Source organism: Sphingomonas antarctica (assembly GCF_965137005.1).
GTDB lineage: Bacteria > Pseudomonadota > Alphaproteobacteria > Sphingomonadales > Sphingomonadaceae > Sphingomonas_O > Sphingomonas_O antarctica.
Genome location: NZ_CBCRXM010000008.1, coordinates 30001 through 115413, shown reverse-complemented (window position 1 = coordinate 115413; position 85413 = coordinate 30001). Strand labels below are relative to the sequence as shown.

Here is an 85413-nt window from a genome sequence, read left to right as displayed (position 1 = left end):
AACCGCTTTAGTTGATCCGATAGCCCGAATAAACCCGTCTGACGCATCTGCCGCCTCCCTGCCAAGCGCAGTGAATCACCTCCGGCCGGATCATGCCAGGGTTATTGGGGGTGCCCAGCTTTCAGCGTGTAGGTCTCGGCCGGTTCCGCCACGCCGTCGCTATTGGCATCGCGCCAGACACCGAACCGGGCAAAGCCGTCATCGGCGGCCGACAAAATCCCGTCGCCGTTGGTATCGTAGCTTCGGAGGCCGTCGAGGTCCGACAGCGCGCCCGACCGGTGACCGGCGAAGCTCATCTCGTCGAAGCCGGTGTAGCTGCCATTGCCGTCCCGGTCATAGAACAGGAAGCCGTCGCCGGGTCCGATCCAGCTAAGCGGGTCGGTCGATCCCGCACGTGCGCCGCTGGCCCCGGCCGACGTCAACGTGATGCCGTTGTTATCGAGATCGAGCGCGATCGGCGCGACCAGCGACACGCGCTCGCCGTCCTTGAACAGAACATTTTCGATTCCGATCAGGGTGTCGGTGCCGTCGTCGCCATCGGCCGCCTCGTCGAGATCGCGGATTTGAATCCGGCCATTGAGCGTGGTGATGGTGTACGATGCCTTGAGCCCGCGCATCACCACGGTATCGTCGCCGGCGCCGCCATCCAGCGTGTCGTTGCCGCTGCCACCGCTGAGCATATTGTCCAGCGCATTGCCGGTGCCGGTGAATGCGCCGGTGCCGGTGTAGAACAAATTTTCGACGTTGTTGGCCAATTGATAATTGGCGAGGTTGGTTTGCACCGTATCGGTCCCTTCGCCCGGGTTTTCGACGATCGTGTCGCCCACCGCGCTGACGATATACGTATCGTTGCCGATCCCGCCCTGAAGCTGGTTGGCAACGCCGTCGCCACCGACCAGCACATCGTCGCCGCCAAACCCGATCAGGACGTCGCGGCCCAGCCCGCCCTCGAGCCGGTTCGCATTGGCATCACCGATCAGGACGTCGTTGAACGCGCTGCCGGTCACGTTCTCGATCCCCGACAGGATGTCGATGCCGCCATAGCCGTTGGCGGTGGTCAAATTGCCGAGCAGATTGGCGGTCACGCCCGATGTTGCCGCCGAATAATCCGCGCGGTCGATGCCTGCTCCGCCGATCAGCGTGTTGTTGCCGCCGAGCCCCGTCAACAGGTCGTTACCGGAGCCGCCGGTCAGCGTGTTGTCGAGGGCATTGCCGGTGCCGCTGAACGCGGCGATGCCGGTATAAACCAAATTCTCGATGTTGTTCGCGAGTTGATACCGGGCGAGGTTGGTGCGCACGGTATCCGTGCCCTCACCGGCGTTTTCCACCACCGTGTCGCCCACCGCAGTGACGATATAGATGTCGTTGCCAAGCCCCCCAATGAGTTCGTTGGCGGCACCGTCACCACCGACCAGCGTGTCGTTACCGGCGAACCCGACCAGCACATCGCGGCCCAGCCCGCCGTCGAGCCGATTGGCATTGGCGTCGCCGACCAGGACGTCGTCGTAATTGGATCCGACCAGCGCTTCGACCTGGGCGATCGTGTCGTTGCGCCCCAGCGCATCGACGGCGCTCGACTTCGTCAGATTGGCGGTGACCGCGACCGTCGCGTTCGAATAATCGACCGTGTCGAACCCGTCGCCGCCGATCAACACGTCGTTACCGCCGGTCGCGATCAACCAGTCGTCACCGCCCAGCCCGTTGAGGATATTCGTGCCGCCGTCGCCGGTGAGCGTGTCGGCAAAATCGCTGCCGACCAGATTTTCGATCGCTATGAGCTGGTCCGTCCCGCCATAACCGTTGATCGCCACGCCGGACGTCAGGCTGGCCTGCACGCCCGCAGGTTGCCCGGCGAAATAGGCGGTGTCCACGCCGGCTCCGCCGTCCAGAACATTGCTGCCCGATCCGCCAAGCAACACGTCATTGCCACCGCCGCCGTGCAGTGTGTCGTCGCCGTCCAGGCCGCTGAGAAAGTCGTCGCCACCGCCGCCCGTAATGACATTGCCCTGGATATTGCCGATGCCGGTGAAGGCCGACGTCCCGGTGTAAGTCAGGTTCTCGACATTGGTTACGGCGACCGCGGAGGACAGCCCGGTTTCGATCGTGTCTGTGCCGCCGCCGGGGAGTTCGATGATGCTGTCGCCCGCATTGGCAACGACATAAACGTCATCACCATTGCCACCCTGCAGGGTATTGGGAAGGCCGACACCCCCTTGCAACCGGTCGTTGCCGTCCAGGCCGATCAGGACATCACCACCTGATACTCCGGTGAGGACGTCGTCATAGGCCGAACCGAACAGGACGCCATCACCGATAAGGACGGTGCCGAGGCTACCATTGATCGTGAAGATCAGGCTGGCCGTCGATTCCGTGCCCAGCTCATCCTCTATGGTGTAGCTAAAGCTGTCGGTCCCGGTCTGGCCTTCGATCAGTTTCGCGGACTTGTCGGCGACATAGTCATAGCTGCCATCGGCGTTGAGCGTGAGCGTGCCATAGGTCCCGCTCAATGCGCTGCCGACATTGCCCGATAATCCCGCAACCGCGACGATGCTGAGCAAGCCTCCACCGGCGACCACAGCATCGTTGGCCAAGACGCCGGTCGTGGCGTCGGCGGTCACCGTCGCAGTTTCGTCCAGCGTCTTGTTGTCGTTGAACGCAGCGGTGATCGCCGAGTAAGTCAACGTGACCGTCTTTGCTTCGCTGACGTCCTGGCCGTCGTTCAGGCGGTAGGCAAAACTGACTTCGCCGGGCAACGGCAATAGAGGCGTAAAGTGATATGCGCCCGTCACCGGATCGATCGTTACCGATCCCCCGATCGATGATCCGGCCACAAGCTGGAACGACAACGTGTCGCCATCGCGATCGGTGCCGGGCAGCAAAACGCCCGAAATCACCGCACCGGCGCTTCCCGAATTCTCCTCGTCGCCGGCGGTAACGGTCGGCGCGTCGTTGACGGGTGTCGCGGTGCCGACCGTCCAGTCGGCAATCGCCTGATCCAGCAACGCTTTACGCTCGGGCGCGATATCCGGGAGCGCCAGACCCTGATCGTAAGTCAGCAGGTCGCGAAACTGCTGAACATCGGGCCCGCCGCCGAATTTGAGCCCGAGGCCGAGCCAGAAATAGGCGTCCTCTGGCTGATAGTCTGCGCCCTGACCCGCGAGATAACGACGGCCGAGCGTGTACATCGCGTCGGCGTTTCCGGCCTTGGCGGCACTGATGTAATTGTTGACCGCCGAGGCGTGATTGACCGGAGCGCCGAAGCCCAGATCGTCGAGCACCCCGAGCTCGTAACGCGCCTCCGGCGCCGCATATATGCCGTTGAGCAGTTCGCGCGCCTTGGCATAATCCCGCGGGACGCCGTCGCCCTGGGTATAGGCGTTGATCAGCTGCAGGCTGGCATCCTTCACTGTGCCGACGGCAAGTTGCAGGAACTGTGCGCCCAGCGCGTCGTTGCGTTCGACATTCTGACCGGCGCGCAGCCAGGTGCCATATTGATAAGCTGCGTTGGTATCGCCCGCCTCCGCCGCGCGAATGGTGTAATAGACGAAGCTCTGTCGATCGCCGGCGATCAGGTAATCGATCGCATCCTCATAGGTGGGCGGCGTGTAGGGATCGTCCGCTGGTGCAACGGTGACGGTCACCGTCTTGGCGTCGCTGCTTACCTGTCCGTCGCTGACGGTATATTGGAAACTCGCTGCACCGGCGTATCCGGCCTCGGGCGTGAACGTATAACGGCCGGTCACCGCGTTCATCGCGATCGTGCCATGCTCCACCGACTGATCGACCACATGATAGGTAAGCGGGTCGGTATCGACGTCGGTCCCCGCGAAGACGGTGAAATTGAACGCCTGATCGATATTGGTGGTCACGTCATCGCTGAACGTCGAGGTGAGCGGTGCGTCGTTGATCGGGGCGATGTAAAAATAGACGGTCTGCGGCGTGCTGGTGGTGGTGCCGTCAGTGGCCACATATTCGAAAGTCGCGGTCACCCCCTGACGGTCCGGGCCCCAGAAATTGGCTTCGGGGGTGAACATATAGGCACCGGTATCCGCATCCACCGTGACGGCCCCATGCGTCGCCGAATTGGCCACCAGTTCATAATGGGCGCTGGCGGCATCGATTCCCGCCGGAATTGCCAGCTGACCGTATTTCACGGTGTCTTCGGTCGTGTGCTCGATCTGGTCTGCCGGATCATGCGCGATCGGGATCGCCGGCGTCGCGGTGTGGATGGTGATATTCTCGATATCGATAAAGCCCTGCGGACCATGATCGGGCGCATCGCCAACGAACACGAGGTGCAGGGTCGCGTCGACGTCCGCCAGCGTATCGGGCAAACTGTACGGCACGTAACGATAGGCTGAATCGCCCTGCGACGACACGTTGTTGCCGGCATAGGTCCATTCGGACAGGTCGGGCGACAGATGAACCGTTACCGTGGTCCAGTCGGTTCCCACGCCATCCAATATATTCTGTCCGGTATGTGCCCAATTGGTCGCCTGCAGGCCGTAATAGTAATTCTCTGAAACGCCGGTCTCCGGCACATATTTGATGATCCAAAAGTATAATTTGGAATTATTGGCCTCGAATCCCGGCTCGGTCTTGAGTGTGATGTCGATATCGGCATCGGTCAGGTTGAGCTTCCCCGGCGATCCAACTGTCGGAATCGACAGGTGCGACAGCAGCCAGATCGGGCCGATGCCGTCGATATGGTTCGGATCGAGATCGCCCGGCGCGTTGAACCGCGTATAGTCCGAATACAGCCCGGTATCGCCGGTCACCAGCGACGGATCCATCCACGTGTGGAATGGGCCGGGACCCTGCGAAAAATCGAAGCTATAGGCGTATGGAAGGTCGCTCATCGTACCTTCGCCGCCCGGCGATAGATCATCATTCAAACTCCCGGCGACACAGGAGTAATACCTGACTCTACTAACTTTAGATATTGCAAATATGTGTCACCCCGCGCGAATTCGCACAGCGCGGCGTGTCACCTCTCCCGTCCGGCCTCGTTCGCTCGTCGGGCCAGCGGCGACAACAGGTACCGAATAATGGGTCGCGACCCGGTCCTGATCTCCGCCGTCGCGGTCAGCCCCGCGCCCAGCCGCTCACTATGGCCATCGGTCAAAGCGAGATGGTCGGACAGCAGCCTGATCCTGACCGCAAATACCGGCCCCGCTTTCTCGTCCTCGATGGAATCGCGCCCGATTCGTTCGACCACGCCATCGACGGCGCCATAATCGGTGAACGGGAACGCCTGGAATTTGACGCGCGCGCGCTGACCGACCTGAACGAAGCCGATGTCGCGGTTGAGCAGCCGGGCATCGAGGACCACCGGCGCGTCGGTCGGCACGATGGTCATCAATGGGTCGGCCGGTTTCACGACGCCGCCCACCGTGGTCACCATCAACTGTTCGACAACCCCGTCGATCGGCGCGCGGATCTGCGTGAGCTCGCGCAGTCGCGCGTTGCGCTGTGCATCGCCCCGGGCGACCCCGGCGTCGCGCTGTGCGTCCAGTTGCGCGGTCGATGCCGTGCGCGCAAACCCGCCGCGCAGCTTGGCAATTTCCGCGTCGATCTGGCCAATCGCCGCCGTCGCTTTGGCGACCGCCGCGCGCTGAATCTGCAAGTCGCGCTGGTGCTGCAAAAGTTGCTGCTCGTAATCCATCAGGCGCAGGCCGGCGAAATAGCCCTTCGCGGCAAGCGCCCGGCGTCCGCGCAATTGCTCGGCCTCGATGGGCAATGTGTCGCGCAGCTTGGCGACTTCCTGCAAGGCAACGTCGCGGTCGCTGACCGCCTCCAGTCGCTGCTTTTCCAGCGAGGCCCGGTTGGCCTCATATTCGGCGATGGCCGCGGCGATCAACCGGTTCTGGGCAACGACCATAACGTTCGGCGTTCCCGGCGGTGCTGTGAATACCGCCCCCCGACCGTCGATATAGGACAGCAGGGCGGCGTTGCGCCGATCCTCCAACTGATGCGCTTGCAGGGTCTCGTCGGCCGCGCCCTGGTTGGCGGCGGCGAGCGTCGGGTCGAGCGCGATCAGCAGCTGCCCCTTGCGCACCCTTTGGCCCTCATGAACGTAGATCGCCCGGATCGACCCGATGTCGAACGCCTGCACGATCTTGCTGTTCGCCGAAGGGATCGTTCGTCCCTGCGCCACCGCGATAACGTCGAGGCGACCGAAAATCGCCCAGGCCAGGGCGATCGCGACCATTGCCGTCAGCGTCCACAGCATCGCTCGTCCCAGCGGGCTGGGCGGTGTCTCGAGGATTTCGAGCGCCGGGGCCAGGAACTCGCGATCGCTGCGTCCGCGCTGCTTGTCATCTGCCTTGCGCTCACGCCACGCCTGTCCCAGCACAGCCAGGGAGCGCCACAGACGCGGGAAGCGATCCTCGAAGAGCGTCTGCAGAGCCATTAGCGCGTGGCCGATCCGACCTGCGCCGCGTGGAGGCGAGCATAGGTGCCACCCGATCGGATGAGCTCGTCATGCGACCCCGCCTCCGTGATCAGCCCGTGTTCCACCGAAAATATGCGGTTGCACCCACGCACAGCAGACAGCCGATGTGCAATGATGATGACCGTGCGGCGGGCGGCAATGGCCGCCAGATTGGCCTGGATCACGGCTTCGCTTTCGGCGTCGAGCGCGCTGGTCGCTTCGTCGAAAATCAGGATGCGCGGATCGCCGATCAAGGCGCGCGCAATGGCGACGCGTTGCCGCTGTCCGCCCGACAGCGTGTCTCCGCGCTCGCCAACCATCGTGTCATACCCTTGTGGCAGGTCGACGATGAAATCATGTGCGCCGGCCAGCCGTGCCGCTCGGACGACATCTTCCATCGGCCGGGCCGGATCGGCGAACGCAATGTTGGCAGCGATCGAACGATTGAACAGGATGCTGCTCTGCGGCACGATTCCGACCATCCGGCGGAGCAGCGCCGCATCGAACAGGCCGATATCGATGCCGTCGATCGCAACACGCCCGCGCTCCGGCACGTACAGTCGCTGCGCCAACCGGGTGAGCGTCGACTTGCCGGACCCGGATGGTCCGACGATGCCGATCATTTCACCCGCCTGAATGTCGCAGGTGATGCCACGCAAGACTTCGGGAAGGTCGGGGCGATAGCGAAAATGGACCTTGTCGAAACGGATCGCGCCCTTGATCTGGTCGATACCGACATTGGCCGTCTGGCCGCGCAGTTCGGCGGGAGTATCCAGCAGGTCGGCCAGACGGTCGACCGACACGCGGACCTGTTGAAAGTCCGACCACAGCTGCGCCAGCCGCAGGATGGGTTGGGCCAAGCGCGACGCGAGCATGTTGAATGCCACCAACCCGCCGACCGTTAGCGCACCCGATATGACCGCCAGCGCGCCAAAAAACAGCGTTGCCGCCGTGGTCAGCTTGGATACGCCCTGGATCGCGCTGTTCGCCATGTTGGACAGTCGCAGCGCGGCAAAATTGACTTTGACGTACCCCGCGAACTGGTCTTCCCACGTCTTGCGAAACTGCGGCTCGGCAGCGAAGGTTTTGATCGTCGACATCGCCGTCACGCTTTCGACGAGAAACGCGTTGTTGGCGGCCGACCGCGCAATCTTTTCGTCGATCAACCGGCGCAGCCTTGGCGTCGCGACCACCGAAATTACGACATAGAGCATGATCGATACGATCACGATGAACGTCAGCTTCAACGAATAGACCGCCATCACCGCCAGGAACACGAACGAAAACAACAGGTCCATGATGAAGTTGAGCGATCCAGAGGTCAGGAATTGCCGGATATTTTCCACTTCCCGCACCCGCGCCACCGTGTCGCCCGCGCGACGGCTTTCGAAATAGCCGAGTGGGACCGCCATCATGTGGCTGAACACGCGGGCCGACAGCTCGACGTCCATCCGGTTGGTGGTGTGCGCCAGCAACCATGTCCGCATCGCGCCCATGATCGTTTCCCACACGGCCACCGCGACCATCGCGAAGATGACGACCTCGAGCGTCGAGATCGTCTGATTGGTCAGCACCTTGTCGATGATGATCTGGAACAACAGCGGCGTGGCGAGCCCGAGAAGCTGAAGCACAAACGACGCGACGAGCACATCGCGCAACGCATGACGGTATTTCACGACCAGCGGGAGAAACCAGCTCAAGCCGAATTTGCGCTGCGTTCCGACCAGATTGTCTCGCGTCGAGACCATCAGCACGTCGCCGCCGAATTGCGTCTCGAACTCGTCGAGCGTCCAGACGACCGGCCGTTGCGCGCCGGCGGGATAGACCAGCCACCGGGGCGCGTCGCCGGAACCGTCCCGCTTGGCGACGACCGCTGTCGATCCGTCGCATAGGGTGATGACCAATGGCGTAGGCAGCTTGCCGACCGCCTTCGGCGTTATCTGGCGCGTGCGCGCGCGGCACGCGTAATCCGGCGCCAACCGCACAATATCCTCGAACTCGATGGCATCGACAGGCCCGCCGAAATCATGGACGACCCGTGCAGGGTTGATGGAAACACCGACCAAACGTGCGACGAGAATGAAACTTTCGAGACGCGCGCGACCATTCACCGGCTGGCGTGATGCCGCGTCGCTCACCTGCGGGCCTTTGGAAACAGAGCCATGATCATCAGACGGCAATTCCCCACGAGCCGATTTGCACCGCCACGGACATCCGCCCGAAATTCGCGTCTATCCCGTTCCCTCGTCCCAGCCAAACACGTCCTCAATCCCCACGCCGAACGCTCTGGAAATGCGAAAGGCGCTTTCGAGGCTTGGGGAATAACGGCCCTGCTCGATCGCAATGATGGTCTGCCGGGTCACGCCGATGACATCGCCCAGCGCCGCCTGGCTGATCTGCCCGTGCTCTTCACGTAATTCCCGCACACGATTGGTGATGGGGGGAATCTTCGCCACGATCAGGAATTCCGGCGGATCAGGATGATCTGCAAAGCGTATTCGGCAATCTGGGACACGATCAAGCTGGCCATGATCATGTGAAACAACAGCACGCCGTCTTCGCGAAACAAGTAATAAAGCAGTGAACTTACCGCCCCCGCCGCCAGGACAATGCCGGACCAGTGGCCGGCCCGGTCGAGCAGAGGTCGTTCTCGCTCGTCGGCGGGCGCAGTCGCGGCCTTCGGGGCCAGGATCGCCATCGCCGTCTGAACAATGACGGAGACGATCACGACCATCAGCGTATAGGGCACGAAAACGGCGACGGGCGGCACCGTCCGCCCCGCGACGTGCGACGCGGCCAACGCTATGTTGAGGTAGTAAACCCCCGCGACAACCATCAACGCTCCCATGATCCAAGCGGACTTTTCCCTGAACGACACTTATGCCTCCTGTGTTAAATATATTTGACATGCGTGCCTATGCAGCAAGACTATGTCAAACATTTTGGGACCTACATACGTGTTTGACCCAAACCGGAATCTTGCCATGATGCGGCGCGATGGCGGGGGACGAATCACCTAAGGGCACGGTTGATTGGTCAAAACTAAAAAAGCCCCCACCGCCCGAAGAAATCCTCAAATCGACCGCGTCATTTTCCGACCATTTGGCGGCTGCAAAGGCTGCTCAAGCGATACGGAAGCGTGGTGCGTTTCAGCCCACTCAAGAGGTGGAGCATCCGGCAAAGCAGGCTGACACAGAGATAGATTTCGACCAACTAATCACGCCGTCGGATGCCCTCGACCTACTTTCCGATGACTGGGGCTATGAAACGAAAGTGCGATGGATCGCGGGTCGCCTACAGAGCGGCTTAATTGTTGCCGGAGCGCGTGCGTTCGAACGAGCGTCAATGCAGCGGATGCCTAATAACTTAGATGAACTGGTCAGAATCAGTCGAGAGATGTGGCAAAATTGGCCATGCCTCTCTGACCATGATTTTTGGCGCACTGGAGACATCACCTTCTACAACCGGAGCAGCACGGGCTACGGCGGTCCTCTGGTCGGTCGCGCGTTTGACGTTCGTTTTCTCCCGAGCGGCTTCCCAATGTTGCCTTCGTCCTCGCCACCCGCGCCAGCGGAAGGCGACTTGAGTCCATCTGATGCACGCGCATGGTTCAATGCGCTCAGTCCTCAAGATCAGGCTCTAGGGATGCGGAAGCTCTGGCAGAAGGCAAAAGACGACCACCCTGAGCTACGTGTGGTGCGTAAGGTCATCGAGCAATTTTCCGAAGGCCGAAAAACCGGACGCCCCCCAAAAGCGTAAACGTCCGGGACGTTTATCAGCGCGGGACGTTTTTCGGGACGTTTATTCGTCCGAGGGATAATTCGACCGGGGCATAGTCAGCGGCAACGATGCGCCATCAGCCCGGAAAGCCGGGTAGCTGATGGAGGTGCGAATGATCTGGATATAGCCTGAAACGCAAAAGGCCCGCCTTGTGAGCGGGCCTCCGAACCGGGGCCGAAGCCGCCAGTCTCTGCAAAATTCTTGTCGCAGTTTCGGTCACCGGATGCAACCCGCCTCAAAGCGAGGGAGGGACCGATGGTCTTTATCCGCAGCTATTTCCGTATCCGGTTCGGGCGTGTCGAAAGCGTCCGCAGCCACTTCCGCTCACAGTAGCTAACGCTCTGGATCGGCCTTAACTTCAACACCTGGCCCTCGCTTCGGCGGGGGCCTTTTTCGCACCAACTTCACCTCGGGCGGCAATTCCTCTGGCTTCACACCTATGAAGCGTTCCAGTGCCTCATTGAACGGCATGTCGAGGCCAAGGGGGCGTTCGCGCTGGCGCGTCATGCCGTCAAAGCCTTGTAGGTCAAACGGCCCGCCGTCTGCGCCAGCAAGGCGTTCACGCGGTCGCCCTCGTTCATCGTGCGGAGGTTAAAGCGCCATGTCATCTCACCAAGGTAAGCATTCAAATGCTTAGGCGAAAGCCAATGGTGAGTGCCGTTGATCTGACGTTTGAACAGCGCCCACACACTCTCGATGCCGTTAGTGTGAGCGATGCCGCGCACATATTCGCCCTTCGTGTGGTTCACGCGATGGTGGTCGAAGGTGTCGCCAAGGGCGCGGAAAGCGTGATCGCTGTCCGTCATCAAGGATGCGTCCTGACGCACGTTGGCGTGGATGATGCCTTGGACCGCAATGCCACGCGGCGCTGCGCCAGTGCGGAGTTCGCCGCCACGCTCTAGCATCCCGAGAACCGCAGCCTTGCCAACGCCACCCTGCTTGCCGCCTATGCGCTTGGAGGCGTGCTTGTTCTTCTCTTTGCCACCGACAAACATATGATCGGCTTCGACCACGCCAGCGAGCGGACGATTGAACGACTGCGTTTTAATCGCATAGCGGAGGCGATGGGTCATGAACCACGCAGTCTTTTGAGTGACGCCAATGTCCTTGGCGAGTTGCGTGCTGGCTATTCCCTTCTTGTGCGACGTGATGAGCCAGATCGCCAGCATCCACGAACGCAGCGGAATTTTGCTGTCCTCAAAGATCGTGCCGACCTTGATCGAAAACCGCTTCCGGCAATCACCGCACTTGTGAGTGCGCTTGTCGCTGAAATGATAAACGCGGGCCGATTTGCAGTGCGGACAGAACGCGCCGTTCTTCCAACGGATTGCCGTGAAATGATCGACCGCCGCTTGCTCGTCAGGCAATGCGTTCATCATCTGGAGGATGGTGTCGAAGGGCTGCTGTTGCGTGCTCATACACTCATATAGGTGCGACACGGACCCACTGTCAATGGGTCACACAGATATATAATGCCCAACATTTTTTACACGTAATGTAATGGCCTCCGCTCGACATGCCGGTTTGACCGCGCCGCTGTCGCGCCTAACCACTCCGACTTGAATCAAGGAATCGAAGATGCCCGTAACCGGACGCGAACTGAGATCGACCGCCAATGGCGATGGAACGCTGTCGCTGGCACTGATCGACGTCACGCTGGACGATCCCGCCGCCGACGAAGTCATCGTCCGCGTCGAGGCTGCGCCGATCAATCCGAGCGACCTTGGCTTGTTGTTGGGACCCGCGGATATCGGCTCGCTGCGGACCGGCGGCACCGCCGAACGTCCCGAAGCGACATTCGCCATTCCACCTGCGCGGATGGCGTCGATGACGTCGCGGCTGGGCCAGTCGCTGCCGGTCGGCAATGAAGGCGCGGGGACGGTCGTTGCGGCGGGCGAAGGCGCGCAGCACCTTCAGGGCAAACGCGTCGGGATGCTCGGCGGCGCGATGTATGCCGATTATCGCAAGCTGAAGCTGCGCGACATTGTCGTGTTGCCCGACGGCGCCAGCGCAGCGGACGGCGCGTCGCTGTTCGTCAATCCACTGACCGCGCTGGGTTTTGTCGAGACCGCGCGAATGGAGGGGCACAAGGCGATCATCCACACCGCCGCCGCATCCAACCTCGGCCAGATGCTCCAAAAAATCTGCCTCAAGGACGGTGTGCCGCTGGTCAACATCGTGCGGTCGGACGAACAGGCCAAGATGTTGCGCGCGATCGGTGCGACCCATGCCCTGAACAGCGGTGACACGGATTTCCCTGCGCAGCTGGTCGACGCGATCGTCGAAACCGGCGCGACCGTCGCATTCGATGCGATCGGCGGCGGGTCGCTGGGCAGCGACATCGTGCAGGCGATGGAACAGGCCGCCAGCCGCACGATGACCGAATATAGCCGCTACGGTTCGAACACCTTCAAACAGCTCTACATCTATGGTGCGCTGGATCTGTCGCCGACGACGCTGAACCGGCTGAGCTTCGGGTTTCAGTGGAGCGTTTCGGGCTGGCTGCTGACGCCGTTCATGGGAAAAGCAGGCGCGGACGTCGTAGGTCGTATGCGCCAGCGCGTACTCGACGAACTCACCACCACATTTGCCAGCCATTATTCGCGCGTCATCGGTCTGGCCGAGGCGCTCGATCCCGACGTGCTACGCGGTTATGAACGTAAGGCCACCGGAGAAAAATATCTGATCGACCCAACCCGCGGATAGGCCGGTAACCGACGCCAAGGCCGTCCGGTCGGCCACACTCAACATGACCCATCTCGCCTTTGGAGCCAGCTTTTAACCGATGACATGCGCCGCGCCGTGGCCAAGGTTCCCGCGATCACGCTGGGCTTCTGGATCATCAAGATTTTGGCGACAACCTTGGGCGAAACCGGCGGTGACACGGTGTCGATGAGCTGGCTGGGAGAAACAACTCCCGACGCAGGCGCATCGGGGCTCAATGGCTATCTGATCGGCACGGCGATCTTCGGGGCGGTGCTGCTGGTACTGGTTTGGGCGCAAGTCCGGGCAGGGCGGTTCAATCGCTGGCTATACTGGGCGACCATCATCGCCTCGACCACGGCGGGCACGACGCTGGCCGATTTCGCGACGCGATCGATCGGCCTCGGCTATCCGGGCGGATCGCTGTTGCTGTTCGGCTGCGTCATCGCCGCGCTGATCGTTTGGCGGAGCACGACCGGCAGCGTCGCGATCGGCACGGTGACCGATCCGCGCAGCGAAAGCTTTTACTGGCTCACGATCACATTTTCGCAGACTTTGGGCACCGCGCTGGGTGATTGGGTCGCGGATTCCAGCCTGGGCTATGGCGGCGCAGCGATGATTTTCGGTGCAGCGTTGGCCGTGACGGCCGCACTCTATTTCTGGACCCGCGTGTCGCATGTCATGCTGTTCTGGGCCGCCTTCATCCTGACGCGGCCTTTGGGCGCGACCGTCGGCGACTTTCTCGACAAACCCGTGGCGAAGGGGGGTCTGGAACTCAGCCGCCCGATTGCGACGGCGGTTTTGCTGGTGGCCATCGTGATTTTGATTGTCGTCCTGCCGCAACGACCGGCGCAACGCGCGCATTAGATTGATAGCGTAGCCGGGGGATGCATTGCTTGTTCCCCGGCACGTGGGCGACTACCGAGCGGCCATGGCCGATCACGAGCCCGGGCGGACGCCAGCCAGCGGCTTGATCGCCGTGTTCATCGATTTGCGTCCCGCGCTGGCCCGCTTTCTTGCGGCGCGCGGCGCGCAGGCCGCCGAAGCGGAGGATTTGCTTCAGGATCTGTATCTCAAACTGGGCGAAGCAACGATCGGGCCGGTCGCCGAGCCACGAGCCTATCTGTATCGCATGGCGAACAATCTGATGCTCGATCTGCGGCGGTCTGCGGCGCGGCGGGCGGGGCGGGAGGAAGCGTGGACCGACGCCGGGCTCGGGGCGCAGCGTGATATGGATCCGCAACCCTCGGCTGAGGACGCGCTGCTGGCGCGCGAGCGTCTGACCGTCGTGACCAACGTGCTGGCGGCGCTCCCCGAACGCACGCGCGACGTGTTCCGGCGGTACCGTCTCGGCGGCGAACCGCAAAAAGACATCGCCGCCGATTTGGCGATTAGTGTGAGCGCGGTCGAAAAACATCTTCAGCGCGCCTATCGCGCGGTCGTCGAGGCGCGCGCTGCGCTCGATGCGGATTTGGTCGCACCGCGCCGTCTTATGGGCGAAAGAGACCGACATGGGGACTGAACCGGACAGGGATGCGCTCGACGCGGCAATCGGCTGGCACCTCAGCCTGCGCGACGACGCGTCCGCCGGCTGGGCCGGTTTCACCGCCTGGCTGGAAGCGAGCCCGGCGCACGCGGCGGCCTATGATCAGGTCGCACTGGCCGACGCCGAACTCGGTCCGGCTGTCGCCGCCATGCCCGCACCGTTGCGCGCGTCGAACGATGACGACGTGGCACCCGCGGCGTCGCGCCGCCGGTGGCTGATGGCCGGAGGCGGCTTGGCGGCGGTGCTGATCGGCGCCGTCACGCTGCCCGGACTGGTTCAGAACCAACGCTATCAAATCGTCACCGGCCCTGGCGAACAGCGCATAGTCGATCTGGCCGGGCAAGGCCGCGTGGCGCTGAACGGGTCGACCCGGCTAACGCTCGACCGGCGCGATCCGCGTTTTGCCGCGCTGGACAGCGGAGAGGCGACCTTCACCATCCGTCACGATCCCGCGAAACCGTTCATGCTGGCGATGGGCGACGACCGTGTTCAAGACGTCGGAACCGTCTTCAACGCCGTCGCCGACGAGACCGGCCACCGCGTCGAAGTGTCGGAGGGGTCCGTCATCTATAACCCGCAAGGCTCGGCCGTTTCGCTCAAGGCTGGCCAGACCTTGTTCGACGGAGCAACGGCGGGTGATGTCGTCTTGAGGAACAGGGACCCGCAGGCTATTGGCGGCTGGCGTCGGGGCCGCCTCGACTTTCAGGGGGTGCCCATCGCGACGGTCGCCGCGGACCTGTCACGCACTTTGGGCATCCCGATCGTGGTTGCGCCGGCGCTCGCGCAACAGCCGTTCACCGGCACGATCGCCGTGGACCGAAATCCCGAACGGATGCGGGTGCGCTTGGCGGCGCTGCTCAATGTCGATGCACAGCCTGCGGGGCGTGGTTGGGCGATCAGCGCGCGAGCCCGTGCGCCGCGCTAACTGGCTCGTTGCGGCATCGGGGGTCTGCGTCTGCGCGATGCCCGCTTGTGCCGAGCAACGCATGGATTTCCGAATTCCGCCAGGGCCATTGGGAGAGGCCTTGATCCAATTCGGCCGGCAAGCGCGCGTGTCGATCGGCGTCAGCGATGGGTCGCTGGGCGCGGCGCGAACCCGGGGCGTTCGCGGGCGCCTGCCCATGACGGCGGCGCTGCGCAAACTTCTCGCCAGGACGGGAGCGACCGCAAATTTCGTCGACGGATTGACGATCCGCATCGTGCGCGCGCCGGTGCGCGTTGCCGGTCGCACTGCCCCGCCGCCTTCGGTCGACACGGCGACGGAGACCACTCCGGACATCATTGTCACCGCCAGCAAGCAATCGACACCGCTCGATCATTATGCCGGGGGAGTCTCGATCATCGGCGCCGGCGATCTCGGCACGCACACGGCCGCCGCGGGCAGCGATGCACTGGTGTCGCGCCTGCCGCTGCTGGCATCGACGCATCTCGGGCCGGGCCGCGACAAACTGTTCATTCGCGGCATTGCCGACAGCAGCTTTAACGGGCCGAGCCAGGCGACGGTCGGGCAATATCTGGGCGACGTGCGCCTGACCTATAACGCGCCCGATCCCGACCTGTCGCTTTACGATGTCGATCGGGTCGAAATACTCGAGGGGCCGCAGGGTACATTGTACGGCACCGGCGGGCTCGGCGGAATCATCCGCATTTCGCCCAAGCTGCCCGATGCGAGCGGCTGGGCCGGCGCTGCGTCGGCGGGCATCAGCGCAATCCAGACCGGCGGGCACGGCAGCGATTTTTCGGGCATGATCAATGCGCCGATCGTTGCAGAGCGGCTGGCGGTGCGCGCGGTCGCTTACCGCAGTCTCGATCCAGGCTATATCGACGACCCGTCGCGCGGCCTGGTCGACATCAACCGGACCAGCGTGGTCGGCGGACGTCTGGCGATCCGCTTCACCCCCGCTGACGACCGGTCGGTGACGGTCGGCGGTGCGCTGCAGAATATCGCCAGCGACGACGGGCGTTACGCGCTCAGCACCCTGGCGCCGCTTCAGCGCACAGCCGCGATCGCCCAGCCGTTTGATAACGACTTCCGCCTCGCTTATGTCACCCTCACGCGCGACTGGCCGGGCAGCCAATTGGTCTCGACCACGGCGATCGTCGAGCATGACATCGCCTCGGTTTACGACGCGACGGGGGCGATCGTGGCGCCCGGCCCGGCGCGGTTCGAGGAGGATATCGGCGTCACCTTGCTGACGCACGAAAGCCGGCTGGCTTGGCATCGCGAGCGCGTCAACGGCGTGGTCGGCATCGCCGGGCTCTACGACGTCACGCGGCTGCACCGGACGTTGGGCAGCCTGACCGCCCCCCTGCCGATTACCGGCCTGCGCAATATCAACGCCGAAGTGGCGCTGTTCGGACAGCTCAACTTTCCGGTGTCGGACAACGTCACCGCGACGCTGGGCGGCCGCGTGGCCTATTCGCGCGCGGTCGGTTCGCTGGCCGACCGCAAGCTGGCCGAAGAAACCGAATCCAAGCGGCGCGGCCTCCGCCTGTCGCCCACGGCAGCGTTGAACTGGACCGCAGCGCCAGGACTGACGGTGTTCGCGCGCTATCAACAGGCGTCGCGCGCCGGGGGTCTCGCCGTCGCGCCCAGCGGGGCGATCAGCGACAGCAAACGGTTCGAGGCGGACACCGTCGGCGCGGCGGAAGTGGGCGCGCGTTACGCAACCTCGGACGACCGCTGGGCGGCGAGTGCGGTGTTGTCCTGGTCGCGGTGGAACGCGGTGCAGGCCGATCTGATCGACCTGACCGGCCTGCCCTACACCACGAATATCGGCAGCGGACATATTTACGGGCTGGAAGCGCAAATCACCGCCCGGCCGGTGACCGGGCTGAAGATCGAACTGTCGACCTTTCTCAACGATTCCGCCTTGTCATCGCCCGCGCCCGATTTCGCCGCGGCGGATGAACGCGAATTGCCCAATATCGCCAAGCTCGGGCTGCGCGGGGCGATATCCTATGCCACGCCGCTGGGGTCCGATATGCGGCTGAGCCTCGATACCTCGCTGCGCTATACCGGCCGGTCCTACCTGGCGATCGGCGCGCCCTTCGAATTGCCGCAAGGAAAATTTTTCGAAGGCACCGTCGGCACGCGGATCAGCCGGGGCGACATCGCTCTGACACTCGACGTGACCAACGTCACGAACGAACGCGGCAATATTTTCGCTTATGGCAATCCGTTCGGCGTCGCGGCGGGCAACCAGATTACGCCGCTGCGCCCGCGCATGATCCGGCTGGGGTTCGATGCCGCGTTCTGACCGCCGCTTGCTGCTGTCGATCCACGACGTGAGCCCGCGTTTCGAACGCGAAACCGACGCGTTGGTCGAACGCTTGACGCGTCTGTCCGGCGGGCTGAACTTCGCCATGCTGGTGGTGCCCGACCATTGGGATCAGGCACCACTGGCGGGGGACGCGGCTTTTCGCCGACGGCTGCGCCACTGGTCCGATCACGGCGTGGAAATGTTCGTTCACGGCTGGCGGCACCGCGACGACAGCGGGCAGGGCGGGTTCAAGGCGCGCCACATGACCGCGGGCGAGGGCGAGTTTCTGGCTCTCCACCGCCACGAAGCGCTGCAGCGGATGACCGCCGGACGCGCGCTGATCGAGGATGCGATCGGGCGACCGGTCAGCGGCTTTGTTGCGCCGGCATGGCTTTACGGACCCGGCGCATTGGCCGCGCTGGGCGACGCCGGTTTCGCGCTGGCCGAGGACCATATGCGCGTGTGGCGGCCCGATACCGATGCGACGCTGGCGCGCGGGCCGGTGATCACCTGGGCCAGCCGTAGCCGTCCGCGGATTGCGTCGTCGCTTGCTTTCGCCGCACTGGCGCGGACCGCGCTCCACGCGCTGCCGACGGTCCGCATCGGCGTGCACCCTGGCGACACTGGTGTGCCGGCGATCCTCCAGAGTATCGACGCGACGGTCGCGTCGTTCGCGCGCCGACGTCCGGCGGGGCGTTATCGCGACCTGCTGCCCGGCTGATCCGGATTTGACGAACGCGCGGCGTCTTACTGCAAATGCCCCGCCCGCTTCGCATCCTCACGCCATTGCACAGTTTCGAACCCGGCGGGGTCGAACGCGTTGCCCTGCGCCTCAACGCCCATTGGCAGCAACGCGGGATCGATGCGATCGTGCTCATGGGCCGCGACGCCGGGGCGATGGGCACGGGCAATCCACCGGCGCAGTATCGGACGTTCGACCAACCCGGATTTTCGACCGCGCCGTTCGAGACGTTGTGGATGACCGCGCGCCTGCCCGGGGCGATCCGCCGCCTGCAGCCCGACATCCTGTTCTGCGCGGGCAATACCTATGCGGTGGTGATGCTGGCGATGCGGATGCTGCTGGGGCGGCGCTGCCCGCCAATCGTGATCAAGGTCAGCAACGATCTCGCGCGCCGCGACATGCATCCGGCGGGACGCTGGTTTTATCGCCGCTGGCTGCGGCTGCAGGGGCGGTTGGCCCACGCCGTTGTCGGCATGGCGGAGCCGATGCGTGCAGAAATTGCCGTCGCGATGGGGGTCGATCCGGCCAAGGTCTGGATTGTCGAGGACGCTGCCGTATCGATTGCCGAACTGGCCCTTTTGGCACAGCCGCGCACGCCCGCAATTCGAGAGCGGCGGTTCGTTGCCGCCGGACGGCTGACGACCCAAAAGAATTTCGCCCTGATGCTCCGTGCCTTTGCGCAGGGCGCGGCATCCGAAGACCGTCTGACGATCATCGGTGACGGGCCGGACCGCGCGGCACTCGAACGCTTGGTTGCGACGTTGGGGTTGACCGGGCGAGTGACGATGCCGGGATACCAATCATCGGTCGCGGAAAGTTTTGCCGAAGCCGACTATTTCCTGATGTCGTCCGATTACGAAGGTGTGCCCGCAGTGGTGATCGAGGCATTGGCCGCCGGTCTGCCCATCGTCGCGACCAATTGCAGCGTCAGCATGGACTATCTGCTGCAATCCGGCCGCTTTGGTCTCCTGACCAAAGTTGGCGACACGGCGGCATTTGCGCACGCGCTGACGGCAATCAAGTCGCGGCCCTATTCCGCAAACGCAGCACGGACACATGCTGCGCGCTTTACGGTGGAGCACGCCGCTAAGGCCTATCTCCAGGTTTTTTCGAACGTCGTCGCTGCGCCGGGCCGATCGAGCCATATTGTATCCGACATCGAATGTGCGGCTTTGTCCGCTCCGTGACGTCTCCAGGTCGAACCAGTCGACCGAGAGACATTCCTGGATGCCGCCATCACCTCAGTCTTCCGCCACGGCGAACGAATGGTCAGCCCCCTTCGCGCCGCTCGATCCCGAACCCCTTCACATCGAACTCGGCAGCGTCGCCCGGATCATCGGGCCGTTGCTGTCGCTCGCCATCTTCGTCGCCGCACTGCTTCAATTTCGCGAACTCAATTTGCGCCAGGTCACCGCGATGCTGCCGGGATCGGTCGCCTTCTGGGCGGTTTTCGCGACCTGGTATCTGACGGCACCCTTTGTTGACTGGGTCATTTTTCGTCGCTTGTGGCGGATCCCGCTGTCGGGCTTGCTGCCGTTGATCAGCAAATTGATCGGCAACGACCTGTTGATGGGCTATGTTGGCGAGGTCTATTTTTACGATTGGGCGCGGCGGCGGGCGAACCTTGCCACCTCGCCCTTCGGCGCGGTCAAGGATGTCGCGATCCTCTCGGCCATAGCGGGCAACGCCGCCACGCTGGCGATGGTTGGCGTCGCATGGCCGTTCGCCAATCTGTTGCCACTCGGCGGACATGGCCATGAACTGGCGGTGTCGATCGCCGTCGTGCTGGCGTCATCGGGCGTCGTGATGGCGTTTCGCGGCCGGCTGTTCAGCCTGTCGCGTTCTGAATTGCGGTTCATTTTCGCGGCACAGCTGACCCGCATTGCGGTCGCGACCGCGCTGTCGGCGCTGTTATGGCATCTGGTGCTGCCGGATGTCGCGCTCAGCTGGTGGCTGCTGCTGGCGACGATCCGTTTGCTCATCTCGCGCCTGCCGTTCCTGCCCAACAAGGATGTGGTGTTCGCCGGGCTGGCGGTGGTGCTGGTCGGCCACGACATCGCCATCGCGGAATTGCTGACGATGCTCGCCGGGGTCATTCTGCTCACGCATCTGGTCGTGGGCGCGGGGCTGCTGGCGCGCCACTTCGCGCTTGAGGGCAAGCATCGGTGAAGGCCGCCGCGTTTCTGGTCCCCGTCGCGCTCAGCGGCACGGCGGCGTTGGCGCTGCCGTCGACACCGGCTCTTGGTCTTGCCGAAGGACATTGCGCCCCCGCCGAAACCGGGCCGTCGTTCTTGGTAACGGTGCTGGGGCTAAAGGATCGCACGGGGCGGCTCAGGCTCGAGCTTTATCCCGACAATGATCAGGATTTTCTGGCCGACGACAATATGTTGGTCGCCGCGCACAAAGCGTTTGCCCGCGTCGATGTCGCGGTGCCGCCGTCGGGGCCGGTGTCGCTGTGCATCCGGGCACCGCGCACGGGCTATTATGCGTTGTCGCTGCTCCACGACCGCAATGGCGACCACAAATTTACGTTGAGCACCGATGGCGTCGGCTTTCCCAACAATCCGCCGATCGGCTGGTCGCGGCCGAAGGCAGCCGTGGCGCGCGTGATGGCGCGCACCGGGCCGACGCCGTTGCAGATCCGGATGAACTATCGCCGCGGGCTGTTCTCATTCGGTCCGATTGCGGGGTCGGGGCAATGAAGATCGTCGACGTCTGCGCCTTTTACGCGCCACAGGGCGGCGGCGTGCGCACCTATATCGACCGCAAGCTGGCGAGCGGCCCGGCGATGGGGCATGAAATCGTCGTCATCGCGCCGGGCGAAACCAATCGCGTCGAGGAACGCGGCCCCGGCGCCCGGATCATCTGGGTGGAATCGCCGCGCTTTCCGGTCGATTTCAAATACCGCTATTTCGCCAGCGCCGAAGTGCTTCACGCGCTGCTCGACCAGGAACGGCCCGACATTGTCGAGGCATCCTCGCCGTGGCGCAGCGCTTCGATGGTCGCGGCATGGCGCGGCGACGCCCTGCGCGCGCTGATCATGCACGCCGACCCGCTATCGGCCTATGCCTATCGCTGGTTCGAGGATGTCGCCTCGCAATCGACCGTCGACCGGCAGTTCGACTGGTATTGGCGCCACCTGCTCCGCCTCGATGCGCGGTTCGACGCGGTGGTCAGCGCGGGCGCGAGCTTGACCGATCGCTTGCGCCAAGGCGGGCTGCGGCGCGTCGTGACGATCCCGATGGGGACCGAGCCACATCTGTTTTCGCCCGAATTGCGTGACGAGGATCTGCGCGCGCGTTTGCTGGCGCGGTGCGGGCTGGGACCCGATGCGACCCTGCTCCTTGGCGTTGGTCGCCACGCACCCGAAAAGCGCTGGCCGATGATCATCGACGCGGTGACCATGGCCGGAGTCAACGCGCCGGTCGGACTGGTGCTGATCGGCAATGGCCGCGACCGCGCCAAGCTGCTGCGCCGCGCGGGCGACAATCCGCACGTCCATTTCCTGTCCCCGATTGCGGATCGCCCGGCGCTCGCCCGATTGCTCTCTAGCGGAGATGCGTTGGTCCATGGCTGCGAAGCGGAGACGTTCGGCATCATCGCGGCCGAGGCGCGCGCATCGGGCCTGACCCTGATCGTTCCCGACCGCGGGGGTGCCGCCGATCAGGCGCGTGAGGCCGGAGGCTATTGCTACGCCTCTGGAGACACTCGCGCCGCAGCCGCGGCGATCGGCACGTTCCTCACCGATCGGCAGACAGGCCCTGTTGCGACTAAGCCGGCCCCGCCGCCGCGCTCGATGGACGATCACTTTGCAGAGCTTTTCGCGCTCTATCACAACATGCGCATGCCGCACCGGATCGCGGCATGACCCGATTGGCCATAGTCTGCGACGACGAAGTTCGGTCGTTGCGACCGCCTGAACCCGAAATATCGCCGGTGAAGCGGGCACCATTCGCGATGCCCCGGCGCGTCACCCGATCACGCGGATCCGTGGATAATTGTTCTTGCCTGTATTGGGCCGCGCGCTTTGCCGTCTGGGCAACGCGAAACTCGGTCGTGCGTTGAAGGCCAACATGGACGTCCGCTGACGAACCCGTTCACGCGCGATCCGCGATCCCGTGCGTATTGCAAGCTGTGGCCCGATTTCCCGGGTGAAAGGATCATTATGAAGATTACCCATATCCTCGCAACGGCTGGACTGGCGCTTGCCAGCCTCGGTGTGACGACGGCCGCCAGTGCCAAGGATCATCACAACGATCGCGGCTATCAGGACGTCCGCTATGATCGACACGCGCGTGATGACCACCGCGATTGGCATGGGCGCGATCGTGACGGCCGCTATGGCCGGTACGACCGCCACGATAACGGCCGCCATTATGGCTGGCGCAACGGCCGCGGGCACAATCGCTGCCACACCGAATGGCGCCATCATCGCCAGATCCGCGTCTGTCGTTAGGGAGATCGGCGGNGCCCGGCCAATGCGGCCGGGCGCCGCAGACCGAAGTCTTATCCGCCTCTGACGGCAAAGAGCAGGCCGTCGGCTATCCATTGCCCGAGGAGCGATCCGGCCAGCGCGACGCCCTGCGCTTCGCCATGGTCCGCCACGAGCTTCGCGCACAAAGTTGCAAAACTGGCGCCCGCGATCAGCGCGTCAATCGCGCCATGCTCGATCGCGTCGGTCGAACGGAAACACGGCGTGAAACCCTGACGCCACACGATCAGGAACATGGCAGACGGCAACAAGGCGGCATCGGGCGGCGATAACTCGGCAGTGAGCGCCGACCAGATCGCTCCCGCATTGGTACGCACCGGGACGATCCGCATGGACGGGACGAACTCCAGCTCCGCCTGCTCCCAGTCCACACCGGTTATGCCTTCGACGGACAAGCCTTCGGCATCCGCACCCTCGAATGCGCGCGACAACAGCCATTCGAGCCGCGCGAGTTCGGCGATTTCCGGGTCGTCAGGGTACAGCGTCGTCAGGGTACGGTCGAAATCGTCGCCATAAGCGGCGAGCGTCCAGCCCGAGGGCGGGCGCGCCTCGATATGCGCGCGGGCGGCGACGACAAAGGCCTCGCCGCCCAACCACGCATGGGTCTGGGCAAAGGTTTCGGCGAGGCAGTCGGTCAGCTGGACACGATAGGCGTTGTGATAGACCGCCATGCCGCGCGCTTCGCTATGGCTTGCCGCGAGTGTTTCGCCGACAAGATTGCGGCGGAAATCGCGTTGCAGCGCAAGCAGGCTCATGCCGCCAGCCGTGCTTGCGAAGAGGCGATACCGCGCGCGACATGGAGTTCGGCCAGCAATTCGGCCAGCGGCGGGATCGCATCGTCGCGCTCGATCATCGTCGCGACGGGTCCGACGCGGGCCAGTGCGGCCTCGTACAATGCCCAGACCGATGCCGGTACCGGGCGGTCGTGCGTGTCGATCAGCAAGTCCTGGCCCTGGCTGTGTCCGGCCAGGTGGATCTGGCGAACGCGGTCGGCGGGGACACCGTCGAGATAGTCGATCGCGTCGAACCCGTGATTGGTCGCGCTGACGAAGATGTTGTTGACGTCGAGCAGCAGGTCGCAGCCGGTGCGTGCGCACATCTCCGCCATGAACTGCCACTCGGTCTCACCGCCCGGAAACGCGATGTAGCTCGATGGATTTTCGATCAGCATCGCGCGGCCGAGCGTATCCTGCGCCTGGTCCAAATTCGCACACACGACGGCCAGGGCTTCCTCGGTGTAAGGCAGCGGCAACAGATCGTGCGAGTTGAACCCCTCGATCCGCGTCCAGCACAAATGGTCCGAAACGAATAGCGGATCGACGAAATCGACCAGTTCCTTCAGCCGCGACAGATGTTCGCGGTCGAGGCCGTCGGCCGATCCGATCGACATCGATACGCCGTGCAGCGCGACCGGATGGCGCTCGCGCACGCGGCGCAGAATGTCGCGGGGCCGCCCACCGTCGATCATGAAGTTTTCCGAAATGACCTCGACGAAATCGACCGCGATGTCGCGCTCCAGAAAGTCGGCATAATGCGCCGAGCGGAGCCCGAGGCCGAAGCCGTGAAAGGCGGGATTGCGGGTCATCGTCGAATCCTTGCGAACGGTTTCAGGCCCGGCCCTTGGGCCGGACCTGAAGTTCATTTTACTTTTCGGTCAGGCTGCCGCCGGCCTTGGCACACGCCTTGGCGGACACCGCCTTGAAGCCCTGGCCCTTGCATTCGTTCTGGCCCTTGCACTCATGCGCGCCGCTCTTGCAGTCCGACGTGCCCTTGCAGCTGTTGATGCCGTAGCAATGCACGACGGCTGCGCCGCCCTTGGCGAATGCGGGGGTTGCCGTGGTAACCGACGCGACGGCGATGATGGCGGCGGTGGCGGCAAAGCTGCTGCCGATGATGCGAGCGTTCATGGTGATCTCCGAGAAAAGTCCGTGCCGGATGTGGCAAGGACAGGTTCGGAGCCGTTACGATTTCGGTTACATCACCACCGCAATAAACGCGGACCGATCAGCGCACCGATGCCCGCAGCAACGGCGATACCCAGCGTGTACCATGTGAGCACGAAAACCGCCGACACTTCCGGACAATGGAGGCAATATAATGTCGCGCCACATGCACCTGCGGCGAGGCCGGCGACAGCGCCCGTCAGCCGCAGCCGCGTCGGCGCCAGGCGGCGGAACGCGATCACCAACCCGATAAAGATCGGCAGCGACAGCGTCGCGACACGCGTGCTGCACATCTTCCAGCTCAGCCCCATCCACAAGGCGGGCCAGTCCGCGGTCGGGGTGCGGATCAACTCGCCGGTCGCCAGTGCCGCCAGCGCCGCGACCGGCACCGCCAGCAGCCACAGCCAGCGCGGCGACGTCGCCTCGGGCCGCGCCAGATGCGCCACTGCCAGCAACGCAATGACGCCGAGCGAAATGGTGTAGGTCCACTTCATCCAGAACGCGAAGCCGTGCATCGCGACCATCAGGTCGGGGCGGAAGCCGAGCTGGACCGTGATCATCGCCAATGTGCCAAGCGCGCCCAGCCCGGCGCCGACCGCGATCCGCCGCACGATCCACCCGCGGCGCACCGGCACCGCATGCGCGGCTAGCGAGGTAATCAGATCGTCGGTGTTCATGACGATCCTCTCACGCGTTTGGCCAATGCGATCAGGCCGCGATGAACCGAAATCTTGACGTCGGATTCGCCCATGCCGGCGCGCGTCGCGGCTTCGGCAACGCTCAGTCCTTCAAGCTTGGTGGCGCGGATCGCTTGCGCCTGTTTGGGCGACAGTCCGTCGAGCAGGCTGTCCATATCGAGCCGCGCCGAAGCCGCATCCTCAAAGCCTTCGCTGACCAGGATGTGTTCGAGATCCTCGATCGGCACGGTCACGCGACCCCGACGAAAATGGTCGATCATCTTGTAACGCGCGACGGCATAGGCCCAGGGCGCGAATGGCCGGTCGCGGTCGTAAGTCCCGCGCCGCGTGTGAATGGCCATCATCGTTTCCTGCACCAGATCCTCGACGTCGTCAGGCACCCCCCGCATGCGGCTACCAAAAAACGAGCGCAGCATCGGCACGAGCGCGGACAGCAACGCGGCATAGGCGACGGCGTCTCCATCGAGCCCGCCGTGCATCCATTGCCTCAACTGGTCTTCGCTCGCCCGCACATGCACTCCCGAAACACTATTCGCGTCGCACCGCGCGAAGGTTACACCATAAATTTCGGCAGCCCCGCAAAAATCGGTTCGCAAGTGTAACCGATCCCGTCCAGCCGACGAAATCCTTGCCGTGACCCCGCTCCCAAGGCCCAGGAGTCACCGTGTGGCGGGATGCTTTTCCCCTTTGGCGTCTCGCCGCACGCTTGGCCGCAATTTCGAAGGATATGAACCATGACCAAAACTCACGCGGCGCTCGCCGCCACTCTCGCCCTCGCCATCACCGCCGGCACGGCTGCCAGCGCCCAGAGCGCCAAGCCGACCGAAAAATGCTACGGCGTCAGCCTCGCCGGCAAGAACGATTGCAAGGCCGGTGCGGGCACCAGCTGCGCGGGGACCTCGCGCGTCGCGTATCAGGGCAATGCCTGGAAGCTGGTTCCCGCCGGCACCTGCGTCAAGACCAAGACGCCCAAGGGCTTCGGTTCGCTGACCCCCAAGGCCTGATTGGCGTCGACCCGGCAGGATAGGAGATGTTCATGACGATGCTCGCCAAACACTATGCGCGCGTGGCCGACTGGCTCGACCGCGCGATATCGCGCAATCTGCTGTTGCTGCTCGCGCGGCTGGGCATCGCCGCCATCTTCTTCCTGTCGGGCCGGACCAAGGTCGACGGGGTGCTGCACATCACCGACACGACCTACGAATTGTTCCGCACCGATTACGCCTTGCCGCTGGTGCCGCCGGAAATTGCGGCACACGCGGCCACCTATTCGGAACATGTCTTTCCGATCCTGCTGGTGCTCGGCCTGTTCACCCGCCCGGCGGCCGCGGCGTTGCTGGGCATGACTCTGGTGATCGAGGTCTTCGTCTATCCCGACGCGTGGCCGACGCACCTCAGCTGGGCGGCGCTACTGCTGCCATTGGTCGCGCGTGGTGGCGGGGCTTGGTCGCTCGATCGTCTGTTCGGGTGGGACCGTGCAACTCCGGCGCTGGTCCACGCCTAGCCTCGGGATGTGACAATGATTCAGCGTCGACAGTTCGCTTCTTTATTGCTGGCCGCGCCGTTCGCTACGGCGGGTTGTTCGCGCGCGGCAACGACCCAGTCGAATCCCGGACAATCTGACTTTTCGTATCTCCCCGGTATCGCGGTCCGCGAACCGCTGATCGCGCCGCAGGGTCGGCGGATCAAGGTGGCCTTTGCCATCAACCCCGGGGTCCAGGTCATCGACCTCGCCGGGCCTTGGGAGGTGTTTCAGGACACGTATCTGCCGCCCGACGCGGCCGAGCCTGCGTTCGAACTGTTCACGGTGTCGGAAGCGGTCCAGCCATTCCGTGGATCGGGCGGACTGATGATCGCGCCGGACTTCTCGACGGCGGATGCGCCGCAGCCGGATGTGATCGTCGTGCCGCATTTCGATCGACCCAGGCCGGGAACACATGAAACCTCGGATATTCACCGGTGGATCAAGCAAGCGCATGCCCACGCGGCATTGACCATGTCGGTCTGCACGGGCGCGTTTCAGCTCGCCAAGACCGGCTTGCTCGACGGCGTACCGATGACGACGAACCAACGCGCTTATGACAATTTTGCCAAGAGTTTCCCCGCTGCCGATCTGCGACGCGGCCCTCGATTTGTAGAGGCCGGACGGATCGCCACCGCCGGCGGACTCAGCGCGGGCATCGATCTCGCGATTCGCGTGGTCTCGCGTTATTTCGGCGACCCCGTCGCGCAAGAGACCGCGAATATAATGGAATATGTCGGCACCGGGTGGCGTCCCGCGAGCCTCGCGTCCTGAACCCGTTCGGATCAGGCTGCGACCAGCCGATACCCGACACCCGGCTCGTTGCGCAGCAACGCGGGCGCCGCCGGGTTCGCCTCCAGTTTCCCGCGCAAGCCACGCATCACCACGCGCAGATATTCGACGTCGTCGAGGTGCGCTTCGCCCCACACGGCGCGGAGCAATGTCGCATGGGTGATGACCCGCCCGGGGTGGCGCGCCAGTTCGGCCAGCACGGCATATTCCTTGCGCGTGAGCGGCACATCCTGCCCGTCGCGCAGGACCTTGCGCATCGTCAGGTCGATGGTCACGTCGCCGAACGCGCGCGGTGCCGCAGCGGCGTCGCTTCCCGCACGATGCCGCAACGCCACGCGAATCCGCGCCAGCAATTCTTCGGTGTCGAACGGTTTGACGACATAATCGTCCGCGCCGAGATCGAGCGCCGCGACTTTTTCCTCGCTGGCGTCACGCGCGGTCAGCACGATCACCGCGCGCTCCATCGCCTTGATCTGCGGCACCAGCTCCATGCCGTCGCGGTCGGGCAAACCGAGGTCGAGCAGCACCAGTTCGCAGCCTTCGCGCCGCGCGGTGGTCAGGGCTTCGGCGGCGGTCGACGCCTCCTCGACCGTATAGCCGGCGCGCTCGACGGCGCCCCGCACCAGGCGGCGGATCGCCGGTTCGTCGTCGACGATCAGAATCTGCGCGGTCACGACTGAACGCTCACGACTGGCCGTTTGGGATCGCGCGGCGGATGCTGGCGGCGGGCCAGGCGATCTCGAACATCGCCCCGCCTTCGTCGCGATTGCGCGCGGCGACGCGCAATCCCATCGCGTCGGCGAACCCCTTGACGATGGCGAGGCCGAGGCCGGTGCCGCCGCTCATGTCGTCGCCCTCGACCCGCGTGAACCGGTCGAACAACTGATCGGCACCATGCTCGGGCAACCCCGGTCCGTCGTCGAGAACCGCCAGCGTCAGGCCATCGTGACGCCGCCGCGCCTGCACGATGATCTGCGTGCCGCGCGGCGCGAATTTGGCGGCATTGCCCAGCAGGTTGATCAGGATGTGATGCAGCATGCGCGGGTCGGCATCGACCAACGGCAGCGTTGGCGGCACGTCGAGCGTCAGCCGATGCCCGGCCAGCTCGGCACGCAGATCCAGCGCCGCCGCCGCGACCGCATCGGTCAGATCGGTCGCTTCGGCGCGTGCCACCAGCGCCCCCGCCTCGATCCGGGTCATTTCGACCAGATCGTCGAACACGCGGCGCAGGCGGCGCGCTTCGCCCTTCAGCATGTCGGTGGTCGGCGAAGGCCCGTGCTGCGTCGCCAGCGTGTCCGCCGCGGCGACCACGGCGGTCAGCGGCGTCTTGAGGTCGTGGCCGATCGACGACAATAAAGTCGCGCGCAAATCGTCGCGCTGTTTCAGCGCGCCGACGTCGCGGGCATCGGCCTCCAGCCGCAACCGTTCGTGCGCGAGCGACGCCTGGCTGATCAGCGTCGTCAGCAAGACCCGCCGGTCGGCGGGCACCGGATCGCCGCCGCCCTGCCGCGCGATGCCCAGCACCCCGAGTATCCCGAGCGCGGTTTCGAGGGGGTGAAATTGCCAGTCGCTGGCGGTCAACGTGCCGCTGTCGCGCCCGGCGACCTGCCCGCGATCGAACGCCCATTCGGCGGCGGCGATGTCGATCGGGCCGATCCACGGGTTCGCCGGATTGGCGCCCGCCATGACCAGCTTGCCGCCATCGCGCGCGAACAGGACGGTCGATACGTCGAGCACATGGCCGATCTCCTCGCACACCGCCGCCGCCGTGCCGTCGCTGTCGGACACCGCCGCCAGCCGCTGACCGAAGGCCGCCAGCGCGGCGTTTTCGCTGGCGGTGCGCGCGCCGATCGTCGCTTCGCGCTTCAGCCGCCCCGCCAGTTGGCTGGAGACCACGGCGACGATGGCGAGCACCAGCAATGTCACGACATTCTGCGGATCGCTGATCGTGAAGGTATAAAGCGGCGGCAGGAAGAAGAAATTATAGGCGAGCGCTGCGGCACAGGTCGCGGAGAGCGACGGTCGCAGCCCGTATAGGGTGGCCGTCGCGATCACCGGCAGCAGATAAAGCAGGTCGATCGAATTCGCCCCGACCCATGGCTGAATACCGATCGCGATGACGGTCGTCAGCGCGACGAACGCCAGACCTATCGCAATGCCGCTGGCCGGCAGCGGGCGCGCCTTCGCCCGTTCCGGATCGGGGGATGTCGCCTCGGCAACGGGAACGACATGCACCGCGACCTGATCGAGCGCGCGGACCAGCCGGTCGACCACCGATCCGTGCCGCAATTCGAACCACCAGCTGCGGTGCGATTTGCCGATGACCACCGCGGTGGCGCGTGTTTCGCGGATATGCGCGCACAGCCCCTCGAACACCGAATGCGCCGGGATCGTGACGATCGTCGCGCCGAGCCCATTCGCCAGTTTGAGCGCATCGGCCAGCCGCGCACGTCCCGCCGCACCCAGCGTCGCGTTGCGCGGCGTTTCGACGCTGACGGCGGTCCACGGCGCGTGCAGTGCATCGGCGAGGCGTTTGGCGGCGCGGATCAGGGCGTCGCCACCCGGCTGATCGCCGACCGCGACGACGATGCGCTCGCCGCCCGCCCACATGCCCTGGTCGCCGACGCTGGCGACATGATCGAGCAAGTGGCGGTCGGCCGATTGCGCCGCCCGCCGCAGCGCCAGCTCGCGCAGCGCCGACAGATTCGACTTCGAAAAGAAATGACCCAGCGCGCGCGTGGCTTCCTGCGGGATATAGATCTTGCCCGCCTTGAGCCGTTCGATCAGCTCGTCGGGCGGCACGTCGACGATCTCGATCTCGGCATCGTCCAGTACCGCGTCGGGCACCGTTTCGCGCACCCGCACGCGGGTGAAGCCGGCAACCACGTCGTTGAGGCTTTCGACATGCTGGATGTTGACGGTGGTCAGCACGTCGATCCCCGCGTCGCGCAGTTCCTCGATATCCTGCCAGCGTTTGGGATGACGGCTGCCCGCGGCGTTGGTGTGCGCGAGTTCGTCGATCAGCGCGACCCGCGGTTTGCGCGCCAGCATCGCATCGATATCGAATTCGCCGAGCTTATGCCCGCCATGGTCGACCATCTGGCGCGGCAGCACGGTGAACGGCGCGACCAGCGCCTCCGTCTCGGCGCGACCGTGCGTCTCGACCACGCCGACGACGACATCCTGCCCCCCGCGGAGCAATTCGGCGCCCTCGCGCAGCATCTCGAAAGTCTTGCCGACCCCGGGTGCCGCGCCGAGGAAAATCTTCAGCCGTCCGCGCGCCTCTCGTCTCGCGGCCTTGAGCAGCGCTTCAGGTGAGGGGCGCGGCGCCGCATTCATCCCTCGGTATTAGGCGCTTTCCGGTCGAGCTGTCGATTGAGCAGCAGCACATTGACGCGCCGCTCGCCGATGATGCCGAGCACCGGGTTGGCGATGTTCGCCTCGATCAGCGAGCGCACCGCCGCTTCGCTCATCCCGCGCGCCTTCGCGATCCGCGCTGTTTGAGAAAAAGCCGCCTCGGGGCTCAGATCGGGATCGAGCCCCGAGGCGGAAGTGGTGACCAGGTCAGGCGGAACGGCAACCCCGGTCATCCCTTGGCTGCGCGCGTCGGAAACGCGGGCGGCGATGGCATCGCGCAAATCCTTCGATCCGGGCGCGAGGTTGGTCGCGGCGGAGGCCGTCGCGTCGTAACCCTTGCCCGCCGCCGAAGGGCGCGGGTGGAAATAGCGCGGGCCGGCAAAGCCTTGCGCGATCAGTTCGGACCCGACGACCGTGTTGCCGTCGCGGATCAGGCTGCCATTGGCCTGGACGGGCATGGTCAGCTGCGCGATGCCGGTGATCAGTGCGGGAAAGGCGAGGCCGGTAATCGCCGCCAGCAGGACCAGCAGGACGGCAGTGGGGCGCAGCGCGCGAACGACTTCGGTAAGCATGTCTATGTCCTCAGGCGAGGTGGAGGCCGGTGACGGCCAGGTCGATGATCTTGATCCCGATGAACGGCGCGATCAGCCCGCCGACGCCGTAGACGCCGAGATTGCGCGCGAGCAGATCGCCGGCCGGGGCAGGGCGATACTTCACCCCTTTCAGTGCCAGCGGCACGAGCGCGGGGATGATCAACGCGTTGAAGATGATCGCCGACAGGATCGCGCTTTCGGGACTGCCCAGCCGCATCACGTTGAGCACGCTGAGGCCGGGATACAGCACCACGAAAATCGCCGGCAGGATCGCGAAATATTTGGCGACGTCGTTCGAAATCGAAAACGTCGTCAACGCCCCGCGCGTCATCAGCAATTGTTTGCCCAAGCCCACGATCTCGATCAGCTTGGTCGGGTCGCTGTCGAGGTCGACCATGTTGCCCGCCTCGCGCGCCGCCTGCGTGCCGGTGTTCATCGCCACGCCGACGTCCGACTGGGCGAGGGCGGGGGCGTCGTTGGTGCCGTCGCCGCACATCGCGACCAGCTTGCCGCCTTCCTGTTCCTTGCGGATCAGCACCAATTTGTCCTCGGGCGTCGCCTGGGCCAGGAAATCGTCGACGCCGCTTTCGGCGGCGATGCTCGCGGCGGTCAGCGGGTTGTCGCCGGTGATCATCACGGTGCGGATGCCCATCCGGCGCAGCTCGCCGAAGCGTTCGCGGATGCCCGCCTTCACGATGTCCTTCAGATGGACGATGCCCAGCAGGCGCTGCCCGTCGGCGACCGCCAGCGGGGTCGCACCCTGCCGCGCGACGTCTTCGGAAATGGTCCGCAGCGCATCGGCATTGGCGACGGTGCCGAGCCGCTTGAGCACGGCATCGACCGCGCCCTTGATCAGCTCGCGTTCGCCGATCTTCAGCCCCGAGACGCGGGTCTGCGAGGTGAAGGCGATCGGCTCCGCGCCCGCCGGCATGGCCTCGCCCGGCCCGGCGAGGACGACGATCGAGCGGCCCTCGGGCGTTTCGTCGGCGAGGCTCGAGAGGCGCGCGGCGGCGGTCAGTTCCTCGAGCGTCACGCCGGGGACGGGCAGAAACGCCGTCGCCTGACGGTCGCCGATGGTGATCGTGCCGGTCTTGTCGAGCAGCAGCGTGTCGATATCGCCCGCCGCCTCGACCGCCCGCCCCGATTTGGCAAGGACGTTGAACCGCACCAGCCGGTCCATGCCGGCGATACCGATCGCCGAAAGCAGCGCCGAAATCGTCGTCGGGATCAGCGTCACGAACAATGCGACCAGCACCGGCACCGCCAGCACCCCCCCGGCATAACTCGCGAACGCGGGCAGCGTCCCGACCGCGATAAGGAAGATCAGCGTCAGCCCGGCGAGCAGGATCGTCAGCGCGATCTCGTTCGGGGTCTTCTGGCGGCTGGCGCCTTCGACCAAGGCGATCATGCGGTCGAGGAACCCCTGGCCCTGTGCCGCCGTCACGCGCACCTTGATGCTGTCGGCGATGACGCGCGTGCCTGCGGTCACGGCGGAGCGGTCGCCGCCCGCCTCGCGGATCACGGGCGCGCTTTCGCCGGTGATCGCCGCTTCGTTGACCGAAGCGACACCGGCGACGACTTCGCCGTCGGCGGGGATCAGATCGCCGGTTTCGACCAGCACGATCTCGTCGATCATCAGCTGCGTCGCGGGCACTTTACCCCAGGTCTCGCCGACGCCGAGCATCCGCTTGGCCCACAAATCGGCCTTGGTCTGGCGCAGCGATTCGGCCTGCGCCTTGCCGCGCCCCTCGGCCATCGCTTCGGCGAAATTGCCGAACAGGACGGTCAGCCACAGCCAGAACACCAGCTGCGCCTGAAACGCGACGCTGGTCGATCCGCCCATCGCGCCCTTGACGAGCAGGACGGTCGAAAGCGCCGCGACGATCGCGGTCACGAACATTACCGGATTGCGGATCAGCGTGCGCGGGTCGAGCTTGATAAAGGCGTCGCGCGCCGCGGCCAGCATCAACGGGCCGGTGAACAGCGAGGTTTGGTTTGCCATGTCGAAATGCCTTTATTGAAGCGTGCCGGCGGCGATCTGCGCCTGGTCGGCGATCGGCCCGAGGACGAGTGCGGGCATGAAAGTCAGCCCGCCGACGATCAGAATGACGGCGGCGAGCAGGCCGATCCACAGCCCGCCGGTGGTCGGAAACGATCCGGCACCCGCCGGGATCACGCGCTTGGCGGCCAAGCCTCCGGCAATCCCCAGCACCGGCAGGATCACCCCGAACCGGCCGACGAACATGCCGAGCGCGAGCAACAGATTGTAGAACGGCGTGTTGCCGGTCAGCCCGCCGAATGCCGAGCCGTTGTTCGCGGCGGCGCTGGAGAACGCGTAGAGGATTTCGCTGAAGCCGTGCGGCCCCTTGGCGAGCGGCCCGGCAAGCCCCGCGGGCAGCACGCTCGCGACCGCGGCCAGGCCCAGGATCATCAGCGACGGCACGAAGATCGCGATCACGCTCAACTTCATCTCGCGCGATTCGATCTTCTTGCCGACATATTCGGGGGTGCGGCCGACCATCAGTCCGGCGATGAACACCGCCAGGATCGCGTAGATCAGCACCGCGTACAGCCCCGATCCGACCCCGCCGATGACCAGCTCGCCCAGATGCATGTTGAACATCGGGATCAGCCCGCCAAGCGCCATGAAGCTATCGTGCATGCCGATCACGGCGCCGCACGACGTGGCCGTCGTGATCACGGCGAACAACGCGGTTGCGGCGATGCCGAACCGGACTTCCTTGCCCTCCATATTGCCGCCGACCACACCCAATGCGTGGTGCAGCGGATTGCCCGCAGCCTCCGCGCCGTAAGTTACGGCGATACCGGCGACGAGCAGGATCAGCATCGTGACGAGAATCGCCCAGCCCTGGCGGACGTTGCCGACCGCCTTGCCGAACGTCAGCGTCAGCCCCGCACCAAGCACGAGGATGCTCAGCATCTGCACGAAATTGCTGATCGCCGAGGGATTCTCGAACGGATGCGCCGAATTGGCGTTGAAGAACCCGCCGCCATTGGTGCCGAGCATCTTGATCGCCAGCTGCGACGCGACCGGGCCGAGCGCGATGACTTGCCTGGCGCCCTCGACCGTCGTCGCGGTGACCGACGCGGCGAAGGTCTGCGGCACACCCAATGCGACATAGACCAAGGCGAGCACGATGCTTGCGGGAAGCAACAGATACAGCGTCACCCGCGTCACATCGACCCAGAAATTGCCGATCCCCGCCGCCTGCTTGCGCGCGAAACCGCGAATGAAGGCGAAGGCGACGGCAATGCCCGTCGCCGCCGACAGGAAGTTCTGCACCGTCAGCCCGACCATCTGCGACAGATGCGACAGGGTGCTTTCGCCGCCGTAATTCTGCCAGTTGGTGTTGGTCACGAAACTGACCGCGGTGTTGAACGCGAGCAAATTCTCGACCGCCGGAAACCCCTGCGGATTGAGCGGCAGCACCGCCTGCAGCTTCAGGATCGCGAACAGGAAAACGATGCCCGCGACGTTGAACAGCATCAGCGAGACGGCATAGCCGACCCAGCTCTGCTCAGCCTTGGGATCGACCCCGGCGAGCCGCAGCAGCGCGCGCTCACCCGGCAGCGCCCCGGGAGCGTAAAGCCGATACATCCAGTCGCCCGCCGGTTTGGCGAGCAGGACGACGAGCGCGAGAAACAGGACGATCATGCTCCAGCCGGCGATGGTCATGGTCGACGCCCCCTCAATACCGCTCGGGCCGCGCCAGCACGGCGAGCAGATAGACAAAGACGATGGCGAGCGTGATCGCGCCGAGAAGCAGGTCGATGGGCATGAAGCGGCCTTCGTAATGGAGGTCGCGCTATGCCGATGCTTGCCGTAAGTTCTCGCGGTGCATTGTCGGGCGGGCACGTAAAGGGAGCGTAAGTTTACGGTGGTGACCGCAATGCCGGCCGGTTCGACCGACCCCGCGCCCGCCATCGACCCCACATCCGGCGACGACGGCCAGAATTACGACGCGCCCAATCTGCGCGCGTTCGTGCTGGCGCTGTTCTTCATCTTCGGCGGCATCACCAGCCTCAACGACGTGATCATCCCCAAGCTGAAGGAGCTGTTCACGCTCAGTTTCTTTCAGGCCTCGTTGGTGCAAGTGTGGTTCTTCGTCGCTTATGCGGTCGTGGGCATTCCCGGCGCGAAACTGGTCAAGCGGATCGGCTATATGCGTGGTGCGGTCGCCGGTCTGGTGACGATGATCCTCGGCTGCCTGTTGTTCATTCCGGCCAGCCGCACGGCGACCTTCGGCATGTTCCTCCTCGCCTATTTCGTGTTGGCGAGCGGCGTCGTGCTGGTTCAGGTCGTGGCCAATCCGTTGATCAGCCTGTTGGGGCCGAAGCGCACCGCGCCCAGCCGCCTGACCTTCGCCCAAGCATTCAATTCGCTCGGCACGACGATCTTCCCTTATGCCGGCGCGATCCTGATCCTCGGCGGGCTGGCGAGCGTCAGCGCGAAACAATTGTCGGGCGCGGCGCTCGATGCCTATCGCACCGCCGAGACCCAGGCGATCGTCCACGGCTATCTGGGCATCGCCGCCGCGCTGGCGGTGGTCGCGACGGCCGTATGGCTGTTCCGCAACCGCCTGCCGGGCGAACGCCACGAAACGAGCAGCCTCCGCGACGGCGTAGCGTTGCTCCGCGACCGGCGGTTCGGCTTCGGCGCCTTGTGCATCTTTCTCTACGTCGGCGCCGAAGTCGCCATCGGCAGCTTCCTGGTCAGCTATATGGTTCAGGCCAGCGTGCTCGGTCTCACCAGCGAAAATGCCGGCAAGCTGATCCCGTTTTACTGGGGCGGCGCGCTGATCGGCCGCTTCATCGGCTCGGGCCTGTTGCGCATCGTCAGCCCGGGCAAGGCGCTGGCGGCCAACGCGATCGGCGCGATTGCGTTGATCGCGGTGTCGTTCGGCACCACCGGCACGGTGTCGGCTTATGCCCTCCTCGCCATCGGGTTGATGAATTCGATCATGTTTCCGACCATCTTCACGCTGGCCAGCGAGGGGCTCGGCGCGCGCGCCGCCGACGGGTCGGGGATCATCAATGTCGCGATTGCCGGCGGTGCCGTTGTCCCGGCCGTGTTCGGTCTCATCGCCGATGCGACCAGCCTGCGCATCGCCTTGTTGCTGCCGGCGATCTGCTACGCGGTCATCGCGGCATATGGCGTCTATGCGCGGCGACCAACTCCCGCACTCACTTCTCGGTAAATCGCTTCACCTTGACGGGCAGGTCCTTGCCCTTGGTCCGCCGCGACGGAACCTGCACCGGATTCTTCTTCTTCCACGCCGCCCAGGTCATCGGACCCTCGGGCGTGTCGATCATCGTGTCGTCGAGTGACATGAGGCGTTGTTCCCGAATATCGCCCGTATTTACGCGCAGCACCGCCCGCTGCCCATAGCGTGCTTCAATCCGGCGGCGGCGCGTGGCAGGGGGCGCCGATGCCGAACCCCGCCCCTTATGATGCGATCGTCCTCGGCGCGGGCGGTGCCGGGCTGATGTGCGCGGGCGTGGCGGGGCAGCGCGGTCGCCGCGTCGCGTTGATCGACCATAACGACGACCCGGGCGCGAAAATCCTCATCTCGGGCGGTGGGCGCTGCAACTTCACCAACAGCGAAGCCGCCGCCGACCGTTACGTTTCGGCCAACCCGCATTTCGCGCGCTCGGCGTTGAGCCGCTACACCGCGGCGGATTTCGTCGCGATGGTCGATCGCCACGGCATTGCCTGGCACGAAAAGACCCTGGGACAATTATTCTGCGACGGGTCCGCGCGTCAGATCGTGCGGATGCTGCTCGACGAATGCCCCGACTCCGTGACGCATGTCATGGGTCGGGCGGTCCGCAGCGTCGATCATGCCGATGGCGTCTTCCGCGTCGAAACCGATGGCGGCGTGTTCACCGCCCCCAAATTGGTCATCGCCACCGGTGGCCCGTCGATCCCCAAACTCGGCGCGACCGGGCTGGCTTACGACCTTGCGCGGAAATTCGGCCTCAAGATCGTCGAGCCGCGCCCCGCATTGGTGCCGCTGACGCTCCCCGGCGACGAGGCGTTGTTCCAGAACCTGTCGGGCGTCGCGGTGCCGGTCGTCGCGCGCTGCGGCCCGACCGCGTTCGCCGAAGCGGCGTTGTTCACGCATCGCGGGCTTTCGGGTCCGGCCATCCTGCAAATCTCATCCTATTGGCGGCACGGCCAGGACATCGCGATCGATTTCCTGCCGGATACTCCCGCGCAGTGGCTCACCGACCTGAAGCGCGCCCAGCCCAATGCGACGCTGCGCCGCGTTTTGTCGGCGATGCTCCCCGATCGGCTGGCGGTGGCGCTGGCCGAACGGCTGGGCGCCGGGGAGGCCTTGGGCCAAACCCGCGATGCCCTGCTGGCCGAACAGGAAACGCGGCTGCGGCGCTGGACCTTCCGCCCCAACGGCACCGAAGGGTTCGCCAAGGCCGAGGTCACCATCGGCGGCGTCGCCACCGACGGCTTGTCGCAACGCGACCTGTCCGCGCGCCATCTGCCCGGCCTTCACGTCATCGGCGAAGCGGTCGACGTCACCGGCTGGCTGGGTGGCTATAATTTCCAATGGGCGTGGGCCAGCGGATGGGCCGCGGCACAGGGATTGTAGCGGCCGCCGGGTCTCACCACATGCGGATGATCAGGAGGTCCATCATGCCCAGCTATCGCAAGACCGACGAAGCCGTGTCCGCTTTGACCGCCGAACAATATCGCGTGACTCAAAAGAACGGGACCGAAAGTCCCGGCACCGGCCCCTTGCTGCATAACAAGGCGGAGGGGATTTACGTCGATATCGTGTCGGGCGAACCGCTGTTCGCCAGTGCCGACAAATATGAATCCGGCTGTGGCTGGCCCAGTTTCACGAAGCCGATCGAACCCGCCAATGTGGCGGAAAAGCGCGACTGGTCGATGCTCGTTCCCCGGACCGAAGTGCGCTCGACGCATGGCGACAGCCATCTCGGCCATGTGTTCAACGACGGCCCGCGCGACCGCGGCGGCTTGCGGTATTGCATCAACTCCGCCTCGCTACGCTTCGTCCCGCGCGCGGAAATGGCCGAACAGGGCTATGAGGCCTATCTCGATCAGGTCGAGGAACTGCCGTCGCACACCGAGCGCGCGGTCCTGGCCGGCGGTTGTTTCTGGGGGATGCAGGATCTGATCCGCAAGCTGCCCGGGGTGGTGTCCACCCGCGTCGGCTATTCGGGTGGCGAAGTGCCGAATGCGACCTATCGCAACCATGGCAACCATGCCGAAGCGATCGAGATCGTCTACGATCCCGCGCGCACCGATTATCGCGCGCTGCTCGAATTCTTTTTCCAGATTCACGATCCGACGACGGTCGACCGCCAGGGCAATGATCGCGGCGCCAGCTATCGGTCGGCGATCTTCTACACCGACGAAGCGCAGAAGAAGGTTGCCGAGGACACGATCGCCGACGTCGAGGCGTCGGGCCTGTGGCCGGGCAAGGTCGTTACCGAACTCGCCCCCGTCGGCGATTTCTGGGAAGCCGAGCCCGAGCATCAGGATTATCTCGAGCGCCTTCCCAACGGCTATACCTGCCACTTCGTGCGGCCGAACTGGAAACTGCCGCGCCGCGCAGAGGCAGCCTGATTTCGCCCGCTGGCTGGTTAACGCGCCAATAAGCGCGTATGCTTGCGGGCAAGGGGGGATGAGTCCGATGCTGAGATTTGGAATGATTGCGGCCTGCGCCATCGCGCTGTCGGCGACGGCCGCGAACGCGACCACTTATTATCTGCAGAATGTGAAGTTCGCCGACGGCACGTCCGCCACCGGGTCGTTCTCGACCAACGTCTCGGGCTATCCCGACGGGCACAGCATCACCACCCTGACGGGCACGCTCACCGGCTATCATTACACCAACGATATCAACGTGTCGTACAATCCCGGCGTCAGCGGCTTCACGGTTTATCACAACGACCCGTCGTACAAAGGCTTCCTGACATTGACCGTCGGTCAGTCGCTCGACAGCATCACCACTCCGACCGTGCTGCTGACCGGCGGGACGTCATATGAATGTTCGGATTATAGCTGCCCGAATGGCATCGCGCGCAATGTCGTGTCGGGGTTCCTGAGCACCACGCAGGTTCCCGAACCCGCCAGCTGGGCGCTGATGCTGTTGGGTTTTGGCGCGCTGGGCACCGGATTGCGCCACCGCCGCCGCGTCTCGGTCGCTTTTTCGTAAGCGACGCTTAGGCGTTCAGCGCCCGATCGCCTGACGCTTGATCGGCGCCAGCTTGGCGAGCAAGCGATTCTGGGCGGCAAAGCTCACGCCTTCCTGGCGCATCGCCGCCTGCAAATCCTCGACCAATGCGCCCATATCGGCGGTTTGCAGCCCCAAATCCTTGTGCGCCGCCACCATGTCGCGGCCGGTATACGCGCAGCCGCCATTCAGGACGTAACAGAACTGCTCCTTCAACGTGCGCCGCAACCGGACGAGGTCGTGCGCCTTGAAAATGTCCGAAATCCGCCGATCCGCGACCAGCCGCGCGACCAGGTCGTCGACGATGCGCGACACGCCCGCCTCGCCGTGAAACGCGTCCCATGTCGCAGTGCCGGACAGCGGCGTCGCCCCGGCATTGGCGTTGCTCTGCGGATACGGATCGACCGGCTCTTCGCCCGGCGGAACGGCCGTCGCCAACAGCGCGGCGGCGACTATCGCGATCATCAGAAACTCCCCTGCAACGACAACAACCCGCCGCGTTGCCGGCGGAACGTCGCGATATGACCGACATCGGTATAAGCCAGCGTCACCGTAATGTGCCGCTGCGGCGCCCACGCCACGAATGCGTCGTGCGCATCATCTTCCTTGGCGAAACCCAGATTGTCCGGCTTCGTGCGATATTCCCCTCCGATCAACAGGTTACGCGACAAAAGCAGGCCCGCCGAGCCTTCGAATTGCGCGCGGTACTTGTCCCGCTTGTCCCCGCCGAAACCCAGCAGCCCGAACTGGTTGGCCTTGGTGAACCGCACCGACCCGCCCAGCACCGCACTATGCGCCAGCAACACCTTGCTGGCACTGACGACATAATCCACGCCGGCCGTGTGCTGCCCGCCGACCGCGCGGACGATGGCGTCCTGCCGCGACCGCTTATACTGGATCCCGACCGACACCTGCGGCAGCGCGCGATCCTGGTCGTACACTGAGTCCCCGGCTACGCGGACCTTCAGCCCGAATATGTCCTGCCCGAAGGTGAAACCGCGTCCCAGCCCCAGCAATGCACCGGCCTTGCCAGTGTCGAAATCCTGCCGGGCGTATGAAATTTCCACCCGGTTACGAATGCCGATCGCCGCGCCATAGGTGCGCAGTTCGAAATCGCTGAGCGCGACGCCGGTTGCATGAACCTTGCCGCCGATTCCGTCTTCGGTTTCGTTGCCCGCGATCATCGACCACGTCGCCAGACCGGCACCCGCCGACCCTTCGATGGTCGATACGCCACCGGTCAGCAACAGCTTCCCGCCGCTGCGCGCTTCACCCGCCAAGGCTGGGGCCGCGATTAACGATAACGCCAAAATGAATGGAGCACGGGACTGCATTCCGGCGCCACTAAGCGGCGTATGGTAAACGACCGGTAAAAATTGATGTGGTTCAATTAACATTCTGGTGACGTTTGCGGGAGATAGGGGTGCTGTGCGTCTTCTCACTCCCATCCTCGCGGCCCTGATCGTTTTTGCGACGCCCGCTGTGGCCGGCAATGCGGTGATCGAGGTTCGTGGCCCCGATGGCGGCCCCTTGGTCGATGCGGTGGTGACGATCCAGACCGCGCGTCGCCCGTCGGTGCCGATCCAGTTCGCCTGGCCCGCGACCATGTCGCAACATAACATCGCTTTCGATCCGCACGTCCTGATCGTTCCGGTCGGATCGACGGTCACGTTTCCCAATATGGATAAGGTCCGCCACCACGTTTACTCATTTTCCAGGGCCAAGAAATTCGACCTGAAACTCTATGGTCGCGACGACACGCGCAGCGTGGTGTTCGACAAGCCCGGGATTGTCGCGGTCGGCTGTAACATTCACGATTCGATGAGCGGGTTCGTCGTCGTCGTCGACACGCCTTATGCAATGAAGACAGATGGCAACGGCCGGGTCGTCATCGCCAACGTGCCCGCGGGCGGTGCCACGGTGCGGGTATGGCATCCGGGCATTCGCGCGCGCGACAACATGTTGAGCCAGACGGCGACCATCGCACCGTCGGGCTACAACACCACGCTGACCATCCGCAGATGAGTTTTCGCATGCCCCGATTCCGGTCGTTGCAAGCCAAGCTGGCGGCGCTTTACGGGGCGCTGTTCGCGGTGGCGATGATCGTCATCGCCGTCGTCGCGCAAGGCATGGTCCATACCAATGCCCAGCGTTCGGTGATGAACGAGTTGACGACCAGCGGGACGGTTTACGACCGCATCTGGGCGATGCGCGAACGCGCGCTCGGCAGCACCGCCGATGTCCTGTCGCGTGACTTCGGCTTCCGCAGCGCGGTGGCGAGCGGCGAAATTCCGACGATCGAATCGGCAGTGATGTCGCTGCGCCAGCGGGCCGGGGTTCCCGAAGCCGCCGTGGTCGATCAATCGGGCAAGGTCGTCGGTGCGCATGGCGCGCTGGCGTCGGCGATCGCGGCTCTGCCCGGCGCACTCGACGGCGGCCGCCGCGATGCCGTCGTCACCGCCAATGGCGCGGTTTACCGGCTGGTCATTTCGCCGATCCTCGCGCCCAACGAAATCGGCTGGGTCGTCCTTGCCGTCAAACTCGACGCAGCGGAAATGCGGGCGCTGGAAAAGCTGTCGGCGGTTCCGCTCACGGCAACGATCCTGCGCCACGAACGCGGGCACTGGATCGCCAGCGACGCCTCGCTCGCGCCCGATCCCGCTATCGATGCGCTGGTCGAACAATCGCGCGGTGTGCGCGTGCCGACGACGCTCAACCTGTCGTCGGGGCAAGCTTATGCGCTGGCCAAGCCGCTGGCCGGACCACGAGGCCAGCCCGAAGCGGCGTTGCTGTTGCGTTATCCGACCGCGCTGGCGCTGGCGCCCTATCGCCCGATCCAGCTCGGCATCGCTTTGGCCGGACTGATCGGCTTGATTCTCGTCGTCCTCGGCAGCGGCCGCCTGTCGCGAAGCATTGCGCGCCCGATCGCCGCGCTCCAGATCGCCGCCCAATCGCTGGAGGAAGGCGCGCGCACCGAAGTCTTGATCGAAAGCGATGACGAGATCGGCCGCCTTGCCGACAGCTTCAACCGCATGTCCGCCGGGATCGTCCAGCGCGAACATCGCATCACGCATCTCGCATTTCATGACTCGCTGACCAATTTGCCCAACCGCACGTATTTCCGGCAATCGCTCGAACAGTCGTTGGGCAGGGCCAATCGCGCCGACGATCGGATCGCGGTGCTGTGTCTCGACCTCGACGGGTTCAAGGGGGTCAATGATACGCTTGGCCACCCGGTCGGCGATGCTCTGTTGCTCAATATCGGCGATTTGCTGTTGAAACTGGCGCCCGAGGCCATGGTCGCGCGGCTTGGCGGGGATGAATTCGCGATCGTGCTCAGCGAGGGGTTCGACGAAGATCGACCGCGCGCGCTGGCTCAGGCGATTCTCGACGGACTGACCGAACCGATGGAGGCGAGCGGCCACGTCGTTGCCACCGGCACCAGCATCGGCATCGCGATCAGCCCGGGTGACGGCCGCGACCCCGACACTTTGCTGAAGAATGCCGATCTCGCGCTTTATCGGGCAAAACAGGACGGGCGCGGCATTTTCCGCTTCTTCGAACCATCGCTCGACGAAGCGGCGCGTCGCCGTCGCCGCCTCGAACTCGACCTGCGCATCGCCCTCAAGGCCGGTCAGTTCAGCCTCGATTTCCAGCCGATCTATGACCTGAAGGCCGAACGCATCGGCGGGTTCGAAGCGCTGTTGCGCTGGCACCACCCGGAGCGTGGGCTGATCCCGCCGACCGAGTTCATCCCGGTTGCCGAGGATACCGGGATGATCATCACGATCGGCGAATGGGTGATGCGCGAAGCCTGTCGCGCCGCCGCCGACTGGCCACCGCATGTGCGTGTCGCGGTCAACGTCTCGCCGCTTCAATTCCGTAATTCGGGCTTCAAGACGGTGGTGTTGCAGGCACTCGCCTATAGCAACATCGCGCCTCAGCGGCTCGAGGTCGAAATCACCGAATCGGTGTTCCTCGACGGCGAGGACATCGTCGTTTCGCTGCTTCATCAGCTGCGCGAGATGGGCGTCCGCGTGGCGCTCGACGATTTCGGCACCGGTTATTCGTCGCTCAGCTATCTGCGCAGTTTTCCGTTCGACAAGATCAAGATCGACAAGTCGTTCGTCGACAGCGTCGCCAGCGATCCGAGCGCCGCGGCGATTGTCCGCGCCATCGTCGATCTCGCCGCCGCGCTCAATATGGAAACCACCGCCGAGGGTGTCGAAGACGAAGATCAACTCGCACGGCTGCGTGGGCAAGGGTGCAGCAGCATCCAGGGGTTTTTGTTCAGCCGCCCGGTGAGCTGTGATCAGGTCGCCACGCTGCTGGGCACGGGCAACGAACGGATGGTTGCCTAAAGCCTGGCCAGCCCGATACCGGCATCACCCCGCTGGAGGATGATGCCGGTCGGATGGCTGTTTAGCGGAACGAGCCGCTGAACGAGACGCCGAACACGCGCGGTTCGTTGTAGATGCCGGCGCGATAGTTGTTGGTGTCGATCACCCCGACCAGATTACGCTCCTTGGTCAGGTTGCGGACGAAGCCGGCGATTTCATACGGCCCGAACACATAACCCGCCTTCAGGCCCAGCTCGAACTGGCCGTTCGAGGCATATTCGACCGACTTGTATAGGACGTAGTTGACCTTGCCCTGCATGTTGAAGTCGGACGACACGAAGAAGCGGTTGTCGTCGGTGACCGGAATGTCCCACCGCGCGCCGAGGTTGATGTTGAACGTCGGAGCATTGGGCAGCGAATTGCCATTGATCTGCGCGAAGAACAGGTTGCCCCTCTGCACGACGGGATTGAGCACGGTCTGCGACAGCGTCGGCACGCCGCCGATCACCACGGAACCGACCTGCGCGAAGACGTTCTTGTCCTTGATTGCGGTGTGCAGCAGGCTGAGCCCCGCATTGAAACGGAAGTTGCGCACTGGACGCACATCGAATTCGGCTTCGAGGCCATAGCCATCGGCCTTGTTCGCGTTGAACAGCACGCCGTTGCCGTTGCTGTCGTTGCCGTTCAGCTGGATGTTCTTCACCTGATAATAGAAACCGGTCAGGTTGAAGTGCGCGCGATTGTTCATGAACGCGGTCTTCACGCCGGCTTCGTAGCTGGTGTTGGTTTCCGAATCCGCGGTCGTGTACGAACTGTTGAACACCGCCGAACGGCCCTGGATCGTCGGGCCGCGGAAACCGCGGGCAACACGCCCATAGAGGCTGATTTCATCCGTCGCGGCATAAAGCAGGCTGGCATCCCAGCTCGGCTTGGTGTCCGACAGGCGGCAATCCTGCGCCGTCCCGCAGGCATAGGACGACGCCGGAGCCGTTGGCGGAACAGGGTTCAGATTGACGAAGTTCGGGTGCAGCAGCAGCGTGGTGTGCTTGCGGTCGTTGGAAATGCGCGCGCCGCCGGTCAGCGTCAGCTTGTCGGTCAGCTCATAGCTCGCCTGGCCGAACAGCCCCCATGACGTGTTGGCGTTGCGCAACAGGACGTAGTTGTTCGGGTTGGGCGCGGTGCCGAGCGCATTGCTGGTCAGGAAGAAGCTGCGCTGGTCGAATTCGGTCTTGTCGCGGCTGTCGAAATAAATGCCGCCGACCTGCCATTTGAACGCACCGGTGTCGGGGCTGGCGAGACGCAGTTCCTGGCTCCACTGGTTCAGGCCGCGCAGGCGACCCTGCGATTCACCGAAGCCGAACGGCGCACCGTTGAGCGGGAAATTCACGCCCGCGCCACCGTCGGTGTCGCCGCGGCTGAAGCCCTTGGCATGCTCATAGGCGGTGACCGAGGTCAGCGTGACGCCGCCGAAATCGTAATCGGCCTTCAAGGACGTGCCATAGGTCTTGTACGCCTGCGGGTTGTTGACCGCTTCGTCATACGCGACCTGACGCAGGTTGAGCGTCGGCGACTGTGCGTGCGATCCTTGCAGGATCGAACCGCGATAGAAGATCGACGCGGTGCCGTCATAATCGCGATAATGACCCGACAGGCGCAGGTTCAGATTGTCGCCGGCCTTCGCCGCGATCTGCAGGCGCACGTCGCGCTCGTTGAACCCGCCCATGACGTTGGTGCCGGGCTTGGTGCCGTCGTCGCTGACGCCGGTATAGGTGTTGCTGATCCAGTCGTCGCGGTGCTGGTACAGCGCCGACAGGCGGAACGAAACCGACCCGTCGCTGGTCAACGGTCCGCCGACGCCGGCATCGACGTTGACGCTGTTGAACGTGCCATAGCTCGCATTGACCTGACCCGAGAACGTGTCGCTGGGCTTGGCACTGTCGAACTTGATGATGCCGGCGGTGGTGTTGCGGCCGAACAGCGAGCCTTGCGGACCTTTCAGCACTTCGACTTGCGCGATGTCGAACGCAGGGTTCGATTTGAGCACGACGTGCTCCATGACGACATCGTCCTGGATGATCGACACCGGCTGCGATGCGCCGAGGTAGAAATCGATATTGCCGAGACCGCGAATGTAGAAGCGCGGGAAGATGCGCCCGGTCGTCGATTCGACATACAGGCTGGGAACCTTGCCCGACAGCGTCAGCAGCGTGTCGCCACCGGCTGCCGCGAATTCCTTGACCGACTCACCGCTGAGCACCGACACGGCAACCGGCACCTTGAGCGCGTCTTCGTTGCGGCGCTGCGCGGTTACGATGATCGTGTCATCGGGCGCGGCATCGGCAACGTCGGCAGCCCAGGCTGTGGCTGGCGCACAAAGTGCCATCGCCGTCGCGGCGCGCAGAGTCGTCTTGAACAAAACGTTCATCATCGGTTTGATTTTCCCTTTTGGACGTGCCGGTGCTGCAACGCAGCGGCACCCTTTTGCGTGCCGGCCCATAGCGTTAGCGATTCATCGTGACAAGTATGTTGCACTGCGGCATTCAGATCGCGAAGGTGTTGGTCCTCGGATCCGACCGGTTACGACGACAGATAGCCGTACCATAATATCAGCAGCACGAGGCGCGGCGCGAAAGCTGAGCGGCTGATCGCCGCGAGGCCGATTGCAAGCATCGCCGCCGCACCGGTCGTCCCGATCATCAGGACCAATGGCTGCGGCGACAGGCGCAGGGCTGTGGCGGGCAACGCCAGCAATATCGCCCAGCCAAGACCCGCCACGAGGAAGGCCGATCGCCGGATCGCTGGCGACATTTGCGTGGTGCGCGTCAGCGCCAGCAACCCGCTCGCCTCGCTTCGCCCGGCATGCGCGGACAGGCCGAAGATCAGCAGCAGCAGACTCGCTGCGCTGCCGACGTGCCGGAAATCGCCGAACACGCCCGCAATCGCCGATGCGGCGGCGAGCAGGTGGAACAGTCGGCCGCCGCCGATCAGGCGAAACTCGGCGGCAACCAGGCCGATAAACGGCGCTGCGACTGGCGCTGCGGAGGGCGCTCCCTCAACCGCCAATGGCGGCGGACCAGCCGCGAACAGCCGCGCTATCCTGCCCACGGAGCGTTGTTGCAGCCGCGCGGTATGCGGTCGGTATAACAGGCCAGCAAGGATCGCGACCGCAACGGCGATCGCCGCCCAGGCGAAGCGCGACGCCAGATAACCCGGCGCGCCGATGCCCGCGAGCACATCGAGCGGCACGCGGCCGGGCAGGATTCCGGTCGTGCTGCCGATCGAGAAATCATTCCCGATCGATGGGGCGGGGCCGACCAGCGGACGCACGAACCCGGCAAAGTCGTACATGTTCGAGGCGAAGCTCGACCGCTCGCCGCTCACCGCTGCGGGCATCGCGATACTGGCCATCCACGCGATAAAGAACAAAGGCTCGCCTAACCAGCGACGCGTCGCTGGAAATGCATCGAGCAGCGCGCGAAACGCGGCAAGGCCCATCACCGACGGCCCGGCGACGAGCCAGAGGCAGGCGGTCAGCAGCAGCGGATCATACGGGCCGGTGACAATCAGCCAGCCGAGCAGCCATCCCGCGAGCGTTAGCGTCGACAACATGCCGAACAGCACGGCGACATCCGCGCCGAACCGTCCCAGGGCAATCGGAATGCGCCGCGCCGGCGTGACCTCCTCGATTTGCCACGGCTGGCGGCGCGTGACGTTGGCGCGGAGGTAGATGAAGCCGATCGGCAGCAACAAAGTCGAAACGACGATGCCCAGCGAAATGCCGAGCATCGCGGAGGTCATAACCGGCAGATGGTTGCCGATCGCGATCTGCACGCCCGACCCGTCATCGCGTGCGATCATGAACCGCGCCCCGATCGGCCCGACCAGCAGCATCAGCCACAAGCCATGGCTGCGCGCATAGCGTTTCAGCGTCGTGGTCAGCGAAGACTGCCCAACGGCGAGCGCGCTCACGCGGTGGCGACCTTGCCGTCATCGACCCGCAATATGGCGGTCGCGGAAGGCCGTAGATCGTCGGCGAGATGCGTCGTCATCACGACCGCGGCGGTGCGGGCATAGTCGAGCACCAGCGCTCCGACGCGGTGGGCGGTTTCGCTGTCGAGTTCGGCGGTTGGTTCATCGAGGGCCAGCAATTCTGGCGCGCCAAGCAGCGCCTGAGCGAAAATCAGCCGTCGCCGCATGCCGCCCGAAAACGTTGCGATGCGATTGTTGATGTCGGCATGCAGGCCGATCGCATCGGTAATCGCTGCGAATTGCCGATCCGCGGCGCCAAGCTCGAGCCCCTTCAACGCTGCCATGTGCAGCGCAAATTCGCGCGCGGTCAGGTCGTCGGGCAGATCGACCGCCTGCGGGGCGTAACCCAGCACGCGACGCAGTTCCGCACGCGCAGCCGGAAAGGGCGCGCCGTACCAGCTGATCTTTCCGCGGGTCGGTTTCTCGGCCGTCGCGATCAGGCGCAGCAGCGTCGATTTACCCGCGCCGCTGGGACCGGTGAGCAAGGTCAGCCCGACCGGAAACGATATCGTCACATCGTCCAGCACGTTTTTGCGCCCATAGGTCTTGGTCACATTGGTGAGATCGAGCTGGGTCATGCAGCTGTGTTACTCACATAATACAGATCGCGCAATGCTGTTCGGCGCGCGTTGTCCCACGGCCATGCTCGTGTATCATCGGACGGCAATCACGATCGGCCGGGAATGAAATATGTATTGTTGGCAGCAGTCGCCTTGCTCGGACTGACGCTCGTCTCCCCCGGCGGCACCGACGCGACGATGCCGTGGGTCGATTTGATCAGCCGTCCCAAGCCGCAACCCGACGCGCAGATGTCATATGGTGCCGATGCACTTCAGCATGTCGACATCTGGCTGCCGAAAACAGCCGGGAAACACCCCGTCGTGTTGATGGTCCATGGCGGCTGCTGGCAAACCCATATCGCCGATGCCACGTTGATGAATTATATCGCCGGCGATCTGCGCGCGCGCGGGATCGCGGTGTGGAACATCGAATATCGCGGCATCGACCGGCCCGGTGGCGGTTATCCGGGCATTTTCCTCGACGCCGCGGCGGCAGCCGACGCACTCGCCGCCAATGCCACGCGTTACGATCTGGACATCGCCAACGTCGTCGCGTTCGGCCATTCGGCTGGCGGCCATCTCGCTTTATGGCTCGCGGCACGGGAGCGTATTCCCGCCGACAGCACTCTCCATGCGAAGGCCCCGTTGAAAATCGCCACCGCGATCAGTGTCGGTGGCCTTCCCGACCTCGAGGCGGCACAGAGAGCGCCCGGAGATACCTGCGGTGTCGAAGCGGTGCATCTGCTCACCGGCACACCCAGCGAGGGGCGCCCCAACGTCTATCGCGATACGTCGCCCGCCGAACTAATGCCGTTTGCAACGCACCAGGTCCTCGTCAACGCGTCGCTCGATCGCATTGCGCCGCCGTCTTTCGCCGATGCTTATGAACGACGCGCCAAGGCGCGGCACGTCGTGCTGCGCCGGGTCGTCATTCCCGGCGAAGGGCATGTCGAACTGATCGCGCCGGGCAGCGCCGCCTGGGCGGCCGAGGTCCGCGAAATCCAGCGCGCGTTGCATCTCCCGGTCGAGACAAGCAAATGACGATGCCGACGCTCGAAGACGCGCAGGCGCTCGACCGCGCCGATCCGCTCGCCGCCTTTCGTCAGCGGTTCAGCCTGCCTGAGAATGTCATCTATCTCGACGGCAATTCGCTCGGCCCGTTACCGGTCGAAACGCCGCGGCGCGTTGCCGAAGCGGTCGCGAAAGAATGGGGCGACGGCCTCGTCACCAGCTGGAATGACGCCGGTTGGGTCGATGCGCCGCACCGTATCGGAGACAAGATCGCACGTGTGATCGGCGCTCGGCCCGGTGAGGTCGTCGTCACCGATTCCACCTCGGTCAATCTGTACAAATTGATCATGGCGGCGGCACCGCTGAGCCCCGGCCGCACCGAAATCCTGACCGAGCGCGGTAATTTCCCGAGCGACCTTTATGTCGCCGAAGGGGCCGCGCGAACGCTGGGTCTCGAACTTCGCGTGGTCGATCGTGACGATCTTGTTGGGGCGATGTCGTCGGCGACGGCCTTGGTTATGCTGACTCAGGTCGATTACCGGTCGGGCTATCGCCACGACATCGCCGCGATGAACCGCATCGCCGCCGGCCATGACGTGCGAATCGTCTGGGATCTAAGCCACAGCATCGGCACGGTGCCGCTCGATCTCGGACGTGATGGTGTCGAACTGGCGATCGGCTGCGGTTACAAGCATTTGAACGGCGGGCCGGGCGCCCCCGCTTTCCTGTATGTGGCGAAGGCCCTTCAGGATAAAATTACCTCGCCGATCTCGGGCTGGTTCGGCCACGCGTCGCCGTTCGTGTTCGACGCCCGCTATCAACCCGCGCCCGGCATTTCCCGGTTCCTCGCCGGCACACCGCCGATCCTGAGCATGGTTGCGCTGGAAGCCGGCGTCGATCTGATGCTGGAAGTCGACCAGAACGCGCTCTTCGCAAAATCGGCGCAACTGTTCGACCTGTTCGCCTTGCTCGTCGCGGCGCGCTGTCCCGAGTTGCGGCCGGTGTCTCCGGACGATCCAGCGACGCGGGGCGGACACATCTCGTTCGCCCATGACCATGCGTATGAAATCATCCAGGCATTGATCGCGCGTGGTGTCATCGGCGACTTCCGTACCCCCGACGTCGCGCGGTTCGGGATTACGCCACTCTACACCCGCTTCGAGGACATCTGGCGCGCCGTCGACATCCTTGACGACATCATGGCGCGCAAGATTTGGCAGGAGCCGCAATATGCGGTGCGGCGCGTCGTTACTTAAGAGGCGAACGGCAGGGTGCCCACCTCATCCGGTCGGTCGCGACCGTATTTCAGCGCGACGAGCGTCAAGACGACCAGCGCCCCAGCGAGCCACAGACTGTGGTTCAGCCCGGCATCGATCGTCTCCGCGAGCGGGTTTGGTGTCCCGCTGACGCGCTCGACGATCCACGCCGTCGCGGCGATGCCGGCAAAGCCAGCGCCGACTTTGCGGAAATAGGGATACCAGCGGGTGCGCGACAGCATGATGAGCAGCGGCATGATCGCGATGACCACCATAAGCTGAACGATCTCGATCCCCAGATTGAAGCCCAGAATCGACGCGGCTTTTTCGCCGATGCCGAGGCCGAAGCGGCTGACGACGGTGGCAAAGGCGAGGCCGTGAACCAGCCCGAACCCCGCCGCGACCACCGGCTCGCGCCCCGGGAAGATCGGCCGCCAGGCGTGGATGGCCGACACCAGGATCGAAATCGCGATGCCGATTTCGACGGGCGGCGCGGGCAATTGCCAGCCGAAAAACGCCGCGCCGATCAGCGTGATACTGTGGCCGACGGTGAAGGCGGTGACGATCAGCGCGAGCTTGCGAACCGCGTCGCGCGGTTGACGCGGACCGCCCCACGCACCGCTCGCCGCCAGCAAGGGGGCCGGGAGCAACAGTGCGATCAGGAACAATAAATGGTCGTGCCCCTCGGCGATATGTTCCATGCCGAGCGAGATGGCCGCGGACAGGCCCTTCAGCGCGCGACCGTCACCACGATCGATTGCCAGCGTGCGGCGTGGCCCCTGCAACGCGCCGAGAACTTCGCGCGAATCGTTGAGCTTGCCCGCCGAAAAATCGCTGCGCGCGACGAACAGCACGAAATGGCTGGGCACGGTGTCGATGACGGCATTCCAGACAATCGTCATCCGCCGCGCGGTTTCGCCCGGCGGCGGGGTTATCCGCAGAATGGCGTGCAGATCGGGCGGACCGGCGATCTGGACGAATTCGATCGACTCGATCGCGATTGTCCACGGTTTGCCGTCTGGGCTGGTCACCCGAATACGGCTGGTGAGGAAGGCGCGCGCCATGTCGAGCGACCGTGCGCTGTGATCGATCGGGTTGCCGGTCGCATAGCCATATTCGCCAAGCGGGATGATCACATCGACCTGCGCCTCGCGCTGTCCGAAATCGATCTGCACTTCCGAATTGGGTGTCAGATGCGCTTCCACCGGGCGCGCGAAGAGCAAGACGAGCGCCAGAAGAAGCCAGCGCATCAGTGATTGCCGAACCAGATCAGCGCCGCATTCGGGTCGAACGCGCGCGGATTGATGTCGAGCGCGGTGTCGCGTGCCGCATCGCTGCGCGTGCTGTCGCCGAGCATCGCATAGGCTTGCGACAAGGCGCCATATTGCTGCGCGGTGCGCCACTGTGTCTTGTTCAGCGCTTCGACCAAGCGCGCGGCCTCGTCCGCCTTGCCATTGGCGATCAGCGCCCAGGCCAGCATCGTGACCGAATCGCCATAAGGGCGCGCCGCCATATTCGCGCGGGCGAGCGACAACGCGCGCGCCGGATCGCCGAGCACGAGTTCGTGTTCGAGCGCATGCGCATAAGCCGCCTCGGGCAACATCCCCAGCCGGCGATCCCAGACCGGCGCCGATCGCGCGGCCCAGGCGCGGCTCGCCGGACCGTTGCCCGCCACCCGGTACAGCACGGCGAGCGCGTCGATGACATCGGGCTGCCCGGTTCGCGCGATGATCGTGTGATAGGCTTGCGCCGCTTCGTCGAGCTTGCCGCGCAACGCCGCCATTTGCGCGACATGCGCCTCGATCAGCCAATAGCCGGGAAACGTCTGGTCGGCTTTGCGAAACAGGGCTTCGGCATCGTCCCAGCGACCGCGCGACAATTCGACCACGCCGCTTTGCAGCCAGACATTGGCCATGAACTGCCGGGTGCGCGCGGTATTCATCCGCGCGCTGCGTTCGAACTGGGCGCGCGCCGCGTCGGGATGCCCGGTCTTGTATTCGAAATTGGCGATGCGAAAGGCGAGGCCCATGCCATCGTCGATCGCCGCCGATGCGCGATAATGCGCCGCGGCCTGGCCATATTGTCCGGAGTAAAACGCCACGTCGCCGCGTAACGCTTCGGCTTCGGCGCGGTCGCCCTTGTCGGGTCGCACCGCGGCGGCGTCGAAGATGCGCAGATCCTGCGCAATCGGGGCCATGCGGTGGACGGTGAAATTCGCCACCGCATCGGTCAGGAGCGGCCCGCTGCCGGCAATCGCCTCGGCTTTGCCCTTGGCCAGAGCGAGCGTGGCTTGCTGAAGATCGTCGAACGACAGCGTCAGGCGTGCCCGGCCCATCAAGGCGCGGGCGTAGCTTTCCTGAAAAATCCAGTCCTGCGGCCGGGCGCGCACGCGCTCCGTGCCCAGGGCCACTGCATTGTCGGCGAGCACCACCGCCGCGGCATAGTTTTTCGGACCATAGCTCAGCGGCAGGGTGTCGATGGGTGGCGCTCGATCGGACGTGGTCGCTGGATGCAGCAACCGCGTCAGGGCAAGGACGACCAAGCCTGCGACCAGAATCGCGATCGCCAACTTCCAGAGGCGGGATTCGATCGACGCGGCGGTTGGGGGCAAGGCCAGCCCCCCGCCAAGGTTTGAGAGGATCGGGCGCGCCGCGCGAATGGCGCGCCCCTCATCGGTCACGATCAGATCGGCGTTGCGCAGACCGTCAGCCCGGCGCGCTGGAAATCGTCTGCCAGCGCGTTGGTCAACGCGGTCAACTGGGACTTGATCGACGGCACGAACATGCCCGCCGCATCGTCCGCCGGATTGGCATCGTTATAGGCGTTCTTGGTCGACGATCCGATAAGGGCGGTCGCCACTGCCGGCATGCCCATCCGGTCGACCCGGGTATAGGCACTGACTGGATCGGTTCGGAAATCGAAATTAACGCCGGTTGTCGCCGACAATGGCGGCGATCCCTGTGCCGGCGCCAAATACGGGAATGTCGTGCGGAACGGCATGTCATTCGCGGGCGGATTGACCGGCAAGAAGGCGAGTGTCGTCGGGCCATTGATCGACAGTTTGAGGAACAGGACGTTCAATGTGACGTCGATCACCGGATCGGGCAGGCGGCGGCCGTTGGGAAAGCCCGATGCTCCGGCGAGGTCGATGGTCAGCATGTCCGGTACCACCAGACTGGCCACCGTCGCCGTGGTTCCGGGGACGACCTGATCCAGGCAGGGCTGGACGTTGAAGCTCGTCGGCGTCGGCGATGGCGACGGGCTGGGTGAGGGGGACGGCGCCGCGACGATCGGTGCCGACGACGAATCATCGCCACAGGCGGTCAGTCCGAGCGCGAGCGCGACAGGCGCGACGAAAGCCAGTTGGCGTGCTTTACCCAACATCACAGCTGTCCTCCGAAACGCGCGGTCGTGCCCCAGATGCCGATCCGGTTGGTCCCGTTCTCAATCCGGCTGCGGGGAATTTCGATGACGATCGCAGTATCATTCTGGCCGGCGAAAAAGTCCCGGTTCTTGTCGAACGCGAAGGTGCCTGTGCTCGATGTCGTCCGGAACCCCTGCAGGTCGAAGAAGAACGGATCGTCGAACAGCCCGGCGCGGACCGTCACGCCGTCCTTTACCAGAGTGGTTTCGACCGGTCCGGTGATCGTGCCGGTGACGCCGGGCAAGCCGGTGAACTGAACGCCGAATTGATTGGGCGCGCTGGGGTCGGCGCCGAAGCGGACGGTGATCGGAAATGTCGGCGTGGTGCGCGGCGACGCATTCGAAATGTTGATCGTGTACAGGACGTCACGATCATAAGTGGCCGGGGCGGTTTTCGCCTGCGGTCCGGCAAACGTCATCGCAATGATCAGCGACGTCGCGGTGTGCCAGGCGTAAACATCGGCAATATCGGCCGGCTTGTCGGGCGTGGTGTCGAACGCGGCATCGGTGCGGGTCGGCGGATCGAGGTGGTCGGCGGCGCGCAGGAAATCGTTCGGCATGAACAATGCTGCGGACACGGCAAGCATTGCCGCGCCTCCCGCAATCATGATCTTCGTCGCTCGTCTCATCGTCCGTGTCCCCCTATTCCCTGCCGACGCATCGACCGATCCAAAGCTTGTCCACGTGCGGCGCACAACCCAACCGCAGGACACTTTTTGTAACAACCGCCTGTCGATCGGTTGTCCTCGGTCCCGTCGGCACACAACATCGTAAAGTCGCCTGCGCGCTTGATACGCGCAGAACAGCTACGAAGCGAGACCCGGAAGGCTTCGCTGCGGTCGGATTTTTTTGGGCAGGCGCATTGAGTTGGACGATTCGTACGGTCGCTTTCGCAACCAGAACGCGCTGAAGACGTCAGGCCGGAGTTTTGGCCGCGACCGACGCGGCGACGAGCGCGTTCAATTCGCGGTCGAGCGTCGCCTGCACGCCCCTGACCACGGCTGCCAAATCGACGTCGGGTCGCATCAATTGCTGATGCGTCATCCCGATCGACAGCGTACCGATCACATCGGCCAGTGTAGCACGCTGCGCTGTGAGCGCGTCCCCGGGCGCGATGAGCCGCAAGGCCTCGTCCATATGCAGGCGCAACTCGTCCTGAATCTGGCGAAAGATCGCCGCGATGCGCGCACTGCGGGCCGATTCGGCGAGGATTTCGGCGAACAACCGTGCATCGTCCGGATTGTCGCTGGGCTCGACGAATTCGCGCAGCCACGCGCGGACCGCGTCGGTGTCGTTCTCGCGAATCGCCGCCTCGAGCACTTCGTACATCATCAACCGCCCGCAATCGGCTTCGACCAATTCGGCGACGATTTCTTCCTTCGATGCGAAATCGCGATAAATCTGCCCGATCGCCACGCCCGACGTCTTGGCCACCTGCGCCATGCCGGTGGCATGAAAACCGTTCTCGATGAACAATTTACGCGCCGCCTGCGTCACGCGTTGGCGCCGCAACTCAGCCCTGCTCGCAGGGGCGACGGCATTGCAACATGCGCCGGTCAAAGTTTTTCTCCGCGGTTCATCGCTTGACGAAGCATCCTTGTTCGCAGTAGCCGCATTTGTGAGCGATCGTTCACTCACATAATTTTTCAGCGGAATCAACCATGTCCACAACGCGTGCCGCCCTCGCGTCGATTCTTGTCCTGTTGTCGGCCTGTCAGGGCAAGCAGGACAATCCCGCGCCGCCGCCGACTGCGGTCGGATATGTGGTCGTGTCTGAACAGGCGGTGGCGTTGTCGACCGAACTGCCCGGCAGAACCGCGCCGTTCGAAACGTCCGATGTGCGACCACAGGTCAACGGCTTGATCCGCGCGCGTTTGTTTACTGAGGGCGATCTGGTTCACGCCGGACAGCCGCTCTATCGCATCGATCCCGCGCCGTATCAGGCGCAGGTGGCGAGCGCGCGCGCCGCCCTCGCCAAGGCACGCGCAAGCATCGCTTCATCGGCGGCCTTGGCGCGTCGTTATGGCGAGTTGGTCAAGATCAATGCCATCGCGCGGCAGGAATATGAGAATGCCCAAGGCACTGCCGCGGGCAACCGCGCCGACGTCGCCGCGCAACAGGCGGCGTTGCAGGCGGCCGAGATCGATTTGTCGCGGACCACGATCCGCGCGCCGATTTCGGGCCGCATCGGGCGGTCGCTGGCGACGACGGGCGCGCTGGTGACGGCATCGCAGGCCGATCCGCTGACGACCATCTCGCGGCTCGACCCGATCTATGTCGATATTCAGCAATCGAGCACTGACCTGCTGCGCCTGCGCGAACAGCTGCTCGCCGGACAAGTGGCGCGCACAGGACCCACGCAGGTGCGGGTCAAATTGGAAACGGGGACGATCTATCCGCAAACGGGTACGCTTCGTCTGACCGATGTGACGGTCAATCCGACGACGGGGTCGCAAACCGTTCGAGCAATCATCCCGAACGACGCGGGGCTGCTGTTGCCTGGCATGTTCGTGCGCGCCGTTCTGCCCCAAGGAACACAATCGCGCGCCATTCTGGTCCCGCAACGCGCAGTCAGTCGTGATGAACGCGGCAATGCGACCGTGATGGTCGTCGGTGCGGGCAACAAGGCCGAGCCGCGCGTCCTGCAGACCTCGCGCGCGCAGGGCGACAACTGGATCGTCACAAGCGGCCTGAAGCCGGGCGACAAGGTCATTGTCGAGGGCGGCATGATGTTACGCCCCGGCATGGTCGTGAACCCGTCGCCCTTCGGCAGCAAGCCAGCTGCCGCTCCCGCAAAGGCCGGATAAGCCCGCATGTCACGTTTCTTTATCGACCGCCCGATCTTTGCCTGGGTGCTGGCGGCCATGGTCATGCTCGCGGGCATCATCGCGATCCGCGGGCTGCCCATCGCGCAGTTCCCGGCGATCGCGCCGCCCGCCGTTTCGATCACCGCGACCTATCCGGGCGCGGACGCCGAGACGCTCGAGCGCACGACGACGCAGATCATCGAACAGCAGCTCAAGGGCATCGATCACCTGCGCTATTTCTCGTCGTCGTCCAGCTCGGCCGGGACGGCGACGATCACGGTGACGTTCGAACAAGGCACAAATCCCGACATCGCGCAGGTGCAAGTGCAGAACAAGCTGCAGGCGGCGACGCCGTTGCTGCCGCAGGAGGTTCAGCAACAAGGCATTCTCGTCGCGAAGGCAACGCAGAATTTCCTGCTGTTCGTTGGCGTCTACTCCGAAAATGGCGCGCACAACGCCGACGATCTGTCGGATTATATCGTCTCCAAGCTTCAGGACCCGCTCGCGCGCGTCAACGGCGTCGGCGATACGCAGATGTTCGGGTCGCAATATGCCATGCGCATCTGGATCGATCCGCTGAAGCTCAACAATTATTCACTGACGATCGCGGATGTCCGCGCCGCGGTGATTGCGCAAAATGCACAGGTTTCGGCAGGGCAGATCGGCGCGCAGCCGGCGCCGAAGGAACAGATGCTCAATGCTACGGTATCCGTCGCGTCCCGCCTGAACACGCCGGAGCAGTTTCGCGCGATCAGCCTGAAGAGCAATTCGGACGGGTCGATCGTCCATCTGGGCGACGTCGCGCGCGTCGAAATCGGCGCGGAGAATTACGGCTTTACCTCCGAATGGAACGGCAAGCCGGCGTCCGGCATCGGCATCAAGCTGGCACCGGGTTCCAACGCGCTCGAAACCGTGACGGCGGTCAAGGCGCGCGTCACCGAAATCGCCAAGCAGTTTCCGCCCGATGTGAAGGTCATCTTTCCTTACGATACGTCGCCGTTCGTCCGGCTGTCGATCAAGCAGGTCGTCGAGACGCTGGTCGAAGCAGTGGTGCTCGTGTTCCTCGTGATGTTCCTGTTCCTGCAGAACTTCCGGGCGACTTTGATTCCGACAATCGCGGTGCCGATCGTGCTGCTTGGCACGTTCGCCATCCTGTCGATCGCGGGCTTTTCCATCAACACGCTGACCCTGTTCGGGATGGTGCTGGCGATCGGACTGTTGGTCGACGATGCGATCGTCGTCGTCGAAAATGTCGAGCGCCTGATCCGGACCGAGGGGTTGAAGCCCAAGGACGCGGCGCGCAAATCGATGGACGAGATTACCAGCGCGTTGGTCGGCATTGCCCTGGTATTGTCAGCGGTGTTCCTGCCGATGGCGTTTTTCGGTGGATCGACCGGCGTCATCTATCGCCAGTTTTCAGTCACCATCGTGTCGGCGATGGTCCTGTCGATCAGCGTGGCGCTGATCCTCACCCCGGCATTGTGCGCGGCCATTCTGAAGCCCCACGATCCGCACAAGAACGAAGGCAATGGCCCGCTTGCGCGGTTCTTCCGCTGGTTCAACGACAAGTTCGACCGCGGCCAAGCCCGTTATGAAAAGAGCGTGCGCGGCATGATCGGCGGGTGGAAACGCTCCGTGCTGGTCTACGCGTTGATCTTCATCGGCATGGGCGTGCTGTTCGCACGCCTGCCCACCGGCTTCCTGCCTGAGGAGGATCAGGGCATCATGATCGCGCTGGTGCAAGGACCGGCGGGCTCGACCACGGCGCGCACCCAACAGGGTCTGGACACGATCCGCGACAATTTCCTCAAGAACGAGGGGAAGAACATCCAGGGCGTCTACACGATCAACGGCTTTAGTTTTGCCGGGGCCGGGCAGAATAGTGGCATCGCCTTCATTCCGCTGAAAGGCTGGGAAGATCGGGCCGGTTCCGCGAACAAGGCGTCGGCGATCGCCGGACGCGCGATGGGCTCATTGTCGCAATTCAAGGACGCGCTGATTTTCGCAATCGTGCCGCCGGCGGTGCCGGAACTCGGCAATGCGACGGGCTTCGATGTCCAGATCGTCGACGAGGCCGGGATCGGTCACGCCAAGCTGGTCGAGGCGCGCAACATGATGCTGGGCATGGCCGCACAGAATAAATCGCTGGTCGGCGTCCGCCCGAACGCGCTGGACGACGCACCGCAGCTCAAGATCGATGTCGATCACGACAAGGCGCGGGCGCTGGGGCTGGACCTCGGGAGCATCAATCAGACCATCTCGAGCGCCTGGGGCGGTTCGTACATCAACGACTTCGTGGACCGCGGACGCGTGAAGCGCGTCTTCATCCAGGCGGATCAGGCGTATCGCATGACTCCGGAAAACCTCGGCGACTTCTATGTCCGCGGCGAAACCGGAACGATGGCCCCCTTCAGTGCATTCGCCACCACCCGGTGGGCGCAGGGACCCGTGCAGCTGACCCGCTATAACGGCCAGCCGTCGATGGAGATTTTGGGCACTCCTGCCCCCGGGGAATCGTCAGGTGCGGCAATGGCCGCGATCGAAGCGATCCATGCCAAACTGCCGCCGGGGACGGGTTTGGAATGGACCGGTCTGAGTTATGAGGAGCGGCTGTCCGGCGGGCAGGCCCCGGCGCTGTACGGGCTATCGCTGCTGATCGTGTTCATGTGCCTTGCGGCGCTTTACGAGAGCTGGTCGGTGCCGATCTCGGTTTTGCTTGTCGTGCCACTGGGAATTTTGGGTGCGGTGCTGGCTGCCACGCTGACCGGCCTGTCCAACGACATCTACCTGCAGGTCGGACTGATCACCACGATCGGCGTGTCGGCCAAGAACGCCATCCTGATCGTCGAATTCGCCGAAGAAAAACTGCGCGACGGACTGGCGCCGTTCGATGCTGCGATCGAGGCGGCCAAACTGCGCCTTCGCCCGATCCTCATGACCAGCCTCGCTTTCATCTTTGGCGTGTTCCCGCTGGCCATCGCCAATGGCGCGGGTGCGGGGGGCCAGAATGCGATTGGCCGCGCCGTCGTCGGCGGCATGTTGTCGGCGACGGTGCTTGCGATCTTCTTCGTGCCGCTGTTCTTCGTCGTGGTCCTCGGTCTGTTCAAGAAACGCCACAAGGCGAATGCGGAAGTTCATGACGAACCCGCAGTGGAGGGTGCATGACCCGGACATCGATCTTCGCGGCGTTGGTCGCCACGACGTTGCTCGCCAGCTGCGATATGGCGCCGCATTATCTTCGCCCGGCTGGCGCGGTTCCGGCGTCGCTGCCGCAGGGGGGCATCTATCCGCCCGCCGCAACCGACGCGCCCGATATCAGCCGCATCGGCTGGCGGGATTTCTTCGTCGATCCGCGTCTTCAGGCGGTGATCGCACAGGGCTTGGACAACAACCGCGACTTGCGTGTGGCGGCAGGCAACGTGCTCGCCGCGCGGGCGCGCTATCGCGTCCAGCGTGCCGATCAGGTGCCATCGACGGGCGTCGCCGGCGACGCGACCTTTACCAATACCGCCGGATTTGCTGCCAATGCCGGCGCAGCGGGCGGCGGCAGCCAGAATATCGAGGTCTACACCGCCAATGTCGGCTTCTCGAACTTCGAGCTCGACCTGTTCGGCCGTGTCCGCAACCTGAGTAAAGCGGCGCTCGAACAATATTTCGCGACCGAGGAAGCACAGCGTGCCACCCGCATCAGCCTGATCGCCGAGATCGCCAATGCCTGGCTCACGGCGGCGGCGGACCGCGATCAACTGGCGCTGTCCCGCCAGACGCTCAAGGCGTTCGAACAGACGCGGACGCTGGCCCAGGCGCAGTTCCGTATCGGGGTGGCGAGCGAGCTCGAAGCGCGGCAAGCGGATTCGCAATATCAGGGCGCGCTCAACGATATCGCGGTGCTGGAGACGCGCATTGCGCAGGACCGCAACGCGCTCGAACTCCTCGTCGGCGCGCCCGTGTCCGACGCGCAATTGCCCGACGCGCTGGGCGAAGGCCGCGCGACACTCGACAATCTTCAGGCGGGACTGTCGTCCGAATTGCTGCTCCGCCGCCCCGACGTGCTGCAGGCCGAGCATCAACTGATTGCCGAAAACGCCAATATCGGTGCAGCGCGCGCCGCACGTTTCCCGACGATTTCGCTGACCGCGACGCTCGGTACGATCAGCAGCGCGCTGTCCGGCCTGTTCGGCAATGGCAGCGGAACCTATTCGGCGGGGCCGTCGATCAATTTGCCAATCTTCGACGGCGGCAAGGGTGCGGCCAATGTCCGGTTGTCACAGGCCAATCGCGATATTGCCGTCGCCAATTACGACAAGGCGATCCAGACGGCGTTCCGCGAAGTCGCCGACGCGTTGGCGCAGCGCGGCACGATCGATCGTCAAATCACCGCGCAAAGCCGGCGTGCGGAATCGGCGGGCGTGGCGGCAAGATTGTCCGACGCGCGCTACCGTGTCGGCGTCGACTCGTTCCTCACCGCGCTCGATGCGCAACGGGTGGCTTACGCCGTCAGCCAGCAACTGGTCACGACGCGCCTGACGCGTTCGACCAACCTCGTCACGCTGTACCGTACCCTGGGCGGCGGGTTGCGCGAGACGGGCTTGCCAAACCGATAAATCGGCGTAGCTTCTCTTCCAAGAAGAGGAAGATGATGATGGACGAAACGACCGTTCGCACCATCGATTCGGGCGACGAAAGCCTGATCATGCTGCAAAGCCTGCTGTGTTTGCTGCGCGAAAAGAACGTCCTGACGCGCTCCGATATGGAAGAGCTGTGTCACAAGGTCAGTCAGCGCGCGGCCGGTGTCGCGGACGGTCCTCTTAAATGCTGTGCCGAAACCGCCAAGGCGGCCTCCGCTGACATGGAACAGATTACCCGCTACCTTGGCCAACGCTACGGCGGTAAGCATGGCCGGTATACGCTGCCCAATCTGCCCCGATAGCCAGTTTTGCGGTGTCCGGGGCGAGGCGCGCTTGGATACATGCTCCTGCAACGCGGTCCGCCACGTCCGCACAATGCGTCATGTGCAGGAAATTGCCGCCTGATGGCAGTTTCACCAGATCGGCCATGGGCAATGCATGACGCCAATGCGCGATGGCCGAACTGAGATCGCCATCCTCCTCGATATCGCCATAGATCAACGTCCAGCCATGTCCGTCGATCGCGGCAGGCTGTGGCCCCAGTCCCAGTTCGAGGGCTTCGTCGAGCATGCCCGTCAGGCCGATTACCGCCTGTTTGGTGCCGCGCAATATTTCCTTTTTCGCGGTCGGATCGTCGAACAATGCGGCGTCGAGCGGATAGCCGCGTGATGCGGTGCGCCACACCCGCTCGAGCACCGCATCGCTGGCATAAGCCGCGACATATTCGGAAAAACGCCGCGCCAGGCCGGGAAAACGCGTAAACATCGCGCGTGACCGGTCGACCAGATCGCGCCCGCGATGCTCGTCTTTGCGCGGACCTTCGGGCCACAGCATCACCCCCCCCGCCACCAGGCCTCGCGCCGACAAATGCGACGCGATGACCGACGCGGTGCAGCACCGCGCCACGACCAGCGGCTGGTCCACGTCCAGCGCCGCCATCACCTCGATCGTGTCGTTCACACCGGCTTCGGTCGGCGTGCCCGGCGCGGGGTCGGTCAGGCCGAATCCGGCGCGGTCGAACGCGATCGGTCGCAGCCCGCGAGCCTGCAACGCTGTGATGAATTGCGCCGGATGATGCCGTCCGGTGACGTTACTGTGCAGGATGACGACCGGACGTCCGCCGCGCGGTCCATGATCGACCACCGCGATCCGTCCGGACGCCCAGCGGCGCGGGACGAAGCGCAACAGTTCGGACGATGCGCCGTTGAGCCCGACGGTCACTTCGCACGCCTGTGCCAATCCATGCAGCGCGGCGATTTCGGCGACGCGACGCGACAAGGCAGCGGCGCTGTCGACGCCGTAATTGGCGAACACCGTTTTCAGATCGGCCTTGGCGCGATTGGCGCTGATGCCGAGCGTGGCGGCGGCATCGTCGCGGCTGTCACCTCGCGCGATCAACGTCGCCAGCCGCGCCTAGCGCTCGGTGCCGCCGAACAGGTCGCGCAACAGCGCGACCGGCGGGCGCTCGGGCGGCATTTCGCCGATGCTCAGGCGCAGCGTCAGGCGGATCAGTTCGGCCTGACCGGCCGCCCCCGTGCGCGCCATTGCCGAGGCCAGTAATTTGCGCGCGGTCTCATACGCAATGCCGCAGCCATGCGCCGCGCTGCGCAAATCGCCCGTTTCGGTCAGCGCCTGAACCAGCCGCGTCTGCGCGCCGGTCAGCCCGAACACCCGTCCGATCGTCCGCCAGCGACCGGGATCGGGACGGAAGGCGAGCAGTCCATAGGCCGCCTCGCCCGAGGCCAGCGCCGCCGCCACATTCGCCGCCAGCGGCCATGACCTGGCGACCGCGTGGCCCGCCGCGGCGATCGCCACCGGCTGACCGGTCTCGCGATCGTCGATCAGCGAAACGCGCGGCCGGTCGGCATGCGATGGCAGGTCGAACACGCGGTGGACCTGGTCGTCGCACCATTCGGTAAAGCGCAATCCGCGCGCGACGATGGTTCCGTCGGCGCGCGCTGCCGCCGACGCAAAGCTGTTGGCGGACAAGGTGATCGGCGGTCCGGATTCGCGCGCCGACCGTTCCAGCGCCTCGCCGAAGGCCGCCGCATCCTGGTCGAGCGGCCGCCACGACGCCGGATCGGCGACGAGCGCGTCGATCGAGATGCGGGTGGCGTCGGTCATATCCCGACGCTGCGCTGCTGCATCGTCACGCGCAAGCCGCAGTCCCGCTTCGGGACGTAAAATCAACGCGATGCTGTTCGCGCATACCCCAAATGGGGCTCCCTTGACTGTGATGGATGGCTCAAGAGCTGCAACAACAAAGGGGGTCTGTGTGGCAGAATCGCGGAGCGATATTTCGCGGGTGCGGGTTAATTGGCGCTGGCTGACGCTGGCCGCCGCGGTGATCGCGGGTCCGGCCTATGCCACTGCCGATGCCCCGGTGCAGCAAGCCCTGGCGCTGGCGCAACAGGGTCGCGCTGGCGAGGCTTATGCCCTGCTCGCGCCGCTCGCCGCGACACGCGCGGGCGATCCCGATTTCGATTACGCATTGGGCCTCGCCGCCGAGGATAGCGGGCACCGCGCGGAGGCGATCATCGCGCTTCAGCGCGTTCTCGCGGTCCAGCCCAAAAACGCCCCGGCGCGCGCCGAACTCGCGCGCGTCTATGCGCTGACCGGCGATGTCGACACCGCCGAGCGTGAGTTTTCGACGGTGGTCGAGGATCCCAGCCTGCCCGATCCGGTGCGGCAACGTTTCAACCAGTTGGTGGGGGGACTCCGGCGCGAACAACGCGCCGGAGGCACCAGCCTGTCGGGTTTTGCCGAAGCCGGCGGCGGCTATGACAGCAACATCAACACCGCGACCGGGCTGACGTCGATCACGCTGCCGTTGTTCGCCTCGCTCGGCCCCGCCGCATTGTCGGGCACCGCGACGCGAATCGACGAAGCGTTCGGCAATTTCGAAGGCGGGTTGAGCGTCGCCAGCGGCGTGTCGCGCCAGACGCGGCTGTTCGCCTCGCTGCTCGGTTCGTACCGCGACAATTATGGCAGCCGCACGTTCGATCAGGGGACGCTGACCGGCACGGCGGGGGTCGGCTTCACGCGCGCCAATCGCGACGTCGTGTCGCTGAGCGGGCAGGCCCAGCAATTCTGGCTCGACCGCGACAGTTATCGTCAGGCGTACAGCGCCATCGGCCAATACACCCACCGCACGGCGGGCGGACAGGCGCTGTCCTTCGGGCTGCAATATTCGCGCCTCGATTACCGCACCGATCCGTTGCGCGACGCCGACCGCTACACCGCGACCGCCAGCTACACCGGCAAGACGACGTTCATCGCGGTGAGCAGCGGGCTGGAGGAAACCCGCCGCGCGGCGGGCAATAATGCGTCGAACGGCTTCGTCGGCGGGCGGATGGGGTTCGAAAAACCACTTGGCACACGCTTCTCGATACTGGGCAGCGCAGGGATCGAATATCGCGGTTATCGCGCGCCCGACCCGCTGTTCCTGCAGACGCGCCACGACACGCAATTCGATGCGGCATTGGGTTTTCGCGTGCTCGTCGCGCCGCGCGTCACGGTGCGCCCGCTCGCCACCTACACGCGCAACGCCAGCAATATCGATCTGTACGATTACAACCGTGTGACCGGCTCCGTCGCCGTGCGCTTCGAATTCTGACCGGGGAATGACCATGAACCGCCGCTTCAAGATCGCCGCCGCCTTGCTCGCCACGGCTGCTCCGCTTGCCTTGTCCAGCGCCGATGCCGCGCGGATCCTGTTCACCACCGGCGCCCGGACCGGCGACATCGCGCCGGGCGAACGCGTGGTCAGCGACGGCGGCACGGTACAGATCCAGCTCGACAATGGCGCATTGGTGTCGTTCGTCGGACCGGCCGATTTCGCGATCGGCGCGGATGGCGGGCTGATCATCGCCAAGGGTTCGGCGACGGTGTTTTCGCCGGGGCGACCGGTCAGCCTGACCTTCCCGCAAGGCAGCGCGCAAATAGGCAGCGGCGCGACCTTCACGATCGACGAGGACGGCATTGCCGGCATGCCGATCGACGGCGCGCTGACGCTGACCAGCGGCGGGGTGACACGCACCTTCAATCCGGGCCAGGCCTATCATGCGAGCGTCGGCGGAAGTCCCGGCCTGGTGTTCGCGTCGGGCGCGCAGGCGGTGCCACCCGTCATTCCGCTGGGAGATCCTGCCCATCCTGTCCAACTATTACAGATCACGCAGAACCCCGCCATTCCCGCGCTGCCCAACGGCACGCCGGCGCAGGTCCTGGCGTATTTGAAAACGTTAGTTGGCAACAGCCAGTATAATCAGGCGGTTCTTGCCCAATTGATCGCGGACGCCCAGCGCCTGATTTCCCCCATCGCCGGTAGCCCGACCCCAAGCCCATCGCCGACACCTACGCCCGCGCCCACTCCGACACCAGCGCCGACGCCAACCCCTGCTCCAACACCAACCCCTGCTCCGACGCCGACGCCCACNCCNACGCCNACGCCAACGCCAACGCCAACGCCAACGCCAACNCCAACNCCAACCCCGACACCGACACCGACACCAACGCCGACGCCGACGCCGACGCCGACGCCAACGCCAGGGCCGGCCCCATTGCCAAGCCCGCCGGGGAATACCGGGTCGGGAACCCTTGCGGCTCCGGGCACGACCTATACCGGCGCTTTCGCCGAACCTTATTTCTCACCCGCGCAGCAGGGTCAGGTCGTCGAGGCATCTGTTGCCTATAAGCCGACGTTGGATGCCCAGGGTGGAATGGATGCCTTGCTGTTTGGCGGCACCAGCGAAAAGCGTGGGACGATGCAAAACCTCGAGGTTTATGCGAACGGGGGCATTGCCATCGGACGGTGGGCGAATGGGCAAGGTACAGGCGGCATCTATCCGAGCGACATCAAGGCGACCGCCAATCAAGGGCTGCATTATGCCTTCGGCTCGGCGATCGCCGTGCTGCCCGTATCCGGAGGGATTGCGACTTACTCGCTCGTCTCGGCGACCAAGCCGACGTTCCAAGATGGCTCGACCGCGCCTGGGACACTCACGAGCGCGGGGCTTTCTGTTGCGTTCGGTACCACACCCAAAATCGGTTTCCAGGCGACGATAATGATGCCCGAGACCGCCGGCAATCAAATATATACCTTCACCACGCCCGGCGGCGTCGCTCATCCCGAGCAGAACACCTTCGGCTCATCGATCGACGGATCGGGCAATTTCTCGACGTTGTTCACAGCAAGCGGCACATTCAAACTATGCGGCGTGTCCGGCTCCGGCACGACCAGTTGCACAGGGTCCCTCAAGGGCGGATTCTCGAAAGATCTGACGGGAGCAGCGCTCGTGTATGACATAAGCAATCGACTGGACGGAGCGGTTGCGCTCTACCTGTCCGGTGCCAACAATCTCGCCACATCGGTCCCGTCGGGCACGACATCGGGCTCTTCTGCGGGAAGCGGACTGACCACGGGCGTTAATGCCGTCACGATCGTTGGGCAGGACTCTGCGAACGGCATACCGGTGCTCGCCCAGTTTCCGCAAATCGGCTTGACCTATGATTCAACCGGAGCGCTGCAATCCATTGGCGGCACCCTCGTTAGTCGCACGACGGCAAGTGTTGCAGATCAGGCAGCTGGTGCGGGATGGGAGATCGGTCGCTGGAATGGCGGCGCTGTAGACACATCGACCTCCGGCACTGCATTGTTTTTCGCTACGCAAGGTGCGCATTACATTGCGCTGGCCAAGCCAGTCGCGCCAACCGCAGGCGGATTATTTTCTTACACGCTCGCGGCCGCGACGATGCCCACCTACAGCAACGGCCGCGTGACGAGTTCGGCATCTTTCACTGGCAAACTGGGCATTTCGGTAACAGGTAGTGGTGCCAGTTATGCGGCAGCTACATATGGCCTGGAGGGTCAGATCACCGCGATCGATGCGCTGGGAACCGACGTATATACTTTTTTGACCGCTGGCGGCATTTCGCGTCCCACCGTTCCGCTTGGAAGCCTGGGCTTTACGACTAGCGGGACCGCCATAACGGCGACGGGGCACGACTGTCAGAGTGGCTCGGCATGCATCCTCAGTGTTGGTATACAGACCGGTGGAACCGAGGTCGGTCTCGCAGGCGTCGTCTATCGCATATTCGATGGGGCTGGCGCGCATAGCGATCTCAATTTGTATCCTGCAATCAGTGGCGCGGCGTTGTTTACCAAAACTAGCACGTCGGCTTTGCCAACCTACCCGGCGGCAACGGCGGGCACGTTACGGACCGGACAGGCCTTTGCTTCGGTCATCCGGCTTTCGGGCAACGGAGCCAATGGGTCCAAGGACAATCTGCTCGTGAGCGGGACTTCGCAATCGTACAAGGTCACCTCAACGGCCACGGGTGCGATCACCGGCTATGATGACGGGCAATATGTTCAGGCGGCATCGGGGAGCACGACGATAGCGGAGGCCGGCGTCTCCGACGTTACCAGCGTCGGTCGCATCGCTTGGTCACGCTGGACCAATGGCTCGAGCGTCAACAATTACAGCACCGGCAATGTGCAAGGCACGTTCACGGCTAATCAGGGACAGCATATCGTCACGGGTGACCCGGCAACGGGAGTCCCGATCACGGGATCGGCTGTCTATGCGCTCGCTGGGGCGACCGCCCCAACCATCGCAGACGGTTCTCAGGCGCCAGGGACGCTGACGGGCACTATGGGAGTGGGGTTTGCAACCCGGCATGTCGGGTTAGATCTCGTCGCCACTGTCGGCGGAACCGCCTACGCCATGAAGACCGCAGGAGGATCGGCCGATACGACGGCCAGCACGCTGGGCTACGGAGGACCGATCGCCAATCCTTCCAATCCGTACCAATTTGCCGGGTCGATCCCGGTTCCCACGGGTGGCGCCGCATGTGCGGGCAGTGGCAGCGGATGCTCCGCTTCGATCCAAGGATTTTTATCTGGAGTTGGCGGCGCACAGGCTGGGATTACTTATGCGATCAGCAACAGTGCTGGCGCGACCAACCAGTCGATCTCGGGAGCTGCTGCTTTCGTGAAGAAATAGTTGTGGGCGTAAGCTGACATTCGATATATCCCAAGGAACGTCAGAAAAGTCCCACTTCAAGCCGTTATTTGACCTCAAAACCGCCATCAACAGATGACCGCTTTCGGCATTCCTTCGCCAGTTGGAACGACCAGGCTTCAGGCGCAAACCTGTCGTTCATAGGACTCATACGGGTTCCGGTCCCAATATAAGACAAGGACGGTGATCACCGGCGGGACTATGCCTATTTAGGCAATTGAGAAGCTGTTGAGTTTCAACGCAAAGGAAACGTCGTCAAAGCCGATACAAGTCGCGACGGCTGCCCATCGTTGGAGCTATCTCATGAAGCACTCGTTGCTCGTCGCCACCGCTTGCGCGGTTATCGCTTTGTCCGGAGCGCCCGCCGCCGCTGAGGGCGGCGGCTGCGGAGTCGATTCATGTCCACCGCCGAGCCCGCCGCCGCCGCCAAGCGCACCCGTAATCGGCGCGTCTCGCTTGGGAAGCTTTTTTGTCGCGCCCGAAGGCAATGTTCTGGAGGGTCAAACTTACTACCCCAACGGCATTCCAACGGTCTATATCTTCGGCCACGGACCGGGAGGTACCGTATTGACCGATGCTCCGTATAGTTTGGGCGACGACACCTCCCATATCACGTTCACCGCCGACATCGCCAGTGCGCGGGCAACCGCGATCTCACACCAAGGCGATTACTATGGACGCAACGACGTCAGCGCTGGACTGGGCTACAGTCTCGCCTTGACCGCAAGCAACAGCACGGTCGCCGATGCCGTTGCCGCAATCCTCGCGCACGGGCCGCTTGCCAGCGTGTCGGGTGCTTATGGAATCTCGATTAGTGGCACTGCCAAGGGCATCGTGAGCGCTTACAGCCAGTTTGATGGACCGGGCACAGGCTATAATTTCTCGTCCAACTGCGGATATTATTTCAGCACGGGGCCATGCACCACGGGAAATTGGTCAATGAACCTTGGCTTCAGGCGCGGCACGGAATTCAGCGGCGGCGACCCGAACAGCTTCTACGCGGTGTTCTCGATGGGTGCGACAGCCGAATCGGGTAATGGCGGCTGTTTTCCCTATAGCTGTCCCGGCGATGCGACGGCGTTCATCGACCCGACGATCAATTACAATACGCAGCTTGGCCAATATGGCAGTAACCTGACCTTCAACGTACCGGGCGGTCTCGGCAACGGCGGGTTCAACTTCATTGGTGGCGGCGCGGTGCCCGAGCCCGCCAGCTGGGCGATGATGCTTAGCGGCTTCGGCATTCTGGGCGGGGCGATCCGCCGCCGCCGTGTCACCTACGTGACCGCTTGATCGGAAACCCCCGCGCAGCACGATGTCGCGCGGGGGATGCACATGCGACTGCTGCTAGTCGACGATCATCCGTTGTTCCGCCAAGGCTTCGCAGCGATGATCGGGGAAGCGCGTCCGGCGTGGCTGTGCACCGCGGTAGGCCGCGGTGAAGATGCCGAAATCGCGGTGCTGCGTGAGCGTTTCGACATCGCTTTGATCGATTTGCAACTGCCCGGTGCGGACGGATTTCAAACTCTTGCGCGCATCGCCGATGCCGTGCCGCTTCTGCCCTGCGCCATCGTCTCGGGCCGCGACGATGCTGCCGCCCGTGAACGAGCACGCGTAGCCGGTGCAAAAGGCTATATCGCGAAGGCGTCCGAGCCCGCAACGATGGTCGAGCGGATTGAGGCGATCGCAGCCGGGGGCGAAGGCTGGGACGCGGGCCATCGCGACGCACCTATGCTCACCGAGCGCCAGCGCCAGGTACTTGCTTTGCTGTGCGAAGGACATGGCAACAGGGAAATCCGTCACCGCCTTTGTATCGCCGAACGTACCGTGCGCGCACACCTGACCGAATTGTTCGGCGCGCTCGGCGCGCAGAGCCGGGTGCAGGCGGTGCTCCGCGCCCGCGCCTTGGGACTGTGCGACTAAGAAGGCGCTATGGACTTCCGCTAATCAGCCAATCGTGCTCGTTCGCGTGGCCGAACCTATGACCGCTTTTGGGACTGGCAAAAATCGTGCCGAACGTCCGGAAATGGGCGCAAAGCTGTCTGTCGGGTAACGCCCCAGTTGTTACCGTTTATGGCTCTGGTGGCGCTGCCTGCAAGCGGACGCTAGCATTCACCGATGAGCGAGGAACGATTCTCTGGAATGACGCGGAAAACCGGACGTTCAACGTCTCGAACTTCCAAACTGTGCCAAAGTGGTGCGGGTCTCCTCTGCCTAGCCCATTTGGCCTATTGTTTGCCAAACTCGGGTCGACCATTTTTACTGGGTGGGGTCCGCACAAATGGCGTGGGCGCAGTATGGGGGGCGTAGAGTGATGAGTTCCGCTTTGATCAAAGCATCTTTTGCCATCGGGCTTGCTGTTTTTGCGACCCAACTTGCAAGCGCGCAAACCGTAGGGACCAGTGCTTGGACACGTGCGGGTACGAGCGACAACGGATTCTATGAGTCCTCGCCTCGTTATCACGATGACGGGACGCGGACGATCGTGGCAAACGCTAGGTCAAGCGCACAGTCCTCGTTCTCGCAAACTCCGATCAATGCCGCTGCATCAGCATACTCGGACATGTCGACGGGCAAGATGGGTGTGTACGGTTCTTCAAATGATGCAAGGCTTGGTGGAGAGCCAGCAGCGACACGCTCTGAATCAGCCATCACGGATCGTCTTACTTTCTTGGTACAAGGTGCCAATGCAGACCAGATTACGCCTATCACTGTGTCTTACGGTCTGGACGGTAGCTTCTCAGGCAGATTCGATTCGGGAACCGGGGCCATTCGCAGCACGTTATTTCTAAATAACGCGGGACTTTATATTCAAAACGATACCACAAGGGCTGGTCCCACTGGCTTCCAGCCAGGCGCATCAAACTGGCAGTCATATTCGACTACGCTGACCCAGAACGGAATGTTGTTTACCGGGGTGTTCAATCTTCGTGGAGCTTCAACTATCGTCGACTTCAGTTCGACTCTTCGTAGCACTACGTATGCCGATTCGACTGTTGATTTCTCCCACACATCGACAGTTCGTTTCACCTTGCCCAGCACTGTGACATTTACTTCAGCGTCGAACAACTTCCTAACTGCGGCTGGCGCTGTTCCCGAACCTGCAAGCTGGGCGATGATGATCGGCGGGCTAGGCCTCGTAGGCGAGATAAAGCGTCGTGCGACGAGACGCATTCAACACGCTTGACCCCGACTGCGGATAACATCGGTCGCGAGCCAGATGGCACGCATATGACGGCTTGCCACCCAATAGCAGTCGTTTGCAGCGGAATTGCCCGCGCGCAAAGCGGACGTTGGCATCCAGCCACTTAGAGCGACGTGGCGTCTGCGCGGATAGAAAATAATTGCTCGCAGTTTGGGATGCCGTACAGATTCATTGTGTGAAGTCCTCGACGCGCACGATTATCGGCGTCCGTTCTGCACGTCCGGGGCCGACAACGCGCTTAGTTGATCGAACGCCAGCGCCAGATGAGCGTCCAGACTTTGTTCGGGAACCCTCATCCACGCGGCGACGGCGTGACCGAACGCCGCCATCCCCGCCATAGCCGCGAGCCTTGCGACGTCGGGATCGACGCCGCGGTTCTGAAGCCCGTCGGCCAATGTCTTGGTCAAAGCGGCGCTTTTCGACAATTCGCGCTCTTGCAATGCCGGCGTTTCCGATATGACCCGCTGCCGTGTTCCGGAAAAGGCGAGGTTCGCGGCGAGTAGCGGTTCAACCGCGCCGAACGCCGCCCGGAGCGCTTGAAACGGCGGCAGTATGGACGGTGTCCGTTCGAGGGCATCTGCGACCAGCGTCCGCATGGCGGCGGCGCCATCGAACAAAACCTCGCGCTTGTCCGGGAAATGCCGGAAAAACGTTCGTTCGGTGACCCCGGCGCGAGCTGCGATCTCGGCGGCCGTTGTCGCGTCGTAACCGCGCGCGCTCCACAATTCCAACGCCGCGCCCTGCAAACGGCGCCTTGCCTCAACCCCGCTTCGCGGCACCCCTCAACTCCTATATTGTCAGCAACTGTCATTATGGTTAGTGTCAGTCCATGACCTTTAGATGCATCGCCGCTGCGGCGAAGTCGAGATCGAGGAGTGTGGCATGAAACGCATACAGTATAGCCGATACGGCGGTCCGCAGGAATTGAGGCTGGACGATGTCGAGCTGGCCGAACCCGCGCCGATGCAGGTCCGCGTGCGGATGCGCGCGGCGTCGGTCAATCCGATGGATTGGGTGATCCGGCGCGGTGAGGTGAAATCGATGACCGGGCGTCAATTCCCGCGCGGATTGGGCCACGATTTCGCCGGCGTCGTCGAGGCCGTCGGGAGCGGCGTCACGCGGGTGAATGTCGGCGACGAGGTTTTCGGTGCCACCGACATGAAGGAAGCGGGCACCTTTGCCGAAGCGATGCTGACGCAGGAAAAGAATGTTTTCAAAAAGCCGCCGGCCATTTCCTTCGAGGTTGCCGGGGCCATGCCGATCGTCAGCATCACGGCGTGGACCGCGCTCGTCGGCAAAGCCAAACTTCGCGCGGGCCAATCGGTTTTCATTTCCGGATGCATGGGCGGAGTGGGCCGCGCGGCGGTGCAGTTGGCGCTCTTCCGAAGCGCGGTTGTTACCGGCAGTTGCAGCGCGTCTGACCGTGAAGAGGCGTTGGAGTTAGGCGTAACCGAGGCGATCGATTATCGCCAGTTCGACGTCGGCACCTATGCCAGTCAATTCGACCTGGTCTTCGACACCGCGGGCGCATTGTCGCTCAAGCAGTGCGGTACGCTTTTGAAGCGCGGCGGCGTGGCGCTCCATATCGTGATCACCCCGGCCAAGATGATCCGGAGTCTGGTGTCCGCCCGCCATAAAACCGTCTTCGGGACGGCCACGCCCGACGGAATGGCCGAGATCGCGGACGCGATGGTTCAGGGCAAACTCAAGCCCAAAATCGCCAAAACCGTTCCGCTTTCGGCAGCGATACCGGCCATCGTCGCCTTGGAAACGACCGGCCTGCCGAAAGGTAAACTGCTGATCGTCCCCGACATGTGATGGACGTTCGGCCCGATGGCCGCGGCCGGGTTCACTCCCACTCGATCGTTCCCGGCGGCTTGCTCGTATAGTCGTAAACCACGCGGTTGATGCCGCCGACTTCGTTGACGATGCGGGTGGCGACGCGGCTGAGGAAGGCGGCGTCGAAGGGGTAGATGTCGGCGGTCATGCCGTCGACCGAGGTCACCGCGCGCAGGCCGCAGACCGATTCATACGTGCGGCCGTCGCCCATGACGCCCACCGTCTTGACCGGGAGCAGCACCGCGAAGGCCTGCCAGATCGCGTCGTAGAGGCCGGCGTTGCGGATTTCCTCGAGGTAGATCGCGTCGGCCTGGCGCAGGATGTCGCAGCGGTCCTTGGTGACTTCGCCGGGGATGCGGATGGCGAGGCCGGGGCCGGGGAAGGGATGGCGGCCGACGAAGGCGGGGGGCAGGCCGAGTTCGCGGCCGAGCACGCGGACCTCGTCCTTGAACAATTCGCGCAACGGCTCGACCAGCGCCATGTTCATGCGTTCGGGCAGGCCGCCGACATTGTGGTGGCTCTTGATCGTCACGGACGGCCCGCCGGTGAAGCTGACGCTTTCGATCACGTCGGGATAGAGCGTGCCCTGAGCGAGGAACTTTGCCCCGCCGATCTTTTTGGCTTCGGCTTCGAACACTTCGATGAAGGTCTTGCCGATGAACTTGCGCTTTGCTTCGGGGTCGGTCAGCCCGGCAAGCCCGTTGAGGAACAGCGCTTCGGCTTCGACGTGGATTAACGGGATGCCGTAATGTTCGCGGAACAGGCCGACCACCTGCTCGCTTTCGCCGAGGCGCATCAGGCCGTGATCGACATAGACGCAGGTCAGTTGGTCACCGATCGCTTCGTGGATCAGCACCGCCGCAACCGCCGAATCGACGCCGCCGGACAGTCCGCAAATGACCTTGCCGTCGCCGACCTGAGCGCGAATGTCGGCGATCTTGGCGTCGCGATAGCCGGCCATCGACCAATCGCCCGCCGCGCCGCAGACGTGGCGGACGAAATTGGCAATCAGTTTCCCGCCATCGGGGGTGTGGACGACTTCGGGGTGGAACTGGACGCCGTAGAAGCGGCGGCTTTCGTCGGCGGTGATCGCAAAGGGCGCACCTTCGCTGGTCGCGACGGGGCGGAAGCCGGGGGGCAGGGCATCGACCTTGTCGCCGTGGCTCATCCACACTTGATGCCGTGAGCCTTCGTCCCACAGGCCGTCGAACAAGCGGCAGCCGTCGGCAACTTCGATATAGGCGCGGCCGAACTCGCCCGACCCGTGCGACGTGACCTTGCCACCGAGCTGTTCGCACATCGTCTGCTGGCCGTAGCAAATGCCGAGGATCGGCAGGCCGGCCTCGAAAAAGCGTTGGGGTGCGCGAGGCGAGTCGATGTCGGTGACCGAGGCGGGGCCGCCCGACAGGATCAGGCCCTTGGGTGCCATGCGGTCGAACGCGGCATCGGCGGCGTTGAACGGCGCGATTTCGCAATAAACGCCCGCTTCGCGGACACGGCGGGCGATCAGTTGGGTTACCTGACTCCCGAAATCGACGATCAGTATCGAATCCATGTCCCGCCCTAACGAGGGTCGGGACGGAACGCCATGACGAGGTTGGTGAGGACGAGGACCGGTCAGGCGATGGCGAAGGCGAGCGTCATGACCTGCATACGGCTGTCGGCGGTGACGCTGACCAGCGCGAGGGCGGAGGCGGCGATGGCGATCGCGCCGGGCAGGATCAGCCAGGTGCGGCGACGGATCAACGTCCCGCCGATCAGCAGGCTGGCCAGCCCGAGCAGTCCGAATTTGATGCGGACGACCGGGATCAGAATGGCATAGTTCGATGCGTCGCCCGGCAGATGCGCAAGGATGCTGCCGAGCGTCAGCCCTTCGACCTCGTCGCACAGGCAGGCGACGATCACTGCAGCGACGGTGGGCCAGCGCAACTGGCCACCCGCGGCGAGCGCGGTGAGAATCAGGAACGATCCGTAAGCCGGGATGAACGCGAGCCCGTCATACCACAGCGCCGAGGCCTGGGCGGTGCGGCAGGTGTCGTTGGCGATGATCCGCGCGGCATCGGCAGGGATGCGCGCATATTCGAAGAACAGGATCGAATTCCTGGCGGGGTCGCAGGCGGCGAGCCCGTGGAACAGGCCGAAGCCCTGGCTGACGAGCAAGGCGACGACGCCGAGTGCGGCGGCCCAGCGCCACAGGATGCGTTCTTCCATATCTTCTCCCCTTGGCTGTGGTGAAGGAGAAGCGGCGCGTTGGGTCAAGCCCCGGCTCTCCGACGCAGGTTCGCGTCACGGCGGGACATGGCTTATGCGCGCCAACATGCACCTCACCAATTTCGACAGCGACGTGTTCCTCCGCGACACCTGGCAGAAGCGGCCGCTGCTCATCCGCAATGCCTGGGACGCGTGGCATAATCCGCTCGAGCCGGATGAGCTGGCCGGATTGGCGTGCGAGGATGGCGCCGAGTCGCGGCTGATCGTCCAGAAGCGCGGCGGGTGGAAGGTCGAGCATGGGCCCTTGCCCGAGACGCGGTTCCGGAAATTGGGGAAGCGGCCATGGACGTTGCTGGTTCAGGCGGTCGATCATCTGGTGCCGGACGTCGCCGCGCTGATCGATCCGTTTCGCTTCATTCCCAACTGGCGGATCGACGATGTGATGGTCAGCTATGCCAGCGACGGTGGCGGCGTGGGGCCGCATTTCGACCAATATGACGTCTTCCTGATCCAGGGGTTGGGCCGGCGGCGGTGGCAGATCGGCGGCCTGTGCGACGCGGCGACACCATTGTTGCCGCATGACGATTTGCGCCTGCTCGCGGAATTCGAAGCGACGGAGGAATGGGTGCTGGAGCCGGGCGACATGCTTTATGTGCCGCCGGGCTTTGCCCATAATGGCATTGCGGTCGGCGACGATTGCATGACCTATTCGATCGGGTTTCGCGCACCATCGCGGTCCGAACTGATCGCACATTGTTGCGATCATCTGCTGAGCGAAATCGCCGAGGACGATCGCTATGCCGATCCGCATTTGGCGGCGCAGGACAATCCGGGGGAAATTTGCGCGCGCGACTTGGCGAGCCTGCACGCGATGATCACCGACAAGATGATGGATCGCGATGCGTTTGCGCGGTGGTTCGGGGAATATAACACCACGCCAAAATATGCCGATCAGGATTTTGCGCCTGAGGTCGCTGAAACGACCGGGACGATCACGGCTCGCGTGGCGGCGGGCGTGCCGCTGATCCGCAATCCGGCCAGCCGGTTTTCGTTTGTCCGGGGAAGAGCCGATGCGGTGACCCTGTTCGTCGATGGCGCGAGTTTCGACGCAGCGGGTGGCGCCGCGCGATTTGCCGAAACCCTTGGCGCCTCGGCGCGGATTATCGTCGAACCCGCGCTAATGAAGGATGCCGCGCCCCTGATCGCCCGGTTGATTGACCAGGGCAGCTTGATGTTCGATCTGGACGACTAGACAAGGATTTCCCGCGACGTGCCGGGCGCAATGTCGTCGAGTGTCCAGTCACCGACCCGCCAGCGTACCAGTCGCAAGGTGCCATGCCCGACGGCGGCGGTCATCCGGCGCACTTGCCGATTGCGGCCTTCGCGGACGGTCAGTTCGATCCAGCAATCGGGGATGGTCTTGCGAAAGCGAGCGGGTGGATCGCGCGGCCAAAGGGAGGGCGGGTCGATGCGTTGCGCCTTGGCCGGGCGGGTCTTGCCGTCCTTCAGCTCGACGCCATTGCGAAGTGCCGCAAGACTGTCCTCGGCGATGTCGCCCTCGACCTGGACGAGATAGGTTTTGGGCAGCTTGAATTTCGGGTCGGCGATGCGCGCCTGCATCCGGCCATCGTCGGTCAGCAGCAACAGACCCTCGCTGTCGAGATCGAGCCGCCCGGCCGGATAGACGCCGGGCACATCGATATAGTCCGACAGTGTCGGGCGCGGCGAACCCGCCGTCCCCCGGTCGGTAAACTGGCACAGCACGCCATAGGGTTTGTTGAACAAGATGAGCCGCGGCATTGGCTTGTCTTATCTGGAATCGCAGAGACGCGACCGGGTTACTTCTCGGCCTTGGCGCGCTCGATCGCTTCGAGGATCAGCTCTTTGGCCTTGGCGGCGTCGCCCCAGCCTTTGATCTTGACCCATTTGCCGGGCTCGAGATCCTTATAATGTTCGAAAAAGTGCTGGATCTGCTGCGTCACGATGGGCGGCAGGTCGTCGGTGCTGTCGACCTTTTCGTAATAAGGAAAGGTTTCGTCGACGGGAACGGTGACCAGTTTCTCGTCGCCGCCTTTGTCGTCTTCCATCAGCAACACACCGACGGGGCGCACGCGGATCACCGCGCCGGGGATGATCGGCGAGCGCGCCACGACCAGCGCATCGAGCGGATCGCCGTCTTCGCCCAAAGTGTGCGGGATGAAGCCGTAATTGGCCGGGTAGCGCATCGGCGTGTGCAGGATGCGGTCGACGAACAACGCGCCCGATGCCTTGTCGAACTCGTATTTTACGGGCTCGCCGCCCAGCGGCACTTCGATGATCACGTTGACGCGGTCGGGCGGTGAATCGCCGACGGGGATCAGATCAATTCTCATGGTTGTTCCTTAAGGACGCGGCGCCAGCAGTTTGTCGAGCGGGCCGTCGCCCTTGGCGACTTTGACGAGGTGCGGATAGCGCAGGCCGCCATTCCAGCGCAGGTCATAGGTCTTGACCAGTCCTTGCGTCTTGGTGGTCAGGCGGATCGGGTCGCGGCCGCCCTTGGCCGCCTTGATCGCATCGTTGATCGCCTCGTCGGTATAGGGCCGGTCATTCACCGCCACCAGTTCCTGCCCGACCGTCAGTCCGGCTTTGTACGCCGGTCCGTCCCACATCACGCCAGAGATTTTGGACACGGTCGCGCCCGTCGGCTTGCCGACGCTGATGCCCAGCGAATAATTGAGATCGAGTGTTTTACGCGACGCCGATACCGCCTTGGTGAACACCGACGGTGTGTCGTCGTAGCGGAGTTCGTAACCGCTGGCCGCGACCCAATCGAGTGGGGCACCCTTGCCGGTGCGGGTCAATCGCTGCGTCAGGAAGGCCTTCCAGTCGTTCGGATACACACTGTTGAGCGTCTGCGCGACGTCGTCGATGGTGTAGGTCAGTTCGCCATAATCGCCGTCGTTCATGCCGAAAAACGCGCGGGCGAAATCGTCCATGCCCTTCGTACCCTTAGTACCCGTACGGATGATCGCATCCGCTTCGAGCCAGATCATCATGCCTTCGTTGTAATAATCTTCGCTGCGCTGGTTGGACAGCCAGCCCTTGGGCTTGCGCGAGGCGATGATCGGATCGTTGGTCGTGTCGATCAACGGGCGCCAGTCGCGCGCGGGGAGGTTGTCGAGACCCGCGGCGATCGAGGCCAGCGCGTCGAGGACTTGCGGCTTGGTGGCGAGGCCCGAGCGCGCTTCGAGCACATAGCCCCAGAATTGCGTCTGCCCTTCATAGACCCACAGCAAACTGTCGCGCATCGGCGTGTTGAAATTGGGCGTCCACAAATCCTGGCCGCGCCGGAACTTGCCGTCCCAGCTGTGCGTGAATTCATGCGGCAGGAGGTTGTGATCGGGCAGGCTCGCTTCCCAATCGGTGAAGTATTTGGCGCCGACCCCATCCTCCGACGAGCGGTGATGTTCGAGACCGCTGCCGCCCAGCTGATCGGACAGCGAGAACAGGAAGTCGTAATGGTCGAAGTGGCGCGCACCGAACAATTTGACCGCCTGATCGACCAGGTTGCGGTGGAGCGACAGCTGTGCCGGGCTGGCGGCGAGATATTTGGGATCGTCGGCGACGGTGTTGAGGAACACGTTATGGCCGAGATCGTCTTCGCGGTGAAAGCGACCGGCGAGGACGGGCGAATCCTGCAACACGTCATAGCTGACGGTTTCATATTTGACGGTGTCGCCGGTGGTAACGCCGCGCAGCGCGGTCGCGGCGCGCCAGCCCTTGGGATAGGTCACGCTCGCCTGGATCGGGATTTGCCGCGTGAAATAGCCTGCGGGTAAAGCGACACGGCTTCCCATTGCAGGCTGAGCATGTCGGGCGTGACGACGATGCGACCCTGATCGCCGTCGGTCGCCGAGAGAAACTGGAACGACACGTCGAGATTGGCGACGCCGTCGGGCACATTGACCGTGAAGGCGAAAACGTCGACCGGATCGCGCGTCCACGGAATGATCTTGCCATTCGCCCTGATCACCAGCCCGGCGAGCTTTTCGATCTGGCCGCGCGGCGAGTGATTGCCGGGAAGCCATTTAGGCATGAGCAGGGTCGTGCTGCCCGAGGCGGCGACGGGGATGCGTTCCTGCACCGTATAGATGCGGCGATCGAGATCGGTCGCATCGACCTTCAGCGTGATCGTGCCGGGAAAGGGCTTGTCCTGCGGTGCCGGGATGGTGTCGACATGCTGAACCCAGACCGGTGCCGAATTGGCGGCAAGGGCAAGCGGAGCGGCAGCGACCAGCGCCGCGATGCGGATTGTTTTCATGACGGCGGGCTTAGAAGGCGTGTTCCGCAATCGCAACGCCAAGCTATTTCGAGCCGCCCAACACGTTGATCGTAAAGGCAAGCACGCCGATATTGAACACGAATGCGGCAAAGCTGTGGATCGTCACGATGCGACGCAGACGGCGGGTCTGGATGCCGGTATCGGACGTCTGGAACGTCATCCCCAGCGTGAAGGCGAAATAGACGAAGTCCGCATAGTCGGGATCGTCATCGCCCTGAAAATCCAGCCCGCCGACTTTGTCCTCAAGGTAATAAAGGTGCGCGTAATGCAGCGCGTAGATCGTGTTCGCGAACAGCCAGGCGAGGGCCAGGGTCGTCACGATCAGGACGATGTCGGGCTTGCCCTTGCCACCGAGTTCCAGCGCGACGGTGGTCAGGACGACCAGCGACACGATGGTCGAAATGCCCAGCAGGACGGCGCGATTGGCATCGTTGTCGCGCGAGGCGCGGCGCATCCCCGCCGCCGTTTCGCGCTTCCACAACAGCGGCGACATCAGCACGAAAAAGACCAAGGCGCCGACGTCGAAGCCGATCATCAGCGATTTCGACCAAGGCATGTGCGTGCTGGCGACGAGGCCCGCGATGATCGCGGTAACGACGAACGCAATGAAGCGCGGTGGCGCGATCTTGTCGCGAATGAATTTGAGCATGATGGAGAGAAGAAGAAGCTGGGTCACAGGTCAAGCCCGGGACGGCAATTTGGTGTTTAACATATCGTCACCCCGGACTTGATCCGGGGTCCCGCTTCTTTCCTTTGCGCGGGCATCTGAATAAGGGCGCGAGCTCAATGGCAAAGATCGAAACACCCCGCGCGATCCGCGGCACGCAGTCGATGCGCGGCGAAGAGGCCGAACGCTTTCAGCATGTCGTCGACACGTTCGAACGCGTGCGGCGGTTGTACGGCTTTGGCCGGGTCGAGTTGCCGGTGTTCGAGGCGACGGCGGTGTTCAGCCGGACGCTGGGCGAGACGACCGATGTGGTTTCGAAGGAGATGTACACCTTCGAGGATCGCGGCGGGGATTCGCTGACGCTGCGGCCCGAATTTACGGCAGGGATCGCGCGCGCTTACCTGACCGAGGGCTGGCGGCAGTTCGCGCCGATGAAGGTCGCGACGCATGGGCCTTTGTTCCGGTACGAGCGTCCGCAAAAGGGGCGGTTTCGGCAGTTCCACCAGCTCGACGCCGAAGTGATCGGTGCGGCGGAGCCGGCGGCGGATGTCGAACTGCTGTGCTTTGCCGACCAGTTGTTGCGCGAGTTGAAGATCGAGGGTGTGACGCTCAAGCTGAACACGCTGGGCGATGGCGACAGCCGCGAGGCGTGGCGCGCGGCGTTGGTCGAACATTTCGCGCCGTTCCGTGAGGGGTTGAGCGAGGACAGTCAGCGCCGATTGGAGACCAACCCGCTGCGGATTTTGGACAGCAAGGACCCGCGCGACGCGGCGGCGGTGGTCGACGCGCCGACCATGGTGTTGTCGGGTGAAGCGGCGGATTTCTACGCCAAGGTTCAGGAAGGGCTGCGCGCGGCGGGCGTGAAGTTCGAGGAAGCGGCGACTTTGGTACGCGGGCTCGATTATTACCGGCACACCGCGTTCGAGTTCGTGCCCGATGCGGGCAGCGCGGCGGCTGAGAAGATGGGGAGCCAGAGTACCTTGCTTGGCGGCGGGCGTTATGACGGGCTGATGGAGATGCTAGGCGGGCCGCATACCCCGGCGGTCGGTTGGGCTGCCGGGATTGAGCGGTTGGGGATGTTGGTCGAAGTGCCCCAGCCCAAGTATCTCGTAGAAGTGATCCCTGAAGAGCGCGAAGATGAGGGCGCCTGCGTACGAGTGGCCGCTCAGCTAAGAGCGCAAAATATCGCTGCGAACGTATCCTATCGTGGCTCAGCTCGGGATCGAGCTTCGAAAGCACGGAAGCGGCCGAACACTCTCCTAATCTATGTGGAAAAACGGGGCGAAAGCCTCAGCTTGAACATCGGCAATGTGGAACTAGACCAGTTGTTAGGATCGACAGGCCGTTTTGAGGGCGGCATTGCAGACCGAATTGTGCTCGCGCTTGGCAAGGACAAATTTCCGCACGCCGTTGTCGGCAGTCCCATTTTTTCGCCGAGACCTGAATGACCCCCACAGTGTCAGACGAACGCATCGCCGCCATTGAGGGGCGTCGCGAGGAAATGCAGGCGCAGCTTTCGGCGGGCGATTTGCCAACCGACAAGTTCATCGCCTTGTCCAAGGAATATGCCGAGCTGGGGCCGGTCGCCGATGCGGCGGCGGAGGTGCGGCGGCTGCGGGCTGAGCGGGCTTCGCTCGACGGCATGTCGGGGGAGATGGACCTCGAGCTGCGCGAGATGGCGGCGGAGGAACTTGCTTCGATCAACGAGACTTTGCCCGAAGCGGAGCGCGCGCTGGCGCTGAAATTGCTGCCGCGCGATGCGGCGGACGAGCGTTCGGCGATGCTCGAGGTTCGTGCGGGGACTGGCGGCGACGAGGCGGCGTTGTTCGCGGGCGACCTGTTCCGGATGTATCAGCGCTTTGCCGAATTGCAGGGCTGGCGGGTCGAATTGATCTCCGCGTCACAGTCCGAAGTCGGCGGCTATAAGGAAGTGATCGCCAGCGTCACCGGGCAAGGCGTGTTCGCCAAGATGAAGTTCGAAAGCGGCGTCCACCGCGTCCAGCGCGTGCCGGCAACCGAGAGCGGCGGGCGCATTCACACCTCGGCGGCGACGGTGGCGGTGCTGCCCGAAGCGGAGGAAGTCGACGTCCAGATCAACGACGCCGATTTGCGCATCGACGTGTATCGTTCGTCGGGCCCAGGCGGGCAATCGGTCAATACGACCGACTCGGCGGTGCGGATCACGCATCTGCCGACGGGGCTGGTGGTGATTCAGCAGGACGAAAAATCGCAGCACAAGAACAAGGCCAAGGCGCTGAAGGTTCTCCGCACGCGGCTGTACGAGCAGGAGCGCGAGCGGCTGGCCAGCGAGCGGTCGGGCAATCGCAAGGCGATGGTCGGATCGGGGGACCGGTCCGAGCGCATTCGCACCTATAATTTTCCGCAGGGGCGGGTGACCGACCACCGCATCAATTTGACCCTGCACCGGCTGCCCGAAATCCTGGAGGGCGAGTTGGGAGAGCTGACCGGCGCGCTGATCGCCGAGGATGAGGCGGCGCGGATGGGGGCGCTAGGTGACGCTGACTGAGGCTGTGGCGGCTTTGGCCGTCGTGACCGAAACGGCGCGGCTGGATGCCGAGGTTCTACTGGCGCATGCAGCAGGTGTGGAGCGTGATCAGCTTGTATCGCGCGGCCTGAGTGATGCGCCGGGGTTTGCTGCGTTGGTCGTGCGGCGGCTCAAAGGGGAGCCGGTGGCTTATATCACCGGCACGCGCGGGTTTTGGACGATCGATCTGGACGTCACGCCCGACGTGTTGATCCCGCGGCCCGACAGCGAAACCTTGATCGACGCGGCAGTGGCGCATTTTGGCAAACGCGCGCCGGCGCGGGTGCTCGATCTGGGGACCGGGTCGGGGGCGCTGTTGCTGGCGGCGCTCGATCAGTGGCCAGGGGCGACGGGGTTGGGCATCGACGCGAGCGAGGCGGCGCTTGTGGTCGCGCGGCGGAATGGGGGGTGCATTGCGCCGGGGCGGGCTTCGTTCGGGATCGGCGATTGGGCAGAAGGGATCGACGAGCCATTCGACCTGATCCTGTGCAACCCGCCTTATATCGAGGATGCGGCGGTGTTGGGACCGGGCGTGCGCGAATGGGAACCGCATTCGGCTTTGTTCGCGGGCGACGACGGGCTCGATTGCTATCGCATATTGGCGGGGCAGATCCCGCGTGTCATCGCGCTGGGCGGGGTTGCGTGCATCGAGCTTGGCGCGGGGCAGGCTGCGGCGGTTGCCGCCTTGTTCGCGGACAGCGGCCTTACGATTGGCACGAGGCGCGATCTGGGCGGCCACGAACGTTGCCTGATGCTCACTTAAAATTCCCCTTGGTAAGCCGGGATCGAGTCGCTACATAAGGGCCAAGGCACACCGCCAGACGGTGCCGCCTTACCCCCATAGACACCCGCATGAGACCGGCACGGGCCGAACCTCACAAGGGCAAACCGGCAAGGACCGGCGCGGGCGGGGGCAGGACAGATGGGGCAAAGTCCCCGAGCGAAGGATGCTCAATACCTTGATGAATGTGCGACAGCAGTCCGGCCGCAGGCGCGGACGCGGCGGTGGACAAAACCGCCAGGGTGGCAATGGCCGTGGGCCCGAAAGCGGTAACCGCATCGACAATCGCGCGCGCGGCAATGCGCCGCAGCTGCTCGAAAAATACAAAGGTCTGGCGCGCGACGCGCAACAGGCCGGCGACCGTGTGCTGATGGAATATTACCTTCAGTTCGCCGATCACTATTTCCGCGTCGTCAGCGAAAGCCGCACGCGCCAGGACGAGCAGCGCCAACCGCGCGGCGACGGCCAGGGCAATGATGGCGATGACGGGGACGATGGTCAGGACGGCCAGGACGATGGCGAGGACGATTTCGGCTTCAAGCTGCCACCCCGTCAGGAACAGCCGCGCCGCGACGACCGTCCACGCGAGGATCGTCCGCAGCAACAGCAGCGCGACGATCGTCCGCGTGAGGATCGCGGCCAACGCGACGACCGTCCGCGCAAT

74 protein-coding genes and 1 pseudogene (1 of these 75 only partly in view) are annotated in these 85413 nt (G+C 64.1%); 37 read left to right on the top strand and 38 right to left on the bottom strand.

Annotation, left to right across the window (positions count from 1 at the left end; genetic code table 11):
* Positions 1–101: 101 nt before the first annotated feature.
* The 5 genes from ACM9ME_RS10065 to ACM9ME_RS10045 form a co-directional block, all read right to left on the bottom strand.
* Positions 102–4859, bottom strand: a complete 4758-nt coding sequence (locus ACM9ME_RS10065) for a tandem-95 repeat protein (RefSeq protein ID WP_415643327.1) — start codon at positions 4857–4859, stop codon at positions 102–104.
* Between the two features lie 128 nt (positions 4860–4987).
* The gene (locus tag ACM9ME_RS10060; RefSeq protein WP_415643326.1) at positions 4988–6412 is read right to left on the bottom strand and encodes an HlyD family type I secretion periplasmic adaptor subunit; all 1425 of its coding nucleotides are present in this window, start codon (positions 6410–6412) and stop codon (positions 4988–4990) included.
* Positions 6412–8571, bottom strand: coding sequence for a type I secretion system permease/ATPase (locus ACM9ME_RS10055; RefSeq protein WP_415643325.1), 2160 nt, complete (start codon positions 8569–8571; stop codon positions 6412–6414). The genes ACM9ME_RS10060 and ACM9ME_RS10055 overlap by 1 nt, the downstream gene beginning before the upstream one ends.
* A gap of 93 nt (positions 8572–8664) precedes the next feature.
* Positions 8665–8889 carry a helix-turn-helix transcriptional regulator gene (locus ACM9ME_RS10050; RefSeq protein ID WP_415643324.1) on the bottom strand — a complete coding sequence of 75 codons (225 nt, stop codon included), beginning with the start codon at positions 8887–8889 and terminating at the stop codon, positions 8665–8667.
* Positions 8890–8891: 2 nt separating this feature from the next.
* Entirely contained in the window at positions 8892–9311 is a 420-nt protein-coding gene (locus tag ACM9ME_RS10045; protein ID WP_415643323.1) for a hypothetical protein, read from the bottom strand.
* A 119-nt stretch (positions 9312–9430) separates the two neighbouring features.
* Between ACM9ME_RS10045 and ACM9ME_RS10040 the strand changes: the two genes are divergently transcribed.
* Complete coding sequence (locus ACM9ME_RS10040; protein ID WP_415643322.1) at positions 9431–10192, top strand: hypothetical protein; 762 nt, start codon at positions 9431–9433, stop codon at positions 10190–10192.
* 524 nt (positions 10193–10716) lie between these two features.
* Here ACM9ME_RS10040 and ACM9ME_RS10035 read toward each other — a convergent pair.
* Complete coding sequence (locus ACM9ME_RS10035) at positions 10717–11631, bottom strand: IS1595 family transposase (RefSeq protein ID WP_415643321.1); 915 nt, start codon at positions 11629–11631, stop codon at positions 10717–10719.
* A 160-nt stretch (positions 11632–11791) separates the two neighbouring features.
* Between ACM9ME_RS10035 and ACM9ME_RS10030 the strand changes: the two genes are divergently transcribed.
* The 10 genes from ACM9ME_RS10030 to ACM9ME_RS09985 all read left to right on the top strand — a co-directional run bounded on the left by ACM9ME_RS10030 (position 11792) and on the right by ACM9ME_RS09985 (position 22335).
* Positions 11792–12919 (top strand): zinc-binding dehydrogenase, encoded by a 1128-nt coding sequence (locus ACM9ME_RS10030; RefSeq protein ID WP_415643320.1) that lies wholly within the window; start codon positions 11792–11794, stop codon positions 12917–12919.
* 84 nt (positions 12920–13003) lie between these two features.
* On the top strand, positions 13004–13783 hold the full coding sequence (locus tag ACM9ME_RS10025; protein WP_415643319.1) for a COG4705 family protein: 780 nt from the start codon (positions 13004–13006) through the stop codon (positions 13781–13783).
* 64 nt (positions 13784–13847) lie between these two features.
* Positions 13848–14438 (top strand): RNA polymerase sigma factor, encoded by a 591-nt coding sequence (locus tag ACM9ME_RS10020; protein WP_415643318.1) that lies wholly within the window; start codon positions 13848–13850, stop codon positions 14436–14438.
* Entirely contained in the window at positions 14428–15387 is a 960-nt protein-coding gene (locus ACM9ME_RS10015; RefSeq protein ID WP_415643317.1) for a FecR family protein, read from the top strand. Before ACM9ME_RS10020 ends, ACM9ME_RS10015 begins: the two co-directional genes overlap by 11 nt.
* 100 nt (positions 15388–15487) lie before the next feature.
* On the top strand, positions 15488–17722 hold the full coding sequence (locus ACM9ME_RS10010; RefSeq protein WP_415643316.1) for a TonB-dependent receptor: 2235 nt from the start codon (positions 15488–15490) through the stop codon (positions 17720–17722).
* Positions 17709–18446, top strand: a complete 738-nt coding sequence (locus ACM9ME_RS10005) for a DUF2334 domain-containing protein (RefSeq protein ID WP_415643315.1) — start codon at positions 17709–17711, stop codon at positions 18444–18446. Before ACM9ME_RS10010 ends, ACM9ME_RS10005 begins: the two co-directional genes overlap by 14 nt.
* Positions 18447–18481: 35 nt before the next feature.
* Positions 18482–19654 carry a glycosyltransferase gene (locus tag ACM9ME_RS10000; RefSeq protein ID WP_415643314.1) on the top strand — a complete coding sequence of 391 codons (1173 nt, stop codon included), beginning with the start codon at positions 18482–18484 and terminating at the stop codon, positions 19652–19654.
* A 40-nt stretch (positions 19655–19694) separates the two neighbouring features.
* Positions 19695–20636: a hypothetical protein gene (locus ACM9ME_RS09995; RefSeq protein WP_415643313.1), complete on the top strand. Its 942-nt coding sequence runs from the start codon at positions 19695–19697 to the stop codon at positions 20634–20636.
* Positions 20633–21169, top strand: coding sequence for a DUF2141 domain-containing protein (locus ACM9ME_RS09990; protein WP_415643312.1), 537 nt, complete (start codon positions 20633–20635; stop codon positions 21167–21169). Before ACM9ME_RS09995 ends, ACM9ME_RS09990 begins: the two co-directional genes overlap by 4 nt.
* Positions 21166–22335, top strand: a complete 1170-nt coding sequence (locus tag ACM9ME_RS09985; protein ID WP_415643311.1) for a glycosyltransferase — start codon at positions 21166–21168, stop codon at positions 22333–22335. Before ACM9ME_RS09990 ends, ACM9ME_RS09985 begins: the two co-directional genes overlap by 4 nt.
* A 638-nt stretch (positions 22336–22973) precedes the next feature.
* On the opposite strand, the gene ACM9ME_RS09980 is transcribed toward ACM9ME_RS09985, so the two are convergent.
* From ACM9ME_RS09980 to ACM9ME_RS09960, 5 genes are all read right to left on the bottom strand, one after another.
* A complete protein-coding gene (locus ACM9ME_RS09980; RefSeq protein WP_415643310.1) occupies positions 22974–23714 on the bottom strand; it encodes an HvfC/BufC family peptide modification chaperone in 741 nt (246 codons plus the stop codon).
* Positions 23711–24544 carry an MNIO family bufferin maturase gene (bufB, locus tag ACM9ME_RS09975; RefSeq protein ID WP_415643309.1) on the bottom strand — a complete coding sequence of 278 codons (834 nt, stop codon included), beginning with the start codon at positions 24542–24544 and terminating at the stop codon, positions 23711–23713. The genes ACM9ME_RS09980 and bufB overlap by 4 nt, the downstream gene beginning before the upstream one ends.
* Positions 24545–24602: 58 nt before the next feature.
* Positions 24603–24866, bottom strand: coding sequence for a BufA2 family periplasmic bufferin-type metallophore (gene bufA2 / locus ACM9ME_RS09970; protein WP_415643308.1), 264 nt, complete (start codon positions 24864–24866; stop codon positions 24603–24605).
* 71 nt (positions 24867–24937) lie between these two features.
* Positions 24938–25579 carry a DUF1109 domain-containing protein gene (locus ACM9ME_RS09965; RefSeq protein ID WP_415643307.1) on the bottom strand — a complete coding sequence of 214 codons (642 nt, stop codon included), beginning with the start codon at positions 25577–25579 and terminating at the stop codon, positions 24938–24940.
* Positions 25576–26112: a sigma-70 family RNA polymerase sigma factor gene (locus ACM9ME_RS09960; protein WP_415643306.1), complete on the bottom strand. Its 537-nt coding sequence runs from the start codon at positions 26110–26112 to the stop codon at positions 25576–25578. Before ACM9ME_RS09960 ends, ACM9ME_RS09965 begins: the two co-directional genes overlap by 4 nt.
* A gap of 222 nt (positions 26113–26334) precedes the next feature.
* On the opposite strand from ACM9ME_RS09960, the gene ACM9ME_RS09955 reads away from it, so the two are divergent.
* The 3 genes from ACM9ME_RS09955 to ACM9ME_RS09945 are packed head-to-tail and all read left to right on the top strand — an operon-like array spanning position 26335 to position 27896.
* On the top strand, positions 26335–26604 hold the full coding sequence (locus ACM9ME_RS09955) for a BufA1 family periplasmic bufferin-type metallophore (RefSeq protein WP_415643305.1): 270 nt from the start codon (positions 26335–26337) through the stop codon (positions 26602–26604).
* Positions 26605–26642: 38 nt separating this feature from the next.
* The gene (locus ACM9ME_RS09950) at positions 26643–27104 is read left to right on the top strand and encodes a DoxX family protein (RefSeq protein WP_415643331.1); all 462 of its coding nucleotides are present in this window, start codon (positions 26643–26645) and stop codon (positions 27102–27104) included.
* Positions 27105–27119: 15 nt separating this feature from the next.
* Positions 27120–27896 (top strand): DJ-1/PfpI family protein, encoded by a 777-nt coding sequence (locus ACM9ME_RS09945; protein WP_415643304.1) that lies wholly within the window; start codon positions 27120–27122, stop codon positions 27894–27896.
* Between the two features lie 11 nt (positions 27897–27907).
* On the opposite strand, the gene ACM9ME_RS09940 is transcribed toward ACM9ME_RS09945, so the two are convergent.
* The 6 genes from ACM9ME_RS09940 to ACM9ME_RS09915 are packed head-to-tail and all read right to left on the bottom strand — an operon-like array spanning position 27908 to position 35664.
* The gene (locus ACM9ME_RS09940; protein WP_415643303.1) at positions 27908–28588 is read right to left on the bottom strand and encodes a response regulator transcription factor; all 681 of its coding nucleotides are present in this window, start codon (positions 28586–28588) and stop codon (positions 27908–27910) included.
* Positions 28589–28598: 10 nt separating this feature from the next.
* On the bottom strand, positions 28599–31253 hold the full coding sequence (locus ACM9ME_RS09935; protein ID WP_415643302.1) for a DUF4118 domain-containing protein: 2655 nt from the start codon (positions 31251–31253) through the stop codon (positions 28599–28601).
* A complete protein-coding gene (gene kdpC, locus ACM9ME_RS09930; protein WP_415643301.1) occupies positions 31250–31843 on the bottom strand; it encodes a potassium-transporting ATPase subunit KdpC in 594 nt (197 codons plus the stop codon). The genes ACM9ME_RS09935 and kdpC overlap by 4 nt, the downstream gene beginning before the upstream one ends.
* A gap of 10 nt (positions 31844–31853) precedes the next feature.
* Positions 31854–33866: a potassium-transporting ATPase subunit KdpB gene (gene kdpB / locus ACM9ME_RS09925; protein WP_415643300.1), complete on the bottom strand. Its 2013-nt coding sequence runs from the start codon at positions 33864–33866 to the stop codon at positions 31854–31856.
* A gap of 12 nt (positions 33867–33878) precedes the next feature.
* On the bottom strand, positions 33879–35561 hold the full coding sequence (gene kdpA / locus ACM9ME_RS09920; RefSeq protein ID WP_415643299.1) for a potassium-transporting ATPase subunit KdpA: 1683 nt from the start codon (positions 35559–35561) through the stop codon (positions 33879–33881).
* A 13-nt stretch (positions 35562–35574) separates the two neighbouring features.
* Complete coding sequence (locus ACM9ME_RS09915) at positions 35575–35664, bottom strand: K(+)-transporting ATPase subunit F (RefSeq protein ID WP_415643298.1); 90 nt, start codon at positions 35662–35664, stop codon at positions 35575–35577.
* Positions 35665–35775: 111 nt separating this feature from the next.
* On the opposite strand from ACM9ME_RS09915, the gene ACM9ME_RS09910 reads away from it, so the two are divergent.
* The gene (locus tag ACM9ME_RS09910) at positions 35776–37083 is read left to right on the top strand and encodes a sugar MFS transporter (RefSeq protein WP_415643330.1); all 1308 of its coding nucleotides are present in this window, start codon (positions 35776–35778) and stop codon (positions 37081–37083) included.
* On the opposite strand, the gene ACM9ME_RS09905 is transcribed toward ACM9ME_RS09910, so the two are convergent.
* Positions 37070–37216 carry a hypothetical protein gene (locus ACM9ME_RS09905; protein WP_415643297.1) on the bottom strand — a complete coding sequence of 49 codons (147 nt, stop codon included), beginning with the start codon at positions 37214–37216 and terminating at the stop codon, positions 37070–37072. The two genes, ACM9ME_RS09910 and ACM9ME_RS09905, sit on opposite strands and share 14 nt — an antisense overlap.
* Before the next feature lie 98 nt (positions 37217–37314).
* On the opposite strand from ACM9ME_RS09905, the gene ACM9ME_RS09900 reads away from it, so the two are divergent.
* From ACM9ME_RS09900 to ACM9ME_RS09890, 3 genes are all read left to right on the top strand, one after another.
* Complete coding sequence (locus tag ACM9ME_RS09900) at positions 37315–38493, top strand: BaiN/RdsA family NAD(P)/FAD-dependent oxidoreductase (protein ID WP_415643296.1); 1179 nt, start codon at positions 37315–37317, stop codon at positions 38491–38493.
* A gap of 44 nt (positions 38494–38537) precedes the next feature.
* A complete protein-coding gene (locus ACM9ME_RS09895) occupies positions 38538–39494 on the top strand; it encodes a bifunctional methionine sulfoxide reductase B/A protein (protein WP_415643295.1) in 957 nt (318 codons plus the stop codon).
* 67 nt (positions 39495–39561) lie between these two features.
* A complete protein-coding gene (locus ACM9ME_RS09890; RefSeq protein ID WP_415643294.1) occupies positions 39562–40086 on the top strand; it encodes a PEPxxWA-CTERM sorting domain-containing protein in 525 nt (174 codons plus the stop codon).
* A 15-nt stretch (positions 40087–40101) separates the two neighbouring features.
* On the opposite strand, the gene ACM9ME_RS09885 is transcribed toward ACM9ME_RS09890, so the two are convergent.
* On the bottom strand, positions 40102–40569 hold the full coding sequence (locus tag ACM9ME_RS09885; RefSeq protein ID WP_415643293.1) for a group I truncated hemoglobin: 468 nt from the start codon (positions 40567–40569) through the stop codon (positions 40102–40104).
* Positions 40569–41384, bottom strand: a complete 816-nt coding sequence (locus ACM9ME_RS09880; protein ID WP_415643292.1) for a DUF3034 family protein — start codon at positions 41382–41384, stop codon at positions 40569–40571. Before ACM9ME_RS09880 ends, ACM9ME_RS09885 begins: the two co-directional genes overlap by 1 nt.
* Positions 41385–41532: 148 nt before the next feature.
* Here ACM9ME_RS09880 and ACM9ME_RS09875 point away from each other — a divergent pair, with 148 nt between their 5' ends.
* Complete coding sequence (locus ACM9ME_RS09875) at positions 41533–42129, top strand: methylamine utilization protein (protein ID WP_415643291.1); 597 nt, start codon at positions 41533–41535, stop codon at positions 42127–42129.
* An 8-nt stretch (positions 42130–42137) separates the two neighbouring features.
* Positions 42138–44465, top strand: coding sequence for a putative bifunctional diguanylate cyclase/phosphodiesterase (locus ACM9ME_RS09870; protein ID WP_415643290.1), 2328 nt, complete (start codon positions 42138–42140; stop codon positions 44463–44465).
* A 61-nt stretch (positions 44466–44526) separates the two neighbouring features.
* Here the strand turns inward: ACM9ME_RS09870 and ACM9ME_RS09865 are convergent, their stop codons facing one another.
* From ACM9ME_RS09865 to ACM9ME_RS09855, 3 genes are all read right to left on the bottom strand, one after another.
* The gene (locus ACM9ME_RS09865; RefSeq protein WP_415643289.1) at positions 44527–46872 is read right to left on the bottom strand and encodes a TonB-dependent receptor; all 2346 of its coding nucleotides are present in this window, start codon (positions 46870–46872) and stop codon (positions 44527–44529) included.
* A gap of 149 nt (positions 46873–47021) precedes the next feature.
* Positions 47022–48413: a hypothetical protein gene (locus ACM9ME_RS09860; RefSeq protein WP_415643288.1), complete on the bottom strand. Its 1392-nt coding sequence runs from the start codon at positions 48411–48413 to the stop codon at positions 47022–47024.
* Positions 48410–49051 carry an ATP-binding cassette domain-containing protein gene (locus ACM9ME_RS09855; protein WP_415643287.1) on the bottom strand — a complete coding sequence of 214 codons (642 nt, stop codon included), beginning with the start codon at positions 49049–49051 and terminating at the stop codon, positions 48410–48412. The genes ACM9ME_RS09860 and ACM9ME_RS09855 overlap by 4 nt, the downstream gene beginning before the upstream one ends.
* A gap of 105 nt (positions 49052–49156) precedes the next feature.
* Between ACM9ME_RS09855 and ACM9ME_RS09850 the strand changes: the two genes are divergently transcribed.
* Both ACM9ME_RS09850 and kynU read left to right on the top strand, forming a co-directional pair.
* On the top strand, positions 49157–50074 hold the full coding sequence (locus ACM9ME_RS09850; protein WP_415643286.1) for an alpha/beta hydrolase family protein: 918 nt from the start codon (positions 49157–49159) through the stop codon (positions 50072–50074).
* Between the two features lie 2 nt (positions 50075–50076).
* Positions 50077–51300: a kynureninase gene (gene kynU, locus ACM9ME_RS09845; RefSeq protein ID WP_415643285.1), complete on the top strand. Its 1224-nt coding sequence runs from the start codon at positions 50077–50079 to the stop codon at positions 51298–51300.
* On the opposite strand, the gene ACM9ME_RS09840 is transcribed toward kynU, so the two are convergent.
* The 5 genes from ACM9ME_RS09840 to ACM9ME_RS09820 form a co-directional block, all read right to left on the bottom strand.
* A complete protein-coding gene (locus tag ACM9ME_RS09840) occupies positions 51297–52550 on the bottom strand; it encodes a HupE/UreJ family protein (protein WP_415643284.1) in 1254 nt (417 codons plus the stop codon). The two genes, kynU and ACM9ME_RS09840, sit on opposite strands and share 4 nt — an antisense overlap.
* Positions 52550–53980 carry a tetratricopeptide repeat protein gene (locus ACM9ME_RS09835; RefSeq protein ID WP_415643283.1) on the bottom strand — a complete coding sequence of 477 codons (1431 nt, stop codon included), beginning with the start codon at positions 53978–53980 and terminating at the stop codon, positions 52550–52552. The genes ACM9ME_RS09840 and ACM9ME_RS09835 overlap by 1 nt, the downstream gene beginning before the upstream one ends.
* Before the next feature lie 2 nt (positions 53981–53982).
* A complete protein-coding gene (locus ACM9ME_RS09830) occupies positions 53983–54684 on the bottom strand; it encodes a DUF4331 family protein (protein ID WP_415643282.1) in 702 nt (233 codons plus the stop codon).
* Positions 54684–55352, bottom strand: a complete 669-nt coding sequence (locus ACM9ME_RS09825; protein ID WP_415643281.1) for a DUF4331 family protein — start codon at positions 55350–55352, stop codon at positions 54684–54686. Before ACM9ME_RS09825 ends, ACM9ME_RS09830 begins: the two co-directional genes overlap by 1 nt.
* A gap of 286 nt (positions 55353–55638) precedes the next feature.
* Positions 55639–56235, bottom strand: a complete 597-nt coding sequence (locus ACM9ME_RS09820) for a TetR/AcrR family transcriptional regulator (protein ID WP_415643280.1) — start codon at positions 56233–56235, stop codon at positions 55639–55641.
* A gap of 149 nt (positions 56236–56384) precedes the next feature.
* Between ACM9ME_RS09820 and ACM9ME_RS09815 the strand changes: the two genes are divergently transcribed.
* Genes ACM9ME_RS09815 through ACM9ME_RS09800 form a run of 4 tightly spaced genes read left to right on the top strand, consistent with a single transcriptional unit; the run spans position 56385 to position 62460 of the window.
* Positions 56385–57530 (top strand): efflux RND transporter periplasmic adaptor subunit, encoded by a 1146-nt coding sequence (locus tag ACM9ME_RS09815; RefSeq protein ID WP_415643279.1) that lies wholly within the window; start codon positions 56385–56387, stop codon positions 57528–57530.
* 6 nt (positions 57531–57536) lie between these two features.
* On the top strand, positions 57537–60695 hold the full coding sequence (locus tag ACM9ME_RS09810; RefSeq protein WP_415643278.1) for an efflux RND transporter permease subunit: 3159 nt from the start codon (positions 57537–57539) through the stop codon (positions 60693–60695).
* On the top strand, positions 60692–62134 hold the full coding sequence (locus ACM9ME_RS09805; protein ID WP_415643277.1) for an efflux transporter outer membrane subunit: 1443 nt from the start codon (positions 60692–60694) through the stop codon (positions 62132–62134). The genes ACM9ME_RS09810 and ACM9ME_RS09805 overlap by 4 nt, the downstream gene beginning before the upstream one ends.
* 35 nt (positions 62135–62169) lie before the next feature.
* The gene (locus tag ACM9ME_RS09800; RefSeq protein ID WP_415643276.1) at positions 62170–62460 is read left to right on the top strand and encodes a hypothetical protein; all 291 of its coding nucleotides are present in this window, start codon (positions 62170–62172) and stop codon (positions 62458–62460) included.
* Here the strand turns inward: ACM9ME_RS09800 and ACM9ME_RS09795 are convergent.
* Positions 62390–63556: an alpha/beta hydrolase gene (locus ACM9ME_RS09795; RefSeq protein ID WP_415643275.1), complete on the bottom strand. Its 1167-nt coding sequence runs from the start codon at positions 63554–63556 to the stop codon at positions 62390–62392. The genes ACM9ME_RS09800 and ACM9ME_RS09795 overlap by 71 nt on opposite strands.
* A 15-nt stretch (positions 63557–63571) precedes the next feature.
* On the bottom strand, positions 63572–64282 hold the full coding sequence (locus ACM9ME_RS09790; protein ID WP_415643274.1) for a helix-turn-helix transcriptional regulator: 711 nt from the start codon (positions 64280–64282) through the stop codon (positions 63572–63574).
* A 151-nt stretch (positions 64283–64433) separates the two neighbouring features.
* Between ACM9ME_RS09790 and ACM9ME_RS09785 the strand changes: the two genes are divergently transcribed.
* The 5 genes from ACM9ME_RS09785 (at position 64434) to ACM9ME_RS09765 (ending at position 72367) form a co-directional block, all read left to right on the top strand.
* Entirely contained in the window at positions 64434–65774 is a 1341-nt protein-coding gene (locus ACM9ME_RS09785; protein WP_415643273.1) for a tetratricopeptide repeat protein, read from the top strand.
* 1102 nt (positions 65775–66876) lie between these two features.
* Positions 66877–69162, top strand: coding sequence for a beta strand repeat-containing protein (locus ACM9ME_RS09780; protein ID WP_415643272.1), 2286 nt, complete (start codon positions 66877–66879; stop codon positions 69160–69162).
* A gap of 474 nt (positions 69163–69636) precedes the next feature.
* Positions 69637–70473: a PEPxxWA-CTERM sorting domain-containing protein gene (locus ACM9ME_RS09775; RefSeq protein ID WP_415643271.1), complete on the top strand. Its 837-nt coding sequence runs from the start codon at positions 69637–69639 to the stop codon at positions 70471–70473.
* Positions 70474–70515: 42 nt separating this feature from the next.
* Positions 70516–71103 (top strand): response regulator transcription factor, encoded by a 588-nt coding sequence (locus ACM9ME_RS09770; RefSeq protein WP_415643270.1) that lies wholly within the window; start codon positions 70516–70518, stop codon positions 71101–71103.
* A gap of 403 nt (positions 71104–71506) precedes the next feature.
* Positions 71507–72367, top strand: coding sequence for a PEPxxWA-CTERM sorting domain-containing protein (locus ACM9ME_RS09765; RefSeq protein ID WP_415643269.1), 861 nt, complete (start codon positions 71507–71509; stop codon positions 72365–72367).
* 215 nt (positions 72368–72582) lie between these two features.
* On the opposite strand, the gene ACM9ME_RS09760 is transcribed toward ACM9ME_RS09765, so the two are convergent.
* Entirely contained in the window at positions 72583–73116 is a 534-nt protein-coding gene (locus tag ACM9ME_RS09760) for a TetR/AcrR family transcriptional regulator (RefSeq protein ID WP_415643268.1), read from the bottom strand.
* A gap of 151 nt (positions 73117–73267) precedes the next feature.
* Between ACM9ME_RS09760 and ACM9ME_RS09755 the strand changes: the two genes are divergently transcribed.
* Positions 73268–74203, top strand: coding sequence for an NADP-dependent oxidoreductase (locus tag ACM9ME_RS09755; RefSeq protein ID WP_415643267.1), 936 nt, complete (start codon positions 73268–73270; stop codon positions 74201–74203).
* Between the two features lie 31 nt (positions 74204–74234).
* Here the strand turns inward: ACM9ME_RS09755 and guaA are convergent, their stop codons facing one another.
* Complete coding sequence (gene guaA, locus ACM9ME_RS09750) at positions 74235–75779, bottom strand: glutamine-hydrolyzing GMP synthase (RefSeq protein WP_415643266.1); 1545 nt, start codon at positions 75777–75779, stop codon at positions 74235–74237.
* A 62-nt stretch (positions 75780–75841) separates the two neighbouring features.
* A complete protein-coding gene (locus ACM9ME_RS09745; protein ID WP_415643265.1) occupies positions 75842–76435 on the bottom strand; it encodes a hypothetical protein in 594 nt (197 codons plus the stop codon).
* Between the two features lie 106 nt (positions 76436–76541).
* Between ACM9ME_RS09745 and ACM9ME_RS09740 the strand changes: the two genes are divergently transcribed.
* Entirely contained in the window at positions 76542–77687 is a 1146-nt protein-coding gene (locus ACM9ME_RS09740; protein WP_415643264.1) for a JmjC domain-containing protein, read from the top strand.
* Here the strand turns inward: ACM9ME_RS09740 and ACM9ME_RS09735 are convergent.
* The 5 genes and pseudogenes from ACM9ME_RS09735 to ACM9ME_RS09715 form a co-directional block, all read right to left on the bottom strand.
* Positions 77684–78235 (bottom strand): pseudouridine synthase, encoded by a 552-nt coding sequence (locus ACM9ME_RS09735; RefSeq protein ID WP_415643263.1) that lies wholly within the window; start codon positions 78233–78235, stop codon positions 77684–77686. The two genes, ACM9ME_RS09740 and ACM9ME_RS09735, sit on opposite strands and share 4 nt — an antisense overlap.
* Before the next feature lie 38 nt (positions 78236–78273).
* Entirely contained in the window at positions 78274–78807 is a 534-nt protein-coding gene (gene ppa, locus ACM9ME_RS09730) for an inorganic diphosphatase (RefSeq protein WP_415643262.1), read from the bottom strand.
* A gap of 9 nt (positions 78808–78816) precedes the next feature.
* Complete coding sequence (locus tag ACM9ME_RS09725) at positions 78817–80055, bottom strand: M61 family metallopeptidase (RefSeq protein WP_415643329.1); 1239 nt, start codon at positions 80053–80055, stop codon at positions 78817–78819.
* 90 nt (positions 80056–80145) lie between these two features.
* Positions 80146–80735, bottom strand: a pseudogene (locus tag ACM9ME_RS09720) (M61 family metallopeptidase); the annotation flags it as partial.
* Between the two features lie 43 nt (positions 80736–80778).
* The gene (locus tag ACM9ME_RS09715) at positions 80779–81432 is read right to left on the bottom strand and encodes a DUF1345 domain-containing protein (RefSeq protein ID WP_415643261.1); all 654 of its coding nucleotides are present in this window, start codon (positions 81430–81432) and stop codon (positions 80779–80781) included.
* Between the two features lie 110 nt (positions 81433–81542).
* Here ACM9ME_RS09715 and hisS point away from each other — a divergent pair, with 110 nt between their 5' ends.
* The 4 genes from hisS to ACM9ME_RS09695 form a co-directional block, all read left to right on the top strand.
* Positions 81543–82871 (top strand): histidine--tRNA ligase, encoded by a 1329-nt coding sequence (gene hisS, locus ACM9ME_RS09710; protein ID WP_415643260.1) that lies wholly within the window; start codon positions 81543–81545, stop codon positions 82869–82871.
* Complete coding sequence (prfA, locus tag ACM9ME_RS09705; RefSeq protein WP_415643259.1) at positions 82868–83950, top strand: peptide chain release factor 1; 1083 nt, start codon at positions 82868–82870, stop codon at positions 83948–83950. Before hisS ends, prfA begins: the two co-directional genes overlap by 4 nt.
* On the top strand, positions 83943–84731 hold the full coding sequence (gene prmC, locus ACM9ME_RS09700; protein WP_415643328.1) for a peptide chain release factor N(5)-glutamine methyltransferase: 789 nt from the start codon (positions 83943–83945) through the stop codon (positions 84729–84731). Before prfA ends, prmC begins: the two co-directional genes overlap by 8 nt.
* Before the next feature lie 184 nt (positions 84732–84915).
* Positions 84916–85413 carry the 5' portion of a DUF4167 domain-containing protein gene (locus ACM9ME_RS09695; RefSeq protein WP_415643258.1) on the top strand. The gene runs 375 nt beyond the window's last position, so only the first 498 of its 873 coding nucleotides appear in the window; its start codon is at positions 84916–84918; its stop codon lies beyond the right edge, outside the window.

Coding starts and splice junctions, on each gene's coding strand:
- ACM9ME_RS09865 (WP_415643289.1), bottom strand. CDS start 46,872: ATGATGAACGTTTTGTTCAAGACGACTCTGCGCGCCGCGACGGCGATG.
- ACM9ME_RS09815 (WP_415643279.1), top strand. CDS start 56,385: ATGTCCACAACGCGTGCCGCCCTCGCGTCGATTCTTGTCCTGTTGTCG.
- ACM9ME_RS09910 (WP_415643330.1), top strand. CDS start 35,776: ATGCCGGCCGGTTCGACCGACCCCGCGCCCGCCATCGACCCCACATCC.
- ACM9ME_RS09890 (WP_415643294.1), top strand. CDS start 39,562: ATGCTGAGATTTGGAATGATTGCGGCCTGCGCCATCGCGCTGTCGGCG.
- ACM9ME_RS10030 (WP_415643320.1), top strand. CDS start 11,792: ATGCCCGTAACCGGACGCGAACTGAGATCGACCGCCAATGGCGATGGA.
- ACM9ME_RS09850 (WP_415643286.1), top strand. CDS start 49,157: ATGAAATATGTATTGTTGGCAGCAGTCGCCTTGCTCGGACTGACGCTC.
- kdpA (WP_415643299.1), bottom strand. CDS start 35,561: ATGACCATCGCCGGCTGGAGCATGATCGTCCTGTTTCTCGCGCTCGTC.
- ACM9ME_RS09735 (WP_415643263.1), bottom strand. CDS start 78,235: ATGCCGCGGCTCATCTTGTTCAACAAACCCTATGGCGTGCTGTGCCAG.
- ACM9ME_RS09740 (WP_415643264.1), top strand. CDS start 76,542: ATGCACCTCACCAATTTCGACAGCGACGTGTTCCTCCGCGACACCTGG.
- ACM9ME_RS09915 (WP_415643298.1), bottom strand. CDS start 35,664: ATGCCCATCGACCTGCTTCTCGGCGCGATCACGCTCGCCATCGTCTTT.
- ACM9ME_RS10060 (WP_415643326.1), bottom strand. CDS start 6,412: ATGGCTCTGCAGACGCTCTTCGAGGATCGCTTCCCGCGTCTGTGGCGC.
- ACM9ME_RS10005 (WP_415643315.1), top strand. CDS start 17,709: ATGCCGCGTTCTGACCGCCGCTTGCTGCTGTCGATCCACGACGTGAGC.
- ACM9ME_RS09790 (WP_415643274.1), bottom strand. CDS start 64,282: ATGACCGACGCCACCCGCATCTCGATCGACGCGCTCGTCGCCGATCCG.
- kdpC (WP_415643301.1), bottom strand. CDS start 31,843: ATGCTTACCGAAGTCGTTCGCGCGCTGCGCCCCACTGCCGTCCTGCTG.
- bufA2 (WP_415643308.1), bottom strand. CDS start 24,866: ATGAACGCTCGCATCATCGGCAGCAGCTTTGCCGCCACCGCCGCCATC.
- ACM9ME_RS10015 (WP_415643317.1), top strand. CDS start 14,428: ATGGGGACTGAACCGGACAGGGATGCGCTCGACGCGGCAATCGGCTGG.
- ACM9ME_RS09980 (WP_415643310.1), bottom strand. CDS start 23,714: ATGAGCCTGCTTGCGCTGCAACGCGATTTCCGCCGCAATCTTGTCGGC.
- ACM9ME_RS09805 (WP_415643277.1), top strand. CDS start 60,692: ATGACCCGGACATCGATCTTCGCGGCGTTGGTCGCCACGACGTTGCTC.
- ACM9ME_RS09900 (WP_415643296.1), top strand. CDS start 37,315: ATGCCGAACCCCGCCCCTTATGATGCGATCGTCCTCGGCGCGGGCGGT.
- ACM9ME_RS09935 (WP_415643302.1), bottom strand. CDS start 31,253: ATGAATGCGGCGCCGCGCCCCTCACCTGAAGCGCTGCTCAAGGCCGCG.
- ACM9ME_RS09800 (WP_415643276.1), top strand. CDS start 62,170: ATGATGGACGAAACGACCGTTCGCACCATCGATTCGGGCGACGAAAGC.
- ACM9ME_RS09855 (WP_415643287.1), bottom strand. CDS start 49,051: ATGACCCAGCTCGATCTCACCAATGTGACCAAGACCTATGGGCGCAAA.
- bufB (WP_415643309.1), bottom strand. CDS start 24,544: ATGACCCGCAATCCCGCCTTTCACGGCTTCGGCCTCGGGCTCCGCTCG.
- ACM9ME_RS09810 (WP_415643278.1), top strand. CDS start 57,537: ATGTCACGTTTCTTTATCGACCGCCCGATCTTTGCCTGGGTGCTGGCG.
- ACM9ME_RS09755 (WP_415643267.1), top strand. CDS start 73,268: ATGAAACGCATACAGTATAGCCGATACGGCGGTCCGCAGGAATTGAGG.
- ACM9ME_RS09895 (WP_415643295.1), top strand. CDS start 38,538: ATGCCCAGCTATCGCAAGACCGACGAAGCCGTGTCCGCTTTGACCGCC.
- ACM9ME_RS09995 (WP_415643313.1), top strand. CDS start 19,695: ATGCCGCCATCACCTCAGTCTTCCGCCACGGCGAACGAATGGTCAGCC.
- kdpB (WP_415643300.1), bottom strand. CDS start 33,866: ATGGCAAACCAAACCTCGCTGTTCACCGGCCCGTTGATGCTGGCCGCG.
- ACM9ME_RS09830 (WP_415643282.1), bottom strand. CDS start 54,684: ATGTTGGGTAAAGCACGCCAACTGGCTTTCGTCGCGCCTGTCGCGCTC.
- ACM9ME_RS09770 (WP_415643270.1), top strand. CDS start 70,516: ATGCGACTGCTGCTAGTCGACGATCATCCGTTGTTCCGCCAAGGCTTC.
- ppa (WP_415643262.1), bottom strand. CDS start 78,807: ATGAGAATTGATCTGATCCCCGTCGGCGATTCACCGCCCGACCGCGTC.
- ACM9ME_RS09870 (WP_415643290.1), top strand. CDS start 42,138: ATGCCCCGATTCCGGTCGTTGCAAGCCAAGCTGGCGGCGCTTTACGGG.
- ACM9ME_RS09955 (WP_415643305.1), top strand. CDS start 26,335: ATGACCAAAACTCACGCGGCGCTCGCCGCCACTCTCGCCCTCGCCATC.
- ACM9ME_RS10035 (WP_415643321.1), bottom strand. CDS start 11,631: ATGAGCACGCAACAGCAGCCCTTCGACACCATCCTCCAGATGATGAAC.
- ACM9ME_RS09840 (WP_415643284.1), bottom strand. CDS start 52,550: ATGCGCTGGCTTCTTCTGGCGCTCGTCTTGCTCTTCGCGCGCCCGGTG.
- ACM9ME_RS09780 (WP_415643272.1), top strand. CDS start 66,877: ATGGATGCCTTGCTGTTTGGCGGCACCAGCGAAAAGCGTGGGACGATG.
- ACM9ME_RS09905 (WP_415643297.1), bottom strand. CDS start 37,216: ATGTCACTCGACGACACGATGATCGACACGCCCGAGGGTCCGATGACC.
- ACM9ME_RS10020 (WP_415643318.1), top strand. CDS start 13,848: ATGGCCGATCACGAGCCCGGGCGGACGCCAGCCAGCGGCTTGATCGCC.
- ACM9ME_RS10025 (WP_415643319.1), top strand. CDS start 13,004: ATGCGCCGCGCCGTGGCCAAGGTTCCCGCGATCACGCTGGGCTTCTGG.
- hisS (WP_415643260.1), top strand. CDS start 81,543: ATGGCAAAGATCGAAACACCCCGCGCGATCCGCGGCACGCAGTCGATG.
- ACM9ME_RS09950 (WP_415643331.1), top strand. CDS start 26,643: ATGCTCGCCAAACACTATGCGCGCGTGGCCGACTGGCTCGACCGCGCG.
- kynU (WP_415643285.1), top strand. CDS start 50,077: ATGCCGACGCTCGAAGACGCGCAGGCGCTCGACCGCGCCGATCCGCTC.
- ACM9ME_RS09825 (WP_415643281.1), bottom strand. CDS start 55,352: ATGAGACGAGCGACGAAGATCATGATTGCGGGAGGCGCGGCAATGCTT.
- ACM9ME_RS09965 (WP_415643307.1), bottom strand. CDS start 25,579: ATGAACACCGACGATCTGATTACCTCGCTAGCCGCGCATGCGGTGCCG.
- guaA (WP_415643266.1), bottom strand. CDS start 75,779: ATGGATTCGATACTGATCGTCGATTTCGGGAGTCAGGTAACCCAACTG.
- ACM9ME_RS10065 (WP_415643327.1), bottom strand. CDS start 4,859: ATGAGCGACCTTCCATACGCCTATAGCTTCGATTTTTCGCAGGGTCCC.
- ACM9ME_RS10000 (WP_415643314.1), top strand. CDS start 18,482: ATGCCCCGCCCGCTTCGCATCCTCACGCCATTGCACAGTTTCGAACCC.
- prfA (WP_415643259.1), top strand. CDS start 82,868: ATGACCCCCACAGTGTCAGACGAACGCATCGCCGCCATTGAGGGGCGT.
- ACM9ME_RS10040 (WP_415643322.1), top strand. CDS start 9,431: ATGGCGGGGGACGAATCACCTAAGGGCACGGTTGATTGGTCAAAACTA.
- ACM9ME_RS09745 (WP_415643265.1), bottom strand. CDS start 76,435: ATGGAAGAACGCATCCTGTGGCGCTGGGCCGCCGCACTCGGCGTCGTC.
- ACM9ME_RS09945 (WP_415643304.1), top strand. CDS start 27,120: ATGATTCAGCGTCGACAGTTCGCTTCTTTATTGCTGGCCGCGCCGTTC.
- ACM9ME_RS09885 (WP_415643293.1), bottom strand. CDS start 40,569: ATGATCGCGATAGTCGCCGCCGCGCTGTTGGCGACGGCCGTTCCGCCG.
- ACM9ME_RS09985 (WP_415643311.1), top strand. CDS start 21,166: ATGAAGATCGTCGACGTCTGCGCCTTTTACGCGCCACAGGGCGGCGGC.